Source organism: Streptomyces sp. NPDC098789, assembly GCF_044759975.1.
In the GTDB taxonomy this organism is placed as follows: Bacteria; Actinomycetota; Actinomycetes; order Streptomycetales; family Streptomycetaceae; genus Streptomyces.
Genome location: NZ_JBIWAJ010000003.1, coordinates 1 through 115,343, shown reverse-complemented (window position 1 = coordinate 115,343; position 115,343 = coordinate 1). Strand labels below are relative to the sequence as shown.

The window sequence follows — 115,343 nt, the reverse complement described above, 5'->3', positions numbered from 1 at the left end:
CCGGGGTGATCCTCGCCAGCCGCATGTCTTCGTCCCTGTCCATCCGCCCCCGCCTTCCGTCGACCGAGCCGATCCCCCTGCAGGCACGGTAGAGGGGCCGGGGCCACGGCGTGGCGCTTTCGCCAGGGTGCGCGCCCGCCGGGGCCGCCCTCTCCCTTCCACTGGCGCCGACCGGCCGGTAACTTGACCGCGTTCATTCATGTCTGCCAGGCGACCGGACCGGTAGGTGCGAGATGCAGAGCCCCCTGAGCGCGGCCCGCCGCGCCCTCCTGCGGTGCGCGCCGCTGCTGTGCGCGCTGCTGGTCACGGCCCTCGCCGTGCCGGCCGGACCGGCGCGGGCCGCCGGGGCCCAGGAGGCGCGGGCCGCGGCGGCGGGCGTCGGCCGGGCGGCCGCGGCGACCTGGACGCCGCCGCTGTCGACCCGCGGCCGCTACATCGTGGACGCGAAGGGCGAGCGCCTGCGGCTGCGCTCCGGGAACTGGGACGGTGCCCAGGGCTCCTGGAACGGCTCCGGGGACGCGGCCGACCCCGCCACGCACCACGCGGGCCAGGACTCCCACGGGATTCCGCTCGGCCTCGACCGGACCCCGATCACGGCCCTGCTCGCCGACTTCCACGCGCTGGGGCTCAACAGCATCCGGCTGCCCTTCTCCGGCGAGATGCTGCGCACCACCGCCCCCGTCCCGGACGCCGCGGTCGCGGCCAATCCGACGCTGCGCGGGAAGACGCCGTTCCAGGTGTACGACGCGGTCGTCGCCGCGCTGACCGCCGACGGATTCGCGGTCATCCTCAACAACCACACCAACACCACCCGCTGGTGCTGCGGCCTGGACGGCAACGAACGCTGGAACAGCGGGCGTTCCACCGCCCAGTGGGCCGACGACTGGGTGTTCCTCGCCCGTCACTACCGCGACAACCCGCGGGTGGTCGGCGCCGACCTCTACAACGAGGTGCGCCGCGACACCCTCGACGACCCCAACTGGGGGCTGGGGGACGGCCACGACTGGTACGCGGCGGCGGAGGAGGCCGCCGACCGGATCCTCACCGAGGCCAACCCCGACCTGCTCGTCGTCATCGAGGGCATCAACTGGACCGGCATCCCGCTGGACGGCCTGCCGCACGGCCGCCCCACCCTGACGCCCGTGCGCACCCTCTCCCACACGCTCGTGGCCTCGGACAAGCTGGTCTACTCCGCCCACTTCTACGGCTACACCGGGCCCCACCACAGCGGCGCGACCGGGCTCGGCGAGACCCATGACCCGCGCTACCAGGACATGAGCGCCGCCGAACTCGAACAGGCCCTGTACGACCAGGCCTTCTACGTCTCCGCGGAGAGCGGCAACCACTTCACCGCCCCGGTGTGGATCAGCGAGTTCGGCATCGGCGCCGGCGAGGGCGGCGGCGCGCAGCGGACCTGGTTCACCCGCCTCGCCTCGTACCTGGCCGCCTCCGACGCCGACTTCGCGTACTGGCCGCTGGTCGGATGGAGCACCACGGCGCAGGGCGCGCCGGGCGGCGACGACTGGGCCCTGCTCCGCTACGACGCCGCGGGCCGCCGCACCGGGGTGCTGGATCCGGGGGACTGGCGCACGGCCCCCTGGGCCGCCCTCGCCGCCTCCGCCGGGCGCAGCGGGCCGGTCGCCCCCGTCACCCGCTGGTCGATGCTGACCACCGACCACCGCGACCAGGTCGCCTCGCTGCTCACCCGGGCCACCGGCGACTGGGACGGCGGGGCCCGCAAGGCGGTCTGCCCCGACGGCTCCGGGCTGGTCGCTCTGAGCCACACCGGGGGCCGGGGCCTCTGCGTCAGCTCGGGCCTGCGGGCCGCGACGGGCGCCCAGAGCGTGGTGCGCGACGAGCGGTACGTGCCGGCCGGTGGCGACTGGGCGGGCGGCTACACGAAGCTCCAGTGCCCGGCCGGCCAGTTCCTGATCGGGTACAGCGTGCGCGGCGAGCGGCTCTCCGCGGCCCTGTGCGCGCCGGGCCGCGCCGCCCTCGCCGGAGCGGGCCGCACCGTGTGGTTCGACCGGGGCGACAACCGGCCCCCGGGCGCGGCGGGCGGGGAGTTCGCCCACGGCGCCTACAAGGGCCAGTGCCTGCCCACGGAGTACGCGGCGGGCATCGCCTTCACCACCCGGGTCGGGTCCCGCCCGTCCGCCGCCGCGCTCCTGTGCCGCGCCGCGCCGGTCGGCTGAGGGGGCACCGGGCGGGGCGGGAGCGCATTTTTCCGCATCCGATGGGTCAAGTGTGATGAACGCGGCGCGGAATCGCCCTAGTGTGCGCCCTACGCACGGCGCCGGTTCGGCTGTTTCCGGCCATGTGCGCGCACGCACCGCCGTGCACCTTCATCACCTCGCACTGTGAACTGGGGGGTTCATGCGCAGATCCAAAGGCCTGGCGACCGCTCTCGCCCTGGCCCTGTCCGGTGGCGCGACGGCCATCGCTCTGGGCCTCGTACCACAGGCCGCGGCGCTCACGCCGCCCGTGGCCTTCACGGCCGACGCGCTGTCGACCTGGCAGCCCAACGGCGTCGTCTGGGCACTCGCCGAAGCGAACGGCACGATCTTCGCCGGTGGCACCTTTTCGGCCGTCCGGCCGCCCGAGGGCGGCGCCGGCGCCGAGCGGTCCGCGGTCAACTTCGTCGCCCTCGACGCGGCGACCGGCGCCCCGACGGCCTGCACGCTCTCCTTCACCGTCGGCGGCGGCACCGCCACCGTCCGAGCGCTGGCCCTGTCGCCCGACAAGCAGACCCTGTACGCGGGCGGGTACTTCGGCGCCGTCAACGGCACGCCGGTCTCCAGCCTCGCCGCGATCGACGTGGCGACCTGCACCCCGAAGGCGGCGTTCCACCCGTCCTTCGCGGCCACGGTCCGCGCGCTCGCCGTCACCGACGACACCGTCTACGCGGGCGGCGACTTCCTGACCGTCCAGGGCCAGTCCCGCCAGCGCTTCGCCGCCGTCACCACCACCGACGGCGCCCTGCGGCCCTTCACGGCGGACGCCGACGAACCGGGCCGCGCGGTCGAAGTGACCCCCGACGGCAAGAACGTGCTGATCGGCGGCGACTTCTTCACCGTCAACGGTACGAACACCCACGCGCTCGCCGTCGTGGACGCCACCAGTGGCGCGCTCGCCAAGTCCTATCCCGGCTTCATCGAGACCAACTCGGTGGTCAAGGACATCGCCGTCGACGCCACCGGCTTCTACACCGGCAACGAGGGCACCGGCGGCGGGGTCTTCGACGGCCGGATCGCGCTCGACCTCGCGGACTTCGGCCAACGGTGGCGCGACACCTGCCTCGGCGCCACGCAGGCCGTGCTGCCCTACCAGAACGTGCTCTACAGCGCCTCGCACGCGCACGACTGCTCCAGCGTCGGCGAGTACCCCGACGGGCAGCGCCACCACCTGCTCGCCGAGCCCACCACCGGCACGGCCAAACTGGGCTGGGCCCCCGACACCAACGACGGCATCGGCGAGGGCATCGGACCGCGGGTGATGGCGGTCGGCTCCAAGGCCGGGGTCCAGTACCTCTGGGTCGGCGGCGAGTTCACCACTGTCAACGGCTCCGCGCAGCAGAGCCTGACCCGCTTCGCCTCCACCGGGGACACCGGGGCGCCGACCGTACCGGTCGCGAGCGCGGTGAGCTTCAAGCCGGGCCAGGTCCAGGTGCGCTGGCGCACCAGCCTCGACCTCGACGACAGCACGCTGACGTACAAGGTGTACCGCAACGGCTCGGCCACGCCGATCGCCACGGTCGCCGCCGACTCGCTGTTCTTCCGGCGCCCGCAGGCGTCCTGGACCGACACCACCGTCTCGGCGGGCCAGTCGTACAGCTACCGGGTGACCGCGACCGACGGCGCGGGCAACACCAGCGCCCTCTCCGCCACGGCATCGGTGACCGTACCGGCCACCGCGGACGCCTACCCGAACCAGGTGCGCACGGACGGCGCCGCACAGTACTGGCGCTACGACGAGAGCGCGCTGCCCTTCGTCGCCGACTCCTCGGACGGCGGCAACTCCAGCGGCGTCCACCTGAACGCCCCGGCGCTGCGCCAGACGCCCGGCGCGGTCACCGGCGCGAGCACGGCGATCGGCTTCAACGGGACGGACACCCAGGTGTACGGCGACCGCCGCTCGACGGTCGGCGGCAGCTACACGCTGGAGACCTGGTTCAAGACGAACACCACGCGCGGCGGCAAGCTCGTCGGCTTCGGCAACAACCAGACGCGCGGCAGCAGCCAGTACGACAAGCACGTCTACATGACCAACGACGGTCGCCTGACCTTCGGCGTCTACACCGGAGCCACCCGCACGATCACCACGGGCGGCGCCGCCCGCTACAACGACGACCAGTGGCACCACGTCGTCGCGACCCAGGGCGCGGGCGGCATGGTCCTCTACGTGGACGGGGCGCAGAAGGGCACCCTGAACGTCACCACGAACGAGAACTTCGCCGGCTACTGGCACGCGGGCGGTGACAACCTGAACGGCTGGCCGGAGCGTCCCACGAGCGACTACTGGGCGGGCCGGCTCGACGAGACCGCCGTCTACCCGACGGCCTTGACCGCCGCACAGGTGCAGAACCACTACGCCCTCGCCACGGCTCCGGCCGACTCGGTCGTCCAGGTCCAGGCCGCCGAGGACACCTACGCCAACGCGGGCGCACCGGGCACCAACTTCGGCACCTCCGGTTCCCTGGCGGTGGGCGGCAGCGCGCTCTACCAGAGCTACCTGCGCTTCACCCTGCCCGCGGCGCCCGCCGGCACGGCCTTGAAGTCGGCCACGCTGAGCGTGAAGACGAACACGATGAGCGGGGCGGGGACCACCGACACCGTGTCCGTGGTTCCGGTCACCGGCGCGTGGACGGAGACCGGAACGACCTACTCCAACCGTCCGGCCCTCGGCGCCACCGCGCTCGGCAGCTTCGCCGGCATCGCGGACGGCTCGGCGCTCGCCACGACCACTCTGGACCGGGCCACCGTCGCCGCGGCCCTGAACGGCTCCTACAGCCTGGCGCTGACCAACGGCGGCGCCGACCCGGCGTGGCTGTGGTCCTCGGAGGCGGCCGCGAACGAGGGGACGCCCCAGCTGACCCTGACCTTCGGTCCGCAGTAACGCCAGCACCTCGCGGAATCGTCGAAGGGGGCACGGGCCGACACGGCCCGTGCCCCCTTCGCGCGTCTCCGTCAGGGGGCGGGAGCGGAGGCAGGGGCGGCGCCCGGCTCGCCGTGCCCGATGTGGGCCAGGACCTGCTGGAGCAGTGCGCTCACGTGGGCGTCGTGCAGCTCGTAGACGACGCTGCGGCCCGTGCGGCGACCCGTGACGAGGTCGAGGTGGCGCAGCAGCCGCAGGTGGTTGGAGACGGTGGGCTGGCCGAGGCCCAGGTCGTCGGCGAGTTCGCCGACCGAGCACGGCGCGTGCAGCAGGCGGGCGAGGATCCGGATCCGGGCGGGCGAGGCGAGGCCCTGCATGACCTCGGCGACCGCCTCGGCGTCCGGCTCGGTGAGGGTGGGGGCGGCCGAGGGTTCCATGGCGTCACTCTAAGTCAAGGGATTGAGATGTGCACAGGTTCATATATTTGGATGTGCTGATATATTGATGTCATGAATACGAACCGCACGCCGAACCCGCCCCGCGGCGACGGCCACGCGCACGGTTTCCTCGGCGAGCGCGCCGAACTGGTCAGCGCCCTGCTCGCGCTCACCGTCTACCTGACCGGCCTGATCCTGGAGCTGACGGGCAACGGCGGCCCCGCGACCAGGCCCCTCTTCGTCGCCGCCTACGTCTTCGGCGGATTCTTCACCCTCCGCGAAGCCCTGCTCACCGTCCGGCGCGGCCGCTTCCAGGTCGACTTCCTCATGCTGATCGCCGCGGCCGGCGCCGCCGCCATCGGCGAGTGGGAGGAGGGGGCCGTCCTGCTCGTCCTCTTCAGCCTCGGCCACGCCCTGGAGGGCTACGCGATGGGGCGCGCCCGCAGGTCCATCGAGGCGCTGGGCGAGCTGGCACCCCGCAGCGCCCTCGTCCTGCGCGCCGCGACCCCGGTCGAGGTCCCCGTGGAGGAGCTGGTCGTGGGCGACACCGTCCTGGTCCGCCCGCACACCCGGGTCCCCGCCGACGGATTCGTCGCCTCCGGCACCGGCAGCCTCGACCAGTCGGCCATCACCGGCGAGAGCATCCCCGTCGACAAGCAGCCGGTCGCCGACCGCGCCGCGGCCCTCGCGAACCCGGCCGCCGTCGACGCCGCTAGCCGGGTCTTCGCCGGTACGGTCAACGGCGCCGGCGCCCTCGACGTCGTCGTCACCCGCCTCGCCCGGGACAACACCCTCGCCCGGGTGGTGCGCATGGTGCAGGAGGCCGAGGAACGGACCTCACCCACCCAGCGCTTCACCGACCGCTTCCAGAAGGTGTTCGTCCCCGGCGTGCTCGCCCTGGTCGCGGTGCTGCTCGGCGTCGGCGCCCTCACCGGCGAACCCTTCGCCGACACCTTCTACCGGGCGATGGCCGTCCTCGTCGCCGCCAGCCCCTGCGCCCTCGCCATCGCGACCCCGGCCGCCGTCCTCAGCGCCGTCGGCCGCGCGGCCCGTGGCGGCGTACTGGTCAAGGGCGGCGCCCCGCTGGAGGAGTTCGGGCGGCTGCGCACCATCGCCTTCGACAAGACCGGCACCCTCACCGAGGGCCGCCCGCGGCTGACCGAGGCCGAGGCCGCCGACGGCGCCGGCCCGCAGGAGCTGCTGCGCACCGCCCTCGCCGTGCAGCGCCTGAGCGACCACCCCCTCGCGCAGGCCGTCGTCCGCGACGCCCCCGCGCTGCTGGACGGGGCGCCGGAAGCGTCGGCCGCCGTGAACCTGCGCGCCGTCATCGGCCGCGGCGTCAGCGCCGAACTCGACGGCGAGGACGTCCACATCGGCAGCCTGGCCTACGTCGACACCCTCGCGGGTCCGCCCGTACCGGCCGCGCTGCGCGAGCGGACGAGGCAGCTCGCCGAGACCGGCCGCACCACCATGCTGGTGCGCCGGGGCGAGCGCTACCTCGGCACGCTCGGCCTGATGGACGCCCCGCGTCCGGACGCCGCCGACACGGTGGCCGAGCTGCGCGGACTCGGCGTGACCCGGATGGTCATGCTCTCCGGCGACGACCAGCGGGTCGCCGACGAGGTGGGCCGCGCGGTCGGCATGGACGAGGTCCGCGGCGGCCTGATGCCGCAGGACAAGGTCACCGAAGTAGCCAGGCTGCGCGCCGCCGACCGGACCGCCATGATCGGTGACGGGGTCAACGACGCGCCCGCGATGGCCGGCGCGACGGTGGGCGTGGCGATGGGCGCGGCCGGTTCCGCCGTCGCCCTGGAAACGGCGGACATCGCGCTGATGTCCGACGACCTGCGCCGACTGCCCTTCATCACCGGCCTCAGCCGCCGGGCCAGCCGGATCATCCGGCAGAACCTCTGGCTGAGCCTCGGCATCGTCGCGGTCCTGGTCCCGGCCACCGTCCTGGGCATGGGCATCGGCCCGGCGGTCCTGGTCCACGAGGGCTCCACGCTGATCGTCGTGGCCAACGCCCTGCGCCTGCTGCGCTACCCCGACGGCGCGGCGGTACCGGCCCGGGGATAGGCGCCCCGCAGGAGGCGCCGCGCCGGTGCGGGGACCGGCCCGGCCGCCCCCGCGGGCGGCGGACGCGCTCCCGTCAGGCCAGCGCGCGGACCACCGACCACAGGAGGCGCTCGCTCTCCGGGGCGGCGCCGCCGGGGAAGGCGTACCGGCGCCGCGCGTAGCCGTACGCGAAGCCCTGGCGGGGGTCGGCGAGCGCGAGGGAACCCGCGGCGCCGCTGTGGCCGAAGGCGCCCGCGCCCAGGGCCGGGAAGTTCGGGCCGTAGCTCTGGAAGCCGAGGCCGAACGCCTTGGCCGTGCCGCTCACGAGGTCCTTGCCCTCGGAGTGGATCCGGGCGAACTCGGCTGCCGTGTCCGGCTTCAGCAGGGGCGCCCGCCCGTCCAGGCCGAAGGCGGCGGCCGCGTACAGGCCCGCCAGACCGCGCGCCGAGCCGAGCCCGCCCGCCGACGCCTGGCCCCCGGCGCGCACGGCACGCGAGTTGGGGAAGTCGTACAACTCGCCGTTGCCCGGCGCGTGCGCGTTGAAGGCGATCCCGCCGAGGCCGTACGGGCTCGCGGCGGCAGCCTCGATCTCGGCCGCCTGCTCCGGCGTCGGCAGCATCGCCAGCGTGCTCAGGAAGCGCGGCTCCTCGGACTCCGGCAGGCCCAGCCACATGTCGAGCCCGTACGGAGCGCGGATCCGCTCCTCGTACCAGTCCTGGAGCGTGCGCCCGGTGGCCCGGAACACCACCTCGCCGACCAGGGCGCCGATCACGATGGCGTGGTAGCCGAAGAACCTGCCCGGCTGCCAGAAGGGGCGCTGTCCCGCCAACCGGGCGGCCAACGCCCGGTCGTCCGCCAGTTCCGCCGCGGTGAACCCGGCGTCCGAGCCGATCACCCCGGACCGGTGGGCCAGCAACTCGCGCAGCGTGATCCCGTCCTTGCCCTCGGCCGCGAAGTCCGGCCAGTACGAGGCGACGGTGCGGTCGAGGTCCAGCAGGCCGTCCTGCACCAGCAGGGCCGTCACCAGGTACGCCGCGCCCTTGGTGGACGAGAAGACGCCGAGCAGGGAGTCGGCGTCCACCCCCTCCGACCACAGGTCCACGACCCGCTCACCACCCCGGTACACCACCAACTGCGCGCCGGGCGCGTGCTCCTCGGCCTCGAGGAAGGCGGCGAACTCCTCGCGCACCCCCTCGAATCCGTCGACCACCGTGCCGCTCACTGCCATGAACCCTCCCGAACCATCCCGTTGATCTCGCCGTCCCGGCAACCCGGCACCTCCGTAACCGTATTCCCCGACCTGCCGGAGCGCGGTTCATGCGCCTCACCGGACACCCGTCAGTCCTGGGGCCCGAGTCGCCAGCGGACCTCGCCGTCCTGTACTTCGGCGGTGGGCGCGAGTCCGCAGGCGGCGGCCACGGCCGCCGAGGCGTGGTGGTCCGGGTGGACGTGTGCGACCACGGTGTGCGCGACGGCCGGGCCGACGGCGGGCGCCGTCAGCGCGGCGACCAGCGCGCGCGCCGCCTCCCGGGCGTAGCCGTGCCCCTGCCAGGCGGTCCCGATGACCCAGGCCACCTCCGCCGTGCCGTCCTCGACGGTGGCCTGTACGGTCCCCACGAGTCGCCCTCCGGCGCGCGAGCGCAGCACCCAGTTGCCCCACAGGACGGCCGGGTCGGGGGAGCCCGCGGCCTGTCGCGCGTAGCGGGCGCGCAGCGCGTCGAGCTCCGCCGGCGCGCCGCCGATGAACGCGTGCAGCGCGGGATCGGCCAATACGCCGACCATCTCCCGCGCGTGCTCGACCGCCAGCGGCACCAGGTCCAGCCGCGGCGCCGGGACCGACCCGGGCAGCACGGCGGGAGCGGCGGGGGCGGCCCGCGGGCGGACCCGGTCCACCGGCGCCACGACCACCGGATCCCGGTCGTGGACGAGCGGGACCGTCGAGGAACCCCCGGGGCGCAGCTCCACCGTCTCGCCGTCGTCGACCCGCGCCGCGAAGGCGTCCATCATGCTCATCCGGTCAGCGTGCACCACCGCCACCACGGACGACACCGGATTTCCGGCGCCGGGCGCCGGGGCGCGCCGTGCTCAGCGCCGCGGTTCCACCTCCAGGAAGCGCCGGCGCCGCGGCCCCCGGTAGAGCAGGCACTCCCAGCCGTGCCGTCCGAGCACCTCGGCGCACGCCGACAGCCGCTCCTCCTCGGCCCCGGCGGCCCCACCGCCCGGCGGTCCCACCCAACTCACCTCGACCCGCTCCGGTCCCTCCCCGGCCAGGACCCGGTAGCCGGTGGCGGCGCGCCCGCCCGCCGCGTCCAGCGCCGACGGCGCGAAGCCGGCGGCTTCCAGTACGAGCGCCACCGCGCGCGGCATCCGCTGTCGCTCCCAGGGCGCGGGCACGGGGAGGGGCTCCGGCCCCTCGGCGGCCGCGGCGCCGCCGCCCAGGATCCGCCGCATCGTGAGCAGCCCCTCGTAGGCCGTGCGCACCTCCGCGGCCCGTGCCTTCGCCGCCGCCGCGCCGTGCGCCGGCGGCGGTCCGTCGCCCGTCGCGGGCTCGAAGCCGCCGGATGCCGCATCCGCCATGGTGTTCCGCCCTCCCGGCCCGCGCCGACTGAGTACCTCACACCCAACGACCTGAGTACGCCGCCCGATTCCCCGCGCGGCCGGTCCTGCTCGAATGAGGACATGACATCCGACGCCACCACCCGAAGCCGCCACCCGCGCCTGCGGAACGTCACCACCGCCGGGTCCGCCCTCGCCGTGGCCCTGCTCCCGCTGGTCGTGGGCGTGCTGGTGGCCAAGGGGATGGCCGCCGATCCGCACGCCCCGGTGAACGCGCTGATCACCGGCGGCGGTCCGCGCGCGGGGATCCCGCGCGCCGAGTGGCGCCGCCGCGGCCACCACGCCCGCACCACCCTGCGCCGGCTGCGCCCCGCGGCCCGTGACACCCGCGGCACCGGCAACCGGACGACGCGGGCCGCCGGCCCGGCGACCGGGCCCCTGCGCCGCGTCCGCCCGATCCGCACCGCGGCGCGGGAATCGCTCTAAGCGGCTCCGGCGCCGTGCGGCTCGTCGTTCCGCGGGTCGTCATCGGGCCGTTCGACGCCGCGCAGCCACGCCGTGGCCTCGGCCTGGCTGCGCAGTCGGACCACGTGCAGCGGGGCGAAGCGGGGATCGGCCGCGCGACGGGCGATCTCCGCGCGCCGGGCGGCGTACCGCGACCACGCCCACCACACCGGATGGTCGGCCTGCAGCCAGCCGAGCCACCCCTCGACGTTGCCCCCGAAGACCCGCTCGCGGCGCACGGTCCTGCGCAGGGACCGGCGCAGCACCCGCCACATGACCACCCGGCGCGGGTGGTCCAGCCAGACGATCGTGTCGGCCCGCTCCCACAGCAGGTCGCGGACGGCGCGATAGCCGAGCGAGTCGAAGATCCACGCGTCCCGCTCGGCGAGGCGGGCCGTGTCCCGCACGAAGGTCTCGTTCACGCCCCACCGCGGCCCCGTGAAGTACAGCGCGTCCATCTCGTGGTGCGGCGCCCCGAGCCGTCGGCTCAGCGCCGCCGCCAGGGTCGACTTGCCCGCCCCACTGATCCCGACCACCAGAACGCGTCTCATCCGGGCAGCCTACGCACCGCCCGCCCGCCCGCGGGCGATCGGCTCCTGGAGCTCGGTGACCCACTGGCTCCGGTCGGGCGGGCACGCGAGCGTCACCTCGCGGGCGTAGCCGACCGACCGCAGGCCCCGGGCGTCGAGCCAGCGCGCCAGCGCCTGCGAGGCGGGCAGTACGTCGTCCATCGCGCCCCGGTGCACCACGGTGGCCGCGCGTTCCACGGCCGGGAGGACGACGATCCGCACCTGCCCGCCCAGGTCCTCGGCGCGGACCGCGGACGCCACGGGCAGCGCCGCGTGCACCAGGATCGCCCCGCCGTCCTGGTCCGGCGCGTCCTCGTAGTAGGCGACCCCGGGACCGGTGGGCGTCACCCGGGCCGCGTCCGCCCGGGCGCAGAGGTCGGCGAACAGCGGCCCGATGACCGGCCCGATGTCGTGCGGGGCGTAACTCGCCGCGATCGCCGTCAGCTCGGCCAGTCGCACGGCCGGCAGGCTCTTGATCACGATGTCGTCGGTGGACATGGTGCCCTCGCTCTCGATGGTCCGGAGCCTCGTCTCGACCTGGGCCAGCCGGTCCGCCGCGGCGGCCATGGCGCTCTCCAGTTCCGTCCGGCGCAGCCGCAGCATGCCGCGCAGCTCCTGGGGATCCAGCCGCTCGTCGAGGATCGAGCCCACCTGCTGGAGGCTGAAGCCGAGGTCCTTGAGCGCGATGATCCGGTTGAGCCGCGAGAGCTGGGCCGCCTCGTAGTGGCGGTACCCGCTGTGGGGGTCGACACGTGCGGGGCGCAGCAGACCGATGGCGTCGTAGTGACGCAGCATGCGGACCGACACCCGGCCGTGCTTGGCGAAGTCTCCGATGGTGAACATGACGTCTTCCAGTGCAAGGGCTGACACAGGGGGAGGGTCAAGTCATTGTCGCGAGCTGCCGCGGCGCGCCGCCGTCCGGGGCCGCACGCGCGGCTCGCCGCATGCGGTTCAGCGCACACGGTTCAGCGCACGGGTTCAGCGCACACGGTTCAGCGCACGCGGTTCATTCGCCGAAGCGGCCCACGCACAGGTCCACGACGGAGGGAGGAAGCGTGCCGTCGGTGGCCGCGCACAGGTCGTCCATCTCCTGCTGCCCGCTCACCCGGGCGGGCGGCGGGGCCGCGTACCGGCGCGGATGGGACGGCGCGGGCTTGCGGGGGGACGTGCGTCGGGGCGCCGACGGCTGCATCGCCCGCTCGCCGGCCCGGCGTTCCTCCCCGGACCCGGACCCGGACCCGGACCCGGATTCGAACCCTGACCCTGACCCTGACCCGAGGTCGGCTCCGGGTGGGGGTGTGGCGGGCGACAGGGCGGGCCCGTCGGTGCCGGTGCCCGTGTGGCTGCGGGTACCGGTGTGCGCGCCGGGTGAGCGGCGGACGTTCGGCGCCGGGTCCGGCACCACGAAGAGCGGGCCGGGGGGCGCCCCGGAAGGCGAGGATCCGGTCCGGACGCCGTGCGGTGGCGCGGAGGCGTCGGCGGACGGTGCGGCGGGGCGGGAGGAGGACGGAGCCTGGGCGCCGTCACCGTCACCGACGGAGGAGCATCCGGTGCCCGCGAGGAGCACGACGAGGGACAGGGGGACGGCCCGGCGCAACTGCATCCCTCCACCATGCCGCACGCACGTCCTGGACGCGGGGGTCCCGTACCGCTTACGGGTGACGACCCGTCGACGCGCTTCACGAGGGGACACGTCGGGCGGATCGCTGATTTACGGACATCAGGCTTGACCCGGGTGCCTTCCGGAGGAAAGAGTGCGCCCGACCAAGAACCACCGCACGGGGCGCACTTCGGGTATCGGCACGGCGCCGCCACCGGGGTCCGAGAGCCGGGCGGGGGCCGGTTCCGCACCGCCGCACCGGTCCCCGCCCCTTCTCCCGCGGGCCCGGCGACCGTTTCCGGCCGGGTGGAGCGGCAGGTTCCGGCCCCGCCGCGGGGGCGGCGCCTGGTTCGCGCTACTTTGACCCCAGGGGCCACCCCCTGACCGTTGGCCCTGCCTGGAGACGACCGTGCCCCACCACCCCGACGAGAACGGCCCCGTCTTCGACGACCGGCTCCTCGTGCGCCCCTACGTCGCCCGCGGCGGGCGCTCCTCCCGCCGTGCGGGCCCGCGCCGCACGGGCACCCCGCTCTGGCCGCAGCACGGTCCGGTCACCACCCCCTCGCCCAGCGGGGCCGACCAGGGGACCCGCGCCGAGGCGGCCGCCGTACCCGCTCCCGGCGCGACCCCCTTCCCGGCGGACGCCGCGGGCCCGGCCCCGGTCGATCCGGCCCCGGCCCCGGCCCCGGTCGCGGTTCCGGTACCGCCCACGCCCGGGCGGCGCGAACGCGGCACCCGCTACTCGTTGGTGGCCCTCGGTCTCCTCGCGCTGCTCACCGCCGCCACCTTGCTCACCCTGCTCGACTCCCCGCCGGACGATCCGCCGCGCCCGGTCAGACCGCCCGAGGTGCCCGGCCCCGGGCTGCTGGCCCGCAGTCCGGGCGCCGGTGAACCCGACGCGTCCTCGACCGGGTCCGCACGCCCCTCCGCGCCCGGACCGTCGAGCTCCGCCCCGGCCGGTTCCGGCGGCCCGACGCCGAGCCGCTCCACGCGGCCGGAGCAGCCCGTCGCGCCACCGCGCACCGCGACCCCGCCCGCCGGCGGCACCCTGCGGCCCGGGGACACCGGCGCCGAGGTGCGCGCCCTCCAGGAACGGCTCTTCGCGCAGGGGTTCACGTACGTCTCCCCGACCGGTGTCTACGACGAACAGACCCGGCGCGGGGTCGCCCAGTTCCAGAGCGACCGAGGCCTGACCGGCGACCCGACGGGCATCTACGGCCCCCGGACCCGCGCCGCGATGACCCCCTAGGGGGCCTTCGGATCCTGTCCTGTCAGCACGGCGCCGGTCGGGGTCAGCGGCCGCCGGCGACGCGCAGGATCGTGCCCGTCGTGTACGACGCCTCGTCCGACAGCAGCCAGGCGACGGCCGCCGCGACCTCGGCGGGCTGCCCGGGGCGTCCGAGGGGGATCCCGGGGCCCGAGCGGGCGGCGCGGTCCGGGTCGCCCATGGCCGCGTGCATGTCGGTGTCGATGATTCCGGGCGCCACGGCGTTCACCCGGATCCCGTCCGCGCCGAGTTCCTTGGACAGGCCCACGGTCAGGGCGTCGGTGCCCGCCTTGCTGGCCGCGTAGTGGACGTAGTCCCCGGGCGCCCCGAGGGTCGCGGCGGCCGAGGACACGTTGACGATCGCCCCGCCGCCCGAGGCGGCCATGTCGCGGGCGGCCCGGCGGCAGCACAACAGGTACCCGAGCAGGTTCACGTCCAGCACCCGGCGCAGGTCCTCGGGCCGGGCGTCGGCCAGCCGGCCCAGCGGACCCGTCACCCCGGCGTTGTTGACCAGCCCGGTCACCGCGCCGAGTTCGGCCCGCGCGCGGTCGAACAGCCGGTCCACGTCGGCCTCCTCGGAGGTGTCCACGCGCACGGTCACGCACGCCGCGCCCCTCGCCCGCACCTCGGCCGCGACGCCCTCCGCGGCCGCGGAGTCGCTGACGTATCCGAGTGCCAGGCGGTGCCCGGCGGCGGCCAGGCGCAGGCAGGTCGCCGCCCCGATCCCCCTGCTGCCGCCGGTGACCACGGTGACCGGAACGGTCGGTCCTGCGCGCATGTGCTGCCTCCCACGTGTCGTCCCTGTTGCTGCCCCGTGCCGCTTCCCGGTGCCGCCTCCCGGGGACGGCCGGTGAGCCGCCGGTCCGCGGCCCGGAGCACCCATGATCACCCGTCCGATCACCCGCCGCCGACCGCGTGCGGTCCTCGGCCACCCGTCAACGGGGGCCAGGTTTCGTCACATCGGGGTTCACTCCATAGGGTGAAGCCATGTCCGACGAGTCCCCCCTGATCCGGAGCCTGCGCACGGCGGTCGCCGCCGCGCCCGACGACGTCCCCCTGCGCCTGCACCTCGCCGAGATGCTGCTCGCGGCGGGCCGGGCCGACGACGCCGTGGCCGAGGCGGCCGTCGCCCTCCAGTACGCACCCGCGGACGCCGACGCCCGCGCCCTGATGGTCCGTGCGATGGGCCTGCCCCCGGCCGGCTCCGCACCCGCGCCGGCCCCCGACGCGCCGGCCTCCGACGCACCGGCCCCCGCCGCCCCCGCGGCCGGACCCCCCGCCCCCGGCTTCGACTGGGCCGCCGCGGAGCAGGAACTCGGCGGTGTCGTCGGCCCCCGCTTCGTGGCGGATCCCGATGCCGCCGAGTACGCCCGCGAACGCCCCCTCACCAGCGAGGGCACGGGAGCGGACGGCGACGCGGCCGACTCGTCCTGGGAGGTCGACGCGCCCGGGACCGTACGCCTCGCCGACGTCGGCGGCATGCAGGAGGTCAAGGACCGCCTCGAAGCGGCCTTCCTCGCCCCCATGCGCAACCCCGAGCTGCGCAAGCTCTACGGCAAGAGCCTGCGCGGCGGCCTGCTCCTCTACGGCCCGCCCGGTTGCGGCAAGACCTTCATCGCGCGCGCCGTCGCGGGCGAACTGGGCGCGAGCTTCATGTCCATCTCGCTCTCCGACATCCTCGACATGTGGATCGGCCGGTCCGAGAAGAACGTCCACGACATCTTCGAGACCGCCCGCCGCCAGGCGCCCTGCGTGGTCTTCCTCGACGAACTGGACGCGCTGGGCGCCAAGCGCAGCCGAACCGCCCACAGCGGTCTGCGCAACGTCGTGAACCAGCTGCTCACCGAGCTGGACGGGGTCGGCAGCGGCGCCCACGAAGGCGTCTTCGTCCTCGCGGCCACCAACGTCCCCTGGGACGTGGACATCGCCCTGCGCCGCCCCGGGCGGCTCGACCGGACCCTGCTCGTGCTGCCGCCGGACGCCGCCGCCCGCGAGACGATCCTCCGCTACCACCTGCGCGAACGCCCCATCGAAGCCGTGGACCTGGGCAAACTCGCCAAGGCCACCGAGGACTTCTCGGGCGCGGACCTCGCCCACGTCTGCGAGAGCGCCGCCGAGACGGCCCTGCTCGACTCCGCCCGCACCGGCACCGTCCGCATGATCGGCATGAAGGACCTGCTCTCCGCCGCGAAGCAGATCCGCCCCTCCAGCGAGCCCTGGTTCGCCTCCGCCCGCAACGTGGCCATGTTCGCCAACGACGGCGGCATGTACGACGACCTGCTCGCCTACCTGAAGAAGAAGCGGAAGCTGTGACCGGGCAGCACACCGGCCCCCCGCTCCAGGCGCGCGACCCGCTCGCCGAACAGGGCGTGGCCCTCGTCGACGCGGGCCGCGCCGACCGGGCGCTGGAGGTGCTCGGGCGACGCCTGGCCGAAGACCCGGAGGACCTCTTCGCCCGGGTCTGGTTCGCCCGTGCGCACTTCCAACTCCGGGACTACCAGGCCGCCTACGAGGCCGCCGCCGAGGTGCTCGTCCGCGATCCCGAGCACTACGACGCGCACTTCGTCCGCTCCTTCTGCCTGCGCCGCGTCGGCCGCTACGCGGACGCCCTCGACGTGATGGAGCGGGCCGTCCGGATCGACCCGGACAACTGGCTCGCCCGCACCGGACGCGCCGAACTGCTCATGCTCGTCGACCCCCGGCGCCCCGACGAGGCCTGGGAGGAGGCGCGGGCCGCCGCCCGGCTGGGCCCCGAGGAGCGGTACGTCTGCGAGGTGCTGCTCTACGTCGCCACCGAGACGGGTCGCGAGGAGGCCGCCGAGCGGGCTCGCCGGACCCTGCTCGGGATGGACCCGGCCAACACCTTCGCCGTGCCCTACCTCGCGCGCCGCGAGGCCGACAGGCCCGGGACCAGCGCGGCGCGGGCCGCCGACACCTTCGCCGCCGCGCTGGCCGCCGTACCGGGCTCGGCCGACCTGCGCGCGGGACTCGACGCCGCCGTCTACCGCATGCTGCGCGGGACCCGGTGGCTGGCCCTCGCCTGCCTCGCCGTCTCCGCCGTGGCCCTGGACGTCTTCCCGACCGAGGGCGAGGACCCCAAGGCCCTGCCCCTGCCGATCGGCATGCGGCTGTGGGCGCTCGTCCTCATGAGCGCCGTCTGGGGCTTCGGGGCCTGGCGCCGCTACCGGCGGATGCGGGTCGGAGCGCGACTGAGCGTGCGTCCGCTGATCGCCCGCGAACCGTGGGCCCGGGTGGTGTCGGCCCAAGCGGCCTGGGCCACGCTCGCGGCCGTGCTCCTCGCGGTCGTCCCGTGGACCGAACGCGGCGTCCCCCAGCTGGTGTTCTGGACCGGTCTCGTCCCGGCCCTGGTGACCGTGGTCCACGACCGGAAGAAAGTCGGATGAACACCGAACCGTCCCGCCCGGAGCGGGCCGATGCCGGGGGCCTCGACCGGGCCGACGCCCTGCACGACCTCGGCCGCTTCGAGCAGGCCGCGGCGCTCGCCAGTACCCACCTGTCCGAACACCCGGACGACGCGGGGGCATTGATCCTCCTCGCGCGCTGCCGCCGCTCGCTCGGCGACGTGGCCGGCGCGTTGCGGAGCGTTGACGACGCCCTGCGCGTCGCGCCCGACGACATCTACGCCTGGCTGGTCCGGGTCGACGTCCTCAGCAAGCTGGGCCGTTTCGCCGAGGCCGAAGGGGCCGCGCGGCGGTGCATCGAGATCGGCCCGCTCTTCTGGGGCAGCCACCACTGCCTCGCGGTCGTCCTGGAGCAGAGCGGCCAGCGGAGCCGGCGCACCGAGGCGTACGTCGCGGCCCGGCGGGCCACCGAGCTGGAACCCGAAGCGGCCGCGGCCCACTTCATGGTCGGCCTGCTGGCCCACCGCCTCGGCGACCGGGCCACCGCCCGGCTGGCGTACGAGACCACCCTGCGCCTCGATCCGGAGAACAGCGAGGCCCACAACAACCTGGCCACGCTGCACATGCGGCGCAGCTGGTTCAGCCGCGCCGCCTGGACCCGCGCCGCCGAGGGCTTCGTCGACTCGGCCGCCCTCGACCTGGAGGACCGGCACGCCCGGTTCAACCTGGAGGCCATGGCCTGGGGGGTCGCGGCCGGCGCGCGCTGGCCCGCCCTGGTCGGATTCGTGCTCTCCCTCGGCTGCCGGCCCCCCGGGGGCACGGACGGCGCCACCCGGGCCGCCGTCACCGCCGTCGGGGCGGTGCTGATCGTCGCGCTGTGGGCGGGCTGGGTGCTGTGGCAGCGCGGCAAGATCTCGCCGCGGCTGCGCCGCCCGATGCTGCACACCGCGCGCAGCTGCCCCCCGGTCGTGGCGATGGCGGTGGCCGTGGCGGTGATGGCGCTCGGTTCGGTGGCCGTCCTGGCGCTGCCGGTGCTCGGCGCCGGGCTCGTCGGCTGGCTGGCCGTGCCGATCTTCTGGGGGCTGATCCTCACGTACTGGATCAGCCGCGCCGCGCTGAACCGGCGCGCGCCCTCCCGGCGCGGGCGGTAGGGAGACCAAGATCGAGTCGACACGCCTCGACGGAGGTCCGTAGCATCGAACCCGCGTCAATCGCCCCATAGTGGGTGTTTTTGCTCCACATGGGAGAGTCCGTCACCACGGGAGTCCAATGTGAACGCAGCAACGAGCTACCTGCGCGGCCCGCGCGGCCCGTGGGGCCGTAGCGGTCGCCGGGTCCGGATGGCCGCCGTCGGCGCCCTCTCCGCGGCCCTGCTCGCGGCCGGCGCCGCCGGTACCTTCGCCTCCGCCGCCGCGACCCCGAAGCCGAAGCCGAGCCCCTCCGCATCCGCCTCCGCATCCGCCTCCGTGACGCTCACGGCCACCCCGACCACGGTGAAGGCGGGCGACAAGGTGACCTTCACCGGCCGGACCAAGGGCGTGCCGATCGGTACGAAGGTGGTGCTCCAGCACAAGTACGGCGCCAAGTGGACGACGCTGCGGGCGAATACGACCGTCAAGCAAGGAAGCAGCTACTCGCTGGACAACGCGTTCCGGGACAAGGGCAAGGAGCAACTGCGCGTGATGGTCGGCGATGCCGTGTCGCCCACCGTGGACGTGACCGTCAACTGACCGTCGAGCAGGGCGGGTCCACCACCGTTGACAGGCTCCGGCACGGCCCGGGATCATCTGGGAGAGCGCTCTCCCGCTCTCTCGGATGATCCGGACGAAGGGGCCCGCATGCGCGGCGGCGGTGGTGGCGGCATTGATGACGAGGAACGGCTCGCGGACCGGCCGGCCCGGTCGGACCCGCCGGAATTGCTGGACCCGCCGGACCCGCCGGACCCGGTGGACCTGCCCGACCCGGTGGACCTGCTGGACCTGCTGGACGTCGACGGCCAGGTACGGCTGCTGACCGGCGCGGACACCTGGCGCACGGTCGCCGAACCGGCCGTCGGGCTGCGGCAGATCGTCTTCTCCGACGGGCCGGCCGGGGTGCGCGGACCCGGCTGGGACGAGCGCGACACCTCGGCCCTGCTCCCGTCGGCGAGCGCGCTCGCCGCGCTCTGGGACGAGGACCGGGTGCACCGCCTCGGCGTGCTCCTGGGCGACGAGGCCCGCCGCAAGGGCGTCCACGTCCTGCTCGCCCCCACCCTCAACCTGCACCGCAGCCCCCTCGCCGGACGCCACTTCGAGTGCTTCTCCGAGGACCCGCTGCTCGCGGGGCGCACCGGAGCCGCGCTGATCCGCGGCATCCAGTCCCGCGGGGTCGCCGCCACCGCGAAGCACTACGTCGCCAACGACTCCGAGACCGACCGGCTGACCCTGGACGCCCGGATCGACGAGCGGGTGCTGCGCGAGCTGTACCTCGCCCCCTTCGAGGCGGCCGTGCGGGCCGGGGTGTGGCTGGTGATGTCGGCCTACAACGCGGTCAACGGCGCCACCATGAGCGAGAGTCCGCTCCTCGCCGAACCGTTGAAGGGGGAGTGGGGCTTCGACGGCGCCGTCGTCTCCGACTGGGGCGCCGTCCGCTCGACCGCCGCCGCCGGGTCCGCGGCGCAGGACCTCGCCATGCCGGGCCCGTCCGCCCCCTGGGGGCAGGCGTTGGCCGGCGCGGTCCGCTCGGGCCAGGTGCCGCCGGGGGCCGTGGCGGACAAGACCCGCCGCCTGCTCCGGCTCGCGGCCCGGGTGGGCGCCCTGACCGCGCCCGAGGGCCGGGGCGGCCCACCCGCCCCGGCGGTGGACCTCCCCGCCGCTCCCGGCGACACGGCCGCGGTGTTGCGCGACGCGGTGGCCGCCGGCGCCGTGCTGCTGGAGAACCGGGGGGTGCTGCCGCTCGCCGCGGGCCGGCTGCGCAGCCTCGCGGTCATCGGCGCGCACGCCGGCCGCCCGCGGGCCCAAGGGGGCGGCAGCGCCGAGGTGTTCCCGCACTGCGTGGTCAGTCCGCTGGAGGGCATCCGGGCCGCGCTGCCCGCCCGGGTACGGGTCCTGCACGCCCCCGGCCCGGCCCTGCACGACGAGGAACCGCTGCCCGTCGGCGAGGGGCTCTGCCGCGATCCGCGGTCGGGTGCGCCGGGGGTGCGGTTGCGCGTCCTGGACGTCCGGGGGGCCTGCCTGTACTCCCTCGGTCTTCCCTCGGGCCGGGTGCTGGAGCCCGAACTGCCCCCCGGATCCGACACCGTCGAGCTGGCCGGCGTACTCCGTCCTTCCGTGAGCGGCACCTGGACGCTGGGCCTGGGCGGCTTCGGGCGGATGCGGCTGACCGTGGACGGCGAGGTGGTGCTCGACGGGGAGTTCCCGGCGGAGACGGACGATCCGGCCGTCGTGCACGTACGGCCCCCGCTGCGCACCGTCCGGGTGCACCTCGTCGAGGGCCGGGAGGTACGGGTGTGCGCCCGGCGCCAGCTGGCGCCGGGGACCGGGCGGGCCACCGTCCTGGCCGCCGCACCGCCCGCCCCGGACCCGGCCGAGGCGCTCGCCGAAGCGGTGGCGGCGGCCCGCGCTGCCGACGCCGCGGTCGTCGTCGTCGGCACCACCGACGGCAGCGAGTGCGAGGGGCGCGACCGCACCGACCTGCGGCTGCCCGCACCCCAGGACGAGTTGGTGCGCGCGGTGCTGCGCGCCAACCCGCGCACGGCGGTCGTCGTCCAGGCGGGCGGCCCGGTCGAGCTGCCCTGGCGGACGGACGCCGGGGCCGTCCTGCTGTCCTGGTTCCCCGGGCAGGAGGCCGGCAGCGGACTCGCCGACGTCCTCTTCGGCCACCGCGAACCGGGCGGACGCCTCCCGACCACCTGGCCGGCCGTCCTCGCGGACGCCCCCGTCCGCACCACCCGCCCGGCCCCGGACGGCCGACTGGCCCACCCCGAGGGCCTGCACATCGGCCACCGCGGCTGGCTGCGCACCGGCCGCGCGCCCGCGTACTGGTTCGGGCACGGGCTCGGCTACACCACATGGGACTTCGAGACCCTGACCCGGCTCCCCGGCGACCGAGGGGCCCCCGTCACCGAGTTCGCGGTGGTCCTGCGCAACACCGGTGCGCGGGCCGGTCGTCAGCTGGTGCAGGTGTACCTCGGCCGACCCGACTCGGCGGTGGAGCGCCCGGTGCGCTGGCTCGCGGGCTGGGCCGCGGTCGAGGTCGGGCCGGGGGAGCGGGCGACGGCGGTCGTACGGGTCCCCGCGCGCGCCCTGCGGCACTGGTCCCCGGAGGCGGCGACGTGGGTGACGGAACCGGGCCCGTACGAGGTCATGGCCGGGCCGACGGCGGGTGACCTGCCGCTGCGGACGGTGCTGGAGGCGTGACGCGCGGCGCGTGACGCGCGCCGGGCCGTACGCCGGGTCGTTCGGCGATGCGTGCGGCGGGTCGCGCGGCGGGGCGCGGGGTCGGTCGTGCGCGGACCGCACGCCGGGGCGCGGGGTCGGCCGCCCGGGGGCCGCGGATAGGGTGCCGCCATGGACACGGAGCGGGACGCGGGCGGGACCGGCGGCGCGGGGGTCGGGGCGGGCGCGGCGCCCACGCTGGAGGACGTCGCCCGGGCCGCCGGGGTGTCCCGCGCCACGGTGTCGCGCGTGGTCAACGGCGTCCGCAACGTGGATCCCGCGATCCGGCGGGCCGTCCAGAGCGCGGTGGACGCCACCGGGTACGTGCCCAACCGGGCCGCCCGCTCCCTGGTGACCCGGCGGGCCGGGGCGGTCGCGCTGGTGGTCTCGGGGGCGGGCGCGGACGCCGCGGGCGGCTTCGCGGCCCGGGTCTTCCAGGACCCCTTCTTCGGTCGGGTGGTCAGCGGCGTGGTGCGCGCGCTGCGCCCGCGCGGGGTGCATCCGGTGCTGATGTGCGCGGAGACGGACGCCGAGCGGACCGAGTTGCTCGCCTACCTCTCCCAAGGCGGCGCGGACGGGGCGTTGCTGGTCTCCACCCATCCGCACGACCCGCTGCCGGGATTGCTGGCGCGGGCCGGGCTCGCGGCGGTGCTGTTCGCCCGGCCCGAGCCGGACGTGCCGTTGCCGTCGGTGGACCTGCGGCACCGGGACGGGGGCGCGCTCGCGGCGCGGCACCTGCTCGCCGGTGGCCGCCGCCGCATCGCGGTCATCGCGGGGCCCGGCGACGTACCGGCGAGCCGGGAGCGGGTGGCGGGGTGCGCGCAGGCCCTGGGGGAGGCCGGGCGGCAGCCGCTCGCCGTCGCCGAGGCCGACTTCACGGTCGAGGGGGGCGAGCGGGCCGTCCTGCGGCTGCTCGCCGAACACCCGGATCTGGACGGGGTGTTCGCGGCCAACGACCTGATGGCCCAGGGGGCGTGCCTGGTGCTGCGCGAGCACGGGCGCCGGATCCCGGACGACGTGGCGGTGGTCGGCTTCGACGACTCCAGCGCGGCCACCGCCTGCCGTCCGCGGCTGACGACCGTGCGGCAGCCGGTGGAGGACATGGCGGCGGAGATGGTGCGGCTGCTGCTCGACGGCCCCGGGGAGGCCCGCGGGGCCGCAGCCGCCGGGGGCGCCGGCGCCCCCGGCGCGCCGGTGCTGTTCGCGCCGGAGCTGGTCGTCCGGGACTCGGCCTGAATCCCGAGGACGTGGCGGACCGCACCGCGTGAGGCCGTCCACGGCCCCGCCGTCCCCGCGCGCGCCGCGGACCGGTCCGGCGCGCGGCGGGGTGGTTGACCCCGGCGCGCACCGTCGATCGGTACGATTCCCCGCGAGGTCGGAAGCTGCCGTTCCGTCAGGTTCCGTCCCTCGCGGGAGCCGCGGCGGCGGCCCGGCCGCAGACCCCGAGGGAGCGCCGCATGGAGTCCGATCCGCCGCCGGGTGGGGGCCCCGCAGCGCGGCGCGGGGTGCTGCACGCGCTGGGCGACCTGTTGTTCCCGGCCGGCCCGGCGCCCGGCCTGACACCCGGCCCGGGCGGCGCGGGCAACCCGCACGGTGTGCTGCCCCCGCTGCTGATCGCCCTGACCTTCGTCAGTGGACTGGTCGACGCGGTCAGCTTCCTCGGGCTCGACCACGTCTTCGTCGCGAACATGACCGGCAACGTCGCCTTCCTCGGCTTCGCGCTCGCCGGGTACGGCGAGCTGTCGGCCAGTGCCTCGGCGCTCGCCCTGACGGCCTTCCTCGCCGGGGCGCTGATCGCCGGGCGGCTGCGGCGCGGGGAGCGGCCCGACGGCCTGGGCCGTCTGGCGGGCCCGCTGGTGGCCGTGCAGGCGGTCCTGGTGGGCGCGGCGCTGGCCACCCGGGAGGGCGGCGGCGGGCAGCTCGCGGTCATCGCCCTGCTGGCCCTCGGCATGGGCCTGCAGAACGGCGTCGTGCACCGGCTCGCCGTGCCCGATCTGACCACCACCGTCGTCACCCGGGCGCTGGCCGGGCTCGCGGTGGACCGCTGGGGGCCGGCCTCGGTGCGCCGGCTGGTCACCGTCCTGACCCTGCTCGCCGGCGCGCTGGCGGGCGGCGCGCTCACCCTCGGCCACGGACCGCGCCCGGCGCTCGTGCTGGCTGTCGTCCTGCTCCTCGCCGTCGCGCTGGCAGCGGCCCGCGCCGCCCGACCCCGCCCGGGCCCGGCGACGTAGGGGGTGTCTGACGGATGTCCGTGGCGTCGCGGCGCCCGGCACGCACTCTCGCCGCACCGACCGAAGGCCCGAGTACGTCCAGTGCGCGGGCTCCCGGTCGCCGCGCCGAGAGCACGCACCGGACACCGCTCCTTCCCCACGGACATCCGTCAGACGCCCCCTGGCGCCGGGCCGCCCCGCCCGCGGCGGCGGGCCCGCGCGTCAGCGCCCGGGCCTCCCCGCCGTGGCCGCGACGGGCCGCTTCAGCGGCGCGCCGTTCCGCCGCGGGTGGCCAGGGATGCGTGCCAGCCGGGGGGTTCCGTCGCGGGGGCCGGGACGGGGCGGCGGCCGCCCGTGGTGAAGAACGCCGACAGCGGGAGGGTGGCGGCGCCCACCGTGACCGCGTCCGGGCCGAGCGAGCCCAGGTCGATGCTGACCCGGTCGGCGGGGTGGCGCAGCGAGTAGCGCCGGGCGTGCGCGCGGACCGAGGGCAGGATGTGCGGGCCCAGCATCAGCCCGGCCCAGCCGCCGATCAGGATCCGCTCGGGCTGGAAGAGGTTGATGAGGTCGGAGAGCCCGGCGCCCAGGTACTCGGCCGTCTCCTCCAGCACCTCCACCGCCACCGGGTCCCCGGCGACGCCGTGCGCCAGCAGCACCGCGAGGGCCTCCTCCTCGTCCTGGACCTCGCCGGCGCTCCCGCCCCGCTCGGCCCACCTGGCCAGCAGCGACTCGGCCCCGGTGTACGCCTCCAGGCAGCCCAGGGCGCCGCACCGGCAGCGCCTGCCGCGCACCGACGCCGTCAGGTGGCCCCACTCCAGCGGGGTGCCGTCGGTGGACCCGCCTTCGGGGGAGCCGTCGGTGACCAGGCTGGCGCCCACGCCGGAGCCGAACAGGACGACGACCGCCTCGCGGGCGCCGCGTCCCGCCCCGAACCACATCTCCGCCTGCCCGAGGGTGCGGGCGCCGTTGTCGATGAGGTACGGGACCTCCTCGGGCAGGGCTCCTGTGGCGCGCAGCAGGGCCTCCAGCGGGACCGCGTCCCAGCCGATGGTCTGGCCGTGCACCACGGTCCCGCCGGGGGCGTCGCGCTCGACGATGCCGGGGACGCCGATGCCGACGCCCAGGAGCCGGTCCGTGCCGACGCCCGCCTCGGCGAGGACGGCGGCGATGCCGGTGCGGACGTGGTCGACGATCGGCCCGACGTCGTAGCAGCCGCGCGGCTGCAAGGGGAGTTCCGTGCGGGCGAGTTCGGTGAGGGTCAGGTCGAACAGCTCGACCCGGACCCGGGTCTCGCCGACGTCGACCCCGATCATGTGGGCGCTGCCGGGGGCCACCCGCAGCAGCGTGCGCGGCCGGCCGCCGTCGGAGTCGACGACCCCCGCCTCCTCCAGCAGGCCGTCGGCGACCAGTTCGCCGACCACGTTGCTGACGGATCCGGAGCTGAGCCCGGTGACGGGTCCCAACTCCTGGCGGCTCATGGGTCCGCCGAAGTACAACCGCTGCAGCACGGCGCTGCGGTTGCCGCGCCGCAGGTCCCGCACCGTACGTCCGTGACTGCCCGTCATGTGGCTCCTTCCGCCCTGACAACGATTCGCAACATACCCTTGCGCGACCCCTTGACGCGACCCTTTCCCGAGGCTTAACTCACGTCCTAAATTAAGGCCTGGAAGTAACGGGGCGGCCGAAAGGCGGCACCCGGCCTCCCTCCCGGCCGTCGCCCGACCCTGTTGAAAGGGGCCGATCCGCCATGCGCAGAACCCGAGCCGCGGCCGCCGTCGTGGTCACCGCCTCCCTGCTCGCCGCCGCCACCGCCTGCGGCGGTGGTTCCACCGGCGACGAGGGCGGTTCCAACGCCGCCCCCAAGGAACTCACCTACTGGGCCTCCAACCAGGGCCCCGACATCGCGGCGGACCAGGCGACCCTCGGGCCGGAGCTGAAGAAGTTCGAGGAGCAGACCGGCATCAAGGTCAAGCTGGAGGTCGTCCCCTGGGCCGACCTGCTCAACCGGATCCTGGCGGCCACCGCCTCGGGCCAGGGCCCCGACGTCCTCAACATCGGCAACACCTGGTCCTCCTCGCTCCAGGCCACCGGCGCGCTCCTGCCCTGGAACGCCAAGAACTTCGACGCGATCGGCGGCCGCGACCGCTTCGTCGACTCCGCCATCGGCTCCGCGGGAGCCGCGGGCCAGGACCCGGCCGCCGTCCCGCTGTACTCCATGTCCTACGCGCTCTACTACAACAAGAAGATGTTCAAGGACGCCGGCGTCGAGAAGCCACCGGCCACCTGGGACGAGATGGTCACCACCGGCCAGAAGCTGTCCAAGGACGGCAAGTGGGCGCTGGGCGCCGAGGGTTCCAACCTCTCCAACAACATCCACCAGGCCTACGTCCTCTCCCGCCAGCACGGCGCCGAGTTCTTCGACGCGGCGGGCAAGCCCACCTTCGACACCCCGGCCAACGTCGAGGCCGTCAAGCAGTACGTCGACCTGATGGCCAAGGACAAGATCATCGCGCCCGGCAACGCCGAGTACGACAAGAACCAGTCCCTCCAGGACTTCGCCAACGGCAAGACCGCCATGGTCCTGTGGCAGAGCGCGGCCAGCAGCTTCAAGGCCCACGGGATGAAGGAGGGCGACTGGGGCGTGGCCCCCGTCCCGGTCCCCGCGGGCGGCGCCCCCGGCCAGGGCAAGAACATCAACTCGATGGTCGCGGGCATCAACATGGCCGTCTTCAAGAACACCGACAACATCGACGGCGCGCTGAAGTTCGTGAAGTTCATGACCAGCGACGAGGAGCAGAAGCTGCTCAACAAGACCTACGGCTCGATCCCGCCCGTCAAGGCCGCGCAGCAGGACCAGGCTTTCGCCACCGAGGACCTCACCGTGCTGCGCAACACCTTGGGCACCAGCGCCGCCCCCCTCCCGCAGGTCCCCGAGGAGTCGCAGTTCGAGACGGCCGTCGGCACCGCGGTCAAGGAACTCTTCGCCGACGCCGCCGCCGGCCGCGCCGTGACCACCGAATCCGTGAAGGCCAAGCTGTCCAAGGCCCAGCAGCAGATGGCGAAGTGAGCCCCTCCCCATGACTTCCGCCACCGCGGGGCGGGTACGCCGCACCGCCGCCCGGGTGCGCCGCACCGGACGGCTGCGTCGTACCGCCCTGCCCTACCTGCTGCTCCTGCCCGCCCTGCTGATGGAACTGCTCATCCACCTGGTCCCGATGGTGATGGGCATCTTGATGAGCTTCCGCCAGCTCACCCAGTTCTTCATCCGGGAGTGGTCGCGCGCCCCCTGGACGGGCTTCGACAACTACTCCCTCGCGGTCGACGTCGACGCACCCGTCGGCGAGGCCCTGCTCCGCTCGTTCCTCACCACCTGCGAGTTCACCCTGCTCTCGGTGGGCCTGTGCTGGTCCATCGGCACCGCCGCCGCCGTCTTCATGCAGGACGCCTTCCGCGGCCGCGGTTTCCTGCGCGCCCTGTTCCTCGTCCCGTACGCGCTCCCGGTCTACGCCGCCGTCATCACCTGGGGGTTCATGTTCCAGCGGGACAACGGCCTGGTGAACCACGTCCTGCACGACCAGTTGGGCATGAGCGGCGACCACACCTTCTGGCTGCTCGGCGACAACAGCTTCTGGGCGCTGCTCATCGTGTCCGTCTGGAAGGGCTGGCCCTTCGCCTTCCTCATCGTGATGGCCGCCCTGCAGAACATCCCCAAGGAGCTGTACGAGGCCGCCGCCCTCGACGGCGCCGGCACCTGGTCACAGGTCCGGCGGATCACCCTGCCCTCCATCGGGCCCGTCAACCAGGTACTGGTGCTGGTGCTGTTCCTGTGGACCTTCAACGACTTCAACACGCCGTTCGTCCTCTTCGGCAAGTCGGCCCCGCAGGCCGCCGACCTGATCTCCATCCACATCTACCAGGCCAGCTTCGTCACCTGGAACTTCGGCACCGGCTCGGCGATGTCCGTCCTGCTGCTGCTCTTCCTGCTGCTGGTCACCGCCGTCTACCTGCTCGTCACCAGCCGCGGAAGGAACAAGGCCGATGCCTGAGGCCCGGCGCAGGTCCCCGCTCGCCCCGGCCCGCTCCTTCCAAGCGGTCCGGGCGGTCTTCCTCACGCTGCTCACCGGCTTCGTCGTGCTGCCCGTCTACGTCATGGTGACCAGCTCGCTCAAGCCGCTCAAAGACGTCGCCGGAGCCTTCCACTGGATCCCCAGCGGGCTCACCGTCCGCCCGTACATCGACATCTGGCACACCGTCCCGCTCGCCAAGTACTTCGTGAACTCCCTGATCGTGGCCGGCTCGGCGACCGCCGCCTCCGTGGTCATCGCCGTCTTCGCGGCCTACGCCGTCAGCCGCTACCAGTTCCGCGGCAAGCGCGTCTTCACGGTCACCGTGCTCTCCACCCAGATGTTCCCCGGCATCCTCTTCCTGCTGCCGCTCTTCCTCATCTTCGTGAACGTCGGCAACGCCACCGGGATCGCCCTCTACGGCTCCCGCGCCGGGCTGATCCTCGCCTACCTCACCTTCTCCCTGCCCTTCTCCATCTGGATGCTCATCGGATACTTCGACTCGGTGCCGCGCGACCTCGACGAGGCCGCCACCGTCGACGGCTGCGGCCCGATCGGCGCGCTGCTGCGGGTCGTCGTCCCGGCCGCGGTCCCCGGCATCGTCGCCGTCGCCGTGTACTCCTTCATGACCGCCTGGGGCGAGGTCCTCTTCGCCTCGGTCATGACCAACCAGGAGACCCGGACCCTGGCCGTCGGCCTCCAGGGCTACTCCACCCAGAACGACGTGTACTGGAACCAGATCATGGCCGCCTCACTGGTCGTCAGCATCCCCGTCGTCGCGGGATTCCTGCTGCTCCAGCGCTATTTGGTGGCGGGACTCACCGCGGGAGCCGTCAAGTGACCACCGAAATCATCCGCCCCGGAAGGACCGACGTGAGCGAGCACCAGCCCATCGACCTCGGCGCGCTGCCCCGCGACTTCGCCTGGGGCACCGCGACCTCCGCCTACCAGATCGAGGGCGCCGTCGACGAGGACGGCCGCTCGCCGTCCATCTGGGACACCTTCGCGCACGCCCCCGGCAACACCGCCGGGGGCGACCACGGCGACACCGCCTGCGACCACTACCACCGCTGGCGCGAGGACGTCGCCCTGATGCGCGGCCTCGGGACCAACGCCTACCGCTTCTCCGTCGCCTGGCCGCGCGTGGTCCCCGGCGGCGACGGTCCGGCCAACCCCAAGGGCCTCGACTTCTACGACCAGCTCACCGACGCCCTGCTGGCCGCGGGCATCGAGCCCTCCGTCACCCTCTACCACTGGGACCTGCCGCAGGCCCTCCAGGACCGCGGCGGCTGGCCCGAGCGGGCCACCGCCGAGCACTTCGCCGCGTACGCCGCCCAGGTGGCCGAACGGCTCGGCGACCGGGTCACCCAGTGGACCACCCTCAACGAACCCCTGTGCTCGGCGTGGATCGGCCACCTCGAAGGCAAGATGGCCCCCGGCCTGACCGACCTGACCGCGGCCGTGCGCGCCTCCTACCACCTGCTCCTCGGCCACGGCCTGGCCGCACAGGCCATCCGCGCCGCCGCCCCCGGCGCCCGGATCGGCATCGTCAACAACCTATCCACCGTCGAGCCCGCGAGCGGGAGCGAGGCCGACCTCGCCGCCGCCCGCCGGATGGACGGCCACGTCAACCGCTGGTGGCTCGACCCGGTCCACGGCCGCGGCTTCCCCGCCGACATGCGCGAGGTGTACGGCGTGGACCTGCCGGAGCGCCCCGGAGACCTCACCACCATCGCCGCGCCGCTCGACTGGCTCGGGCTGAACTACTACTTCCCCCAGTACGTCACCGACGACCCCGACGGCCCGGCCCCCCGGGCCCGCCAGATCGACCGACCCGCCGTCGCCCGCACCGGCATGGACTGGGAGGTCGACGCGAACGGGATCGAGACCCTGCTCATGCGCCTCACCGAGGAGTACGGCGCCCGCCGCCTCCACGTCACCGAGAACGGCTCGTCCTACCCCGACGCCGTCGCCCCCGACGGGAGCGTCACGGACCCCGAACGGACCGCCTACCTGCACGCCCACCTCGCCGCCTGCGCCCGCGCCGCCCGCCGGGGCGCCCCGCTGGCCGGCTACTACGCCTGGTCGCTGCTCGACAACTTCGAATGGGCCTACGGCTACGACAAGCGCTTCGGTCTCGTCCACGTCGACTTCGCCAGCCAGCTGCGCACCGTCAAGGCCAGCGGCCGCCACTACGCCTCCGTCATCGAAGCCCACCGCGCCGCCCACGACGAAGGCCGCTGACCGGCCCCGCACCGGCCCACCAGAGCGCGCCGTGCCCGTCCCGCTTCGGGGGACGGGCACGGCGTTTCGTGGTGGGATGGGTCCGGGGGCCGTTCCACCAGCTCACGGAGAGGCGAGGCGCATGTCCGAGGACAGCGAGGGCACCATGCGGGCGATGGCGTACGAGACGTACGGCGGGACGGAGGTGCTCACCGAGACCCGGTTGCCGGTGCCCAAGGTGGGACCCGGCGAGGTCCTGGTCCGGGTGCGGTGCGCCGCGGTCAACCCGGTCGACTGGAAGATCATGGCGGGCGGCCTCGACGGCCTCATGGACGTGGTGTACCCGGTGGTCCCGGGCTGGGACGTGGCCGGCACGGTCGAGGTCGTCGGCATCGACACCCCCGAGTTCACCACGGGCGACGAGGTCATGGCGTACGCCCGCAAGGACTACGTGCACGGCGGCACCTTCGCCGAGTTCGTCACCGTGCCCGTGCGCGCCCTCGCGCACAAACCCGCCACGCTCGGCTGGGCCGAGGCCGCCGGACTCCCGCTGGCCGGGCTCACCGCCTACCAGCTGCTCACCCGCCTGGGCACCGGCAAGGACGACACCGTCCTGGTGCACGGCGCGGCGGGCGGGGTCGGCTCCTTCGGCGTCCAGATCGCCCGGGCCCTGGGCGCCCGGGTCATCGGCACGGCCTCGCCCCGCAACCACGACCGGCTGCGCGAGCTGGGCGCCGAACCCGTCGCCTACGGGGACGGCCTCGCCGACCGGGTCCGCGCCCTGGCCCCGGACGGGGTGAGCGTGGTCGCCGACTTCGTCGGCGGGGTCCTCGACGTCACCCGGGCGGTCCTGGCCGACGGCGGCCGGCACGCCTCGATCGCCGACCCGGGCGTGCTGGGCGCCGGCGGCGAATGGATGTGGGTCCGCCCGGTCGGAACCGACCTCGCGGAGCTGGCGCGCCTGGTCGAGGCCGGGCAGCTGTCCGTCACCGTCGCGGAGACCTTCCCGCTGTCCGAGCTGGCGGCCGCCTTCGCGCTCAGCCAGGACGGACACACCGCGGGCAAGATCGTCGTCGAGGTCTGAGCACCCCTTCCGGGTCCGGGGTCCCGGGCCCGGGCGCGCCCGGAAACGGACGTGACCGCGCGCCGCCCTGGCGGGAAGGAGGGGCGGCGCGCGGGGTTCACGGGAGCGTGGCGGGGACCGGAAGGATCAGGCGTACACGCCGAAGTGGAACAGCGAGTAGCCGTAGCCGGTGCCGCGCTGGCTCATCTCCAGGCGCACGTACCGCCCCGAGGCCGCGATGTCGAAGTCGTCGATACCGCCGTCCCCGGTGGACGTGGCGTACGCCGTGCGCCAGGTCTGCCCGTCGTCGGAGACCTTGATCGTGTACGCCTTCCCGTACGCCGTCTCCCACACCAACTGGGCGTGCTTCAGCTGCTTCACCGCGCCCAGGTCCACCTGGAGCCACTGCGGATCGGCCCAACTACTGGCCCACCGGGTGTCGTTGCGTCCGTCCGTGGCCAGCGCCGCGGTGCACGGACAGCCGCCCCAGTTGTCGTTCTGGAAGGTGGAGGCGCTGGTCGGTCGGCCCTGCGCCACGTCCGTCCCCGACACCGGCGGCGGGACGACCCGCACCGAGCGCTGCTCCACGCCCACGTTGCCGCGCCCGTCCTTGACCTTGACGTACAGGATCCACACCCCGGTCTTCGCCGGGGTCGTGGCCCTGATGGTCCCGCTTCCCAGCGGGCCCGAGGCCACGGAGAGCAGCCCGCCGCCCCCGTCGACGTACTTGCCGCCCCAGAGGACCTCGTACGACAGCGGGTCGCCCTCCGGGTCGGTCGCCGGGGCCTGGATGGTGATCTCCTTGCCGGCCGGCACGGCCGAGGCGTCGGCCACCGCCGGGACGGACACGGTCGGCGGCAGGTCGTCGCCGGCCGTGTTCCCGCCGTACATCCGCTTCACCGCGTAGTACGCCTTGCGGCGCTCCCCGGCGGGGGTCAGGTTGAACCAGTGCCCGCCGAAGTCGTACTCGGTGCCGTAGTGGAACACGGTCGCGCCCAGCGCCACCCCCCGGTGGCCCGTGACGCAGTTCCACGCGTTGGTGTAGCCGTCGGCCATGGCCTGGTCGCCGACCTGCCGCGGCACCCCGTTCGCGTCGTTCGGCACCTCCCACTCACCGGCCGGGCCGGTTTCGGTGATGATGTACGGCTTGTTGTAACCGCCCTGCTCCCAGGCCTGCTTGACCCCGCAGACCTCCTTGTAGGAGTTGACGGCGTACAGGTCGAGGTCGGGGGAGTTGCGCTTGTAGTACGTCCAGGCGCCCACCCACGCGTCGGTCGAGGTCACCGGGTGGTTGGCGTCGATGCGGTGGATGGCCTTCGCCACGTCGTTCACGAAGGTCGTGTAGGCGTTGCGCTGGTTCTCCAGCTCGGTGCCCGCATAGCAGTTCTGCAGTCCGAGCACGGATTCGTTGCCCACGTTCCACATCAGCACGCCCGGGTGGTCCTTGTAGGTCTGCACCCACTTGGTGAACTCGGCGAGCATGGTGCTCTTGTAGGTCGCGTCCGTGACGTAGTTGGTGCAGCCGCCGCTGCCCGGGCCGCCGCCCGGCTGGAGCCAGAAGCCCGCGACGACCTTGATCCCGTTGGCCGCCGCCGCGTCGAACAGCGGCTTGCTGCTCGCGTCGGTGCCCCAGGTGCGGATGGTGTTGGCGCCCAGCGATCTCACGTCGGGCAGCAGGCGCGCGGCGTCGGCCGGGGACGGGCCCCAGGTGACGCCCTTGACCTGGTACGGCGAACCGTCCACCTGGAGCTGCCAGTTGCCCTGGGAGCCGGTCACCTTGACCACGCTGCCCGCGGCGTGCGCGGGCAGTGCGGGCAGGACGGTGACGGCTCCCGCGAGCAGGGCTGCCGCGGTGAGGGTGCGCATGCGGGAGTGCATGCAGGACCTCCTTGGAGGGGGTGGGGGGAGGGGATGTGGGTGAGCTACGGGAGGCGGTAGTCGGGGCCGAGTACGGCGCCGGCCGCGGGGTGGGTCTCGTCGTAGCCGCGGGCGTTGCACTGGAGGCCGCCCTTGATGCAGTGCTCGACGAGGGCGTTCAGGGTCCGGTCGTCCCACGCGTTGAAGAAGTCGTAGTGGAAGGTGTGACCGGCCCCGCTGGAGAGCCGTACCTGCGACATGTCCCCGCTGACCGGGAAGGCCATCTTGAACTCGACCATCGGCAGCGCCACCGGGTGGTCGGCGGGGCAGACATTGTCGTTGTTGCCCGGCTTCACCACCGGGTAGGCCATGTGCGCCTTGTGGTCCGGCGTGTCGAGGTTCTTGCCGTCCCAGCAACTCGGGGACTGCATGCGGATGTTGAGCTGGGTGCCGGCCGGGCAGTTCGCCGGGAACTCGACGTTCTTGAAGCTGTCACCGCACTCCCAGCCCTCGACCCAGCCCTTGTGGGCCCGGAACTCGGCCGCGGTCTGGGTCGGGCTGCCGACGACGAACCGCAGGCCCTTGGGGAAGGGCCGCACGCTCGAGTAGTCGGTGACGCCCGTCTTGTAGTAGATCACCTGCGGTCCGGTGGGCAGGACCGGCCGGCTGCCGTTGTAGAGCGTCGGCATCCAGTAGCCGGACAGGTCGCCGGGCGCGTTGCACGCGGTGCCGCCGCCGCTGAGCGAGGCGGTGGTGCTGAAGGCGTCCGTCGTGGTGTTGCCCAGGAAGGTGTGGTTGTGCGAGGCCCCGGGGCGGCCCGCGTAGACGATCGGGTCGTCCGGTGCGGTCCTGCTCACCGCGCAGTTGGCCTGGAACTCGTGGAAGTACCGGTCCGGGGGGTTGTTCCAGGACGGGGTCACGCCGGTGACCTGCGGTACGGCGGGGATGTAGCCGTCGCCGTCCGGGTCGTCGCCACCGGCGAGCGGGGCCACGGCCGAGTGGTCCATGCCCAGGTGGGCCGAGGTGCCGGAGTCGGGCGAGGCCTGTGCGGTCAGGGTGGTCAGGCCCAGACCGGCGGCGGCGGTCACGGCGCAGGCGACCGAGACGAGTAAGGCGGACAGGGCCCGCGGTCGGAGTTTCATCGGGTCGGCTCCTTCGGGTGGGGTGGTGGGAGAGCGCTCTCTCACACGGCCCGGAAAACGCGGGGCGGCCGCCGGGCCGCCCCGCGTCCTGCGGGGGTCAGGGGTGGATCAGGGGAACGAGAGGACGGTGGACGGGGTGGTCGAGGTGCCCGATGTCGCGGCGCCCGTGTTGTTGATGACGTGTTCGTACTGGCCGTTGCCGCCGAGCGAGACGACGAGCAGGTCGTGGAACTTCACGCCGGGCTTCACCGGGACCTCGAAGCCGTGGTCCTGACGGATCGACGGGTCGACGTTGTAGTAGCAGTAGCTGCCCAGGCCCCAACCCTCGTGGGTGGTCACCGAGTCCGCGACCTTGTAGGCCGCGTAGCCCTTGATCGAACCGTTCTGCACGGCGGCCTGGTTGGGGGCGTCGTAGGCCTTCTCGTTCTGGAAGAAGATCGTGCGACCGCGGTCGCCGTTCCACTCCACGTCGTACTTGTTGAAGTGCTCGACGAACAGGCCGGTGGCCAGGACGTCGTCGCCGTTGACCCGGAAGCCGTAGTCGGAGCGGTTGGTCTCCCAGCCCACCCCGTCACCGTGGTCGGCGCGCCAGATCCAGGTGTGGTCGACGATGGTGTCGTGGTTGTTGATCACCATGCCGGACGTGGCCTTGCCCGCGCCCGCGCCGCCGACCCGGATGAAGACGTCCTGGACGGTGGTCGGGTTCGCCGCGTGGTCCGTGGTGGTGCCGGCCGGGCCGACCTCCAGCAGGCTCGGCGAGTTGACGGTGCCCGCGTCGACGAGGAAGCCCGCGAGCTTGACCCCGTCCACGTCGGCCACCTTCAGCGCGGTCACGCCGTTGTCCGGGACGATCGTGGCGAGGCCGAGGCCCAGCACCACCGTGTCGGGGCGGTTGACCTGGATGGTCTGGTTCACGTGGTAGACGCCGGGGGTGAAGAGCAGGTGCAGGCCCTGGGCCAGCGCCTGGTTCATCGTCGCCGCGGTGGTGCCGGGCTTGACCACGTAGAAGCGGTTCAGCGGGATCGACGTCCCCTGCGGGGCGCCGTTCCCCCAGGACGTGCCGCGGGCGTTCACGCGCTTGGCGGGCACGAACACCTTGTACTCGGAGCCGTCCAGGTACAGGAACGGCTTCTCGCGGGAGACGGGCGTGGTGTCCAGCGTGGTGTAGCGCGGGTCCGGGAAGGACTGCGCGGGCGCGCCCTGGGTGCCGGAGAAGACCTGGTTCCAGACCGAGTTGCTCCAACCGCCGATCGAGCTGTCGCGGGTGTACCACTGCTGCTGCGAGTAGTTGCCGACCTGGCCGTCGATCCTGGAGTCGGCGATGTACCCGCCGGAGGCCCAACCGTAGCCGTTGGGGGCCAGGTTGAGGCCGCCCTTGACGTGCATCCGGCGGAACGGGGCGGCCTGGGAGACGGCCCAGCGGTCGGTGCCGTTGACCGGGTTCAGCGCGAGGTTCTCGGCCGAGCGCCAGAAGTTCTGGGTGGCGTTGCCGCCGAACCAGCCCGCGTCGACCGTCACGTCACCGTTGATGGTGGTGTCGTCCGGGTTCAGGCCGAGGCCCGAGATCGAGGTGTAGAAGCCGATCTGGGCGTTGAGGCCGTTGTAGGTGCCCGGCTTGAAGAGGAACTGGTAGCGCCCGGAGCCGAACTGGGCGGACTCCTGCTGGGCGAAGACCTGGTCCAGCTTGGCCTGGATGTTCGGCGTGGACGGATCGAAGACGATCACGTTCGGGCCGAGGTCGCCGCCGCCGGGCAGGGTCGGGCCGGTGTCCCCGCTCGTCCCGTACACCTGGAACTCGAAGAGCGAGTAGCCGTAACCGGTGCCGCGCTGGGTCCCGTACACCCGGACGTAGCGGGCGGTGCCGCTGAGGTCGTGCGTCTGGACCCCGCCGGTGCCGGCGGCCGTGGTGTACGCGGTGCTCCAGTTGGCGCCGTCGGTGGACAGCTCGATCCGGTACGCCTTGCCGTACGCGGCCTCCCAGCGCAGGACGACCTGGCTGAGCTGGGCCGGTGCGCCCAGGTCCACCTGTATCCACTGGGGGTCGGCGAACTGGCTGGACCAGCGGGTGTTGTTGTCGCCGTCGACCGCGGCGGAGGCCGGGGTGCCCGCGCCCTCGATGCTGGACGCGGTCGCGGGCTTGCCCTGGGAGAGCAGCGTCGGGGCGGCCTGGGCGGCGGTGGCGGGCAGCAGCATGAGCAGGGCCGCGACCAGCGCGGCGGCGAGCGCCGCCGCGGTGAACCGCGGCGGCCGATCGGAGAGCAATCGCATGGAGGTACTCCTGACGTCGGGGATCCGGGGGGATCGAAGCGTGAGTGAACTGCCCCCGGGTGGGGCCGTCAAGAGGTTCAGCGTTCATGAACTGAAGATCCGTCGATGCGTCACATACGCGTCAGGCCTGTGAACTTGGGGTTTCTTCAATCCTTGTGAAAAGTATTGACGAAAAAAGTCGCGGGCGCTTGGCTAAGGCTCCCAACGGATCCGTCCGGCCGTGCCCGAGGAGACCCGGGAGGCCCGCTGTGCGCAGTGTGTTCGGGAAATGGCGACACTGCCCCCTTTCTTGGGGGCAGTGCCTTCGCTACTTGTCCGGAGAGGTCCGGAACGGCCGCGACCCGTCGGGCGTCGGTACCTCGGGCGTCGGTACCTCGCCGCCCGCGACCAGGGCCACCTCGACGCCGGCCAGCCCGGCGGCCCAACGCCCGCCGATGGCGGCGATCCGCCCGGCGTCCGGCGGGGTCGCCCCCAGGCCGATCGCGTACCGGACGACGCCCGGCTCCGACGGGAACGGGTGCGGCCAGGCGTGCGCGTCCACGGCGCCCGCCTCCTCCAGCGCGGTGACCAGCGCCCGCATCCGGCCCCGGACCTTCCCCGGCAGCGCTCCGGGCTCCCCGGGGCCTCCCGCGCGGACGGTGACCTGGGCCCAGGCCGCGTGTCGCCGGTGCAGCGGCGGCGGGTCGAGCAGCTCGGGCCAGGGCCCCGGACCGCTCTCCGTGATCTCCCAGGCCCGGTACAGCTCCCGCACCAGGAGGTCGCGGAAGCCGGCCCCGACCTGGCCCGTGCAGCTGCGCACCGGCGCGGAGGGCGTCAGCACGGTGACCGGCGCGCCGCCCCCGTCGCCCGCACCGGCGTCCTGCGGACCCGTACCGTCGGCGCCGCGCAGCGCCACGGGAAGCCGCCAGTCCCAGGCGGCCCAACCGCCGAAGAACTCCCGCAGCAGCACCTCCCCGGTCGGCTCCACGGGGTGCTGTGCCACCGTGCGGGCGGCCAGCACGGACCAGGCCAGGCCCGGGAGGCCGCCGAAGGGGGCGCGGTCCAGGCCGCGGGACCGTGCCCATTCCTTGACCCGGCGGGCCAGTTCGGCGAAGGCGGCGTGGTGCGCGGGGCCCACGGCGAGGCGCACCGCCTCGGCGTCGCTCACCGCGCTCAGCGCGAGCGCCGCGCCGCCGCCCAGCTCGGCCCGCCGGGCCACCGCGGCGTCGGGCGCGATCCCCGCGCTCGCCACGACCGCGAGGTCCACGTCCAACGCACCGACCCGCAGCCGCAGTCCCGGGACCCGGGCTCCGTGCACCTCCCGGACGTCGACCGCCTCCGGCAGCGCGGCGAGCACCCGCTCGCGCAGCCGCGCCGGATCGACCCGCCCCGCCAGCGCCGCGACCAGGTCCAGGTCCGCGCCGGGCAGGGCGCAGCCCATCCGACGCGATCCGGTGACCTCCACCACCCCCTCGGGCAGCGCCCGCGCCAGCCGTTCCGTGACGGCCCGCGCGAGACCGTCGGTGACGTCCGGGTCGACAGGGGCGACAGGGCGCGCCGGACGGTCGTGGCCCTGCGGCAGCCACCGGACCTCGCCCGTGCCCAGGGCCACCGTGAAGCGCACCCGCATCGGTTCCCCGCCCCGTCGGGACAGCACGGCGAGCGAACCGACCCGTGCGGCCCCCATCGGGGGCGCGGCCAGCGCGTCCGCGCACCGGGCCGCCGCGCGCCCGGGGTCCGTGCTCCGCCCCAGCGTCAGGTGCGGGGTGAAGCCGTCGGCGCGGCCCGCGCAGCGGGGGAAGCGCCGTACCAGCGCCGCCCGCAACTCCTGCCAGGGCGCCTCCCCGCCCGCCGCCGGGTCCAGCCACAGCGTCGCGTCCTCGCGCTGCCCGAAGGAGTGCACCCCGGCCGGGCGCGCGGTGAAGGCGGGCACCCCGGTGACGGCCTCGGCCAGCACCGCGGCGGCCCGCTCGAACGCGGACTCCGGGACGAACCCGAACAGCAGGTTCACGTGCGGCGGCCAGCGGTCCACCCGCGGGTCCAGTTCCCGGCGCAGTTCCTGGACGGCAGGCCACCATTGCTCGGGCGGGATCCAGGCCACGGCGGTCCGCGCGGTGGGCGCCAGGTCGAGCACGGCCGGTCGGCTCCGGTCCGCCCCTCCGGATACGTCGCCCCCCTCGAGTACGTCGCTCCCCTCGGGTGCGTCGCTCCACGCCGCTGCGGTGCTCCCCGCCGGCGCGGCTGCGCACGCGCCGAAGTCCAGCGCGGCCTCCACGCCGTAGTGGTCGGACACGAACAACCCGTCGGAGGTGGCGGGCCGGTCCCCGCGCAGTGCCGCCGAGGCCGCCGAGGCCCCGCCCCGCAGCAGGATCCGGTCCAGCCTGGCCCCGCGCCCGCTGAGCGAGCCCACGGCGGCCAGCGGGTTGACCGTCGGGTCGAAGGTCGCGGTGGTGTCCGCCTCCCCGTGCACCTCGGCCCACGCGTCGCGCAGCCCGAGCGCCGCGGCGGGTCCCGCGTCGCCCCCGCGCCCGTCGTTGAAGTCGCCCATCAGCACGACGTGGCCGTCGATCCCCGCCAATCCCTCGGCGAGCCGGGCGAGTTCGGCGCCGCGGCGACCCGCGCCGTCCGTGGAGTGGTCGCTGCTGAGGTGGGTCGCGGCCACCACCAGTGGGCCCGCCACCGTCTCCACGGTGACGGCGGTGACCCCCTTGTGCGAGCCCAGCGAGTGAACTCCCGCCTCGCGCACGGGAATCCGGCTCAGCAACAGCAGGCCGGTGTCGGCCACGTCCCGAGCCCGCGGCGAACCGCCCAGGGTGTAGGAGGCGCGCACCCAGGGCTCGGCCAAGACCATCTCCAGCAGCCGGGGCTCGACCTCCTGGAGCGCGATGACATCGGCGTCCGCGGTCGCCAGCTCGGCGAGCAGCAGCGGGCGCCGCCGCGCCGTCTCGATGAGGGGTCCGTCGTAGCGGTCCCACAGGGTGTTCCAGGTGAGCACGCGCACCACCGCCGCCGTGGGCGGGGCGGGCACGGCGTCACCGACCGGCACCCAGCCGCGCGCCGGATCCCAGGCGTGCGCCGTCCGCGCCGTGAAGAAGGGCGCGCGGAGCAGCCGGGGCGCGCGCGCCCGTCCGGCACCCGAGCTCTCGATCCGGTCCACGCCGGTGGCCCGGTCCCACACCAGCTCGCCGTCCGCCTCGACGAACAGCACCCGGTGCCAGGGGACGTCGCCGCCCGGAACGAAGGAGGGCAGCGCGACGCGCTTCGGCTCGGCCCCGCGCTGGAGCAGCCCCAGCACGAACCGGGCGGGATCGAAGCGGGGGTCCCAACGGACCTGGTGGTACAACTCCTCACTGGTCCGCATCACGCCTCCCCGCCGTCGTGGCGGAGGCCGTGCGGGCGGAGCCCGTCGGGCCCGGCACCGCCGTACCCGTCACCGTCGTGCAGGCCGCCCGCGGTGTCCTCGACCGTGCCGCCCGTCCCGACGTACCAGGTCCGGTGCGCCTGACCGGGGTACGGCGGACCGAACCGGCGCAGCTGGGCGTCCAGGACCGCGGCCGGTACCGGATGCGCGCGGCTGCCGTTGCGATGGCGCAGCGTGTCCTCGTCGGCCAGGACGACGACCTGCGTCACCAGCGCGTCACGCCGGCGGGCCACCGACCCGACCAGGGCGCGCTGCGGGGCGACCAGCGAGGTGGCGTCCCACACCACGGTGCCCCCGGCCCCGAGCGCCGCGTCGAGCCGGTCCAGCCCTTCCCGCAGCACCTCCGCGTTGGCCCGCTGATCACCGCGCGCGCCGCGTGCGGAGCGCAGGTCGTCCAGCGAGACGTACGCGTCCACCCCGGCCAGCGCCCGGCCGAAGGTGCTCTTCCCGCTCCCCGAGGGCCCGACCAGCTGGATCAGCCGCGGGAAGTCGCCGTCCCGCCACCGCCAGGTCGCGGCCACCGCCTCCTCGACCCCGCCGACGCGCCCCTCGGCCCACGCCTGCCGGGCCTGCGCCCAACACCGGTCCGCCGCCGTCGCACCGAGCCCGGCCAGCGCCTCCCGCAGCCCCGCACGCAGTGGCCCGTAGGGCCGTTCGCCGAGCAGACCCGCCTCCTGCGCCCACAGCGCCGACCACTCCACGCACTCGCGCGCCCCGGCGCCCTCCGCGTCGGCGCGCGCTCCCGCGACGGCCCCGGCCACCGCGTGCAGCACGCCGAGGTCCGCGGCGGCCGACATCCCCGCCAGCCCGGCCCGCCGATCCTCATCGGGGAACGGCAGGTGCAACCGCCCCTGGAGCCCCACGAGATCGGCCACCCGGCGGGCGAGCGGCAGCCCGAGCGCCGCCGCGAGCCGCGGCGCGAGGAGCCCCCGGTGCGCACCGTGCAGCGCGGTGGCGAGCACCCCGGCCAGCCGGGCGTCCCCCGACCGCCCCAGCACGTCGAGCCGGGCCGCGACGTCGGCCACCGCCCCGATCTCCGCCTCGGGCACGGCATCGGGCACGGCCTCGGCCGACGAGGTGGGTCGCACGCCGGCGGCCGCGAGCACGGCCGGTACGTCGGGCTCCGCCCCCGAGCGGACCGCCCACAGCGGGGCGGCCGGGCCGAGACCGTTCTCCACCACGGACGCGAACATCCAGTGGGTGCCGGTCTGCACGTGCCCCCCGCGCACCCACTTCGCCACGTGCCCGGCGAAGGCCGTACGGTCGAAGCCCGCCACGGAGCGCACGACGTACCCCTCGTGGCGGCCGGTGTCGAGCTTCAGCTTGCGCAGCGCGCGCTCCGCCGGCGCGTCCAGGACGCCCCGCCACAGCACCCGCGGCACCGGCACGCCGAGCCCGGTCAGGAACCGCACGGTGCGGTCCCAGTCGAGGCAACGGTCGCCGTCCCAGACCGAGAAGCCGTAGAACCAGCTGTCGAGCGCGTCGTAGGGGAGGGAGTGGCGGGCGTAGAGGTTCTCGCCGCAGATCCGCCAACCCGCCGGAATGCCCGGGCCGATGCGCCCCTGGAGGGCCTTCACCCAGGCGCGCGAAGGATGGTGGGCGGAGTCGAGGGAGCGGGCGTGCAGGCCGTCGGCGTAGAGGGTCGTGTTCTCGCCGTCGAGCTTCTCGGTCACCACCACCTCGCGCCCGCAGAGCCCCGCCAGCCCCGACAGGTCACCGGCCCGGACGTCGTCGGGCGTGGCCCCCGGGGACCAGGGGAGGTGCGGGGTGCGGGGGTAGTGGGTGCGCATGGTCCGCTCCGGTCGGTGACGTGTCCCCGCCACTGTATGAAGGGGCACCGAAGGGATCCACCCAATATCCACCGACCGGTTCGAGCCACTCGCGGCCGTAGCTCAGCGGCCGTACTGCTCCGCGCACAACTGCGCGATCGACGGTGAAACCGTGCCGTTGGCCGCCGCGCACAGCGCCGACATGTCGTACGCCCGCCCCGGCGCGGGTCGGGCCTGGGGGCGCGGCCGGGCCCGTGGCGTGCGGGCCTTCGCCGGGGCGGGCGCCCGTACCGTCCCGGACCGGCGCGGTGCCGACCGCCTGGTCCCGTCCGCGTCCGGAGCTTCCTCCCGGTCCGCTGCCGCGGCCTCGGCCGTTCCGGGCGGCCCGGGGGTGGGCGGGGCGGCCGCCCGCGCCGGGTCCTCCGGCAGCCGACCGAGGGGGAGCACCGCGCGCGGGGAGGGCGTACGGACGTTCACGGGAACCGGTGTCCGGGCGGCCGGTGCGGCCGGTGCGACGGTCGTACATCCGGTGGTACCCGCGCCCAGGAGGAGCGCGGCGAGGGACAGGGGCAGGACCCGACGCAGCTGCATCCGCCCACCCTGCCGCATGGGGGGACCGGGAGCGGCGCACCGTCACGCGTACGGGTGAGCGCGAGCCGCTGCCGTACCGGCGTGCGCGGCGCGCGAGCCGGCGCGCGGTGTGCACGGGAGAGCGAGCTGTGCGCGAGGGGCGCGCCCCTCGCGGTCAGGCACCGGTGCGGGCGCGGGCGCGCGGCGCGGTGGCCAGTCGTAGGGCGTGTTCCAGTGGTCCGCGGCGCAACGGTGAGTGCGCCCAGGCGCGCTGCCACCCCCAGGCCGCGACCAGGGCCACGGCGCAGAACGCGGCCAACGCGCCCCAGGACGCCGCCCCGTTCGCCGGACCGGCCAGCACCAGCGCGTGCACCACGTAGGCGCTGAGCGCCATCGCGCCCAGCGCGGTGAGGGGCCGCAGCAGCCGGGCGGCCAGCCGGCCGCGGGCCAGCAGTACGAAGCCGCCGATGAGTGCGGCGCCGACGCCCGCGTTGCCGAGCGTCTCCAACGGGGTCTGGCTGTAGGGGGAGGCCAGGAGCAGCCAGTCCCACGAGGTGCTGGGTATCGCGCCGTACTGCTGGGCGAGCACGGCCCGGACCGGATCGGTGGCCGCCATGGCCTCGGGGTGGTGCGCGGCGATCGCGGCCAGCAGCCGCTGCCGCCCGCCGAGCACCTCGGTGGCCAGCCACGCGGAGCCGTACGCCACCGCCGCGACGGCCGCGCCCCACAGGGCGAGGCGCCGGGCGACGGCCGTCTCGCGGACGTCGCACAGCCGCCCCAGCGCCATGCCGGCGAGCACGTACGGCAGGTAGGTGACGACCGGGTACGCCCCGGTGAGCAGCAGCCCGCGCAGGACGTCGCCGAGCCCCGTCCAGCCGCGGGCCAGGTCGGTGAGGTCGGGCACCGCACCGCGGCCCGAGGCTCCGACCCCGAAGAGCGGGCCGAGGACGTACGAGAGCAGCGGCCCGACCACCACGCCCGCGGCCGCGACCACCGCGAGCGCCTTGGTGGAGAGACGGGTGAAGGGCTCGGCGGCGAGGAAGTAGAGGGCGAAGAAGGTCAGGATGACCAGGATCCCGGGCCAGAGCGCGGCCAGGGACAGGCCGAGCACGGCGAGCACCGCACAGCGGATCAGCAACGGCCGCAGCCGCCCGGGCGCCCCGCCCCGGCCGGCCCCGACGCCCGCGGGGACGGAAACCGGGCCCGGGCCCGAGTCCGGGCGCTGCCGCTGGGCCAGGGCCAGTGAGAAGCCGGCGAGGAGGGTGAAGACGGCGGGCGCACGTCCGTCGGCGGCCAGGACCAGGTAGTTCGCGCCGGAGGGGCGCGCACCGGGTCCGACGTGCACGGCGAACATCCCCAGCACGGCGAGGCCGCGCGCGGCGTCGACCCCGGACAGTCTGCTGCTGGCGCTCATCGGTTCCTCGGGGCAGGAGAGGAGTACAACATCATGCTCAGGTAGAGGTCGATAGTGGAACAAAGGTTCCGTTTCGCCCCGACGAACCGCAGGGGTCGCGGCGGGCCGCGCGGACCGTCGCGGGTCGTGTGGCCCGGCCGCCGGTGCTGATCAGCCGCCGGTGCGGATCAGCCGCAGGTGACGGTGTCGCGCGGGGTGTACCGCGTCCTGAACTTCTCGCGCCCGACCTCCTTGCCGCCCTGCTCGAAGATCCGGTCGACGGTGACGTCGAACCCTTCGAGCGGGGTCTGCGCCTCGCACCGCGCCCCGCTCCCGGTCCGGGTGCCCGGCTGCTCGACATTGGTGCGCGGCCCCTTGACCGCCTTGACCGCGTCGTACTTCTTGGTGCCGAGGAAGGTGATGGTGACCGAGGTGTCGGTGGCCGACGCCTGGATGTAGAGGGCCTTGCCCGAGTCGTTGCGGAAGCTCTGGTCGAGGCTGCCCCAGGCCACCGTGGCCTCGCGGCCCTCCGGGTAGCGCTCGATGTAGAAGGAGTGCGCGCCGTACTCCACCGGCTTGACCCCGGCGAAGAACACCGCGTTGAAGACGGTCGTGGCCACCGCCGAGACCCCGCCGCCCGCGGCCTTCTCGTACTGGCCGCCATTGATCATGATGCCGTCGACGAAACCGTTCTCCTTGGTGCGTTCGCCCACGGTCCGGTTGAAGCTCCAGATCTCGTCGGGCAGCACCACCGAGCCGTTGATCAGCTCGGCGGCCCGGCCTATGTTCGTCGTGCGGTAGTCGGCGACCGGGAAGTCGACGGTGAAGGAGGACACCTCCTCCTTGATGCCGAGCTCCGCCACGTTCTGGCGGGTGAGCTTCGGCTGCACCGCCTCCGTGGCCACCGCGCCGGTACGGGCCCCCGCGCCCGACTTCACCAGCAGCGGGAGCACGGCCTCGCCCAGGGTCCGCTCGGTGACGCGGCGACCCGCGCGGCCGTCCTCGGCCACGGAGACCCGCCCCGGCCCGTCGAGCCGCAGGCGCGCTTCCACCGGACCCGGCGCGGCCTCGCGCAGCGGGCCCGCGAGCGCCGGATCGGCGAGCAGCGCCTTGGCGTCGAGGTCGGGGACCAGGCGGCCGCCGTCGCCGGCCTTCATGGCGAGGTGCCGGGCGAGGGCGGCGGGGTCGACGACCACGCGCCGCCCTTCGAGGGTGAGGGTGACGGGGGCCGACACCGCGGGTCCGGCGAACTCCTTCAGGGCCCGCTCCGTCTCCCGCGCCCCGATCCGGGGCTCGGTGGTCCGCACCGGCAGCTCGACGGGGTCCGACCCGCTGCGCGGGTAGGCGGCGCGCAGGGCGTCGAGCGCGCCGTCGGTGCGCAGGGCGACACCGCTGACCGGAACGACCGCCTTGGCCTTGCCCTTCTCGAAGCTGATCGCCCCCTCGACGACCGCGCGCCCCGTCTTCTCGCCGAGGCCGTCCAGAGCGGCCCGCGCCATCCCCTCGTCCATCCGGACCACCGGCTCCACCTCCCGGCGGTCCGGACCGAAGAGCCGGCCGAGCACGGTGACCGGATCGGAGCCGGCCCGTGCGGCGCGCGCGGCGGTCGCGGCGGAGTCGAGGGACAGGCCGAGGGCGCTCGGCCGCACCCGCTCGACCCGGTCGCCGACGCGCACGGCGAACGCGGCTCCGGCCTCGGCCTCGGCCGCGGGGCCGAAGGCGCGGTCCAACGCCCGGCCCGCCCGGTCCCGGTCCATGCCGCCGAGGTCCACGCCGCGGACGGTGGTGCCCCGGCCGATCTCGTCGCCGGCCAGCGACAGGCCCGCGACGTACAGACCGGCGCATCCGATGGTCAGGGCCCCGCCGGTGACGGCGAGCGGGCGCAGCAACCGCCGTCGTCGGTTCCCGGTGGCCGTCGCGGTCCCCGTGTCACCGGCGTGCGGCATCGCTGTCCCCCTGGTCGATCGCGTCTGGACGGGCCGGGGGCTTTCACACCGACCGGCCCGCGCCCCGAAAGCTACCAAGAGGTACATAACCAGGTAATAAACGGTCATTGGTCAGGTAAAACCGGCAGGTCGCGGGCATGTTCGGCCGCCTTGTGTGCGCCGTGTGCGCGCCGTGCGCGCGGCGCCGTAACCCGGGGGCCGCGCGCGCTGTTGCACAGGCGTCGGGAACACCCCCTGGCCCCGACCCGGCCCTCTCCCACCCACGGTGAACGGAGTACCGATGCCGCAGCTGACCGACACGGACCACACGGACCGGGCGGACCACGCGATCCCGGAGCCCGCGACCCCGGACCATGCGATCCCCGACCTCGCCCCCGATCCCGCGTTCCCGGACGCCGCACCCCGGGCGGACGGGCCCCGGGCGGACGGGCCCGCGGCGGCCGGCGACACGTGGATGAGCCCCGCCGAGTACGGAGCCTCGCGCGCCGCGCTCTGGAGCGGAGCCTGCGTCCTGGTCACCGACCCCGACGGACGGGTGCTCGTACAGACCGTGGACTACCGGCCCGACCGGCTGCTGCCCGGCGGCGCCGTGGACGCGGGGGAGGCGCCGTCCGCGGCGGCCGCGCGCGAGGTGTACGAGGAACTCGGCATCCGCGACCACTACCCGCGCGGGCTCGTCGTGGACTGGATCCCCGCCGACACCCCGGGATTCGAACCGGAGATGCGCTTCCCCGGCGAGATCCTGCACGTCTTCGACGGCGGCACCTGGGACGCGGAGCGCATCGCCGCCATCCGGCTGCCCGCCCAGGAGATCACGGGGGTCCACTTCGCCGAGCCCGCCGATCTGCCGGGCCTGATGCACCCCGGCGACGCCCGGCGCGCGCTGTCCGCACTGCGGGCCCGCATCGACGGCGGTGGTCCGGCCCTGCTGGAGGACGGGCGGCCCACCGTGCCGGGCGCGCTCGACCGGCTCGGCGCGCTGCGCACCCGGCGCGTCGCGGAGCGGGGCGGCTGGTGGGAGGGACCGGCCCCGGAGGCGTGCGTGGTGCACGACCGGGCGTCCTGGTTGTTCGCCCCCGACGGGCGGGTGCTGGTGCTGATCGCCCGCGCCACCGGGGCCGCACGGCTCCCGGACCTCACCCCCGACCTGGTCACCTCCGCTCCCGAACTGCTGGGCCACCTGCGCGAGGCGGACGGCGTGCGCATCCGTTCCGCGGCCCGGCTGCACGCCCTCGGTCCCGCCGGCGACCCGGCCCACGTCCGCCTGCTGGCCACGCCCGAGCAGGTCCGCGACCTGTGCGACTGGGGGCCGGCCGCGGCGGACCAGCTGGACGCCGTCCACGCGGCCCGCGTCCGCCTCGCACTGCCCCGCTCCCCGCGCCGGCCGTCCACGGAGCTCCCGGCGGAGGGCCTGGCCTGGTGAACCCGGGTCGCCGGCCGACGAAGGGCCGATGGCGGGCCGATCCCGAGTGATCGAAAGAGAAAATGATCAAGTGTTCACCTCGCCGTGTGGCGGTCCGGCGGTCGCCCGGCGGTCGCGTGGTGGGAGCCCGACGGCCCGACGCCCGGGTGGGTGGCCGGCCGTTTGGAGGGGCGGGCCGCCGGGGCTGAGCCAATGGACCGGGCAAGCCCCATGCGCCTAGACCATTGGCTCAGCACTCTCACCGTTCGGTCTTTCCGTTCGTGAAGCCCGCTCCGCGGGTCCGATCGGTGCGGAGAGGGCGGTCGGGCCCCTGTCCTGAGAGTCTGGGACGGCCCCGCGGCGAGCAGGGGCCCGGCGGTCGGATGCGACTCGTTCGCTTTCGCAAGAGAAGGTGGCCGGCGATCGTGTACCACCCGCCCGCGCGGGACCCCGGCGGGCCCGTGCCGGTGGGCCCCACGCGTGGTGTCCCCGCTGGTCAGGAGCGGGGGCAGGGGGCGTCGCGCGGCCGCCGTCCGACCCCGTACCGGCGACGGCCCGAGCGGCGCGATCCGTTCCTCCGGCGCTCCGCTTCGGCATTCTCGGCATCTCCACAGCCTCGTCATGTACCCGTCCTGTGGTCTAAGGTCTGGCTACCCGGCCAGGTGTCAGTGCTGATCCCATGCCATATCCCCGGAGGACGACTCTCCATGTCGCAAGCTGCGCGTCTCCCTCTCACCGACCCCGAAGTGCTGTCCACGGCACCGGTTCCCGCGGGGTTCAACGACGTGGAGGGATGGTTCTGGAACGTCGACCAGGTGTTGTTCGACTGGTTCCTCGGGCACCAGAACGCCGATGCCGAGCACCGCGGTGACCTGCTCGAACTCGGCTCGTACATGGGCAAGAGCGCGATATTCATGGGCAAGTACCTGCGCGACGGCGAGGAGTTCACGGTCTGTGACCTCTTCGACTCGCCCGCCGAGGACGAGTCCAACCTCGCGGAGACGCAGTCCTCCTACGCCTCGCTGACCCGCCAGGCCTTCGAGACGAACTACCTCGCCTTCCACGAGGCGCTGCCCACCGTCATCCAGGCCCCGACCTCCGTGGTCGGCGACCGGGTGCGCGCGGCCAGCTGCCGCTTCATCCACGTGGACGCCTCCCACCTCTACGAGCACGTGCACGGGGACATCGAGGCCTCCCGCGTCCTCGCGGCGCCGGGCGCGGTCGTGGTGTTCGACGACTACCGCTCCGAGCACTGCCCCGGCGTCGCCGCCGCCGTGTGGGGCGCGGTCACCACGTCCGACCTGCACGTCATCTGCGTGTCCGGTACGAAGCTCTACGCGACCTGGGACGACCCGGCCCCGCTGCAGAAGGCCCTGCGCACGTGGCTGGAGGGCCGCGAGGACCTCTGGCACGGCATCGACACGGTCGTGGAGGCACCGCTGGTGCGCATCGGCGGCCAGAAGGCGATCGCGCCGTCCGCGCCGAAGCCGCTCCGGGCCCCCGAGGTGCCCGTCCTCGCGGCGGTTCCGGCCCAGCCGAAGCCCGCGCCGCGCTCGCGCCGGGCGCGCAAGCTGGCGAAGGACCTGCTGCCGCCCATCGTGACGCGGGCGATCGTCGCGAGCCGTCGCCGCTGACACGGACTGCCGGTCCTCAGGACCGACGGAAGGGGCCGGGTGCGCGCATCGCGCACCCGGCCCCTTCCGCTTCCGCTTTCACGCGGTGGACGCTCAGACCCCGCGGCGCACCCGTGCGGCAGCGCGCGCTTCGGCGGCCTGGCGCGCCTCGGTGGTCTTGCGGGACTCCTTGGGCTTGCCGCCCGGCCGTCCCGGCCGGGTGCCCATGCCGCGGAAGGCGAGGGTGCTGTTGGCCTTGCCGCCCTTCCCGTCCTTGCCGCCGTCGGCGGGAGCGGCTCCGGCCAGCGGGACGCCGGACGGCCTCTTCGCCCCGGTGATCTTGCTGAGCAGCGAGTCGCCCGAGCGCACCTGGGTGATGGTGGGGCGGATCTTCGCGTCGGCCAGCAGCCGCGTCATGTCACGGCGCTGGTTCGGGGTGACCAGGGTGACGACCCGGCCGGACTCGCCCGCGCGGGCCGTACGGCCGCCGCGGTGCAGGTAGTCCTTGTGGTCGGCGGGCGGGTCGACGTTCACGACGAGGTCGAGGTCGTCCACGTGCAGTCCGCGCGCGGCGACGTTGGTGGCGACCAGGACGGTCACCGCGCCGGTCTTGAACTGGGCGAGCGTGCGGGTGCGCTGCGGCTGCGACTTGCCGCTGTGCAGGCCCTCGGCCCGTACGCCGTTGGCCCTCAGGTGGCGGGTGAACTGGTCCACGGCGTGCTTGGTGTCGAGGAACATCAGCACCCGCCCGTCGCGCGCCGCGATCTCGGTGGCGGTCTCGTACTTGTCGGCGGCGTGGATGTGGAGCACGTGGTGCTCCATCGTCGTCACCGTGCCGACGGAGGCGTCGACGGAGTGGACGACCGGGTCCTTGAGGTACGTGCGCACCAACTGGTCGACGTTGCGGTCGAGGGTGGCGGAGAAGAGCATCTTCTGACCGTCGTGGTGCACCTGGTCGAGGATCTCGGTGACCTGCGGCATGAAGCCCATGTCGGTCATCTGGTCGGCCTCGTCGAGCACGGTGATCTTGACGCGCTCCAGGTGGCAGTCGCGCCGCCCGACCAGGTCGCTGAGCCGCCCGGGCGTGGCCACGACGATCTCGGCGCCGTTCTTGAGGGCGCTGACCTGACGGCCGATGGACAGGCCGCCGACCACGGTGGCCATGCGCAGCTTCATGGCGTCGGCGTAGGGGGTCAGCGCCTCGGTGACCTGCTGGGCGAGTTCGCGCGTCGGTACGAGGACCAGCGCGAGCGGGCGCTTGGGCTCGGCGCGGCGCCCGGCCGTGCGCACGATCATCGCGAGACCGAAGGCCAGCGTCTTGCCGGAGCCGGTGCGGCCGCGGCCGAGGATGTCGCGCCCCGCGAGGGCGTTGGGCAGGGTGGCGGCCTGGATCGGGAACGGCTCGCGCACCTCCTGCTCCGCCATCGTCGCCATCAGCTGCTCCGGCAGCCCCAGCTCGGAGAACGCCTCCACCGCGGGCAGGGCCGGGGCGATCGTCTGCGGCATCGCGAACTCGCCCTGCGGCGCGAGGGGCCGCGCGGACTTCTTGGGGGACTTCGCGGTCTTGGGGGGCCTGCCGGGCTGGACGCCGAAGCGGCCACGGGCTGACGGATTCAAACGGAGAGCCTTCCTCGATACGGAGCACGTCGTCGAGGAGTCCGGGACCGGGCCGAGGGGGCGACGGGCGGGCATGCGCGAGAACGAGCCGGAACGAGCCGGGGCCCGTACCCAGCGGTACGGGCCCCGGCTTCGTCGTGCGTCGGCGACCGGTCAGAATGCCGTGCGCCGCAAGTAACCAACCCATTTTACCATCGGCGCCCGAAGGGCCCCGCGGCCGGTGCGCACACCCCGTTCCGGCGGCGGTCGGTTCCGGTTTCCGCGCTAGGGCGCGGTGATCCGGTCGCTGGTGGAGCGTACGTGTTCCAGGTGGGCGCGGGCCTCGTCGGCGGCCCGGGCGAACCAGTCGGCGATCACGGCGACCTCGTCGGGGGAGTAGTCGGCGAAGAGCGCGCCGAGCCGGGCGTAGAAGGGCTCGTACACCGCGACCACCCGCGCGGCGGCGGTCGGATCGGCGACCACCCGCACCCGGCGCCGGTCCGAGGGGTCGGGCTGCCTGCGGGCGTACCCGGCGCGCTCCAGCCGGTTGAGCACGCCGGTGACGGCCCCGGTGGTCAGGTTGGCCCGCTCGGCCAGGTCGCCGGCGCCGAGCGGGTTCTCCCCGGCGCCCAGGACGTGTCCGAGGCAGGTCAGGTCGGTGACGTTCAGCCCCAGCAGCTGGGCCACCTCCTGCTGGCCGATCAAGCCGAGGCTGACGTAGGCGTCCATGCGCTGGATCGCCTCCCCGGCCGTGGCCGGGGGGCGGGGCTTGCCGTCCACGCGAATACTCCTTAGCATCTAAGTAACTTAGCTCGTGAGATGAAAGATCCTGCTCCGAGCCTACTGTCGCCTACCCCGGGAGAATCATGAGCGCGCACGGAGACGTCGACCTGGGCCACACCGTGGCCGGCTGGACCGGAACCGTCGTGGGCGTGCTCGGCTCGACGGTCACCGGACTCGCCGTCTGCCTCGGCTCGACCCCCGGCGTGTGGGCCGGCCTCGCGCTGGTCCTCCTGTCGGTCCTCGCCACCTGGCTCCTGCACCTCGCGGGCTGGGGCAAGGCGAGCGGGCCCCGCCCGCACGCCCTGCGCGACTGGCGGGTGCGCGACACCACCGCCCTGGCCGGTCACACGGACTGCGTCGGCTGCCGCGTCGCCGCCCGCGGTGCGCACGGTCGGGGCGCACGCGCGCACCTCCCCGTGGACGAGCCCGCGGCGGTGTGACGGCGCACGCCCGCGACCGACCCGAGCGGAGCCGCCCCCGCGGCACCCCGGGCCCGTGAGCCGCGGCGACCCTCGGTGACACTTGTCCGCATGGCTCAAGATCTCCGGGACCCCGCGGACCTGCTCCTCGACGCGCTCGAACCCCTCGCGTACCGCGCACGCACGCGGTCCTTCGTCGCCCGCGCGCGGGAGATGGGACCCGAGCGGGCCGCCGCGCTGGCCGCGACCCTGGACCGGCGCGGCACCTACGAGCGTTCGCTCGGGGTCCTCGCCGCCGCCGTCGCCGGGGACACCGCCTGGATCGCGGCGCGGCTCGCCGACCCGGACGCCGTCGTGCGCGGGCAGGCGCTGGCCGTCGCCGCCCGCGTCGACGACGAGGACTTCGCCGCCGCCCTCGACGACGCCCCCGCGGCCGTCCGCGGCCAGCTGCTGCGGGCCGTCGTCGCCGGACACCGCACCGCGCTCGCCGACCGGCTCGTCGACGCGGTCCGCGCGGACTGGGGCGACGCCGAAGCCGCCGTGCTGCTCCCGGGATGCGGGGCGGCGACCGTCGAGCGGCTGCTGCCCGCAGTGTCGTACGCCGTCAAGAGCTGGGGCCACCTCGCCCGCCGGCACCCCGACCTCCTCGCCGACGCCCTCGACGGGGAACTGCGCGCCCTGCCCGAGGCGTTGCGGGTCGACTGGTGGTACCGCAGGGCGTCCGCCGTCGAGGCCCTGGCCGTCGCCCGGCCGCTGCGGGTGCTGGACCTGTTGGAGCGCGGCGCCGCGAACGGACTGCCCCGCCCGCTCCACCGACTGGCCGCGCGCCTCTCGCACGCCGACCCGGACCGCACCCTGCGGATCCTGATCACCCCGAGCGGCGACCTCCTGCCCGAAAGCGTCGCCGGACGCCCCGCGGTCCTGGCCAGGCTGGCCCGCGGTGCCTCGCCGCGGACCCTGCTCGCGCTGGGCAAGGTGCTCCACCGCCATCGTGCGCACCCGGGCCAGTTCGCCCGGCTGACCGCGGCCCTGCCGCCCGGGCGCAGGGCGGCCTTCGTCGACGCGGTTCGTGGGGGCCGCGCCGACGAAGCCGCGGGCGGTGCGGACGCCCGCATCGACACCGAGCTGCTCGCCGCACTGCCCCGCGCCGCGGCGGCGGCCGAAGCGCGCCGGACGATCGGGGCGGCGCGGGAGCGGGGCGAGGGCGCGAGCGCCCTGCGGCTCGCCGTCGCCCACCTGCCGCCCACCGAGGCCCGCCCCGAACTGCTCGCCGCCACGACCGGCCCCGTGGCCCACGACCGGGCCGTGGGCTGGCGACTGCTCATCGCCAACGCGGGGCGCTCGGGCGACCCCGGGGCCGTGCTGCTCGTCCTCGCCGAGATGGCCCGGCTGCGCAGCGAGCAGGACCCGGTGCGCACTGCGGCCCTGGGCGCGCTGGCCGACGTACGGCCCGCGCTCCTCGGGGACGAGGCCGCACCGCACCTCGAACGGATCGCCCGGGACGCCGTCGAGGCCCGCGACTGCTCCCACTCCACGCGCGACGCCCTGACCCGCACCGCCCTCGGAGTGCTGCGCGAACACGCGTCGGCAGCCGACTCCGCGCTGCGCGCCTGGGCGCTGCGCACCGTCGTCGACGACTTCGGACGCACCCATCACCTCGCTCTCGGGCGGCTCGACCAGGCCCTGGGCCACGGTCAGGAACGTCCGCTCTACGAGGCGCTGCGGCCGTGGTTCGAAACCTGCGCCGGGCAGGGGGAGTTCCGGCCGGTAGTGGCCTTCGCGCACGCCCTCGGCCGGCGCGCCGCCGAACTGCCCGCGCTCCAGCAGCTGCTCGCGGCGGCCGTGCACCGAGGTCGACCGAGCACCGCGCGGGCGGCCGTCGCCCTGTGGCTGGCGCCCCGGGCGCACCGCGGCGCGCGCGTCGAGGAACTGCTGGCCGCCGACCCCTCGGCCGTCTCGCTGTCCCAGGTCGCCCACGTGGTGACCCACCAGCGCACCGACCTGCTCGGCGCGCTGATCGGCGAGCGGCCGGCCGGCCGCTTCCACGACGCGAGCCAGCGCCCCCGGCCCTTCCTCTCGGGGGTGCACCGTTGGACCGGCCGCCAACAGGGCCGTGTCGCCGAGGTCCTGGCCGCCGAGTGCGCGGACACGACGCTGTCCTTGAGCAGCCGCGCCTTCGCCGTCGACGCCGTGGCCCGCGTCCCCGGCCGGGGGCTGGCCGTCGTGCGCGCGGCCACCGCCGACCCCGAGGTGCTCATCGCCGAAGCCGCGCTCGCCGCCCTCGTCTGGACCGACCGCCCCGGGGAGACGCTGCCCGAACTGCTCGCCCACGCGGGCGGGGACCGGGCGCGCGTCGCCGTGTACGCGGCGACCCGGGCCTCCCGGTACGTGTCGCCCACCGGGCTGGAGGGCGTCCTGGGCGCGCTGACCGCGCCCGGAGCGGCCAAGGTGACGAGCCGCAAGGAGGCCGTGCGGCTCGCCGCCGTCCGACTGCGCCGCCCCCGGGTCGCCGCCGTGCTCGCCGAGGCGTTCGCGGCGCCGGGCCAGCACCCCGACGTACGGGCCGCCTGCGTGCCCTTCGCGGCGCCGCTGATCGGTGACGAGCGCGCCGCGCGGCTGCTGGCCGCAGCCGCACAGGGGGGTCCCGCCGAACGGGCCGCGGTCCTGCGGGTGGCCCCCACGGAGCTGCCGGAGGCGGCGCGGGCCCCTTACGCCCGGATCGTCCTCGCCGGGAGCGCGGGCGCGGAGCCCGAGGAGGTCGCCGCCGCCTGCCGGTCCCTCGCCTCCTGGCTGCCCTGGGCCCCGGACGAGGTGGTGGAGGCGCTGCTCGCGGTCGCCGTGGACCTCGGTGCCCGGCGGGGCTGGTCCGCAGCGGCGGACGTCCTCGCGGACGCCGCCACGAGCAGCCCGCAGGCGGGCCGGGGCGTCCGGAGGGCGATCGACGCACTGATCGCGGCCGACCGGCGGTCCGTCGACGGCCCCGACGACGCGGGTGCGCTGCGGGACCGGCCCGCGCTGCGTCGGATCACCCACCTCGCGACCCGACTCGCCGCCCCGCTCGACCGGGTACGCCACGGTGACGGCGCCCCGCGCGCGGTCGTGGCGGAGGTGGTCGCGGCGCTCACGGCCTACGACGCCACCACCGCGGCCGGTATCCGCCTGAGCGCCCGCGCTTTCGAACCGGCGCTACCGCGCGAGGAGTTGTACGACTTCCTGCTCCTCCTGGCGGGCGCTCACGCGGGCCGCCCGGGGCTGGTCCGCTCCACCACGGACGCGCTGCGCGCCGCCGCCCTCACCGAGGACGGGGGGACCCCCGAGGCGCTGCACGCGGTCGCGGGGCGCCTGGCCGCCACGGGGGACCGTACGGAGGGCCTCTTCGCGGTGGCCCTGCTCACGGCGGCCGGACTGCGCGCACACTGGCCCGCCGCCCACCGGGACCTGCTGCGCACCCTGCGCCGCCACCCGGAGCCCGACGTCCGCGACGCGGCCCTGGACCGCACCACGGGGTAGCGCCGCCGCGCCGGCGGTCTCTCGCCGACGGGGCGAACGCGGGCACCCACCCGGCCGTGCGGACCGGGGGGGTGCGGGCGTGCGGAAGGGCGTGGGTCAGGGGAACGGTACGTGGTGCGGCTCGGGTGCGGGCTGCGGGTTCTGGGCGGCCCGGGTGGCCTGGGGGGACCGCGTACGGTGCTTGGTGCGCCCCGGTCGGACGGGCCACCAGGTGCCGCGGCCGAGGAGCGCGGCCAGCGCGGGCACCAGGACCAGCGACAGGACGGAGGCGGAGAGCAGGATGCCGACCGCGGTGGCGAAGCCCACCTGCCGCGAGCCGGGGTCGGGCGCGACCGCCAGGCTGCCGAAGGATCCGGCCAGGACCAGGCCCGCCGTGGTGATGGCGGGCGCGGTGCTGCGAACGGCGCGGGCCACCGCCGCCCGGGCCGGACCGGGACGTTTCATCTCCTCCCGGATCCGGTCGCTGATCAGGATGTTGTAGTCGGTGCCGAGGGCGACGACGAACAGGAACAGCACCAGCGGGAGGGTGAAGGCGACGCCGGGCTTGTCCAGGAGGTGCTGGAAGACCAGGGCGGAGGCGCCGAGCGTCGCCGCGAAACCGAGCCCGACGGAGATCATCAGGATCAGCGGTGCGAGCAGGCTGCGCAGCAGGACGACCAGGATCAGGGCGATCAGGGCCGCCGCGACCGGGAACACGATCCGCAGGTCCTGGTCGACGGCGTCGGCTATGTCCACGAACACCGCGGCGGTGCCGCCCACGTGGGCCTGGGTGCCCTCCGGGGAGTGGGCCCGCACCGTGGCGCGGATCGGACCGGCGACCAGGTCGCGGGCCGGCTGCGTCTGCGGATCGACGGTCAGGAACAGGTCGATGCGGGCGGCCCGGTGGTCCCCGTTCAGGGTCGTCGGCCCGACCCGGCCGACGCCCTTGACGGCGGCGAGGTCCCGGGAGAGCCCGTCGAGGCGCCCGGTGGTGAGGGCGGCGCCGCCGTCGCGGGCGGTGACGTACACGGTCGTCGGTTCCCAGGCGTCCGCCGGGAGGGCGCGGCCGATCTCGGCGGCGGTCTCGGTGGCCGCCGTCTTCTCGCCGCTGCCGCCCTGGCCGTAGTCCATCGCGATCCCGGCCAGCCCGGTGGCCAGCACGCCCAGCAGGGCCACGGAGGCGAGGGCCATGACCACCGGCCGCCGCGCCACCAGTTCGCCGAGCCGCCCCGCCGTACCCGGGCGCGGGGCCCGCTTCAGGGCCCGCGAGGGCCAGAACATCTTGCGCCCCGCCATCGCCAGCATGGCCGGCATCAGCGTCAGGCTGCCGAGCAGCATCACCAGCACCGACACCGCGATGGCCGGACCGAGCACCCGGAACTGCCCGAAGGAGGCGATCCCGAGGGTGGCGAAGGCGGCCACGATGGTGAGCGCCGCCGAGGTGATCGCCGTACCCACCCGGCCGGAGACCTCGGCGGCCACGGCGCGGGCGTTGCGCTCGGGCTGGGCGCGCAGCTGTTCGCGGTAGCGGAAGAGGAGGAAGAGGAAGTAGTCGATGCCGATGCCCAGCAGCACCACCCCGATCAGGCTGGGGGTGGACCCGTCGAGCTTGATGCCGGTGAGCATCGCGGTGCCCGAGACGGCGCCGCCGGCGGCGCCGCCGATGAAGGTGATCGCGAGCAGGGGCAGGAAGGCGGCCAGCACGCTGCGGAAGACGAGTACGTTGAGCAGCACGATCAGCGCCATGGTGAGGCCGCCCACCACCTTGGACCTGGTCTCCCCGGCATCGGTGGTGTCGGTGACCGACGCGATGCCGCCGGTGAACCCGCTGCGCAGGCCCGCCTCGGCGAACTCGGCCCGGGCGTCCGCCCGGAACGCGCGGAAGACGTTCAGTAGACCGGGGTCCATGGAGTTGCCCGTCAGCTGGACCGAGAGCAGCTGGAAGCTCCGGTCCGGTGCGGTCATGGCGGGGGCCACCCGCGGGGTCTGCGAATGGTCGATCAGGAGGAATTTCGGGCCGGCGTCCTTCTGCGGGGGCATGGCCACCCGCTTGCGCCCGAGCTTCTCCGCCGCGGCCTTGACGTGCTGCTCGTCGGCGCCGGTCAGCGGGGCCCCGTCGGACCGGCCGACCAGGACGGTCACCGTGTTCGCGTCGGGCTTCACCCCGAAGCGTTCCTCGGCGACCTTCAGCGCGGCGGCCGAGTCGTAGCCGGCGGGCAGGAAGTCGCCCGGCTGGGCTCCGGTGACGCGGAAGACGAGGGCACCGTTGAGGAAGGTCATGGCGATGCCCAGCACGGCCCAGAGGGCGATCACCTTCCATGGGTTCCTGGTGGAGAAGCCGGTCAGGGCGCGGATCACGAATGTCCTCCGGTGGTGCGGGGCGGTGCGGGGCGGGCGTTCCGGGTGGTTCCCGGCCTGTATCCAGACCATCAGGAGGAGGGGCCGCGATCATCGGGGCGCGGGATGAGAAGCGGACGGGGAGCCTGGTCCGGCGCCGGCCGCGGCCCAGGACCCTGGTCCTGGTCAGGGACTCCCCCCGCGGTCCGTGGTCGCTGCACGGACCCGGTGCGAGAATGGGTCCAGGCGTGGTCGCGGCGCCACCGGCACGGGGTCGGAGGGGTGGTCGGCGGCCCGGGGGAGGACCAGATGAGCGGCCGAGACGCCGCAGCACCGCTGTGGACGCGTGAGGACGCGCTCGTCACCATCGGCGCGGTGGCGGCGGACCTGATCGCCTACGGCATGGCGCGGCAGGCCGGGCACTGGCCTGGCGCGCCGGGCGAGGTCTTCCTCCTCGTGGCCTCCGCGCTCCCGCTGCTCGTGCGCCGCCGCTTCCCGGTGGCCGTCTTCGCGGCGGTCATGGTCTTCGAGGTGGCCCTGCGCATCGGCCTGCCGGTCGCCCCGGGCATCAACACCAGCCTGGTGATCGCCCTGTACGCGGTCGCCCGGACCGGGCGACCGGCAGCCACGGCCGGGGTGAGCCTCGGAATCGTCGCCCTGGCCCTGCTCGGATCGGTGCGCGGGGTGTCGTTCGGGATGGCCGCGCTGGGGTACGCGACCTCGGCGGTGATCGTGGTCGGGGCCGCGTTGCTGGTCAACCGCTGGCAGCGGGACGCGGAGGTCAACCGCCGGCTGCTGGCCGACCGGGCCGTCGCCGAGGAACGCCGCCGCATCGCCCGGGAGCTGCACGACATCGTGGCCCACCACATCACCGTCATGCAGCTGATGGCGGGCGGCGCACGGGCCAATCTGGAGAAGGCCCCCGAGGCGGCGCGCGAGGCCCTGGTGACGCTGGAGGGCTCCGGCCGGCTCGCGCTGAGCGAGATGCGCCAGCTCCTCGACGTCCTGCGGGCCGACGACCCGCCCACGGACGCGGCGGCGCCGCGCCCGCACGGCTTGATGGCGCCCGAGGCGCCCCAGCCCGGCGCCGACGACCTGGACCGGCTCGTCACCGAGTCCCGCGGAGCCGGCTTGCCGACCGAACTGAGCGTCCTGGGGGAGCCGTACCCGCTGCCCCCGACCGTCGGCCTCACCGTCTTCCGGGTCGTCCAGGAGGGGCTGACCAACGCCCGCAAGCACGCGGGGGACGCGCGGGCGTCCGTACGGATCGCCTACCACCCGGACCGGATCACCGTCGAGGTGTGCGACGACGGGGTGGGCGGGACCGGCCCCGAGGGCGGGGCGCCACCGGCCCGGTCGGGGCGGCGCGGCTCCGGGTACGGTCTGATCGGCATGCGCGAACGCGTGGCGCTGCAGGGCGGCACGCTGGACGTCGGTCCGCTCGACGAGGGCGGGTTCCGGGTGGCGGCCGACCTCCCGGTCGACCCGAGCGCGGGGACGTCCGTGCGGGAGTCCGTACGCGAATCCGTGCGGGAGCCCGTGCGGGAGCCCGTGCCGAGATCGGTATCACAGGACGTACGAGAAGGGGCGCGGCGATGAGCGCGGCGGCGGGCGGGGCGACGAGCGGGACGACGAGCGGAACCGCGGACGGGACGGCGGGCATCGCCGAGGGTGGGGCGCCGGGACCGATCCGGGTGCTGATCGCCGATGACCAGCCGCTGGTGCGGCGCGGCCTGGCCCTGATCCTGGGGCCCGACCCGGACATCGTCGTGGTCGCCGAGGCGGGTGACGGCGAGGAGGCCGTGGCCCTCGCCCACCGCCACCACCCCGACGTCGTCGTGATGGACATCCGGATGCCGGTCCTCGACGGGGTCGGGGCCACCGGACGGATCGCCGCGGAACTGCCCGGGTGCCGGGTCCTCGCGCTGAGCACCTTCGACCTGGACGAGTACGTGGTGGCCGCGCTGCGCGCGGGTGCCTCCGGTTTCCTGCCCAAGGACGTCTCCCCCGAGGAACTGCTGGCGGCGGTCCGCACCGTCCACACGGGCGAGGCGGCGGTCGCCCCGCGCCTGCTCACGCGGTTGCTCTCCGCCTACGTCACCACCGCGGCCCCGCCCCGCTCCGCGACGCCGGTCGCGGTCGTCGGCGACCTCACGCCCCGGGAGGCCGAGGTGTGGCGGTTGATGGCGACCGGGCTCGACAACGGCGAGATCGCGGGGGAGATGGACATCAGCGGCTCCACCGTCAAGAACCACATCACGAACGTCTTCAACAAACTCGGGGTGCGCGACCGCGCACAGGCGGTCATCGCCGCCTACGAATCCGGGATCGTCGAGGCCGCCCGCGCGCGGGACTTGGCTTAGATGTCCCGCTGATCCGGTGGGTTCGCGCCGTGTTGACCCTCTTCGATGGCTGGAAAACGTTGGCCCGCTTCAGGGAAACCGAGCGGAGGATACGTTTCCGTCCCTGACGAGGAGGGGGATCGGCGATGACCGAAACAGCGGTGGACCCGGCGGGTCGGGCGGGCCCGGCAGACCTGGTGGGCCCGGCGGACCTGGCGGAGCCGGCGGACGGAAGCGTCCACGCGCGGCCGGTGGCGGAGCTGTTCTTCGAGCGCGCCCGGCTGCACGCGGAGCGCCTCGCCGTGGACGAGCCGGGCGGTACGCGCTACACCTATGCCGAACTGGCCACCCGTGTGCGGGAGTTCGCGTCCGGGCTGCGCGCCCTGGGCGTCACCTCCGGCGCGGTGGTCGCGGTCGCCGGCCCGCGCGGCCCCCAGGCCTGCGTCGCACTGCTGGGCGTGGTGTGCGCCGGGGCCAGCTACCTGCCGCTGGATCCGACCCTGCCCGCGGCCCGGGTGACCGGCATGCTGGAGGACGCCTCGGCCCTCGCCGTCGTCCGGCTGCCCGGCGCGGTCTCGGTCGACCCCGACATCGCCCCCACCTGGGACCACGAACAGATCCTGGCCGCTGGACGGGCCCGCCTCGGGGAGGGCGAGGGCGGGATCGAGGCATCCGACGGCGGGGCCGGGCCCGCGGTGACGGCCGACGTGCCCGCCTACGTCATGTTCACGTCCGGCACCACCGGGCGCCCCAAGGCCGTGGCCGTGCCACAGCGCGGGCTGGTCCGGCTCTCCGTGGACAACGGCTTCTACGAGGTCCTCCCCACCGACCGCGTGCTGCACGCGGCCACGCTCTCCTTCGACGCCTCCGTACTGGAGATGTGGCCCGCCCTGCTGAACGGGGCCTGCCTGGTCCCCGCCGACTCCACCCTGCTGCTCGCCCCGTACGCGCTCGCCACCTTCCTCCGCGAGCAGGCCGTCACCGTCCTCTTCGCCACCACCAGCGTCTTCCACCACATCGCGCACGAGCGCCCCGAGACCTTCGCGGGCCTGCGCTACGTCCTGACCGGCGGCGAGGCCCTGCGCCCGGACGCGGCCCGCCGCGTGCTGGAGCACGGGCGGCCGGAGCGGCTGGTCAACGCCTACGGCCCCACCGAGACCGCGTGCGTGGCGCTCGCCCACCAGGTGGAGGCCGTCCCCGAGGGGGCCACCGGCATCCCCATCGGCCGTCCGATCGCCGACACCGTCTGCCGGGTGCTCCGGGAGGACGGCGCCCCGGCCGGGCCCGGGGAGGAGGGCGAGCTGTGGATCGGCGGCCCGGCCGTCGCCGCGGGCTACCTGAACAACCCGTCCGAGAGCGCCCGCCGCTTCGTGGCCCGGGACGCGGCGGCGGGGGCCGCCGACTTCTACCGCACGGGGGACTTCGTACGCCGGGCGCAGGACGGCACGCTGGAGTTCCGCGGCCGCCGCGACGACCAGGTCAAGGTGCGCGGGTTCCGGATCGAACCCGACGAGATCCGTGACGCGGTCGCGACCCACCCCGGGATCACCGACTCCGTGGTGCTGGCACGCGAGGACGGCCCCACCCGCCACCTCGCCCTCTTCGCGGCCGCCGCCCGCCCCGGCCCGCACCCCGGCGTACGGGAGCTGCGCGCCCACCTCGCCGAGCGGCTGCCCGCTTTCATGGTCCCGGCGACGATCACGGTGCTCGACCGGCTGCCGCTGGCCGCGAACGGCAAGGTGGACCGGGCGGCGCTGCTCGCCCTGGCCCCGACCGCCGGTCCGGTCGGCCCGGGGTCCGCCGCCGCGGACGTCCTGCCCTCGGCGTCCTCGCCCGGCCCGCTCCCCGAGGGGGCGGACGGAGCGGCGACCGCGGGGGCCGACCGCGAGTCCATCGCCGCCCTGGTCTCCCGGATCTGGGAACAGACGCTCCCGCAGGGCGTCCCGCACGCCCCCGACGACGACTTCTTCGTCCGCGGCGGGAACTCCTTGATCGCCGCCCAGCTCGTCAACACCGTCCAGGCCGTCCTGTCCATCGGCGGCGCGCACAGCTACCGGCTGGTCGGCGATCTTCTCAACCAGCCCACCCTCAAGGCCTTCATCGCGGCGGTCGAAGCCACCGTCCACGACCGGCCGACCCCGCGCGGCGCGCCCGTCGCGGGACGCTGGCTCGCGGACCTGGAGCGGCGGGTGCCGCGCGTGACGCCCGTACCCATCACCGCGCACGACCGGCCCGACTGGCGGGTGCCCCGCCACGTGCTGCTCACCGGGGCCAGCGGCTTCCTCGGCGCCCACCTGCTGCGCGAGCTCCTCGACCGCACCGACGCCGAGCTGCACCTGCTGGTCCGCGCCCGGGACCTCGCGCACGCCCACCGCAGGATCGCCCGGGCGCAGCGCCGCCACGGCATCACCCGGCCCCTGCCCCTCGACCGGATCCACCCGCTGCTCGGCGATCTGGGCCGGCCCCGCCTCGGGCTGACGGACGCCGAGTTCGACCACCAGGCCGCCCACGCGGACGTGATCCACCACTGCGGCGCCGACGTCAACTTCCTCTACCCCTACGAGCAGTTGCGCCCGGCCAACGTCGACGGCACCGGGGAGTTGATCGCGCTCGCGGCGCGCCGGGGCGTACCGCTGCACTACGTCTCCACCATCGGGGTGGTGCACGGGTTCGGCGCGGCCGGGGTGCGCGAGGTCGGCGAGGACACCCCGCTGGACCACGTCGAACTCCTCTCGATGGGGTACACCGAGAGCAAGTGGATCGCGGAGGAGCTGCTGCGCAAGGCCGGCCGGGCCGGGCTGCCGGTGGCCGTGCACCGGCCGCACGAGATCACCGGCGACACCGTCAGCCGCACCTGGGACAGCGGAGCCGCCCTCTGTGAACTGTTCAAGATCATTACGGAGTTGGGCCTCGCCCCCGACCTGCCGGTGGCCCTGAACTTCGTCCCCGTGGACCACGTGGCCGCCTCCATCGTCCACCTCGCCGTGCACCGGGAGGCACAGGGGCAGACGTACCACCACGTGAACCCGCACCAGGCGCTGCTCGACGACCTCGTGCGGCGGTTGCGGGTGCACGGGCACCGGATCGAGACCGTCGGGTACCACCGCTGGACCGAGGCGATGCAGGCGCATCTGGCCGAGCGGCCCGGCCACTCCTTCGCGCCCTTCGCCCCCCGGTTCACCACGCTGGCGGCCGGGAGCGACCTGACGCTGGAGGAACTCTGCACGACCGATCACTTCCCGGCGCTGGGCCGGGAGCGGATCGAGGCCGATCTCCAGGGCAGCGGGCTGGTCTGCCCGCCGGTCGACGCCGCGTTCCTCGACGCGTGCATCGGTTACTTCCACGACTCCGGATTCATCCCCTCACCTGCGGGTTGACCCCGGCGGGCCGGAGGCGGGCGGCGGTTGCCGGCCCCGGCCCGGGTGGGGCGGGCGGGGCCGGCCCGCCGGGCGGCCGCGGGGCGCGGGCGGGCGTACGGGTGGGGCGCCCTCGCGTCACGAGATGGCGACGGAGTGTGCGGCGACCTCCCGTACCCCGTAAGGTCGGACGACCCCGCAGGTCAGGACCTTGGTCCCGGCCCGAGTTCACGCGCCGTTCACCTGACCGGTTCCGTGTCGTTCGCCAGGACTGATGGCGTGTGGTGCGTGATGGGTTGATGTGCGACGGATGCTCGGGGATGTCGGTGTTGGTGTCGGGGGAGGGTGAGGGGCCAGTGGTGGGGGCAGCCACGTGGAGTGCGGCCGTGTCGGCCACGGTCGGCGGCGGAGCGCACGGCGCTGCCGCGGCGCCCGGCGCGCCCGGGCGGGCCGGTGTCGGACGCGGCGCCGCCGGCACCGCGGAGGCACCGACCGCCGCGCCGCGCCCGGGCCGGGTGCCGGAGGGCGAGGTGTCCCCGACCGGGGCGTCGGCCGGGGAGGTGGCGGGCGGGCAGGGCGGTGCGGCCAATGCCGCGCCCACCTATCAGGTCAAGCTGCTGGTCGACCCGCACCGGATCCTGCGCGCCGACGGGACCCCGCTCGACCGGGCCGCCGCGGCGCTCGGGCTCGGGCAGTCGAGCGGCTTCGAGGTCACCCAGTACATGGACGACGCGGAGCTGAGCTTCGCCGGCGAGGGCTGGATCATCCGGTTCCGGCACGACGACGCCGAGGACCGGCTGCGGCTGACCTACAAGACCCGGTTCGACATCGTCGGGGACGGGACCGATCCCGCCGCGGTCGAAGAGGCCCTCGACCGGGCCAACGCGCACCGCTTCGACTGCCGTGCCACCAACTACGACCCACAGGTCAACCTCAGCTACTCGCGCGCCACGCTCGACTTCTCCAACAAGAAGCGCGAGCCCGCGCCGGACCTCCTTCCGGGAGCGCTTCCGGACCCGGCCGAGTGCCGGGCCATCGCGCTGGACCGGCTGCCCGGCAAGATGAGGAACTGGCCCGCCAAGCCGGCCGGCTGGGCGGAGGCCGTCGCGGCCAGCCCCCTGATCCACGGGCCCGTCCGGCAGACCAACTACCCCGGTGAGGTCCTCGGCCACGCCGTGGAGTTGCAGATCACCCCGCTGTGCGACGCGGACGGCCGGGAGTCCTGGTTCGCCGAGATCACCGCCAAGGCCGACACCTTCGCCGAGGCCGTGCGGCTGCGCGCCGACCTGATGGGGAAACTGCGCGCCGAAGGCTGGCTGTTGAAGCGCAACGCCTTCAAGACGGACCTCGTCCTGGGCCGCCACCGTGCCCGGTGATTTCGTGCCGATCGCCGGCCGCACGCCCGCGGCCCCGGGCGGCGGGCGCGTCCCGGTCCCCGCCTCGTGCACCGCACCGCCCCGCCCGTGGCCGCACGGCCCGTCGCGCCCGTCCCGACCGCGTTCCCGAGGCCCCGGATCCGGCCACGGGGTTCCCGTCGGGGCGCCCGCCTCGGCATGCTGGACACCATGACACCGCCGTCCGTGCCGTTCCCCGCCCGGCCGTCACGCTCCGCCCCGGACGCCGCACGCGCGCAGCGGTACGACAGCCGCTCCGACCCCGCCGACCCCGAGCGAATACGGCTGGCGCACCTCGCCGACCTGCACGTCGGTTCGCCCCTGCGCGGGCTCGACCACTACCCCGGCGCCCCCGGGATCGACGCCGAGCAGGCCCCGTACGACGCCCTGGAGGCGCTCGTGCGCCGGGTCGTCGACGGGCGCTACGACGGCGTCCTCGTCGCCGGGGACGTCTTCGACCGGCACCACGCCGATGCCACCGCGCTGACGGCCTTCCAGGACGCACTGGGCCGCTTCCACGACGAGGGCCTCGTGACCGTCGTCGTCGCCGGCAACCACGACGCCGAGTCGCCCCTGCCGCAGAAGCTCCACCTGCCGCCCTCCGTCCACTGGTTGGACGCCCACGCACCGCAGACCGTCCACTGGGACCACCTCGGGACGGCCGTCCACGGACAGTCGATCGTGCGGGCCGACGACCTCCGTGACCTCGCGGCCGGCTTTCCGCCCCGGATCCGCGGACTGGTCAACATAGGGCTGCTGCACACCAGCCTGCACGGCGCGTGGAGCGGCAGGACCTGCGCCCCGACCGGCGTGCGGACGCTGGCGGCCGCGGGCTACGACTACTGGGCCCTGGGGCACGTCCACCACCGCCTGGCGCCCGCGCGCGGCCTGCGCGCCGGCTACTCGGGCAACGCGCACGGGCGCGGCCCCGGCGAGAGCGGCGGGCGCGGCTACACCGAGCTGCTGATCGGCGGGGGGAGCGTGACCGCGAGCGCGGTGGACACGGCCCCGGTGCGCTACGAACCCCTGCACCTGCCCCGTGCGACGACCGCCGAGGCGGACCTCCGGGAACGGTTCGCCGCCGTCCCGGCACCGGCCGCGGGGACGGCGGGGGCCGTTGTCTGGACGCTGTCCGGACCGGGCGGCGAGGATCTGGTCCGGCTGGCCCGTGAGGTGGCGGCCGAACTGGACCGGCCGGACTTCATGGTGTGTCGCGCCCGGGTCCCGGCGACCGGCGGACCGGGCTCGCCCGCGGCCGCTCCCAGCGGGTGCGCTGGGTAGGCTCGGGCGCGAAGACGATCACACGACCCGAGGCGGGGCCATGCCGGACGACGGCCAGGACACGAACGACGCGGTGGCGGCGGCGACCGCGACCGAGGGGGCCCCGGCGACACGGGCGGACGGTCCCGCCGCGCTCGCCGCACTGCGCGCGCTGGCCGCGGAGCGGCCCGGCGAGGTCGAACTCCTCGCAGGCTTCCGGGATCGCGACTTCGATGCCTGGCCCGTGCGGGTGCCCGAGGCCGTGCGCGTGGTGCTGCGGGAGGTCGGTGGGCTCGAAGTGGACTACATGCGCCTGGAGTTCGGCCCGCACGGCACGCCCCGCTTCCCCGACGGGTGCTGGACCCTCGGTGAGATCCACAGCGGCGAGGGGGCGTTGATCGTCGGCGTGCCGACGGTTGGGGCCGGGACGGAGACCGGGGCGGGGGTCGACGGTGGCGCGGAGGGTGACGCTCGCGCCGACTGGGGTCCGGTCGTCGCCGTACACACCTGGGGCGAGCAGGAGATCACCGTCGAGGCACCCGGCTTCACCGGCTGGCTGACCGGCTTCGCCGCCGAGCTGGCGGCGGGCGCGGACCCCGAAGACCGGCCCGTGCCCCGGCACTTCGTGCCCGCCCGGCCCACCACCCTGGTCGCCGAGGGCTCCGACGCCGAACTCGCTGCTCTCGTCGGCCGGGGCGATCCGCTCACCGACGTGGCCGACCTGCGCGACCTGCCGGCCCACCCCTGCGGGATCGGCTGGGAACCGTACTTCTCCACCTCCTTCAACACCGGCGACACCGGGAGCAGCGAGGTCCAGTTCCGGTTGGTCGGCGACGGCCGGGCCCTGCTGCTCCGCAGCGTGGTGAGCGGAGACTTCCTGGGTCGGCCGGTCCGGCGCCACCGGGTGCCCGCCGACGCGCCGAGTCGTGCGGTCGTCGAACTCCGCGCGCTGGCAGCCGAGTTCCCGCGACTGGTCCAGCTCGACGCGGGCTGCCCGGACACGGTGATGGACGCCTGGGAGGTACCGGTGCCGGAGGAGGTCCGTACGGTGCTGCGCGCCGTCGGCGGCGTACGGATGTCAGGCCTGGCACCGCTGCGGCTGCTGCCCGGCGCCGAGGCCGACGGGGTGCATGCCGTCGACCCCGAGACGCACCGGATGATGGGCGGCGACGGCTCGTACCGCCCGCTCGCGCGCGTGGACCACGCCCGCAGCTCGGCCCTCGTGCAGGTCCGGATCGACCCGGAGAGCGGCGAGTGGGGCGCCGTCGTCTCCGTCCCCACCGATCCCGGGAAGCTGCGCACCTACCCCGAACTCACCCTGCTCGCCGAGTCGTTGCCGGTGTTCCTGCTCACCTTGGTCCGGTTGGCGCGCCGGGCCGCCGCGACCACGGACTTCGCCCGGGCGCTGTCCGGGGCCACGCACTGGATGTTCCCGAACACGGGGGAAGCCTGGACCCGGCCGGTCCCGGTCGCCGAGTGGGCCGGCTCCGCCGACCCGCTGCGCGCGGCGGCGACCGCTCTCCCGACCGGTGCGCACGTCGCCGACCTGCGGGACTCCCCGACCCCCAGCGACCTGTGCTTCCACCGGGCCGCCCAGTGGCCGCGGGGCGCGGCCTTGGACCGACTGCACTTCCCGGGCGCGGGGCTCCTCGCGGCGGCCGTCCCGGTGATCGGGGCGCCGCCGGTGGAGCGGGGGTGACTGCGCCGCGTGGTCCACGAGGGCGTCGGCGACGAGGAGTACGTGGCCGCGCTCACGGTGTCGCGCAGGATGGTCGCCGATGTCGGGACCGCCGAAGCCGGTACGCCTGAGCACTCCTGACGGAGCGGCGCGGGCGGCACGGTGTGACGGGGAACCGGATCACGGCGGCAGCCGTCTGAGACCCCGTGTGGAGGAACAGAAGGATTCTCGCCGTGCTGCTCGCCCTGCTCGCGACCCAGCTCGGCTCGCTGATCAGCCCGGCCTACGCCTGCGGCTGCGGTGCGATGATCCCCGACGGGCGGTCCCGGATCGGGGTCGGCCGGGAGAGTTCGGTGGTGCGCTGGGACGGCGCCACGGAACAGATCGTGATGCGGTTCAGCGTCAGCGGGGACGCCCACCGGGCCGCCTGGATCATGCCGGTGCCCGGGCGGGCGACCGTGGAGCTCGGCAACCCCGACCTGTTCGCCGACCTGGCCGAGCTGACCCGGCCCGAACACCGGACGCGGAGCTACTTCTGGCCCCGGAACCGGGATTGGCCCTTCGGCTCGGGGGGCCGGGACGAGGTGGGCGCCGCCCGCCCCGGCGGGGCGCCGCCGGTCGGCGTCGTCGGGCGCGAGCAGCTCGGCGACTTCGACGTCGCACGCCTGACGGCGACCGACCCGCAGGCGCTGCGCGCGTGGCTACAGGCCAACGGCTTCGAGCTGCCCGAGGGTCTCGCCACCGAACTGGGGCCGTACGTCGCGCAGAAGTGGGAGTACGTGGCGGTGCGACTCGTACCGAAGGAGGCGGGCCGGACCCTCGGCGGCGATCTGGACCCGCTGCGGATCCGCTTCGCCAGTGACCGGCTGGTCTACCCGATGAGGCTGTCCCGGCTGGCGAAGACCCCGCAATCGCTCGGGCTGTACGTCCTGGCGGACCACCGGATGGAGCCCCGCTCCGCGATCGGCGGCGCCGCCCCCGAGGTGACCTTCGCCGACCGCATCGACCCGAAGGGCGGCGCCGCGGGCGCCAGGGGCGCCGCGCTGGCCGAACTGACCGGCGGTGAGCCGGTGTTCCTCACCGCCATCGAGCAGCGCTTCCCGGAGCCCGCGCGGATCGACGGCGATCACGAACTGCGGGCCACGGCCTCCGACACCCCCTACCGCCGGGCCGTCTACGAGGACCGCCTGCTGACGATCGGAGACGGCGTCCCGGTCTGGCTGCTGACGCTCGTGGGAGCGGCGGCGGCGGTCGTGGCGGCGGGGGCGCTGGCCCTGCGGGCGCGCCGCAGGGCGCCGGGGGGCGTACGCGCGCGGGTCTGAAGGGGAGGTCAGGCGGCGAGGGTCAGGTTCCCGACATGTTTTCTTAATCTGTTCGGCACATGACAATGTGAACCTCGCTCTGCCACCTGATGTCCCGCCAATTCCCCGGGCGGGAGCGGTGCGTGTGGAGAGGTACCCCCCACGTGATAAGAATTTCGCGCTTGGCGCCGCTGGCCGCGGGCCTCGCGGCAACCGCCCTGCTGTTCGCTCCGGCGCACGCCTCCGCGGGCCAGGCGCCCGCTCAGGCGGCGCCCGCCGCCGCGCCCCTCGCGGGCTCCGTATCGGTCGACGCGTACTACGCCTCCGCCACGGGCAAGACCGGGCCCGCCCTCAAGAGCGCGCTCCACGAGATCATCAAGGTGCAGTCCAAGGTCACCTACGAACAGGTGTGGGACGCCCTGAAGACGACGGACGAGGACCCGGCCAACCACAACAACGTGATCCTGGTCTACTCGGGCCGCTCCCAGGCCAAGTCCACCAACGGCGGCGGGGTCAACGACTGGAACCGCGAGCACGTCTGGGCCAAGAGCCACGGCGACTTCGGCACCGCCACCGGCCCGGGCACCGACCTGCACCACCTGCGTCCCGAGGACGTCACGGTCAACAGCACCCGTGGCAACAAGGACTTCGACAAGGGCGGCAGCCCGGTCGCCGAGGCCCCGGGCAGCTTCACGGACTCGGACTCCTTCGAGCCGCGCGACGCCGTCAAGGGTGACGTCGCGCGCATGCTGCTCTACATGGCGGTCCGCTACGACGGCGGCGACGGCTTCGCGAACCTCGAAGTCAACGACAAGGTCAACAACGGCTCGGCCCCGGCGATCGGCCGGATCAGCGTGCTGAAGCAGTGGAGCCAGCAGGACCCGCCGGACGCCTTCGAGCAGCGCCGCAACCAGGTCATCTACGACACCTACCAGCACAACCGGAACCCCTTCATCGACCACCCCGAATGGGTGGCCCAGATCTGGTAGCAGGATCCACCGGACACCCCCTACGTCGGCAGCCCCACCGCGCGTTCGCGGGCGCGGCGCTTCTGGATGACCACGGCGGCGACCAGGAGGGCGCCCTGGGCGACGTTCTGCCAGAAGGGGTTCACGCCCTCGACGGTCAGGCCGTTGTCCAGGGCGCCCAGCAGGGTGATCGCCAGCAGGGTGCCGCCGACTCCGCCGCGGCCGCCGGTCAGCAGGCAGCCGCCCAGGGCGGCCGCCGTGATCGCCTTGAGCTCCAGGCCCTCGCTGCCCGAGACCGGGTGGCCGAAGCCGGTGCGGGCGGTCAGCAGCACGCCGGCGACCGCGGCCACCACGCCTGCCAGGCCGTAGACCGCGATCAGGTACTTGTTGATGTGGATCCCGGCCAGCCGGGCCGCGGTGTCGTTGCCGCCGATCGCGTAGACGTTGCGGCCGATGTCCGTGTATCCGAGCAGCAGGTGGATGCACACGGTCACCAGGGCCAGCACCCACAACAGCACGGGTACGCCGAGGACCGACCCGTTCGCGAGGAAGACGAAGACGTCGTCGTTGCTGACGTAGCCCTGCGCCGCCCCCTTCGACAGCAGTTGGGCGACCCCCTTGTACACGGCCAGGGTGGCCAGGGTGGCGATCACCGGGTTGATCCGCCCATAGACGATCACGGCGCCGTTGACCAGGCCGGCGAGCAGGCCGACACCGAGCGCCGCGGCGATGCCGAGCAGGGCGTTGGAGCCGGTCGAGGTGAACACCATGGCGGAGACGACGGAGGCGACGCCGACCTGGGAGCCGACGGAGATGTCGAGGGCTCCGCAGATGATGACCACCGTCTGCACCAGGGCCAGCAGCCCCGAGATGGTGACCGCGTCACCGATCACCTTGATGTTGGCCCAGGTGAGGTAGGCGGGATTGAGGGATCCGAAGAGGGCCGTGACCAGCACCAGGCCGCCGATGAGGCCGACGTTCTGGCCGCCGACCGCGCGGAGCCAGGCCGCCGCGCGGGTCGGCGGCCGCGTGGCGGTCAGGTCCCGGTCCTCCTCGGTCCCGGAGCCGCTGGGTTCCTTCGGGGGCGCCGTCCTCGTCGTCATGTCCGTCCCTCGCTGTCGTCCGTACGGTCGTGCGCGGCGCCGTGCGTGCCGTGCCCCGCGGCTGTGGTCACGGCCGGGCCCGCGGCCGGGGTCAGGTCGTCGGCCATGGCGAGCGCGAGGACCCGCTCCTCGGTGGCCTCGGCCCGGCTCAACTCACCCGTGATCCGGCCGTCCTGCATGACCACCACCCGGTCCGCCAGGCCCAGCACCTCCGGCAGCTCCGAGGAGATGACCAGGAGGGCGACACCCGCCTGCGCGAGATCCGCTATGATCCGGTAGATCTCGGCCTTGGCACCGACGTCGATCCCGCGCGTCGGTTCGTCGAGGAGCAGCACCTTCGGCCGGCGCGCCAGCCAGCGGGCGAGCACCACCTTCTGCTGGTTGCCGCCCGAGAGCTCGCGCACCGGGTGCTCGATGGAGGGCGTGCGCACCCGTAGCCGATCGGTGAACTCGCGGGCGAGCCGCCGCTCCGCACGCCGGCGGACGAACCGCAGGCGGCTGAGCGGGCCCAACACCGCCAGCGTGGTGTTGTCCCGCACCGAACGGTCCATGAAGAGCGCCTGCGCCTTGCGTTCCTCGGGCGCGAGCCCGATCCCGGCGCGCACCGCGTCGGAGGGACGTCGTAGTCGCAGGGCGCGGCCGTCGACGCTGACCGAGCCGGCGCGCAGGGGGAGGTCGCCGACGAGGGCCCGGGCCAGTTCGGAGCGTCCGGCGCCGACGAGCCCCGCGAGCGCCACCACTTCCCCGGCCCGGACCTGTAGGTCGATGTCGTGCACGTCGTCGGTGCGCACGCCCCGGACGTCGAGGACGACCCGGTCGGTGGCCGCGTGCGTGCGGGCGAAGAGGGCGGACAGCTTCCGGCCGACCATCATCCGTACGATCTCGCCCTCGTCGGTGTCCGCCGCAACCCTTACGCCGACCAGCGCACCGTCGCGCAACACGGCGACCCGATCGGCGAGTTGGAAGATCTCCCGCATCCGGTGGGATACGTACACCACCGCCAGGCCGGCCGCGCGCAGTCGTCGGATGAGCGCGAACAGGGCGGCCACCTCGTGCTCCGACAGGGAGGAGGTCGGTTCGTCGAAGGCGATGACCTTCGCCTCGCCGGTCAGGGCCCGCAGGATCTCCACCAACTGGCGTTGGGCCGCCGTGAGATCGGTGCCCAGGGCGTCGGCGTCGAGCACCTCGGCGAAGCCGATCCGCAGCAGGTCGGCTTCGAGCCGCCGGCGCAGGCCGGGCCGGTCGAAGCGGCGCCCGGCGCGGGTCGGCAGGGCGCCGAGGTAGACGTTCTCCGCGACGCTGAGGTGCGGGACGATCTCCGGCTCCTGCGGGATGAAGCGGATCCCGGCCGCCCGGGCGTCGGCGGGGGAGTGCAGGCGCAAGGGGACGCCGTCGAGCCGCACCGCGCCCGAGTCGGCGCCCTGGTCACCGCAGATGATCTTGAGCAGGGTCGACTTGCCCGCTCCGTTCTCGCCCATGAGCGCGGTCACGGTGCCCGCCGGGAAGTCCAGGCTCACCCCGACCAGGGCCCGGACCCCGCCGTAGCTCTTGACGATGTCGCGCACGCCCAGCCCGCCCGCCGGGTCGGGCCCGTTCGCGTCCTCGTCCATCTCCTTCATCCGCACCCACCACCGCTCTCCCCGTGCCCGTGCCCGCGCACGTGCCCCGTGTCCCGCGCCGCGTGCTCCGTGCGCCGCGTCCCGCGTCCTGCGACCGATCCGCTCACTTGCACCCGAAGCCGGCGTCCTTCCAGTTGGTCGCGTCCACCATCCGGGTCGGGGCGAAGGACTCCGGGGCGAACTCCTTGCCGTTCTTGAGCTTGTCGTACATCGCCTGGACGGCCAGCTTCCCGACCTCGTCGCCGGGGATGTAGAGCGCGGCCTTCATGCCGTTGTCGGCGCCCGCCTGCCAGTCCTTGCAGGCCAGGTAGGCGCCGAGGCCGATGCCGATGACGTCCGCGCCCTTGACCCCGGCGTTGGCCAGGCCCTTGACCCCGCCCGCGACGTTCTCGTCGTTGCACCCCATGACCACCCAGTGCCGGACGCTCTGGTTGGCGGTCACGGTGGCCTCCACCTTCGCCTGCGCACCGGCCGGAGTGTTGTCCGTACCGACCTCGACGGCCTGGACCTCGGGGCCGCCGGCCTCCTTCCACGCGGCCTTGGCGCCCTTCACCCGGTCGGTGCAGACGGTGGTGTCCTGCTTCCAGGCGTAGACGATCCGGGAGTTGGCGGGGCTCCAGCCCGCTTTGAGGAACTCGGCGGCGGCGCGCTTGCCGACCTCGTTGCCCATCTGTAGGCCGGAGAAGCCCACCCGGGGCACCAGGTCCGCCGCGGCGCAGTCGGCGGGCTTCGGACCGTTCGCGCAGACCTGGTCGTCCGAAGTGAGCAGTGCGATACCGGCGTTCTTCGCCTCCGCGACGACCTGCGGTCCGACGGCCGACTCCGGGACCACGATGATGATGCCCCGGTTCTTCTGCGCGGCGGCCGACTTCACCTCCGTGATGGTCTTGGACGCGTCGTTGCCGAGATTGACCACCCTGAGTGCGATGCCCAGTTCGTCGGCCTTGCGCCGCGCGCCCGCGGCCTCGGAGACGAAGTACTCCTGGTCGCCCTGCTTCTGCAGGTAGGCGATGGATATCGGGCCGTCGGCCGGGGCCCTGCCGCCCGCCCCGCCGGAGGGTTTCCCGGAGGAACAGGCCCCCAGGGCGAGGGAGAGCGCGAGGACGCCGGCGAGGGCCGCGGCGCGGTGGACCGTACGGAGCGGGCGGGACGGCTGCATGGTCGGTGACTCCCGTGTCGAGTGGGTCAGTTGCAGGTGAGCCGGGGCGCGGCCCAGTCCGCGTGGTCCGAGTTGATGCCGTTGCCGCCGTCGGTCACGACGAGCTTCAACGTCCGGCCGCCGGTGAGATCGGCGGTCAGCCCGCGGGCGCTGTCCGCGGTGGTGAGCAGACCGCTGTCGGCCACCACGACGGCGTCCCGGTAGACCTGGAAGACCACCGAGCCGTTGCTGCCCTTCTCGTCGTCGACGCCCACGTCCACCGTGAGCGCGCTGCACCGGCCGCCCAGGTGGTAGGTCACGGTGCTGGCCGCGTGGACGCCCAGGCCCTTGGGGTACGTCACTCCGCCCACGGTGAGCGTGCGACCGTCACCGGCGGCCTGCTCCCCGTTGCTGCGGTCCGGTTCCACCGGGCCCCAACCGTTGGAAGCGCCGGTCCAGTGCAGGTCGGAGAGCTGTGAGGTGCCCGCGGGCGGGAGCGGGAGCGCGCCGGGGGAGATCCGGTGGACGATGGTCGCGTGCGCGCCGACCGAGGCGCTCAGGCCGGGACCGTCGGTGGTCGAAGTGGTCTTGGTCCACAGGTCCTTGAGGGAGTACGGCGCACGGCCCCCGATGCCCAGGGCGTCCATGGTGGTGGACACCGTGGCGGTGGACCCGGTCTCGTTGGTCAAGGACACGGCCCGGTCGCCGTTCTGCAGTTCCTTGACCATGACCACCAGACCCCCGGTGGCCGAGACCACGGTGCCCTGGCGGCCGAGCGGGTCCTGGTCCAGAGCGATGACGTCGGCGTTGGACAGCGTCGCGAAGGTCTCGGCGCTCGCCTTGCGCAGGTCGCTGCCGATCAGGAGCGGCGCGGCCATCATCGACCAGAGGCTGAAGTGGGTCCGGTACTCGATGGCGGTCATCCCGCCGTTGCCGACCTCCAGCATGTCGGGGTCGTTCCAGTGGCCGGGCCCGGCGTACTGCGCGAGCCCCTGGTCGGCGTGCGCGATGTTGATCATCGAGGACCAGCTGTCGCCGATGTCACCCGTGGTGCGCCACAGGTGGCCGACGTCGGCTGCCCAGTTCCACGGTTGGTTCTCGCCCCATTCGCAGAGCGAGAACACGATGGGCCGCCCGGTGTTGCGGAGCGCGTCGCGCATGGCGGTGTACCGCTTCTTGGCGTCCACGCCCTGGTTGTTGCAGTTGTCGTACTTGAGGTAGTCGACCCCGAAGGAGGCGAAGAGGTTCGCGTCCTGCTGCTCGTGCCCCAGACCGCCCGGGAAGCCCGCCGTGTTGCAGGTCTTGGTCCCGGCGCTGGTGTAGACGCCGAACTTGAGCCCCTTGCCGTGGACGTAGTCGGCGACGGCCTTGATGCCGTTCGGGAAGCGGACCGGATCGGCGACCAGGTCGCCCTCGGCGTTGCGGTTCGCCAGCGCCCAGCAGTCGTCGAGGTTGACGTACTGGTAGCCGACGGCCTTCAACCCCTTGGCGACGAACAGGTCGGCGATGCCCTTGACCATGCTCTCGTTGAACTCGGCCCGGCAGTGGGTGGAGTTCCAGTTGTTGAACCCCATGGGCGGCGTGAGCGCCTGGCCGTCGGGGAGGGCGGCGGCCGGCGGGGCGGCGGTGACCACCACGGCCCCGGCCAGGGCGACGGTGCCCGCCGCGGACACCAGGAGCGGCAGCGCCGACAGGGCGGCGGCGGCGCGGCGCAATCGGACGAGCGGGCGGCGTGATCGGACGAGCGGGCGGTGTAATCGGGGTGGCGGGGGCGACGAGTGCACGGACGGCTCCTGGGGGCGAGAGGTCGTGTGCGCGGAGGCGTCCCGGCGGCCTACGGGCGATCGAGGTGGTCCCTGTGCCTTCGGTGGGGAGAAATCACCAGGATCGAACGGAACCCAACGGGACGGCCCACATCACACTGCCGTTTAGTGAGCATGTCAATACGGCGTGCGCCGAAGACCAACGCCCGCCCCGCGTGGTTCTGTTGGAATGTGTTGACGTCCGGGCGGGGCGTCAGGATGCTCTCCGTGACCGGGGCGCACGCCCCGAGGAGAGGAGTCGCGGCATGGCCGATCCCGGCAGTCTGCTGGCCCATCAGCGTCGCGCGCACATCCTGGAGGAGGTGCGCCGCCGGGGCGGGGTCCGGGTGAACGAGCTGACCCGCTCCCTGAACGTCTCCGACATGACCGTACGTCGCGACCTGGACGCCCTCGCCCGCGACGGCCTGCTCCAGAAGGTGCACGGCGGGGCCGTCCTCGGCGGTGAACCCAGCAGTCACGAACCCGGCTTCGACGCGAAGTCCGGGTGGGAACGGGCCGCGAAGGGCTCGATCGCACGGGCCGCGGCCGCCCTGGTGGCACCGGGGTCGGCCGTCGCGCTGTCCGCGGGGACCACCACCCACGCGCTGGCCCGGGAGCTCACCGAGATCCCGGGCCTGACCGTGGTCACCAATTCGATCCGGACCGCGGAGGTCTTCGAGGCGGCGCGGCTCGGCGGCGGTGCGAGCGGCGCCACGGTGCTGCTGACCGGTGGCATCCGCACGCCCTCCGACGCGCTCGTCGGGCCGGTGGCCGACCGGGCCATCCGTTCCTTGCACGTGGACGTGCTCTTCCTCGGCTGCCACGGGCTGGGCACCTCGACCGGTCTGACCACCCCCAACCTCGCCGAGGCCGAGACCAACCGGACCTTCCTGCGCGCGGCCCGCCGGACCGTGGTGCTCGCCGACCGGACCAAGTGGACGACGGTCGGGCTCACCACCTTCGCCACCCTCGACCAGATCGACGTGCTGGTCACCGACGTCCTGCCGCCCGAGGAGGCGGCGGCCGTCGCCGAGCGGGTCGGCGAGGTCCTCGTGGTCGGGGGGCCGGCCGGAGCCGCCCCGCGGTGACCTCCCGTCCCGCCCCGCTCGGCGCGGCGCCCGGTCAGGACCGCCGGACCCGGCGCGGACCGTGGCGACGCGCCGGCCGCTCGGCGGTCCGTTCCTCTTCCTGTTCCCGCGCTTCGACCTCCGCCACCGCGTTCGCCTTCGCCTCTGCCTCTGCCCTCGCCCCGGACCCGGTCCCGGCCGGCGCGTCCGTCGCCCGCTCCGGTCGCGGGTACCACCGGTGCCACCAGTGCCGCCGCCGCGGATGGACCGCCCGGCCGAGCCGCCGCCCGAGCAGCAGGTAGCCGAGCAGCGCGCCGGACGTGTTGAGGATCACGTCGTCGATGTCGAAGGTCCGCCCGGTGACGAGGGCGCCCTGGACCAGCTCCACCAGGGTCATCACGGCCGCGGTGGCCACCACCACGCGCACGGCCCCCCTGGCCCGGGGCAGCAGCACCGGCAGCAGCACGCCGAAGGGGACGCCGAGGAGGAGGTTCCCGCCGAGTTGGCGGGCCGCCTCCCGCGCGGTGCCCCGGTCGACGTACGCGCGGATCGAGCTGCCGGGCCGCAGATTGCTGTGGATGAGGCCCTCCGACGCGGCCGAGGGCTCCAGGGTGAGGCGGGCCAGCAGCACACTGAAGGCGACCAGCGCGGCAAAGGCCGGGAGCATCAGGGCTGTCCGCATGATGAGATGCGGGAACGATCGTACTTTCGGCCCCCCGAGGGGGCCGTCCGAGGGCTGCGCGCCCCAACTCCACTTCCTGGTCCGTGTCATGGCGCGCGTGTACCCGGCGCCCGGCTCCTGACGCGCGACGGGCCTTGTGTGCCGCAAACGTGAACTGGATCACCTTTGCGTTTGTTCATTCATCGATGGGGCATTTGCGCCTCTTGAGCGAACCCCGGTCCGGTGCCGTCTGCCGACCGGGACGACGCGGGCGGATCCCGCATCGCTCCACGGCCGCCGGCCTTCGGACCGGCACGCCGTGCTCACTACGACCCGCGAGGTACATGTGTCCAGGCTCCAGACCGAGCACGTCTACAAAGTGTTCGGAAGACGACCCGAGGAAGCGGTGCGCTCCCTGGAGGGCGGCGCCGACCGCGACGACCTGCGCGCCGACGGTACGACGGCAGCGGTGATCGACGCCTCCTTCAGTGTCGAGCCGGGCCAGATCTTCGTCGTCATGGGCCTTTCCGGTTCCGGAAAGTCCACACTGCTGCGCATGCTGAACGGGCTGCTCGAACCGACCGCCGGGCGCGTCCTCTACGACGGCCAGGACCTCACGGCGCTCAGCCCGGGTGAGCTGCGTCACGTACGCTCCACGAAGATCAGCATGGTCTTCCAGCACTTCGCGCTGTTCCCGCACCGCGACGTGCTGGAGAACGCCGCTTACGGCCTCGAAGTCCAGGGCGTGCCCCGGGCCGAGCGCGAGCGCCGGGCCACCGAGGCCCTGGAGCTGTGCGGTCTGGCCGGCTGGGAGCGCTCCTGGCCCGACGAACTCTCCGGCGGCATGCAGCAGCGCGTCGGCCTCGCCCGCGCCCTGGCCACCGACGCGGACCTGTTGCTGATGGACGAGTCCTTCAGCGCGCTCGACCCGCTGATCCGGCGCGACATGCAGGACCAGCTCCTGGAGATCCAGCACCGGCTGAAGAAGACCATCGTCTTCATCACCCACGACCTGAACGAAGCGATGCGCCTCGGCGACTCCATAGCCGTGATGCGCAACGGGCGGATCGTCCAGCTCGGCACCGCGGAGGACATCCTGATGCGGCCCGCCGACGACTACGTCGCCTCCTTCATCCAGGACGTGGACCGCTCCCGCGTGCTCACGGCCGACGCCGTGATGACCGACCCCGGCCGCCCGGACGGCGCCGAAGGCGGCGCGGAGGACCGCGCCTGCGACTGCCCCACCGTCAGCGCCGACACCCCGCTCGCCGAGCTGTGCGCGGTCAGTGCCCGGGTGCCGCACCCCGTCGCCGTCACGGACGCCGACGGCGTCGTGCTGGGCCGCGTACCGCAGTCCCGGCTGGTCGCCTTCATCGGCGACGAGCAGCGCGCGCCGCTGCGCTGCGACCGCGCCACCGTGCCGCGCCAGCACCCCGAGCGCAAGAAGGAGGTGACCGTCTGATGCCCCGCCTCCACCTCGGCGTGTGGGTCGACCACGCGGTCGACTTCCTCCAGAGCCACCTGTCCTGGCTGTTCGACGCGATCAGCGCCGTCGTCACGGGCCTGTACGACGGCTTCGACGCCGTGCTGTCCTTCCCGCACCCGCTGCTCTTCGCGGGCATCCTCGCCGTCGCCGCCTGGTGGCTGCGCGGCCTGCTCGCCGGACTGCTCGCCTTCGCGGGCCTCGCCCTCATCGACTCCGTTCAGCTGTGGGACGAAGCGATGTCCACGCTGTCCCTGGTGCTCGTCGCGACCCTGGTGACCCTCGTCATCGCGATCCCGCTGGGCATCTGGGCCTCCCGCTCCACGCGCGTGAGCGGCGTCCTGCGCCCGGTGCTGGACTTCATGCAGACCATGCCCGCCATGGTCTACCTGATCCCCGGCATCATCTTCTTCGGCGTGGGCGTGGTCCCCGGCATCATCGCCACCATCGTCTTCTCGTTGCCGCCCGGCGTACGGATGACCGAACTCGGCATCCGCCAGGTCGACGGGGAGCTCGTGGAGGCCGCCGACGCCTTCGGCACCACCCCCCGCAACACGCTGGTCAAGGTCCAGCTCCCGCTCGCCCTGCCCACGATCATGGCGGGCATCAACCAGGTGATCATGCTGAGCCTGTCGATGGTCGTGATCGCGGGCATGGTCGGCGGCGGCGGCCTGGGCGGCGCGGTCTACCGCGCCATCGGCAACATCGACATCGGCCTCGGCTTCGAGGCGGGCATCTCCATCGTCATCCTCGCCATGTACCTGGACCGGATGACCGGCGCGCTCGGCCGGCAGGTCTCGCCGCTCGGCCGCCGCACCCTCGCGAAGGCCCTCGCCCTGGCGAGCGGCCCGAAGAAGGTGTGGAACCACCGTCCGCAGCCCGTCCACGCCCTGACCGGCGCGGTGGTCCTGGCCCTGGTCGCGGGAGGCCTGAACGCCTTCGGCGGCACGGGGCACACGACCGTCGACGCGGCCGACGACATCGGCAAGGGCCGCAAGATCAGCATCGGGTACATCCCGTGGGACGAGGGCATCGCCTCCACCTTCCTGTGGAAGGAGCTCCTGGAGCGCCGCGGCTTCCAGGTGGAGGCCCGCCAGCTCGAACTGGGCGCGCTCTTCACCGGCCTCGCGGGCGGCCAGGTCGACTTCCAGACCGACGGCTGGCTGCCGGTCACCCAGGCCGAGTACTGGGCGAAGTACGGGAACAAGCTCGACGACCTGGGCTCCTGGTACGGGCCGACCTCCCTGGAGCTGTCGGTCCCCTCCTACGTGAAGGACGTCAAGTCCCTCGCCGACCTCAAGGGCAAGTCGGCCGAGTTCAAGGGCCGCATCATCGGCATCGAACCGAGCGCGGGCGCGATGGGACTGCTCAAGAGCAAGGTGCTCAAGGAGTACGGCATCGACGGCGAGTACCAGGTCGTCGACGGTTCCACCCCGGGCATGCTCGCGGAGCTCAAGCGGGCCTACGCCAAGAAGGAGCCCGTCGCGGTGATGCTCTGGTCGCCGCACTGGGCCTACGCCTCCTACGACCTGACCAAGCTCGCCGACCCCAAGGGCATCTGGGGCAAGGGCGACGGCATCCACAGCCTCGCCCGCAAGGGCTTCGCCACGGACGAGCCCGAGGTGACCTCCTGGCTGCGCGACTTCAAGCTGACGGAGAAGCAGCTCACCGGCCTGGAGGCGAAGATTCAGGAGACGGGCAAGGGCAAGGAGCAGGAAGCCGTGCGCGCCTGGCTGGCGGAGAACCCGCAGGTCGGCGGCAAGGCGGCGGTCGCCGCCCACTAGCGGCGGCTCCGCCCGAACTACTCCGCACGGCCCGAACGGCCCCGTTCGACCGGCACGCGTCACACGACGTGGCGCGCCGGTCGGCCGGGGCCGTTCGGGCGTTCCCGGGGGAACCCAGGGGAGGGCCGCGTCAGTCGTCGATGCGGTGGAGCACCGCTTCCCGGGCGGTGCGGGCCAGGTCGCTCACCCGGTCCCGGTCCAGGGCGGGACCACGGAGGAGCACGTAGCCGAAGCTGCCCTTGTCGGCCCAGGCGCAATTGTGCAGGATCTCGCCCCCGCTCTCGGAGGAGAGGCACTGCACCCAGCCGCCGAGGGTGCCGGGGTCGGGGCGCCAGACCTCGCTCACGTGGACGTCCGGCGAGCCGGCCACGGCGACCCGCGGTAGGTCGACCATCTCGGCCCGCGCGTCGTGCAGATCGCCGGTGCTACCGACGACGGCGATCCCCTCGACACCGTCGCCCACCGGGTCGTACGCGAAGTGAAACGATTCCTCGGGCATCGTGGACGCGCCGGTGCGGGCAAGTTCGGCGAGCGGTCCGTCGGAGGTCAACGGCATACCGGCCAGTGTGGCCGGCGCCGACACCTCGTATCGCGGATACTGCCGGGCGAGGGACCACGACCACGCCGCCGTCGCCACCACGGCGACCGTGACCAACGCGAGTGGGGCCAGCGAGGCCGCGATGTCGCGGCCCGTGAGCGCGGGAACGGGCGGCAACCCGCTCTCGGAGACCCCGTCCGTCGCCATGCCGGGGGCGAAGTCGCCCCCGGGCCACGGGCCCGCCGCGCATCGCGCCTTGCGCAGCACCCGCTGCACCGCGAACCGGGGGAGGCTGACGACGAGGATGCCCACCAGCACCAGGCCCAGGGCCCCTGCGGAGTTGCCCCACCAGACCCGGCCGACGAGCAGCGCGATCAGGCAGGCCGCGTGCACGAGGCCGTACGCGCGGGGGCGCAGCACGATCGGCAGGAGCCGTGCCACCACGGGACGCTCGAAGGCGGCGAGCGTGTGCGCCAGCACCTGTCGGCGCACGTCGGCCGGGTGCGCCGCGGCGGCGACCCGGGACTCCTCGATCGCCACGGCCCGGTCGGTGGCGCGCTCCAGTGCCCACTTCAGGTCGAGGGTCTGCACGCGGTACGACGACGGGCCCCTCGGCGGCCGGTTGCGTCCGGGACCGCGCTGCACCGAGGCCAGTGACAGGACGTGGGCCGAATCCGGCGCCAGTTCCCGCACCCGCGCGGCGAGCGCCGGTCCCCGGTCGAACCGTCGGGGCCGCTCGTTGAAGTCGGTGGTCAGGCACAGCCGCGCGTAGGCCGTGAGCAGCTCGATGTCATCCGGGAAGGCCTCCAGGCCCCGTTGGTACGCCCGCTCCGCGAGGTCGTCGTGCTCGTCGTCGTCCTCGGCGGCGTGCGCCTCGCCCAGGGCCAGGAACACCCCCGCGTCCAATCTCTCCGCCTCGATGAACGCATTCGCAACCCCGCGGGCTTCCTCCAGCCGTCCGAGCTGTATGAACTCCCGGGCACGGCCGCGCACGTCCTCGGCCGATTCTTCATTGACCTGCATGTCCCCACCCCTGATGTGCTCTGCCGATCATGTCGGCCGAGTCATTATTTCCTCCTTATGTGGATCGTCAAGAGTTGCGCGGGCAAAAGGTTCAGACCACGGTCACGGGGTGCCGGACGACCGCATCGAAGAGGTACCCCTGCGTGTTGTGCGCGGTGGTCTCCGGCTGCGTGCGACCGGTCGCGTCGGTGGCCCGGGCGAGGAGCGCGGTCGTACCCGTGGCGCGCGGGGTCCACGGCAGCGACCACCGGACCCAGTTGCCCCGGCGCGGCGCATCGTGCAGCCGGGCCCGCTGCCAGTGCCGACCGCCGTCGGTGCTGACCTCCACCCGTCGCACGGGCGCCGCGCCCGACCACGAACGGCCGGTCAGCAACCGCGTCCGGTGCACCGGCACCGTGGCGCCCAGCTCCAGCTCGAAGGCGCTCTTGAGGGTCTGCCGGGTGAGCGGGGCGCTGCCCTGCGGCGGCTGGTCGGGCCCGAAGAGGCGGTACAGGTCGGTGTTCCAGGGTGTGTAGAGCGGAGTGGAACTGACCTCGATGTCCCCGACCCACTTGATCGAGGAGATGCCGATCCAGTCCGGGACCACGACCCGCACGGGGTGGCCGTGATCGGGCGGGAGCGGGCGCCCGTTCATCTCGTAGGCGAGGATGACGTCGTCCAGCGCCTTCGCGACGGGCAGCGGCCGCCGCACCCGTCCCAGGTTCACCCCGTTCGTCACGACCTCGTCGTCCAGCCCGCGCGGCAGGACGTCGACGGCGTCCGCGCGCACGCCCGCGTGGCGCAGTACGTCCGACAGGCGCGCCCCGCGCCAGTGCGCCACGCCGACCGCGCCGAGCGTCCACGCGGTGCCGGTGACCTGCTGGCCCTGCTGGGTGGTGTAGAAGCTGCGGCCGTTGCCCGCGCACTCGATGAACAGGGTCCGTTCGACGGCGGGCAGGGCGCGCAGCCGGTCGTAGGAGAACTCCACGGCCGCGCCGCGCAGCCCGCTGCCCCAGACCTTCAACGTCCACGTGTCGGCGTCGACGTGCGGGGTCGCGGTGTGGTTGCGGACGAAGAAGCGGTCGACCGGGGTCAGCTGCCCGGTGCCGCGCAGGGCGGCGAACTTCGTCTCGGCATTGGTGCCGCGCAGCGTGAACAGCTCGGGCGGCAGCGGCTTGACCACGCCCGGGAGCCCCGCGGCCGGCACGGGCGCGGTGGGTCCGGCGGGCGCGCCGGTGGCGCCCGTGGTCGCGGCGGCGGGGCCGGCCGACAGGGCCAGCGGGCCGGCGGCGGCGACCCCGGCGGCGAAGAGCCTCAGCAGGTCGCGGCGGTCCACTCCGGCGGACCGGGCCCGCCCGCGGGCCCACTGGCGCAGCCGGGTGCGGTCGTAGCGGCCCTCGGCCGAGAGGTCGTGGGGCATGCGCGGAACTCTCCTTCGTCAGTGCGTTCCGACGGACGGTAGGGCCACGGACCCGGGCACGGGAACGTCCCGGCCGGCTTGGCCACGAACCTGCAATACGGCCGCAACGAGGGGAGACGGGCGGGCGCCGATTACCCCTGGCCGGCGAGGTTCGGCAGGATGAGGGGCATGACCGAGATCCGCACCCCCCGACTCCTCCTCCGCCGCTGGAACGACGACGACCTCGTTCCGTTGTCGGAGATCAACGCCGACCCGGAGGTGATGCGCTGGATCGGCGAGGGATCCGTCCGCGACCTGGACGAGACCGCCGGGGACATCGAGCGCTGGGAGGAGGAGTGGGACGACGAGGGCTTCGGCCTCTTCGCCGTCGAGCTGCTCGCCTCGGGAGAGCTGATCGGGGCCGTGGGGCTGACCGTGCCGGACGCCCTGCCGGAGTTCGCGCACGAGGTGGCGATCACCTGGCGGCTCGGCCGCCCCTTCTGGGGCCAGGGCTACGCCTCCGAGGCCGCGCACGCGACGTTGGAGTTCGCGCTCCAGGACCGGGGCCTCGACCGGGTCATCGCCATCAACCGGGTGGGCAACGACGAGTCGGAGAACGTGATCCGCAAGCTGGGCATGGAGACGGCCCGCGACGTGACCCAGCCCGAGCACGGCCACCTGCTGCGTGTGCACACCATCGACCTGACCGAGTACGAGGCCTGACGGGCCGACGCGCGCGGCCGTGCGCCCGGTACCGGCCCGACGACACGGCCTCAGCGACCGGTGCGGCCATGACCTGCAACTAAGGTGGGCCCATGAGTGTCGACGGCGTCAGCCCCGCAACCCAGTGGCCGCCGACCCCGGCCTGGATGTCCGACTGCGCGGAATGCGTCCGGCTGTACGCGCTGGTGCAGAACGTCCGCGCGGGGGCCGACGGGCCGAAGGACGCGGCCGGGGCCGCGCGCACCCGGCTGGCCCGGCACCTGGCGAACATGCACCTGGAGCACATCCCGCACTGGACCCCCGGCTGCGAACCGTGCTCGGAACACCGTCAGGCCCTCGCGCGTGCCACGGCGTCGGGCCTGTTGGGGGCGGGTGCGTCCTGGTTGGCGGCGGAGCACAGGGCCGCGCACCTCTTCGTACCGCGGCTCGGTACGGGCCTGTTGTAGGGCCTGCGCACGCCGCTGGACACAATGCGGATATTTATGGCCGTTTTCCCGGAACCAATGGGTGCCTCCGGGGTCTCTACATGATCGAGTGACACCCCCACGGGGGTGTCACCGACACCACGAGACAGAGGGCGGGCTGGTGTCCCGGCCGGTAGAAGCTAGGTGGCACGAGGGATGAAGGCGGTACCAGTGGCGGGCGAATCGTCCGACACGTCGAAGAGCGCGCAGGGTTCGACCGCGGAAGCGGTGGAGACGTCCACTCCCGAACCGGCGCCCCCTGAAGCCACCCCGGCCCCCGCCGATCAGGCCGCGGTCCCCGCCCCCGCGAGCGAGCGGGAGCAGGAATCCGCTCCCCGCGCCGAGGCGGAGCCGGCGCCGGAGCCGGATTCCGACTTCCGCGCCGAGGCGGAGCCCGCCCCACCCGTACGAGAGTCCGCGGACGAGCCGGCACGAACCGGAGCCGGGGCGGCAGCCGATGCCGCGACGCCGACCGGAGCCGGAGCCGGGACCGGGACCGAGAGCGAGAGCGCTGCCGGGACGCCGACCCCGCTCACGGCTGACGCCCCCGCCAAGGCACAGCCCGAGGCCCCCGCCGAGGCATCGGCCGACGCGTCGAGCGAGGCACCTGCCAAGGCGTCGGCCGAGGGGTCGACCAAGGCGTCGACCAAGTCGTCGAGCGAGGAGCCGACCAAGGCACCCGCCAAGGCGCCGATCGATCCGGCGGCCGAGGCACCGATCGAGGCATCCGCCAAGGCGGCGGCTCCGGGGTCGACCAAGGCGTCGAGCGAAGCCCCCGCCAAGGCGGCGGCCGAAGCGGACAACAAGGCGTCGGCCGGAGCCCGGGGCGCGGCTTCGTCGAAGGCCGGGACCGAGGACTCGTCCCGGACCGGTGACGGGAAGCCGACCGGAGCCGGAGCCGGAGCCGGTCGTGCGGCGGTGCCGGAGTCCGACAATGAGCGGACCAGCACCTTCGTCGCCCTCAAGCCGCTGGAGTCGACGGGCGCCCCGGCCAAGGCGCCGGCCGCCCCCGCCCCGACCACCCCCTCCTGGGCCAAGGGCGCGGCCCCGGCCCCGGCCAAGGCCCCCGCCCCGGACGAGCGCACCGCACCCCCGGCCCGCACCCGGGCCCCCGGCCCCGCCGCAGCGGCATTCGCACCCCCGGCCCGCACCCAGGCTCCGGCCCCCGCCGCAACGGCACCGGCCCCCGCCTCCACCGCCAGGCCCACCGCTCCGGAACCCCCGCGGCCCGTACCGCCCCTCGACCTGCTTGCACAGCTCACCAACACGCCCCCGCCGCCGGAGACCACGGCCCGTACCCTCGGCCGCCGGGCCAAGATCTGGACGCCCGTCCTGCTCGGGCTGGTCGGCGCGGCCGTGGTGGCCCAGATGGTACGACCGCTGCCCGCGCCGACCGTGACCACCGGGGACGCCGCGGCGTCCTTCACCTTCGACGGGACGTACACCGCGCCGTGGCCGAGCGCGGGCCAGGGCGCGATGCGCGTCATCGGCAGCGGAGACGCCAGCAGCTTCGGCGAGCAGAAGCCCGTACCGATCGCGAGCGTGGCCAAGGTGATGACGGCGTACGTCATCCTCACGGACCACCCGCTGAAGAAGGGCGAGGCGGGCCCCCAGATCGAGATCGACGCGAAGATGGTCGCGGACGGAGCGTCCGCGGACGAGTCGCGCGTCGAAGGGCTGACCGCCGGCACCAAGTACAGCCAGCAGGACGTGCTGAAGATGCTGATGATCCCCTCGGGCAACAACGCCGCCCGGCTGCTGGCCCGGTGGGACGGCGGCAGTGACTCGGAGGCCGCGTTCGTCGAGAAGATGAACGCCGCCGCCAAGGAGCTCGGCATGACGAACACCACCTACACCGACCCCAGCGGACTCGACGCGGGGACGAAGAGCACGGCCGAGGACCAGGTCAAACTGGCGGAGGCGGTCATGCGGTTCGACGCCTTCCGGGCGATCGTGTCCATGGCGAGCGCCCCGATCCCGGGCCTCGCGAAGCCGCTGATCAACAACAACGGCAGCCTGCTCCTGGACAAGAGCCTCAGCGTCGCGGGCATCAAGACCGGCTCCAGCTCGGCGGCGGGCGGGGCCCTGATGTGGGCGGCGTACAAGTCGGTCGGCGGCAAGGACCAGCTGATCGTCGGGGCCACTTTGGAGCAGCGCGCTCCCGCGCCCGACAAGGACGCGCTGGAAAGCCTGGAGCTCGTCAAGACGAACAGCAGGAAGGTCATCGAGTCGGTGCGGGGCGCCCTGACGGCCGCCGGAGCCGTGAAGAAGGGCCAGGTCGTCGGGTACGTGGACGACAAGCTCGGCAAGCGCACCCCGCTCATGGCCACGCGCGACGGCCAGGTGGCCGGCGTACCGGGCCAGAAGGTGCGGCTGCGGCTCGCCGACGGCGGCAAGGCGCTGCCGCACGCGGCGAAGGCGGGCACCCAGGTCGGTGAGCTGGTGCTGGGCGACGGGCCCGGGGCGGCCACGATCCCGCTGGCGCTGAAGGAGGACCTGGTCGAGCCGTCGTTCGGGGCGAAGGTGCTGCGCCTCGGGTAGGTGATCCGGGCGCGGGGGTGCGTACACCCGCCGTTCGCCGTACGACAACCCGCCCGTCATGGAGCACCGCGAGTGCTACCTCGTCTACGCACCCCGGCGGACGACCGCGCCGCCCATCGGACAACGCCTGACGGACCCCCGGTCCGTCGGGCCCGTTCGGTGGGCGGCGCGGCCGTACCCGGCGCCGCCGCCGCGCTCCGCCGGGCCCGCGCCGCGGTGGTGACCTTCGCCACGGACCCGGTCGACGGGAGCGGGCGGTGAGGGCGTCCCGAGCCCGCGGTGACGGCGGGGCGGGAGGGGCGCGCGGGGGCCCTCGGGAGCAAGAGGAACGACTAAATCCGGACAATGTCGGGGCAGGCGGTTCCCGGCACCGTCCGGTGGCCGGTAACGGGTGACGGTGTGCCAGGTCCGCCGTGGTGTCGCTACGCGTGGGTGATCCGCGTCCGTTTGCAACCGTTCCGGTCCGGAGTGGGCTCGGTGCGCACCGCTCGTCACTCCCTTCACCGCCCCCGCAGGTCGGCGGGAGAGGGGGGATCCGGGCCGCGGAAGAGCGCCGTCGATGTGCGGTATCTGACATTCCGATCACCGTCATCCGGACAGTTCCGTATACCGTCCCGACTGTCCGAAGTGGACCAACCGCAGGCTGCGGGGCTGGTGATGGCCGTTTCGGTTGCAGGGGTCGGCGGTGACCCATCTCACCTTTCGAAACATTGCCAGGTCTGCCGCGCTGCTCGAATATCAAGCCGGGATGCAGTCCGGCGCGATCGTGATCCGATCGCCAGGCACATCAAAGCCACAGATTCTCGGGGGAGTTCGTCATGACCACAGCCCTTGATCTTCACGCATGGGAACTTGCGGAACAGGGTTGTACTCTGCTCACAGACATCGAAACGGACGAGCAGGCCGCCGAGGTACTCAGCGCCTTCGGCGAACTCGTCCCGCAGTACGACGGATCGCTGCGCTACCAGGTCAAGGCGGCTCCGGGCTTCGAGGAGCGCCGCTACTCGAAGAGCGTCAACACCATCCTGGTCCACACCGAGGCGCCGGGCTGGAACCCGACGCCCAGCTACCTCGCGCTGCACTGCAAGGTCCAGGCGACCTGCGGCAGCGGCCACACCGAACTGGCCGACATGCGCCGGTTCGTGGAGTCCCTCCCGGCCCAGGACCGCGCGGCCCTCTACGAGCGCGACATCGACTGGCTCGGCCACAACACCGGCGGCGTCGGGACCGAAGGCGTACGCCGTCCCGTGGTCGAACGCACCGCGGGCGGCCGGGAGATCGTCCGCTTCAGCTACAACCTGCTCACCACCGGCCAGTACGACCCGCCGGTCGACGCTTCCGTCGATCCCGCGGATCTGCCCCTCGGCAGCTTCGGCATCCACCTCGCCGAGCAGGCCGAGGCGTTCTTCCGGGAGCAGAAGCGGTCCGTTCTGATCCCGGAGGGCGCGGTCCTCGTCTGGGACAACCAGCGCATGGTGCACGCCCGTTCCGCCTACCGCGACGCCAAGCGGCACCTGACCCGCTACTGGATCGCCGCCCAGCACTGACCCGCCCGCACCGGCCGCCCGGCTCCGACCCGTCGGCGCCGGTCACGCCGCGCCCGCGCCGATGCGCGGCGCCGGTGCAGGACCGCTCACGCGGTACCGCACAGGCCGCACCGTGCCGCCGCACCGCGTAGGCCGACGCGGTCGGCCCGCCGCCGCTCCACCGGGACCGCTCGCCCCGGTGGCGCGGCCGGGCCGCGCCGGCCGCGCACCCGGGCGCCGTACTCCGGCGCGCCGCAACGGGCCGTCCCCGCCCTGGCTGGTCGCCGCACTGGCCGGTCACCGCACCGGACGGCCGTCGCGCCGCGCGGCGCCCCGCACCGCGCACCCAGGAACACCGATCCCCAAAGGCTGGACCATGACCACCATCGCCCAGAACGTCGTGCACTCGGAGAAGGAAGAGGAGTTCCCCACCGGCCTGCCGGAGGAGCTGCGGGGGCTGCCCGAAGGCGTGCCCCGTTACGACCCGAACGACCAGGTCGAGACCGCGGTGATCCGGCGCCTCGTCGGCAACTGGCACCGCAGGGCCACCGTCAAGCGCGACGAGCCCGACCTCGACGAGCTGTTCGAGGTGGACCGGCCCGACTACCCCGAGGGCATCCTGCCCTTCCACGACCACCCCACCTACCAGGCGCTGGACCCGGCGAAGAAGTCGGAGCTGATGAGCTGGGCGTGGATCGCGTACAACCGGCACACGATCATGGCCGAACAGAAGGTGGCCAACCCGGCGTTCGCCCTCGTCATGGAGGGGGAGTACCCCATGCTCCAGGACGAGGCGCTCAACATCTCGCTGGCGCAGGCCATGGTCGACGAGCAGTACCACACGCTCATGCACCTCAACGCGAGCGCGCTCACCCGCCGTCGGCGCGGTCGCGCCATGCCCGACAACGACCTGCCCATCTCGCACACGGCCCGGGAACACCTGCGGCTGCGCGAGGGCGCCTCGCACCGCTGGCAGAAATCGCTGACCACGCTCGCCTTCGCGACCGTGTCCGAGATCTCCATCAACGCCTACCTCGACCTGCTCGCCGACGACCCGCACATCCAGCCGGTCAACAGCAGCACCGCCAAGCTGCACAACCGCGACGAGTACTGCCACGCCTCGATCTCCGCCGTCCTGGCCGAGATGGTGCACGACAAGCTCGACGCCGAACAGGGGCAGTTCTTCCGCGACATGCTCTTCGAGGGGCTGGAGGCGTTCGTCGCCACCGACTACACCACCTGGCACCGGATCATGGACCTCGCCGAGATCGAGGGCGGCCACGCGATGCTGGCCGACTGCCAGGCCGAGACGAGCCGTAAGCGCCTCGTCCGCGACTACACGGGACTGCACACCCTCATCGAGCGGATGGGCGCGCAGGAACTCGTCGAGTTCGACTGGTCGAAGTCCCACGTCGCGCGCTGACGCCCCGCCGATGTCGTCGCAGCAGAAGAGGAATTGAGACTTCCGGTGAAACACTACGCCAACGAGCGGCTCGCTCAGCTCGCACTGGACCGCGGCATGCCCGCGCAGTACGTGCGTGACCTGCGCGTGGTCGGCAGCGTCCTCCCGTTCAAGGTCAACGAGTACGTGGCCGACGAGCTGATCGACTGGTCGGCCGCGCCGGACGACCCGATCTTCCGACTGACCTTCCCGCACCGCGACATGCTCCCCGCGCACGTCTTCGACCGGATGGCCGCGCTGCTCGACAACGGCGCCCCGCGCGGGGAGCTGCGCCTGGCCGCCGCGGCCGCGCAGCTCGAACTCAACCCGCACCCCGGCGGCCAGTTGGAGGCCAACGTCCCGGAGCTGGACGGCCGTCGGCTGGACGGGCTGCAACACAAGTACGCCGAAACGGTGTTGGTCTTCCCCTCCCAGGGACAGACCTGCCACTCGTACTGCGGGTACTGCTTCCGCTGGGCCCAGTTCGTCAGCCAGGCGGAGCTGCGCCAGGCGCTGCGCGACCCCGCCGACCTGACCGGCTACCTCGCCGGGCACCCCGAGGTCACCGACGTGCTCTTCACCGGCGGCGACCCGATGATCATGCGCACCGACGTGATCCGCCGCTGGGTGGAGCCGCTGCTGGAACCGGCCGCAGACTCCATCCGTACCCTGCGGTTCGGCACCAAGGCCCTGTCGTACTGGCCGGCCCGCTTCACCACCGGCGAGGACGCCGACGACCTGCTGCGCCTCTTCGAGCAGGCCGTCGCCGCGGGCCGCCACGTGGCCGTCATGGCGCACTTCTCCCACCCCCGGGAGCTGGAGACCCAGGCGGTACGGGACGCCATCGCCCGGATCCGGTCCACGGGCGCGGTGATCCGCGCCCAGGCGCCCCTGGTGGCGCACGTCAACGACGACGCGGCCGCCTGGGCCCGCATGTGGCAGATGCAGGTCGACCTCGGCATCGTCCCCTACTACATGTTCGTGGAGCGGGACACCGGGGCGCGCAACTACTTCGGGATTCCCCTGGTGCGGGCCCTGGACATCTACACCGAGGCGCTGCGCGGGGTCTCCGGCCTCGCGCGCACCGCGCGCGGCCCGGTCATGTCGGCCGGACCGGGCAAGGTGATGATCCACGGCACCGCCGAGGTCGGCGGCGAACGCGCCTTCGTCCTCAGCTTCCTGCAGGCCCGCCGCCCCGAGTGGGTCGGCCGCCCCTTCTTCGCCGCCTACGACGAGCACGCCCAGTGGTACGACGACCTCAAGCCGCTGTCCGCCTCCGGGGCCGCCTTCCCGCCCTTCCCGGAGCTGACCGCATGAGGCTCGCCGTCCACGAGATCCGGCTCACCGACCACGACGTCTGGCGCAGTGCCCGCGAGGCCATCCCGGTGCAACCGGGCCTCCTCGTCGAGCTCTCCGCCGGCGGCCGCTCCGGCTTCGGCGAGGCCTCGGCCTTCATGACCGACCGCTACAACTCCTCCCTCGCGGCCATGCACGACGACCTGCGCCGGGTCGCGGCCACCGTGCGCGCACTGCCCGCCGGCGACCCCGAGGGCAGCTGGGCCGTGCTGGCCCCGCTGCTCGCGGGCTCGCCCTTCCTGCTGGCCGCGCTCGACGTCGCCGCGCACGACCTCGCCGCCCGGCTGGCGGACGTACCGCTCTGGCGCCACCTGGGCGGGGAGGAGCCCGGCGCCCTGCACTCCAGCTACAGCATCGGGCTCGACGAGCCCGACGTGATGGTGCGCAAGCTCCGCGAACAGCCGGGCTGGCCCGCCTACAAGGTCAAGCTCGCGGCCCCCGGCGACCTGCACGTCCTGCGGGCACTGCGCGAGCACACCGACGCCCCCTTCTTCGTGGACGGCAACTGCGGCTGGGAGCCGGCCGCGACGTTCGACGCGCTGGAGGACATGCGCGCCCTCGGCGTGGAACTCCTGGAGCAGCCGTACCCGCGCGAGCGCTGGGAGGACGCCGCAGCGCTCAAGGCGGCCTCGCCGATCCCGGTGTACGCCGACGAGAGCATCACCGGGCCCGACGACCTCGACGCCTGCGTCCGGGCGTTCCACGGGGTCAACCTCAAGCTGATGAAGGCCGGGGGCATCACCCCCGCGCTGCGGATGCTGCGCCGCGCACGCGCCGCGGGCCTGGGCACGATGCTCGGCTGCATGCCGGAGTCCAGCGCGGGCGTCTCCGCCACCGCCCACCTCGGACCGTACGTCGACCACCTCGACGCGGACTCCATCGCCCTGCTCGCCGTGGACACCGGCGTCGGGGTGCTGCTCGACGACCGGGGCCGGATCACCCTGCCGCAGGCTCCCGGCACCGGCTTCGTCCCCGACTTCGCTGGACCCGCCTTCACCGTGCGGCCCACCCTGGGCGGGCACGCCGGCTGGGACGGCGGCGCTCTGGCCGCCTACCGCGAGGCGGTGCCCGTCGCCGCACTCGTCGAACGCCGTCGGCCGCTGCCCGGGAACGGGCCGAGCGACACGGTGCGCCGGCTGATGGACTTCTCCTTCGAGGACGGGACGGGCCCGCAGGAGATCGCCGCCCTCCTCCGCACGGCCGTCACCCGCGCCGTCGCCGACGGCGCCGACACGGTGTGGATGCGCCCCGAGCGCGCCGCCGGCTTCGCCGAAGCGGCCCGCACCACCGGCTTCGCCGCGGCGACGCCGGCCGCCGAATCCCTCTTGGTCTGGAAGGCACCCGCATGACCAGCGCCCCCGCATCCCCGATCACCACCGCGCCCGCCGCCGGGGCGGGCCTGGTGACGGCGGCCGTCGCCACCGCCACCGCGGTCGCCGCGCTGCGCGCCGCGGGCGTCCCGCAGGACGACGCCCGTGACGTGGCCGCCGCCCTCACCGAGACCTCGCTGCGCGGCATCGACACGCACGGCCTGCGCCTGCTCCCGCAGTACCTCGGCGAACTCGAACAGGGCATCGCCACCGCGCGCCCCGACATCAGCGTCGTGCGGGACTCCGGCGCCGCCGTGATGCTCGACGCCGACGGCGCCCTCGGCGTGGTCGCGGGCCTGGCGGCCGCCCGGATCGCCGCCGAGCGCGCCCGTACCCACGGCGTCGCCGCGGTGGGCGTCCGCAACTCCAACCACTTCGGCGCCGCCTCCGTCTACAGCCGCCACCTCGCGGCCCAGGGCCTCGTCGGCATCGTCACCACCTCCGCGGCGTCCCGCGTCGCACCCTTCTCCGGCACCACCCCGCTGTACGGGACCAACCCGCTCAGCTTCGCCGCCGCCGACGACGGCGACGAGTTCGCCCTCGACATGGCCACCAGCCAGGTCTGCTTCGGCGAGATCAAGGAGCGGCGCAAGCACGGCCGCGCCCTCGACGCGGGCTGGGCCACCGACGCCGACGGCCGCCCCGCCACCGACCCCGAGGAGGCGTACGCGCTCTCCCCGCTCGGCGGCTACAAGGGCCAGGGCCTCGCCATGGCCGCGACCCTCCTCGGCGCCGTCCTCACCGGCTCGCCGGCGGACTGGCACCTGGAGCACATCGGCGAATCCGCCCCCGGCCGCAGCCGCCAGGTCGGCCACTTCCTGATCTGCCTGGACCCGGCCGCGTTCGGCGGCGCCGAGAGCTTCGCCGCCGGATTCGCCGACCTGGTGGGCACCACCCGCGGCACCCGGCCCGGAGTGGAGGCCACCCAGCCCGTGCAGGTCCCCGGCGACCCGCAGCGGCGCTCCGCCGAGCGGCGCGCCGCCGACGGCATCCCGCTCGACCCGCACACCGCGCGCGCCTTCGCGGAGCTCGCCGCACACCACGGAACGGGAGCGGGCGCATGATCCTGGTCCTGCTCAGCCCGCGCAACGCGGGACTGCCCTTCGCCGAATGGCTCGGCGAGGAGGCGGGCCGCTTGCTCGCCGTGACCGCGCGGGGCGTCGAGCCCGGTCCCGGCTTCCAGGCCGTCGAGACCGTCGCCGACTACTTCGACGACACGGCGGTACGGGAGGCCGCGCGCCGCCTGTGCGAGCGGTACGGGGTCACCCGCGTCCTGGCCCTCGCCGAGGTCGACGTGGAGCGCGCCGCCGCCCTGCGCGAGGAGTTCGCGCTGCCCGGCCAGCGCCCCGAGAGCGCCCGTGCCTACCGGGACAAGGTCCGGATGAAGGAGCTCGCCGCCGCGGGCGGGATCCGCGTCCCCGCCTTCGCCCCGGCCGACTCCCCGGCCGATGTCCTCGCCTTCATGGCCGCCCACCCCGGCCCGGTCGTCGTCAAACCGCGCGGCGGCTCCGGCTCCACCGGAGTGGCCGTCCTGGACGGCCCCGACGACCTGCCCGCCGTCGCCGACCGGATCCGCGCCGGCGACCACGAGGTCGAGGAGTTCGTCGCCGGCCGGTTCTTCCACGTAGACGCCCTGCACGCGGGCGGCGGACCGGTCGTCTCCGTCCCCTCCCTCTACACGGACGGCGGCTGCCTCTCCCACTGGACCGACTCCGGCAACGGCAGTTGGACCCTGGAGCGCGAAGACCCGCTGCACCGACGGCTGGTGGACGAGACCTGGCGGCTCGTGGCCGCCCTGCCCGCCGCGCCCGCGCTCTTCGTGCACGCCGAGTTCTTCGTGACCGACGCCGACGAGATCGTGCTGTGCGAGATCGCCGGCCGGGTCGGCGGCACCCCGATCCCCGCCATGCTGGAGGCCGTACTCGGCCTCGACCCGCGGCACCTGTGGGCCAGGATCGAATGCGGGCTGCCCGTGGACCTCGACGCCGTGCGCGCCCACGCCCACGCCGCCCCGCTCGTCGCCAACTTCGGCCTCCCGCCGCGCAACGGCCGCATCACCCGGGTGCCCACCGAAGCCCCGCACGGCACCCGCGACTTCGCGGTCCTCGCCGAGCCGGGCGAGGACTGGGGCGGCGCCCGCTACGCGGGCCGCAAGTCCGGCGACTTCATCGCCACCTGGCTGGTCACCGCCGCCCACGAAGGGGAGCTGCTCGCCCTCCTGGCCAAGACCGAGGCCGACACCGAAGCCGCCTTCGGCTGGGACCTGGTCACCGCAGCGGTCGAGGAGGAGCGGTGAAGTACTCCGCCAAGGTGCTCGACGCCGCGAGCCGCCCCACCGCCCGGGAGTTCCCGGCGCTGGAACGGCCCCCGGTCATCTGGGACGACGACCGCTGGTGGCGGTTCACCGAACGCACCGACCTGCACGAGACCCACTACCTCGCCGTCCACGCCGCGGACGGCGCCCTGGTGGCCCTCGCCCCGCTGCTGCTCACCCGGGACGGCGGCGGCCTGCTCTTCTACGACGTGCCCAAGATGACCGGGAACCTCGGCGCCTTCGGCGACCCCGCACACCTCACCGAGGTCGAGCGCACCCGCTGGGAGGAGCTGACCGCCGCCCTGGCGCGGGCCCGCCCCGCCCAGTACCCCTCCGTCGCGCTGTCCGTCTTCGGCTCCCACCACGGCATCGTGCACGCCACCGGACGCACCGATGACGAGCGCCGCGAGGTCCTCGCCGAGCTGCCGCGGCTGCTGGAGGACGCGGCCCGGTTCCTGGGCTGCGCCAGCCACGCCCTGCTGTACGCCACCGACGAACAGGCCGAGACCCTGGGCCCGGCGGCCGCGGACCTCGGCCACGTCCCGGCCGTCCTCGGCGCCGAATCCGTCCTCCACCTTCAGGCCCCGGACTGGGACACCTACCTGGCCACCCTCGTCAGCCGCAAGCGCAAGCGCGCCAACCGCGAACTGCGCGAGTACGCCGAGGCCGGGTTCACCACGGTGGTCCGCGAGGGCGCAGACGCCCTCACCGGCCCCGTCGTCGACCTCCAGGTCGCCCTGCGCGCCAAGTACGGCCTGCCCGGCGGGCGTCCGCGCGTCGAGCGGGACTTCGCTGCGATCCGCGAGACCGTCGGCGACAGCGCCCTCGTCCTCAGCGCCGAGCGCGACGGCGAGACCCTCGGCTTCGTCCTCTACCTCCGCTCCGGCGACGCCCTCTTCGGGCGCACCGCCGGCTTCGACGACGACCGGGCCAAGGGCGTCTACTTCGCCCTCACCTACCACGAGACCATCCGCTGGTCCCTGGCCAACGGAGTCCGGGACATCTGGTACGGCCTCGCCGCCTACGACGCCAAGAAGCTGCGCGGCTGCGACCTCGAACCGCGCCACGGCTGGTTCCACTTCACCGGCGAGGGCCACCAGGTCCTCACCGAGACCGTCCGCCTCCAAGGAGACGGCGAGAACGGCCGACTGCGCAGCCTCGGCCCGAACAGCACCACCCCACAAGGAGACTGAGCCGACATGCCACTGACCCCGACCCCCTTCATCTGGATGGACGGCGAACTGGTCCCCTGGGACGAGGCCCAGGTGCACGTGCTCACACCGAGCCTGCACTACGGCTGGGGCGTCTACGAAGGCATCCGCGCCTACGAGACCGAGACCGGCCCGGCCGTCTTCCGGCTGCGCGAGCACATCGCCCGGCTGCGCGACTCCGCCCGCGTCTACCTGATGGAACTGCCCTGGACCGACGAGGAGTTGGTGCAGGCCACCCTCGACCTGGTCCGCGTCAACGGCCAGCCCTCCTGCTACATCCGACCCATCGCCTACCTCGGCTACGGAGAGATGGGCGTGGCGCCCAACCTCGACGCCGTCCGCATGTCCATCGCGGTCTGGCCCTGGGGCTCGTACCTCGGCGACAAGGCGGAGACCGAGGGCTGCCGCCTCATCGTCAGCAACTGGCAGCGCAACTCCAACCAGACCGTCCCGCCGCTGGCCAAGGCCACCGGCGCGTACGTCAACAGCGCCCTCGCCAAGGTCGGCGCGCAGCGCGCCGGTTACGACGACGCGCTGATGCTGACCGCGAACGGGCACATCGCCGAGGCCTCGGCCGCCAACCTGTTCATGCTGCGGGGCGGCGAGCTGGTCACCCCGCCCGTCAGCGACGGCATCCTGCCCGGCATCACCCGCCACACCGCCATCACCTTCGCCCGCGACCTCGGACTGACCGTCGTCGAGCGCAGCATCCCGCGCAGCGAGGTGTACATCGCGGACGAGGCGTTCCTGACCGGGACCGCCGCCGAGATCGTCCCGGTGGCCTCCGTCGACGAGCGCCCGGTCGGCGACGGCCGCGTCGGCGCCGTCACCAAGGAGCTCCGCGGCCTCTTCCAGGACGTCGTGCGCGGCCGCAACCAGGCGTACGAGCACTGGCTGGAGCGCGTGTGAGCGGCGAGCGCCACCAGGACCGCCAGGGATACGGCCGCGCCCGCGCCGGGGTCGGCGAGGCGGTGGCCCGCCTGGAGGCGGCCGCAGCCGCCCTGCCCGACACGGCGCCGGACGCCGCCCCGCGCACCGGGCACACCTCGTGGGGCGAGGAGGTGTGCGACCGGATGATCGACCTGGGAGCCGCCCGCGCGTGGCTGCGCACCGCCGCGTCCGCCCCGGTGCTCGACGACGTCGACGAGATGATGCACGCCTGCGTGCGCTGGGTGGTGGGCGAGGACGTCGTGCGCACCCGCTCGCGCGTCGACACCTACGTCGCCGACACGGTGCCCGTGCGCGAGGGGCAGAGCGCCGACGCCGCGCACGGCCTGGTCACCTCGGTGGTCACCTTCGCCGCCCGGCCGGAGTACTACGACGGCGCGGTCGAGCGGCTGCGCGCGGCCCTCGGCCCGCGCCCCGCCGGCCGGGCCGCCGCCGCGTGGGACATCGCCGAGGAGGCACTGATCGGCCTCGGCGTCACCCGCGACGAATGGGTGGGCGCGGATCCCGCGTTCACCGCCGCGGGCGGCTGGGTCCTGGTCGAGCGGATCGGCCGGATCCAACTGGCCGCCGCCCTCCTGGCCGAAGCGGACGCACACCCGGAGACGGCGCGGGGTTCGGGGCCGCAGTACGTCAACGCGGCCCGTCGCTACACCTGGAACTGGCTGCGCCAGCCCCCGCCCGAGGCGGCCACCGAGGTCCACGTCCGGCGCACCGGTGAACTCACCGCGTGGCTGCGGGGCGCGGGCGCCACCGGCGACACCGCGGCGGGGCGTGGCGCATGACGGACCGGCAGACCCCGCCGACGGTGCGGACCCCGTCGAGCGGGCGCCTGGCCCGCTTCCTGGTCGCGATCCTGCCCAGGACCCCCGCCGGGCGCAAGCTCGCCGCGGGCGCCGCCGTGGACTCGGTCGGCTCCGGCATGTTCCTCGCCGCGTCGACCCTGTACTTCGTCACGGTGGTCGGCTTCCCGGCCGAGCGGGTCGGCCTGGTGCTCGCCGTCGCGAGCGTCGTCGGCCTGCTCAGCCCGGTCCCGCTGGGCCGGCTCGCCGACCGGATCGGCCCCGCCACGGTGTACGTCGGCTTGCTCGCGGCCCGCGGTCTCGGCTACGCGGGCTTCGCGCTGGTCCACGATTTTTGGCCGTACGCGCTGCTGACCTGCGTGTTGACCGCCCTCGACCGGGGCTGCTCGCCGCTCCAGCAGGTCGTGGTCGGGCTGATCGAGGGCGGCGAGAACCAGACCCGCACCATGGCCTCGATCCGCTCGGTGCGCAACATCGGGCTGACGGCCGGCTTCCTGCTGGCCGGCGCGGTCCTCGCGGTCGAGAGCCGGGCCGCGTTCGTCGCGCTCTTCCTCGGCAACGCGCTGACCTTCTTCGTGATCGCCACGGTCGTGGAGCGACTGCGGCGCCGGGCCGCCGGCACGGCCCCGGCCACGGCGTCCAGCACGGCGTCCACCATCGAGCCCGTCGCGGCGGCCGTCGCGAAGGACGTCCCGCAGCAGGCCGCCGCGGCCGAGGAGCCCGTCCGCAGTCCCTTCCGGGACCTGCGGTTCATGCTCTTCACCCTCTCCAACGGCGTGCTGTCCCTGCACGACTCGGTGCTCTTCGTGCTGCTGCCGCTGTGGCTCACCACCGCCACCAGCGCACCCACCTCGGCCGTCTCGGTGCTCCTGGCCGTGAACACCGTCCTCACCGTGCTCCTCCAGGTCTACGTGTCCAAGTTCGCGGAGACCACGGCCCGCGCCCTGAAGCTCGTCTGGGTCGCGCTGCTGCCGCTGCTGCTGTCCTGCGCCTTCTTCGCGGGCGCCGAGCACGTGTCCGTCTGGCCCGCCGCGGCCTGCGCCGTCCTCGCCGTCGTGCTCCTCACCGTCGGCGAGAACCTGCACTCCGTGGCCGTCTGGAACCTGTCGTACGAGATGTCCCCGGCCCCGGCCCGCTCCCGCTACCTGGCCACCTTCAGCCTCGGCGTGACCGGCCAGCAGATCATCGGGCCGGTTCTGATGACCTCGGTCATGCTGCCGCTCGGCAGCATAGGCTGGGCGCTGCTCGCCGGGATCTTCGCGGTGGCCGCGCTCGTCGTACGGGCCACCGGCGGCCCCCGGGCGACGCCGGCCGCCGCCCCGTCCACCCCCGTAACCACCGAGGTGACCACATGACCGAGCACGTACTCATCGTCGGCGGCGGCCGCGAGGTCCCCGGACTGATCCGTGACGTCGGCGGCCCGGAGGTGGCCACCACCATCCTGTGCCGGATGGACTTCGTCCCCAAGATCCGCGAGGCCCGCCAGCACGACCGGGTGCTCGCCCTGCGCAGCGAGGCCCCCGACGAGGAGTGGATCGCCCTGGCCGCCGCCGTCCACGCCCGGCACCCCTTCACCCGGGTCGGCACCTTCGGCGAACGCGACCAGGACCGCGCCGCCGCCGTGGCCGAGGCCCTGGGCCTGCCCTGCCACAGCCCGCGGACCATCGCCTACGTGCACGACAAGCACGCGATGCGCCGCAGGCTCGCCGAGACCGGGGTCGACGAGACCCCGGTCGCCCGGGTGGCCGACGCGGCCGAGCTGCGCGCCTTCCTCGCCGAACACGGCACCCCCTGCGTGGTCAAACCCACGCAGGGAGCGGGCAGTTTCGGGGTGTCCGTCGTTCGTGACGTCGACGAGGCCGAGCAGGCCTTCGCCCGCGCCGCACGCGACTTCGAGGTGATCCCCGACGCGGGCGTCCTGGTCGAACGCTTCCACGTGGGACCGCAGTTCAGCGTCGAGGCCTTCTCGGAGGACGGCGAGCACGAGATCCTCGCGATCACCCGCAAGTACTCCGACCCGGTCGGCTTCGTCGAGGTCGGTCACGTCGTCCCCGCCGAACTCGACCCCGAACAGCGCGAGTCGGTGCACACCTACGTACGCCGCCTGCTCGACGCCCTCGACATCCGCTACGGGGTCACCCACACCGAGGTCGTGCTCACCGACGCCGGTCCGCGGGTCATCGAGACCCACGTACGGCTCGCCGGGGACGAGATCCCCTACCTCGTCCAGGACGTCACCGGGGTCGACCTCGTCGACTGCGTGGTCCGCCAGACCCTCGGCCAGTCGGTGCTCCCGGACATCCGCAAGACCCTCGCGGACCCGTCCGTGGACCGGCGGCCCGAGGCCATCTGGTTCGCGGTGCCCCGGGCGCGCGGCACCCTCACCGCGATCAACGGCCTGGCCGAGGCCGCCCGACTGCCCGACGTCGTCGTCGCCGAGGCGCTCCTCGACGCGGGGGACACGGTCGGCGACCTGGACAGCTCCGAGTCCCGCGCCGCCTTCGTGCGGGTCCGTGGCGCGGACGCCGCCGAGGCCATCGCCCGCGCCCAACAGGCCGTGGCAGGGCTGGAGTTCGCCGTTCGGGTGGTCGGCGGCGACCCGGCCGGCGCCGGCGAGTGGGTCTGAGGGGGCAGCGGTGAAGGACGACATCACGGCCGGTCCCGAACTGGCCGAGCGCGCCCGGGCCCTGCTCCCCGCCGCGGCCTACGACTTCTACGCCGCCGGCTCCGACGAGCAGATCAGCACCGGCGAGGCCGCGGCGGCCTGGCGGGCCCGGCGGTTCGCCCCGCGCGTCCTGCGGGACGTCTCCGCGGTGGACACCTCCCTGGAACTGCTCGGCAGCACGCTCGCCTCGCCCGTCCTGGCCGCACCGACCGCCTTCCACCGGATGGCGCACGACGAGGGCGAGGTGGCCACCGCCGCGGGCGTGCGCGCCGCGGGCTCCCTGATGGTGCTCTCCTCCCGGGCCACCCGGTACCCGGAGGACGTCGCGGCGGCCGCCGGGCCCTGGTGGTTCCAGGTCTACTGCCTGCGGGACCGCGACATCACCCGCCGCCAGGTCGAACGGGCCACCGCGGCCGGAGCCCGGGCGCTGGTCCTCACGGTCGACGCGCCCTACGTCCCGCCGAAGGCCACCGCGGGCCTGCCGCTCCCGCTGCCCCAGGACGACGAGCTGTGCCGCTCGGTCGGCCTGGCCACCCGCACGCCCGGCTGGGAACAGGACCCCTCCATCGGCCCCGAGGTGATCGGCGAGCTGAAGCGGATCTCCGGGCTGCCCGTACTGGTCAAGGGCGTGCTGCGGGCCGATGACGCGAAGGCGTGCGTGTCCGCCGGAGCGGCCGGCGTGATCGTCTCCAACCACGGCGGCCGCCAGCTCGACCGCGCCGCGGCGACCGCCGAGGCGCTGCCCCCGGTGGTCCGGGCCGTGGGGGACACCGTGCCGGTGCTGGTCGACGGGGGCGTCCTGACGGGCACCGACGTCCTGGTCGCCCTCGCCCTGGGCGCCCGCGCGGTCCTCGTGGGGCGCCCGGTCCTGTGGGCCCTGGCCCTGGGCGGCGCCGACGGCGTGGCCGCCCTGCTCGATTCGTACCGGGAGCAGCTCTCGCTGCGGATGGCGCTGGCGGGCGCCGCGACCCTCGGCGAGATCGGACCGGACCTGCTGCACGGATGACGCACGGCGGCCCGGACACCGGTTCCGCTTTCGGGCGCGCAACGCGCAGAGGCCCCCTCGACACGAATGTCGAGGGGGCCTCTGCGTATGAGTAGCGGGGACAGGATTTGAACCTGCGACCTCTGGATTATGAGCCCAGCGAGCTACCGAACTGCTCCACCCCGCGTCGTTGAACACAACTGTACGCGAGATTCTGGGCACCGTTCACCAGGTTTTCCTCCAGCCGCCCTCGACCGGATCCGGATGCGCTCCGGACGGCTTCCGGACGTGGTCCGTAGCGGCGTCCTCCCGGTCCTCCCAGGTGGGCGCCGTCCGGTCGGTGCGGCGCCACTGCCGCCGAGGGAATCCGGAGCGGTCCTGGAAGCGGTTTCGAGGGGAATCTGAGCCATCGTCAAGTGATCGCCGTCATGGTCTGACCACCGAACGTGACGCACGGCCCGGTCCCTCCGCGACGAGCGCGGGGTCCGGGCCCGGCGGATGGAGGACGACCTCGTGACCATGAACGCCGCCCGATCGCCCGCGCACGCCCCGCCCCTGCCCGGACCCGAGGAGTTCGCCGCGCTCGGCCCGGAGCGGCGGGAGGAAGCGGTGCGCACCACCCCCGGCACCGCGGGCTGGGGCGAGACCGTCCGGATCACCCTGATGCTCGGGCGGCCGCGGACCTGCGTCCCCGGCATGTTGACCTTCGCGCTCGGCTGGACGGTGGCGGGCGGCGGGGTCAGCGGGCTCCTCTTCGCCGGACTGGCGATCTCCCTGGTCTACGGGCTGTTGGCCAACACCTACAACGCCTACACCGACCTCGCGGAGGACAGCCGCAACCTTCCCGGCCGGGTCTGGCAGGTCCTGCGCATCGGACACCGTCGACTGCTGTGGATCAGCCACGCGATGTCCGCCGTGCTCATCGGCGCCTCGCTGTTCTACAGCGTCGCGTACGTGGTCCCGATGACCCTGGCGCTCGTCGGCGCCCACCAGTACTCCTTCCTCCCCGGACGGCTCAAGGCCCGGCCCGTGACCGGGCTGTTCGCCTTCAGCCTGGCTGTTTTCGGTCCGTACCTCCTCGGCTACTTCGCGGCGCCCACCGGGGTGCGGCGACCGACCTCCGACGCCTGGGCGATCCTCGCCTTCCTGATCATCTGGTTCGTGGCCAAGGGCATGGTCAAGAACCTCCCGGACTACGACGGCGACCGCGATGCCGGGCTGCGGACCTCCGCGACGGTCTTCTCCGACCGGCTCTCCGCCGCCCGGGCCGCCACCGTGGTCACCTTGATCGGATACCTGTCCCTGACCGGCTTCGTCCTGGCCGGCAGCCTGCCGTTGCGCACCCTGGTGGCGCTGCCCTGGGCCGTCGCGGCCTTCCAGCAGTGCCGGGCGATGGCCCGGGCCGTCGACAACGGGGCCGCCAACGCCGTCCTGAAGGCCGACATGCTGCTGTCGACCGCGTTCCTCGCCTCCGTGCTCGTGCTGCGCACCCCGGGCTGGGCGACCGGCCTGTCCGTGCTGATCGGCGCCGCGATCCTCTTCGGCAGCGACTTCCTGGCCCTGGACTCCCGGCGCAAGAACGACGGCGCCACCGCGCGGCAGGCCGCCTGAGCCGCCGCTGCGCTTTCCCCCGCCCCTTCCCCCCCACCCGCCCCGAAGGAGTTCCCGCATGGCCGCTGTCCCCGGACCGCGCACACCGGCTCAAGTGGTGCGCACCGTCAGAGCGTTCCAGCGCTCGCTGCCGGAAGGGCTGGAACACCTCAAGGACGAGTACGGTGAGGTCAGCGCCTTCGGCCTGGGCCCCACCCGCACCTACTTCCTCTTCGGGCCGCAGGCCAACGCCCTGGTGATGCGCAACCCCGAGAACTTCCGCTTCGCCGGCGCCTACGACATGCTCCGCCCCATCGCCGGAGAGACCGCCCTGGTCGTCACCGACGGAGAGCCGCACGCCCGCCGCAAGCGCAAGGCGCTGCCCTCCTTCCAGCGGCCCGGTGTCGAACAGGCCACCCGAGTGATCGTCGAGGCCGTCGACCGGACCATCGACGACTGGCGCCCCGGGCAGCGCCTGGACATCCACGCCGCACTGCGCGAGGCGATCCGGGGTGCGATGCTCCGGCTCTTCTGCGGCGATCGGATCGCCGCTCAAGCGCCGTACATGATCGGTCAGTTGGATCAGATCCACGAGCTCATGGACAATCCGCTGCCCCAACAGATGGTCGCCTGGAGCCTGCCGACCCGGGCCCGTCGGCGCGCCCTCGACGGCATCGCCGCCGTCGAGGAACGCATCTACGAGGAGATAGCCCGCAGGCGGCACACCGGCGAGGCCGGAGCGCGCGGCGGCGAGGACCTCATCTCGGTCATGCTGGCCGACGGCGGAGCCGTGATGGCGGACCAGGAGATCCGCGACATGGTCGTCAGCGCACTGATCGCGGGCTACGACCCGGTCGGCTCCGGCATCGGCTGGGCCGTCTACAACTCCCTCGCCCACCCCGGCGTCTGGCAGCGGCTACGGGCCGAGGCCGACGAGGTCCTCGGCGACGCGCGCGCCACGCCGTCCGCCGTCCGCAAACTCCGCTACACCGGCCGCGTGGTCCAGGAGAGCCTGCGACTGCACCCGCCCGTCGTCATGAGCCCGCGCCGCGTCGTCAAGGCGTTCCGGCACCGCGGTCACCTGATCCCCGCGGGCGCCACCGTGGCGGTCAGCGAGTACATCACCCACCGGTTGCCGGCCGTCTGGGACGCCCCGGGCGCCTTCCGCCCCGAGCGCTGGGACACCGACCAGGAGGGCTACCAGTCCCCGTCGCCCTTCGAGTACCTGCCCTACGGCTACGGCGCCCGCCGCTGCATCGGCGCCGGGATCGCCGGGGCCGTCCTGCCCGCCGTCCTCTCCCGGCTGGCCCAGCGCACCGAACTCGACCTGCTCACGCTCCGGCCCCAGTACGGCGGCATCCCGGCCCTCATCCCGCGCGGCGGACTCCACGTCCAGGTCGCCGAGATGCCGCCGCGGGAACGCCCCCGCGACCGGGCCATCGACACCGACCACGACGTACTGGTGGAGGAATCCCGATGACGAGCCCGACCGTCCGCCCGACCGGGAGGGTGGCCGTCCCCGACGCCGGCCGGGCCCGACACGCCTGGCGGATGCGCGAAATGATCTACGGCCAGCTCCGTGCCCGTGCGATCGGTGCCATGGCCGAACTCGGCCTCGCCGACGTGCTGGGCGGCGGAGCCCTGACCGCGGCCGAACTCGCCGAGAAGGTCGGCGCCGACCGCGCCCTGCTGGCCCGACTGCTGCGCGCCCTCGCCTCCTTCGAGATCCTGCTCCTCGAACGCTGCGATGGGCGGGAGGAGTTCTCGCTGACCCCGCTCGGCGAGACACTGCGATCGGACGCCCCCGGTTCGGCGCTGCCGACGGCGCTGCTGGTCGCCGCCACCGTGGCGCCCGCCTGGGAACGGCTCACCCAGGTGGTCCGCACCGGACGCGCCGCCTTCCCCGAGGTCTTCGGCCAGGACTTCTTCTCCCACCTCGGCGACGACACCCGGCTGCGCCGCATCTTCGACCGCTCCCAGGAGACCGGCCTGGCCCTGGAACTGGAGGGTCTGCTGGGAGCGGTGGACTTCACCGGCCCGCTCAGGGTGGTCGACATCGGAGGCGGGGACGGAGCGCTGATCACCGGCCTGCTCGCCGACCGCCCCGAGCTGCGCGGCACGCTCGTCGACCTCGCCGCCGCCCTGCCGCCGGCCGCCCTGCGGCTGACCGGCGCGGGGCTCGCGGACCGCTGCGAGCTGCGCGAGGGCAACTTCTTCGAAGCCCTGCCGGCCGGCGCGGACCGCTACGTCCTGCGTCACATCCTGCACGACTGGGACGACGACTCCTGCGTCGCGATCCTGCGCAACTGCCGCGCCGCCATGGGGCCCGACGCCCGACTGGTGCTCATCGACCACCTGACCGCCGCCGATCCGACCGGCGACGCGGGGGAGGGTTCGAGCGGCCAGTGGGGCGGCCTGATGGACCTCTACATGATGTCCCTCTTCGACGGCGGGAGGGAACGCACCCGGGAGGAGACCGAGGCCCTGCTGCGCGAGGCGGGCCTGACGGCGCTGCGGGTCACCCGCTTGCCGGGCGGCACCGGGGTGATCGAGGCGCGCGGCACGCTGGGAGGCGGACCCCGATGACGCTCCCGCTCCAGGTACAGGCGGCGCCCGTCGCGGTGCTGCCCCCCGCTTCCCCGACGTCCGTCACGGAGGCGGCCGAGGCCGTCGTCCAGGAGTGGCTGCGCGACTACGTGAGCCGCCCCCACGAGGAGCTCGGCCGCGACGGTGACGTCTGCCCCTTCGTGGAACCCGCCGCACGGGCCGGCACCCTGATGATGCACACCCGCACCGGACTCACGGGCGCCGATGGCAGTGAACTGTGCGCCCTGGTGCGGGAGATGGCGCGGACCTTCCGCACCACCCACTGGCCGCGCACCAACCCCACGATGTACGCCTACGTCCTGATCCTGCCCGACCTGCCGCAGTCGCGGTGGGCCGAACTCGACCGGACGCAGGCGCTCGTGAAGGCGGAGCTCGCCGAGGGCGGCCTGATGCTCGGCCAGTTCCACCCCGAATGCCCCGAGCCCGCCGCCCGCAATCCGCGGTTCCCCGTCTCGCGGAGCCCCGTACCGCTCCTCGCCATGCGGAACATGGCGCTGCACGACGTCCTGTTCCTGCACAACGACAACCGGCTGTTCGCGGAGTACCAGCACCGCTTCGGCAGCCGCTACGAGCGGGGAGCGGTCGCCGACCCGCTGCTGCGCTCGTCGTACGAGGCGGGCTCCGCCGTCAACTGACGGCACGGGCGCGCACGCGAGGCCATACACCCACCACTAGCGAGGAGTTCCGTGATGAGGGAGTTCGACCAGCGCTTCGAGGAGTACATGCGCGGGCACACGAGCGAGGCGAGCCGCTGGATGCACGTCGTGGGCATGTCCGCCGCCGCGGCGGCCGCGGTGGTCACCGTGCGCCGCCGCAGGCCCGGACGGCTGTGGACGGTACCGGCCGCGTTCTTCGCCTTCGCGTGGAGCGGCCACTTCGTCTTCGAGCGCAACCTGCCGGTCGGGTTCACCGACCCCGGCGCGGCCTTCTCCGGAGACCTGAAGATGATCTACATGATGGCCACGGGCCGCAACGGCCGGTTGAAGGAGCTGCTGGCGCGCCTGGCGCGGGAGGACGCCGCCGCGGAGTTCGTCGAGGACACCTCCGGCGCCGTCGCCGAAGGCGTCACCGAGTGCCCCCGCTCCCTGGACCGCGCGGCCTGACCCGGCCCGAGGGGTCCTGTGGGGTCCGCGGACCCCACAGGACCGCCGCCCGGGTGACGGCGCGGTCCACCGCCCGCGCATAATGCGCACTGCGGGTCACGATCCCGCAGGTCCAGGGCGAGCGTGCGAGGAAAGGGAACCCCATGGAAGCGGCCGACGGCCCGGAGTTCGTGCAGGACGGCCCCACCTCGGTGGAGCGCGAGGCGTGCGACGAGGTGCGGCGGTTGGCCGCGGGGATGTCCCACCACGAGAGCGCCGAGGCGCTCGAAGCGGCGGAGGAGGCCGCCGGGGACCTGGCGGAGGCCGACGTACGGACCCGCGCCACGGTGGCCGAGTGGGAGCGGATCACCGACGTGCTCTCCGCCCACGGCGGCCCGTACGCCCCGGAGGTGGACCCTTACGTGCAGGGCCAGCTCGCCGGACGCAAGAACCGGCGGGACGCCACCTCCTGAGCGGTGGAGGTGGCGCAGGCCGTCTCTCGGCGGCCGCCCGCTCGCCGTCAGGCGATCGGCTGACCGGTCATCCGGCCCAGCAGCTCGTCCATCTCGGCGCGCCACAGACGGTGGACGTTCATCCGCGTCGGCTTCGGCTGGCCGGGCAGCTGGAGGCGGAACGAGCTCCAGATGGTGTTGCGGTCGACGCCGGAGATGATGCCGACGGCCTCGTGGGCGGGGATCGCGAAGGCGATCTCCTGGGGGCGGTTGCTCATCCGGCCGGCCTTGTGTATCACCACGGCCTGCTCGGTGACGGTGACGAAGTAGTAGGTGAGGAACGCCTGCCCGATCAGTCCGAGCATGCTCATGAGCCACACGCTGGGGCCCGCGACGGCCTGGATCGTGACGAGGGGTCTGTCGGCCGGGTTGACCTGGGCGATGGCCTGCGCCACCTGCTGCTGAATGGTGGCCTTCTTGACGGCCATGGTTCCTCCTGGACGGGGACGGTACGCCCCCGGTCTTCGAGGGCACCGCAGAGTACCCACCTTTTCCGGCCACCCCGAGCCCACCCCCGCCCGGTGTCCTTCCCGGTCGCGCCGCACCGGACGCGCAGGCGGCCCGGGTCCAGCCCGTCCGGCGTCCTAGGAGCCGCCGGAGGCACCCGTCACCGACGGGATCCGGAACCGGCACGCCCGAGCGGAGGTCACACGCGCACGGCGGACCCCTCGGCCACGGGCGCCCGACGCAGCGCCCACAGGCTCGGGGCGGCGAAGAGGGCCACGGTGGCCAGGGTCATCGCCACCGCGGCGACCCGCAGTACGGGTGTCGCTCCCCAAGAGGCCGCGGCGGCCCCGACGAGGAGGTAGCCCAGCGGCACGGCCAGCTGCTCGCCGATCGAGCTGAACGAGCCCAGCCGCCCCAGTAGCTCGCCCGGCAACTGCTGCTGCATCACGGTGTTCCAGCACACGATCGAGATGTCCACTCCCACCCCCGCCAGGGCCGCCGACACCGCGAGGACGGGCAGGGGAGCGCCCGCGGCCAGGGCCAGCAGGGGGAGCGCCAGCGGTAGGTTGCCGGCCACACACGCGATCATGATGCGGGAGGGCCGCCAGCGCAGCGAGAGCACCCCGCCGAGCACCAGCCCCACCGCGAACGACCCCTGTACGGTGCCCCACCCGGCCGCGCCGAGATCGCTGTCGTGGGCGACGACCGGACCGAGCAGCCCGTACCCGCCCAGCCAGAAGGCCACGACGAAGGTGCCGGACAGCGTGTAGGACCACAGCCAGAACCGGCCGCGGAACTCCTTCCAGCCGGTGCGGAAGTCGCGGAGCACGGACCCCCGCGCCGCGACGGGCCCGGCGATCGAGAGCCTGCTGTAGAGCAGCGCGGCGACCGCGAAACTGGCCGCGTCCCACGCGAGGGTCAGCTGCGGACCGACGAGCGCGACGAGGACGCCGCCGATCGCGGGCGCGAGGATGCGGACGAGGTTGGTCGGCAGGCGCAGCAGCGCGTTCGCCTCCTGGAGCCGCGGGGCCTCGACGAACTGGGGCAACAGGCTGTTCATGGCGGGCGAGGCCAGCGCGGAGGCGCCGCTCGCGACGGCCGCGAACACGGCGACGCGGGCGGTGCTCGCGGCTCCCCACAGGACGAGCAGGGCGACCGTCGCCTGGGTCAGCGCCGGCACCACGTTGCCGATCACGATCAGCCGCCGCCGGGAGAAGCGGTCCGCGGCGACCCCACCGACGAGCAACAGGATCAGCTGGGGCGCCGTACTTCCGGCCAGGACTATGGCCAGCGAGCTCGGACGGCTGTCGAACCCGAGCACCGTGAAGGCCAGCGCGACCGGCGCCATCGCCGAGCCGCTCGCCGAAACGAGGCTCGCGAGCAGCAATGTGCGGAAGCGCTTGTTCCGCAACAGGGTGGGTGGCGTGGGGATATCCATCCGCCGGACCCTACCGGGAGCGGCGAACGGCGCCCCGGAGGGGGATCAGCGGTCGCCCGCCACCAGGGCGTGCAGGTGCATGTCGTGCCATCCGTCCGCGTGCAGGACCGCGCTGCGCAGCGTTCCCTCGGGGGTGAACCCGGCCCTGTCGGCCACCCGACAGGACGCCGGGTTCGCCACCGAGTGCAACAACTGGAGTCGGTGCAGACCGAGTTCCTCCAGGGCCCAGCGGCACACGCGCCGTGCGGCCGTCACGGCCAGGCCGCCCCCGCGCGCCTCGGGCAGGACCCAGTACAGGATCTCGGCGGTGCCGGCGGCGAGGTCGATGTCGTTCCACCCGGCCAGGCCGACGACCGCGCCGTCGGGAGCGGCGATCGCCCACAGGGCGCCCGACTCGGCCCGCCAGCGCCGCCCCATGCCCTCGATCCGCCTGCGCGCCTCGTCCGGCGTCCAGGTCCGGAGCATGTTCCACAACCGGATCGAGGGATCGAGGCCGGCGGCCACCAGCGCGGGCGCGTCGTCAGAGCGCCAGGGCCTCAGCTCCATGCCGTCCGCCAGGTCGAGCACGGGCTGATCGGCGGCGGCCATCCGGCCTTCGGGAACGACCGGCGGCACCGGCTCGGGGGAGATCATGGCGGCATCCTGCCAAACCGATCATGTACGTGCCACCATTTCCGCCTCCGCCTCCGCCTCTGCCTTCGGCTCCTTCCCCACCGGCATCCCCGCCCCGGCACGGGTGCGGTGCGGCCGCAGCCGCTCCGCGGCGACGATCGTGAGCGCCGACAGCAGGACCAAGGCGCCCGCCCACACGAAACAGCCCGCCACGGGCAGCCGCCCGAGCAGCAGGCCGACGGCAGCGGCGCCGCCCGCCGTCCCCGCGTTGAGCGCCGTGTTGATCCAGGCACCCGCCCGGATGCGGTGGGCCGGATCGACCGACTCGTCCGCGATCAGATAGGCCGTGGTGATGGCGGGTGCGATGAACACGCCCGCGAGGGCCGCCAGTACGGCCAGCACGTACGCGTTGGCAGCCAACCCCGCCGCGGCCAGGGACACCGCCAGCCCGGCCGCGATCAGCACCAGCCGCTGCCGCCCGGGCAGCCGCCAGCCCACCGCGCCGTACGCCAGACCCCCGAGCGCGCTGCCCGTGGACAGGGCGGCCAGCACCCAGGGCGCCGCGCCCGGCTGGTGGCGCTGGTCCGCGAAGGCCACCACGAGCAGGTCCAGGCCCCCCAACCCGGCTCCCACCCCCATCGCGACCACGACCACGCCGCCCAGCCCGGAGGACCACGACCGGCGCCGCTCGGGAGCCGGCGGTCCGGCCGACGCGTCGGGCCGCTCGCCGGGGGCCCGGGCTCCGGTGGACCCGGGCAGCGACCGGGCGACGGGTGAGGAGACGAGCGCGAGCGTGCCCACCAGGACCAGCGCCGCGCTGGCCGCCACGCCCGCGGCCGGTACGGCGCCGCGCACCAGCAGGCCGACGAGCAACGGGCCGCTGACGTAGAGCAGTTCCTCGGCCACACCGTCCAGGCTGTAGGCACGTTGCAGCATCAGGCGGTCGGGCACCAGGGTGCTCCACAGCGCCCGCATCACGGGCCCGAGGGGCGGGGTGCAGCACCCGGCGACGGCGGCCAGCGCCACCAGGGCGCTCCCGGCGGCGCCCGGGCGCCAGGTCAGCAAGGCCAGCGCCGTCAGCAGGAGCGCGTACGCACCCGCCATCGGAACCAGGGCCCGCCGCGGACCGAACCGGTCGACCAGGCGGGCCCGGACGGGGGAGAGGGAGACGCTCGCCAGACCGAAGACGGCCATAACGGTCCCCGCCGTCCGGTAGGAGCCGGTGGCGTCCTTGACGGCGAGGAGCAGGGAGAGGGACACCATGCCGTACGAGAGCCGCCCGAGCAGGGCGGCGCCGAAGGTACGGCAGGCGTGAGGAGCGCGCAGGACAGCGCGATAGGAAGAGAACAACACGACGGGTTTCCTCTGGAGGGCGGCGCGCACAGCGGCGCCGCGAATGTGCGGGGACGCCTGAGGACCGCCCGGACAACGGGCGGTCGGTGCGGGGTCCTACGCACAGAGGAGGGTCATGCCGGTCAGGTTAGCAGCGTGGTGGGAGCCCGAGCAGTCCCCGGAGCGGGTGAAGTCGGTGCGGTCGGTGAAGCCGACCGAGGGTCCTTGACCTGGAGTGCGCTCCAACTCCTACAGTGCACCGGCATGACCATGAACTACCGCAGCCTCGGCCGTACCGGCATCGAGGTGAGCGTGCACTGCCTCGGCACCATGATGTTCGGCGCCGTCGGGAACAAGGACCACGACGACTGCGTGCGGATCGTGCACGCCGCACTCGACGCGGGCATCAACTTCGTCGACACCGCCGACATGTACTCCGCGGGGGAGTCCGAGGAGATCGTCGGCAAGGCCCTGGCGGGCGGGCGCCGCGACGAGGTGGTCCTCGCCACCAAGGTGCACTTCCCGATGGGCGAAGGACGCAACCGGAGCGGAAACTCCCGACGTTGGATCGTCCGGGCCGTGGAGGACAGCCTGCGCCGGTTGGGCACCGACTGGATCGACCTCTACCAGGTGCACCGCCCCGACCACACCACCGACATCGAGGAGACCCTGGGCGCCCTGGGCGACCTCGTCCGGGAGGGGAAGATCCGGGCCTTCGGCTGCTCCACCTTCCCCGCGGAGGAGATAGCGGAGGCCCACCACGTCTCCGAGCGGCGCGCACTGCCGCGCATGCGGACCGAGCAGCCCCCCTACTCGATCCTCGCGCGCGGCATCGAGCGCGACGTACTGCCGGTCGCCCGGCGCCACGGCATGGGCGTGCTGACCTGGAGCCCGCTGGCCTCCGGCTTCCTGAGCGGCAAGTACCGCCCCGGCGCACCCGTCGACCTGACCTCGGGCCGGGCCGCGCTGACCCCCGCCCGCTTCGACCAGGCCGTCCCCGGGAACGCGGCGAAACTGGAGGCGGCGGGGCAGCTGATCGAGCTCGCGGACTCCATCGGGTGCACCCTGCCCGAACTGGCCGTGGCCTTCCCCACCGTCCACCCGGCGGTCACCTCGGTGATCATCGGCCCGCGCACGATGGACCAGCTCCGGTCCCTGCTGGGGGGCGCCGCGCTCACGCTCGACGACGCCACCCTCGACCGCATCGACGAGATCGTGCCGCCCGGCACCAACCTGTACCGCCCGGACGGCGTCTGGAACCCGCCCGCGGTCACCGAACTCGCCCAGCGCCGCCGTCCGGTCACGGAACGGGCCGCCGGCTGACCCGGTGGGTGGACGCTCGCGCGGGCGCCGGGGATCATGGGGGCACGTCGGCCCGCCGGGGCCCGCGCCCGCCGTCGCGCCCTGGAGGAACGTGTGTCCGTCACGTCGAGCTATGCGTCCGGAGCCAGCGCACTACCCCTGCTCGGCGACACCATCGGGGAGAACCTCGACCGCACCGTGCGCCGCTTCCCCGACCGGGACGCCCTCGTCGACATGGCCGCCGGGCGCCGGTGGACGTACGCGGAGCTGGGCGCCGATGTCGACGCCCTCGCCCTCGGACTGCTCGACCTCGGCATCGCCAAGGGCGACCGCGTCGGCATCTGGGCCCCCAACCGCGCCGAGTGGACCCTGGTGCAGTACGCCACCGCGAAGATCGGCGCGGTCCTGGTCACCGTGAACCCCGCCTACCGCGCCCACGAGTTGGAGTACGTCCTCCAGCAGTCCGGGATCCGCCTGCTGGTCGCGGCCGAGCGGTTCAAGACCTCCGACTACGCGGGCATGATCGAGGAGGTCCGGCCGCGCTGTCCCGAGCTGGAGTTCGTGGTCCTGCTGGAAGGGCCGCTGTGGTCCTCCCTGTCGGAGCGCGGCCGCTCGGGCGACCGGGGTGAACTGGCCCGCGCCCAGGCGGCGCTGAGCCCGGACGACCCCATCAACATCCAGTACACGTCCGGCACCACCGGCTTCCCCAAGGGAGCCACCCTCTCGCACCACAACATCCTCAACAACGGCTTCTTCGTAGGGGAGTTGTGCCACTACACGGAGGAGGACCGGGTGTGCGTCCCGGTCCCCTTCTACCACTGTTTCGGCATGGTCATGGGCAACCTCGCCTGCACCAGCCACGGCGCCACCATGGTGATCCCCGCGCCCTCCTTCGACCCGGGTGCCACGCTGGCAGCCGTCCAGGCCGAGGCGTGCACCTCGCTCTACGGCGTCCCCACGATGTTCATCGCCGAGCTGGCCCATCCCGCCTTCGACGACTACGACCTGTCGAGCCTGCGCACCGGCATCATGGCGGGCTCGCCGTGCCCGGTCGAGGTCATGCGCGAGGTCATCGAACGCATGGGGATGACCGAGGTGTCCATCTGCTACGGGATGACGGAGACCTCGCCGGTGTCCACCCAGACCCGCGCCGACGACTCGGTGGAGCGCAGGGTCGCCACCGTCGGCCGGGTGGGCCCGCACCTGGAGGTGAAGGTGGTGGACCCGCACTCCGGCCGGACCCTGCCCCGGGGCGAACCGGGGGAGCTGTGCACCCGCGGCTATTCCGTGATGCTCGGCTACTGGGCCGAGCCGGAGCGGACGGCGGAGGCCGTGGACGCGGCCCGTTGGATGCACACGGGCGACCTCGCCGTGATGGACGACGCGGGCTACCTGAGCATCACCGGCCGGATCAAGGACATGGTGATCCGGGGCGGGGAGAACGTCTACCCGCGGGAGATCGAGGAGTTCCTGCACGCCCACCCGGACGTCCTGGACGTGCAGGTCATCGGCGTACCCGACGCGAAGTACGGGGAGGAGCTGATGGCGTGGGTCCGGATGCGCGAGGGGGCCGAGCCGCTGACCCCGGAGGCCGTGCGCGCGTACTGCGCGGGCCGGCTGGCCCACTTCAAGATCCCGCGCTACGTCCATGTGGTGGAGGAGTTCCCGATGACCGTCACCGGGAAGATCCGCAAGATCGAGATGCGCGAGCAGGCGGTCCGACTGCTGACCGCGACCGCCTGAGCGACCGCGGCCGGGATCCCCGCCCGGCGCGGCGGGTGGGGATCCCGGAAGCTGCGGCGAGGGCCGTCAGAACGCCGAGTGGGCGGACCAGAGGGCGAGCAGTTCCCGGTCGCCCCGCTGCTGGAACCTCTCGTCCGTGCGGTCGAGACGGCCGTAGAGGAGCAGGAGCAGGTCGCCGGAGGTCCCCAGGACCGTCGCGTCGGGCTCCGGCGCGTCGCTGCCGTCGGTGACCAGCCCGAAGCCGTCGGGGCGCAGCCGGACCAGCCGGCTGTCGCCCCCGTCCGTGCAGTGGAAGCCGATGGTGCGGTCCGGGCCGCGCAGTGCCGCCGTGCCGGGCGCGAAGAACGCGGCGAACGGCAGGTTCGTGAGGAACTCGTCGATGCCGTCCACCGCCAGCGCCCGGTCGATCCGCGGTGCGATCCCCAGGGCGAGTTCGGCGTCGGCGCGGTGCACGACGGTCTCGAAGAGCATCCGGCGGACCCAGAACCGGGCGTGCTGGTCGAGTCCCCAGGCCCACATGGGAGCGTCCAGGTCGGTGGTGGCGAACACCTCCGCGGATTCCGCGGCGCTCTCGGCCAGCCACTCGGGGTAGTCGACGTCCTGCTCCGGCAGCCGCAGGTCCACGTCGCGGCTGGTCGGGGGCTGCTGGACGCGCTGGCGCAGCAGAACACAGAACCAGCGCTGCACGCTCCCGGCGTGCCGCGTCAGATCGGCGAGCGTCCAGCCGGGGCAGGACGGCACCGGGGTGGCGGGGTCGGCACCCTTGACCGCGGCGACGAAGCGCGCGCTCTGCGCCGCGACGGCCGCGACGTGCTGGGCGGGATTCATGTCTGGTCCTTCCTGGTCGTGTCGTCCTCGACGTTAAGGGCCTGCGGATTATTAACTCGCCGTCTTGATCTCCGGCGGGAGGGTGATGCCGACCGCGCTCGCGTGGTCGTAGAGATGTTGCAGTGTGGTGAGTTGGCAGCCGGCGGCCGTGATGGTGTGGTCCATCGTCTTCAGGAGCTGGCGGATGTCGCGGATGCGCCTGTTGATC

At 74.0% G+C, this 115,343-nt stretch carries 87 protein-coding genes, 1 tRNA gene and 1 pseudogene (1 of these 89 running past the window's edge); 55 read left to right on the top strand and 34 right to left on the bottom strand.

Annotated elements, in window-relative coordinates; genetic code table 11:
* Positions 1-43: the start of a hypothetical protein gene (locus ACIQWR_RS08065; RefSeq protein ID WP_399267206.1), read on the bottom strand. The gene continues 260 nt to the left of window position 1, outside the view; the window shows 43 of its 303 coding nt (coding positions 1-43); it begins with the start codon at positions 41-43; its stop codon lies off the left edge, out of view.
* Between the two features lie 190 nt (positions 44-233).
* Between ACIQWR_RS08065 and ACIQWR_RS08060 the strand changes: the two genes are divergently transcribed.
* On the top strand, positions 234-2,195 hold the full coding sequence (locus tag ACIQWR_RS08060) for a glycoside hydrolase family 5 protein (RefSeq protein ID WP_404005902.1): 1,962 nt from the start codon (positions 234-236) through the stop codon (positions 2,193-2,195).
* Between the two features lie 181 nt (positions 2,196-2,376).
* Positions 2,377-5,115 (top strand): DNRLRE domain-containing protein, encoded by a 2,739-nt coding sequence (locus ACIQWR_RS08055; protein ID WP_404005901.1) that lies wholly within the window; start codon positions 2,377-2,379, stop codon positions 5,113-5,115.
* 71 nt (positions 5,116-5,186) lie between these two features.
* Here the strand turns inward: ACIQWR_RS08055 and ACIQWR_RS08050 are convergent, their stop codons facing one another.
* Positions 5,187-5,531, bottom strand: coding sequence for an ArsR/SmtB family transcription factor (locus ACIQWR_RS08050; protein WP_404005900.1), 345 nt, complete (start codon positions 5,529-5,531; stop codon positions 5,187-5,189).
* Between the two features lie 72 nt (positions 5,532-5,603).
* Here ACIQWR_RS08050 and ACIQWR_RS08045 point away from each other — a divergent pair, with 72 nt between their 5' ends.
* Complete coding sequence (locus ACIQWR_RS08045; protein WP_404005899.1) at positions 5,604-7,607, top strand: heavy metal translocating P-type ATPase; 2,004 nt, start codon at positions 5,604-5,606, stop codon at positions 7,605-7,607.
* A gap of 73 nt (positions 7,608-7,680) precedes the next feature.
* Here the strand turns inward: ACIQWR_RS08045 and ACIQWR_RS08040 are convergent, their stop codons facing one another.
* The 3 genes from ACIQWR_RS08040 to ACIQWR_RS08030 all read right to left on the bottom strand — a co-directional run bounded on the left by ACIQWR_RS08040 (position 7,681) and on the right by ACIQWR_RS08030 (position 10,163).
* Entirely contained in the window at positions 7,681-8,814 is a 1,134-nt protein-coding gene (locus ACIQWR_RS08040; protein ID WP_404005898.1) for a serine hydrolase domain-containing protein, read from the bottom strand.
* A 110-nt stretch (positions 8,815-8,924) separates the two neighbouring features.
* Entirely contained in the window at positions 8,925-9,437 is a 513-nt protein-coding gene (locus ACIQWR_RS08035) for a GNAT family N-acetyltransferase (RefSeq protein ID WP_404006394.1), read from the bottom strand.
* 234 nt (positions 9,438-9,671) lie between these two features.
* Positions 9,672-10,163, bottom strand: coding sequence for a hypothetical protein (locus tag ACIQWR_RS08030; RefSeq protein ID WP_404005897.1), 492 nt, complete (start codon positions 10,161-10,163; stop codon positions 9,672-9,674).
* Positions 10,164-10,265: 102 nt separating this feature from the next.
* Here ACIQWR_RS08030 and ACIQWR_RS08025 point away from each other — a divergent pair, with 102 nt between their 5' ends.
* Positions 10,266-10,628, top strand: coding sequence for a hypothetical protein (locus ACIQWR_RS08025; protein WP_404005896.1), 363 nt, complete (start codon positions 10,266-10,268; stop codon positions 10,626-10,628).
* On the opposite strand, the gene ACIQWR_RS08020 is transcribed toward ACIQWR_RS08025, so the two are convergent.
* The 3 genes from ACIQWR_RS08020 to ACIQWR_RS08010 all read right to left on the bottom strand — a co-directional run bounded on the left by ACIQWR_RS08020 (position 10,625) and on the right by ACIQWR_RS08010 (position 12,818).
* A complete protein-coding gene (locus ACIQWR_RS08020) occupies positions 10,625-11,197 on the bottom strand; it encodes an AAA family ATPase (protein ID WP_404005895.1) in 573 nt (190 codons plus the stop codon). The genes ACIQWR_RS08025 and ACIQWR_RS08020 overlap by 4 nt on opposite strands.
* A gap of 9 nt (positions 11,198-11,206) precedes the next feature.
* On the bottom strand, positions 11,207-12,058 hold the full coding sequence (locus tag ACIQWR_RS08015) for a MerR family transcriptional regulator (RefSeq protein ID WP_404006393.1): 852 nt from the start codon (positions 12,056-12,058) through the stop codon (positions 11,207-11,209).
* A gap of 163 nt (positions 12,059-12,221) precedes the next feature.
* Positions 12,222-12,818, bottom strand: a complete 597-nt coding sequence (locus ACIQWR_RS08010) for a hypothetical protein (RefSeq protein ID WP_404005894.1) — start codon at positions 12,816-12,818, stop codon at positions 12,222-12,224.
* 406 nt (positions 12,819-13,224) lie between these two features.
* On the opposite strand from ACIQWR_RS08010, the gene ACIQWR_RS08005 reads away from it, so the two are divergent.
* Positions 13,225-14,064, top strand: a complete 840-nt coding sequence (locus ACIQWR_RS08005) for a peptidoglycan-binding protein (protein WP_404005893.1) — start codon at positions 13,225-13,227, stop codon at positions 14,062-14,064.
* A gap of 43 nt (positions 14,065-14,107) precedes the next feature.
* On the opposite strand, the gene ACIQWR_RS08000 is transcribed toward ACIQWR_RS08005, so the two are convergent.
* A complete protein-coding gene (locus ACIQWR_RS08000) occupies positions 14,108-14,860 on the bottom strand; it encodes an SDR family NAD(P)-dependent oxidoreductase (RefSeq protein ID WP_404005892.1) in 753 nt (250 codons plus the stop codon).
* Positions 14,861-15,069: 209 nt separating this feature from the next.
* Here ACIQWR_RS08000 and ACIQWR_RS07995 point away from each other — a divergent pair, with 209 nt between their 5' ends.
* The 7 genes from ACIQWR_RS07995 to ACIQWR_RS07965 all read left to right on the top strand — a co-directional run bounded on the left by ACIQWR_RS07995 (position 15,070) and on the right by ACIQWR_RS07965 (position 24,090).
* Entirely contained in the window at positions 15,070-16,395 is a 1,326-nt protein-coding gene (locus tag ACIQWR_RS07995; protein WP_404005891.1) for an AAA family ATPase, read from the top strand.
* On the top strand, positions 16,392-17,486 hold the full coding sequence (locus ACIQWR_RS07990; protein WP_404005890.1) for a tetratricopeptide repeat protein: 1,095 nt from the start codon (positions 16,392-16,394) through the stop codon (positions 17,484-17,486). Before ACIQWR_RS07995 ends, ACIQWR_RS07990 begins: the two co-directional genes overlap by 4 nt.
* Positions 17,483-18,595 carry a tetratricopeptide repeat protein gene (locus ACIQWR_RS07985; protein WP_404005889.1) on the top strand — a complete coding sequence of 371 codons (1,113 nt, stop codon included), beginning with the start codon at positions 17,483-17,485 and terminating at the stop codon, positions 18,593-18,595. Before ACIQWR_RS07990 ends, ACIQWR_RS07985 begins: the two co-directional genes overlap by 4 nt.
* 120 nt (positions 18,596-18,715) lie before the next feature.
* Positions 18,716-19,174: a hypothetical protein gene (locus ACIQWR_RS07980; RefSeq protein WP_404005888.1), complete on the top strand. Its 459-nt coding sequence runs from the start codon at positions 18,716-18,718 to the stop codon at positions 19,172-19,174.
* 108 nt (positions 19,175-19,282) lie between these two features.
* Complete coding sequence (locus ACIQWR_RS07975; RefSeq protein WP_404005887.1) at positions 19,283-21,841, top strand: glycoside hydrolase family 3 C-terminal domain-containing protein; 2,559 nt, start codon at positions 19,283-19,285, stop codon at positions 21,839-21,841.
* A gap of 150 nt (positions 21,842-21,991) precedes the next feature.
* Positions 21,992-23,095, top strand: coding sequence for a LacI family DNA-binding transcriptional regulator (locus tag ACIQWR_RS07970; protein WP_404005886.1), 1,104 nt, complete (start codon positions 21,992-21,994; stop codon positions 23,093-23,095).
* 221 nt (positions 23,096-23,316) lie between these two features.
* Entirely contained in the window at positions 23,317-24,090 is a 774-nt protein-coding gene (locus ACIQWR_RS07965; protein WP_404005885.1) for a YoaK family protein, read from the top strand.
* 242 nt (positions 24,091-24,332) lie between these two features.
* Here the strand turns inward: ACIQWR_RS07965 and ACIQWR_RS07960 are convergent, their stop codons facing one another.
* Positions 24,333-25,634 (bottom strand): ROK family protein, encoded by a 1,302-nt coding sequence (locus ACIQWR_RS07960; RefSeq protein WP_404005884.1) that lies wholly within the window; start codon positions 25,632-25,634, stop codon positions 24,333-24,335.
* A 182-nt stretch (positions 25,635-25,816) separates the two neighbouring features.
* Between ACIQWR_RS07960 and ACIQWR_RS07955 the strand changes: the two genes are divergently transcribed.
* From ACIQWR_RS07955 to ACIQWR_RS07935, 5 genes are all read left to right on the top strand, one after another.
* The gene (locus tag ACIQWR_RS07955; RefSeq protein ID WP_404005883.1) at positions 25,817-27,136 is read left to right on the top strand and encodes an ABC transporter substrate-binding protein; all 1,320 of its coding nucleotides are present in this window, start codon (positions 25,817-25,819) and stop codon (positions 27,134-27,136) included.
* 10 nt (positions 27,137-27,146) lie between these two features.
* Positions 27,147-28,115 (top strand): carbohydrate ABC transporter permease, encoded by a 969-nt coding sequence (locus ACIQWR_RS07950; RefSeq protein WP_404005882.1) that lies wholly within the window; start codon positions 27,147-27,149, stop codon positions 28,113-28,115.
* Complete coding sequence (locus ACIQWR_RS07945; protein ID WP_404005881.1) at positions 28,108-28,974, top strand: carbohydrate ABC transporter permease; 867 nt, start codon at positions 28,108-28,110, stop codon at positions 28,972-28,974. Before ACIQWR_RS07950 ends, ACIQWR_RS07945 begins: the two co-directional genes overlap by 8 nt.
* The gene (locus ACIQWR_RS07940) at positions 28,971-30,377 is read left to right on the top strand and encodes a GH1 family beta-glucosidase (RefSeq protein WP_404005880.1); all 1,407 of its coding nucleotides are present in this window, start codon (positions 28,971-28,973) and stop codon (positions 30,375-30,377) included. Before ACIQWR_RS07945 ends, ACIQWR_RS07940 begins: the two co-directional genes overlap by 4 nt.
* A gap of 145 nt (positions 30,378-30,522) precedes the next feature.
* On the top strand, positions 30,523-31,440 hold the full coding sequence (locus ACIQWR_RS07935) for an NADP-dependent oxidoreductase (protein ID WP_404006391.1): 918 nt from the start codon (positions 30,523-30,525) through the stop codon (positions 31,438-31,440).
* Between the two features lie 126 nt (positions 31,441-31,566).
* Here ACIQWR_RS07935 and ACIQWR_RS07930 read toward each other — a convergent pair whose 3' ends face one another.
* The 8 genes from ACIQWR_RS07930 to ACIQWR_RS07895 form a co-directional block, all read right to left on the bottom strand.
* Positions 31,567-33,297: a discoidin domain-containing protein gene (locus ACIQWR_RS07930; protein WP_404005879.1), complete on the bottom strand. Its 1,731-nt coding sequence runs from the start codon at positions 33,295-33,297 to the stop codon at positions 31,567-31,569.
* 44 nt (positions 33,298-33,341) lie between these two features.
* Entirely contained in the window at positions 33,342-34,418 is a 1,077-nt protein-coding gene (locus ACIQWR_RS07925) for a DUF1996 domain-containing protein (RefSeq protein WP_404005878.1), read from the bottom strand.
* Positions 34,419-34,526: 108 nt separating this feature from the next.
* Positions 34,527-36,686 carry a discoidin domain-containing protein gene (locus ACIQWR_RS07920; protein ID WP_404005877.1) on the bottom strand — a complete coding sequence of 720 codons (2,160 nt, stop codon included), beginning with the start codon at positions 36,684-36,686 and terminating at the stop codon, positions 34,527-34,529.
* A gap of 307 nt (positions 36,687-36,993) precedes the next feature.
* On the bottom strand, positions 36,994-40,026 hold the full coding sequence (locus tag ACIQWR_RS07915; RefSeq protein ID WP_404005876.1) for a poly(A) polymerase: 3,033 nt from the start codon (positions 40,024-40,026) through the stop codon (positions 36,994-36,996).
* A complete protein-coding gene (locus ACIQWR_RS07910) occupies positions 40,026-41,876 on the bottom strand; it encodes an RNA ligase family protein (RefSeq protein ID WP_404005875.1) in 1,851 nt (616 codons plus the stop codon). Before ACIQWR_RS07910 ends, ACIQWR_RS07915 begins: the two co-directional genes overlap by 1 nt.
* 102 nt (positions 41,877-41,978) lie before the next feature.
* On the bottom strand, positions 41,979-42,446 hold the full coding sequence (locus tag ACIQWR_RS07905) for a hypothetical protein (RefSeq protein ID WP_404005874.1): 468 nt from the start codon (positions 42,444-42,446) through the stop codon (positions 41,979-41,981).
* Between the two features lie 154 nt (positions 42,447-42,600).
* Positions 42,601-43,839, bottom strand: coding sequence for a DUF418 domain-containing protein (locus ACIQWR_RS07900; protein WP_404005873.1), 1,239 nt, complete (start codon positions 43,837-43,839; stop codon positions 42,601-42,603).
* Between the two features lie 167 nt (positions 43,840-44,006).
* Positions 44,007-45,764 (bottom strand): VanW family protein, encoded by a 1,758-nt coding sequence (locus ACIQWR_RS07895; RefSeq protein WP_404005872.1) that lies wholly within the window; start codon positions 45,762-45,764, stop codon positions 44,007-44,009.
* A 280-nt stretch (positions 45,765-46,044) separates the two neighbouring features.
* Here ACIQWR_RS07895 and ACIQWR_RS07890 point away from each other — a divergent pair, with 280 nt between their 5' ends.
* Both ACIQWR_RS07890 and ACIQWR_RS07885 read left to right on the top strand, forming a co-directional pair.
* Positions 46,045-47,187, top strand: coding sequence for an NUDIX domain-containing protein (locus tag ACIQWR_RS07890; protein WP_404005871.1), 1,143 nt, complete (start codon positions 46,045-46,047; stop codon positions 47,185-47,187).
* Positions 47,188-47,873: 686 nt separating this feature from the next.
* The gene (locus tag ACIQWR_RS07885; protein ID WP_404005870.1) at positions 47,874-48,800 is read left to right on the top strand and encodes a class I SAM-dependent methyltransferase; all 927 of its coding nucleotides are present in this window, start codon (positions 47,874-47,876) and stop codon (positions 48,798-48,800) included.
* Between the two features lie 93 nt (positions 48,801-48,893).
* Here ACIQWR_RS07885 and ACIQWR_RS07880 read toward each other — a convergent pair whose 3' ends face one another.
* Both ACIQWR_RS07880 and ACIQWR_RS07875 read right to left on the bottom strand, forming a co-directional pair.
* Entirely contained in the window at positions 48,894-50,285 is a 1,392-nt protein-coding gene (locus tag ACIQWR_RS07880; protein ID WP_404006389.1) for a DEAD/DEAH box helicase, read from the bottom strand.
* Between the two features lie 375 nt (positions 50,286-50,660).
* On the bottom strand, positions 50,661-51,155 hold the full coding sequence (locus ACIQWR_RS07875; protein WP_404005869.1) for a MarR family winged helix-turn-helix transcriptional regulator: 495 nt from the start codon (positions 51,153-51,155) through the stop codon (positions 50,661-50,663).
* Between the two features lie 86 nt (positions 51,156-51,241).
* On the opposite strand from ACIQWR_RS07875, the gene ACIQWR_RS07870 reads away from it, so the two are divergent.
* Complete coding sequence (locus ACIQWR_RS07870; RefSeq protein ID WP_404005868.1) at positions 51,242-51,598, top strand: HGxxPAAW family protein; 357 nt, start codon at positions 51,242-51,244, stop codon at positions 51,596-51,598.
* A gap of 90 nt (positions 51,599-51,688) precedes the next feature.
* A complete protein-coding gene (locus ACIQWR_RS07865) occupies positions 51,689-55,087 on the top strand; it encodes a hypothetical protein (RefSeq protein WP_404005867.1) in 3,399 nt (1,132 codons plus the stop codon).
* Positions 55,088-55,183: 96 nt separating this feature from the next.
* Here ACIQWR_RS07865 and ACIQWR_RS07860 read toward each other — a convergent pair whose 3' ends face one another.
* Entirely contained in the window at positions 55,184-57,424 is a 2,241-nt protein-coding gene (locus ACIQWR_RS07860) for an MMPL family transporter (protein ID WP_404005866.1), read from the bottom strand.
* Positions 57,425-57,712: 288 nt separating this feature from the next.
* Here ACIQWR_RS07860 and ACIQWR_RS07855 point away from each other — a divergent pair, with 288 nt between their 5' ends.
* From ACIQWR_RS07855 to ACIQWR_RS07820, 8 genes are all read left to right on the top strand, one after another.
* The gene (locus tag ACIQWR_RS07855; RefSeq protein WP_404005865.1) at positions 57,713-59,002 is read left to right on the top strand and encodes a sensor histidine kinase; all 1,290 of its coding nucleotides are present in this window, start codon (positions 57,713-57,715) and stop codon (positions 59,000-59,002) included.
* Entirely contained in the window at positions 58,999-59,766 is a 768-nt protein-coding gene (locus tag ACIQWR_RS07850) for a response regulator (RefSeq protein ID WP_404005864.1), read from the top strand. Before ACIQWR_RS07855 ends, ACIQWR_RS07850 begins: the two co-directional genes overlap by 4 nt.
* Positions 59,767-59,891: 125 nt before the next feature.
* Positions 59,892-63,122 carry an amino acid adenylation domain-containing protein gene (locus ACIQWR_RS07845; RefSeq protein ID WP_404005862.1) on the top strand — a complete coding sequence of 1,077 codons (3,231 nt, stop codon included), beginning with the start codon at positions 59,892-59,894 and terminating at the stop codon, positions 63,120-63,122.
* 365 nt (positions 63,123-63,487) lie between these two features.
* Positions 63,488-64,477: a hypothetical protein gene (locus tag ACIQWR_RS07840; RefSeq protein ID WP_404005860.1), complete on the top strand. Its 990-nt coding sequence runs from the start codon at positions 63,488-63,490 to the stop codon at positions 64,475-64,477.
* A 189-nt stretch (positions 64,478-64,666) separates the two neighbouring features.
* Entirely contained in the window at positions 64,667-65,776 is a 1,110-nt protein-coding gene (locus ACIQWR_RS07835; protein ID WP_404005859.1) for an exonuclease SbcCD subunit D, read from the top strand.
* Between the two features lie 40 nt (positions 65,777-65,816).
* On the top strand, positions 65,817-67,454 hold the full coding sequence (locus ACIQWR_RS07830; protein WP_404005857.1) for a hypothetical protein: 1,638 nt from the start codon (positions 65,817-65,819) through the stop codon (positions 67,452-67,454).
* Positions 67,455-67,669: 215 nt separating this feature from the next.
* Positions 67,670-68,755 (top strand): DUF2330 domain-containing protein, encoded by a 1,086-nt coding sequence (locus ACIQWR_RS07825; protein WP_404006387.1) that lies wholly within the window; start codon positions 67,670-67,672, stop codon positions 68,753-68,755.
* A gap of 161 nt (positions 68,756-68,916) precedes the next feature.
* Positions 68,917-69,723 (top strand): endonuclease I family protein, encoded by an 807-nt coding sequence (locus ACIQWR_RS07820; protein ID WP_404005856.1) that lies wholly within the window; start codon positions 68,917-68,919, stop codon positions 69,721-69,723.
* 20 nt (positions 69,724-69,743) lie between these two features.
* Here the strand turns inward: ACIQWR_RS07820 and ACIQWR_RS07815 are convergent, their stop codons facing one another.
* The 4 genes from ACIQWR_RS07815 to ACIQWR_RS07800 all read right to left on the bottom strand — a co-directional run bounded on the left by ACIQWR_RS07815 (position 69,744) and on the right by ACIQWR_RS07800 (position 75,136).
* Complete coding sequence (locus ACIQWR_RS07815) at positions 69,744-70,805, bottom strand: ABC transporter permease (RefSeq protein WP_404005854.1); 1,062 nt, start codon at positions 70,803-70,805, stop codon at positions 69,744-69,746.
* A complete protein-coding gene (locus tag ACIQWR_RS07810) occupies positions 70,802-72,424 on the bottom strand; it encodes a sugar ABC transporter ATP-binding protein (protein WP_404005853.1) in 1,623 nt (540 codons plus the stop codon). Before ACIQWR_RS07810 ends, ACIQWR_RS07815 begins: the two co-directional genes overlap by 4 nt.
* Positions 72,425-72,527: 103 nt before the next feature.
* On the bottom strand, positions 72,528-73,583 hold the full coding sequence (locus ACIQWR_RS07805) for a substrate-binding domain-containing protein (RefSeq protein ID WP_404005851.1): 1,056 nt from the start codon (positions 73,581-73,583) through the stop codon (positions 72,528-72,530).
* 26 nt (positions 73,584-73,609) lie between these two features.
* Positions 73,610-75,136: an NPCBM/NEW2 domain-containing protein gene (locus ACIQWR_RS07800; protein WP_404006385.1), complete on the bottom strand. Its 1,527-nt coding sequence runs from the start codon at positions 75,134-75,136 to the stop codon at positions 73,610-73,612.
* A 494-nt stretch (positions 75,137-75,630) separates the two neighbouring features.
* Between ACIQWR_RS07800 and ACIQWR_RS07795 the strand changes: the two genes are divergently transcribed.
* On the top strand, positions 75,631-76,452 hold the full coding sequence (locus tag ACIQWR_RS07795) for a DeoR/GlpR family DNA-binding transcription regulator (protein WP_404005850.1): 822 nt from the start codon (positions 75,631-75,633) through the stop codon (positions 76,450-76,452).
* 214 nt (positions 76,453-76,666) lie between these two features.
* Here the strand turns inward: ACIQWR_RS07795 and ACIQWR_RS07790 are convergent.
* Positions 76,667-77,203, bottom strand: a pseudogene (locus tag ACIQWR_RS07790) (VanZ family protein); the annotation flags it as partial.
* Between the two features lie 235 nt (positions 77,204-77,438).
* Here ACIQWR_RS07790 and ACIQWR_RS07785 point away from each other — a divergent pair.
* Entirely contained in the window at positions 77,439-78,554 is a 1,116-nt protein-coding gene (locus ACIQWR_RS07785; protein ID WP_404005848.1) for a glycine betaine/L-proline ABC transporter ATP-binding protein, read from the top strand.
* A complete protein-coding gene (locus tag ACIQWR_RS07780) occupies positions 78,554-80,359 on the top strand; it encodes an ABC transporter permease/substrate binding protein (RefSeq protein ID WP_404005846.1) in 1,806 nt (601 codons plus the stop codon). The genes ACIQWR_RS07785 and ACIQWR_RS07780 overlap by 1 nt, the downstream gene beginning before the upstream one ends.
* Positions 80,360-80,489: 130 nt before the next feature.
* On the opposite strand, the gene ACIQWR_RS07775 is transcribed toward ACIQWR_RS07780, so the two are convergent.
* A complete protein-coding gene (locus ACIQWR_RS07775; protein ID WP_404005844.1) occupies positions 80,490-81,920 on the bottom strand; it encodes a hypothetical protein in 1,431 nt (476 codons plus the stop codon).
* A 91-nt stretch (positions 81,921-82,011) separates the two neighbouring features.
* A complete protein-coding gene (locus ACIQWR_RS07770) occupies positions 82,012-83,319 on the bottom strand; it encodes a sulfite oxidase (RefSeq protein WP_404005843.1) in 1,308 nt (435 codons plus the stop codon).
* A gap of 168 nt (positions 83,320-83,487) precedes the next feature.
* Here ACIQWR_RS07770 and ACIQWR_RS07765 point away from each other — a divergent pair, with 168 nt between their 5' ends.
* The 15 genes from ACIQWR_RS07765 (at position 83,488) to ACIQWR_RS07695 (ending at position 101,663) form a co-directional block, all read left to right on the top strand.
* Positions 83,488-84,021 (top strand): GNAT family N-acetyltransferase, encoded by a 534-nt coding sequence (locus tag ACIQWR_RS07765; protein WP_404005841.1) that lies wholly within the window; start codon positions 83,488-83,490, stop codon positions 84,019-84,021.
* A 92-nt stretch (positions 84,022-84,113) separates the two neighbouring features.
* Positions 84,114-84,467, top strand: a complete 354-nt coding sequence (locus tag ACIQWR_RS07760) for a hypothetical protein (RefSeq protein ID WP_404005840.1) — start codon at positions 84,114-84,116, stop codon at positions 84,465-84,467.
* Between the two features lie 174 nt (positions 84,468-84,641).
* Positions 84,642-87,026 (top strand): serine hydrolase, encoded by a 2,385-nt coding sequence (locus ACIQWR_RS07755; protein WP_404005838.1) that lies wholly within the window; start codon positions 84,642-84,644, stop codon positions 87,024-87,026.
* Between the two features lie 818 nt (positions 87,027-87,844).
* Entirely contained in the window at positions 87,845-88,573 is a 729-nt protein-coding gene (locus ACIQWR_RS07750) for a TauD/TfdA family dioxygenase (protein ID WP_404005836.1), read from the top strand.
* A 355-nt stretch (positions 88,574-88,928) separates the two neighbouring features.
* Positions 88,929-89,975 carry a diiron oxygenase gene (locus ACIQWR_RS07745; protein ID WP_404005834.1) on the top strand — a complete coding sequence of 349 codons (1,047 nt, stop codon included), beginning with the start codon at positions 88,929-88,931 and terminating at the stop codon, positions 89,973-89,975.
* A 45-nt stretch (positions 89,976-90,020) separates the two neighbouring features.
* Positions 90,021-91,310 (top strand): KamA family radical SAM protein, encoded by a 1,290-nt coding sequence (locus tag ACIQWR_RS07740; protein WP_404005833.1) that lies wholly within the window; start codon positions 90,021-90,023, stop codon positions 91,308-91,310.
* The gene (locus tag ACIQWR_RS07735) at positions 91,307-92,698 is read left to right on the top strand and encodes a dipeptide epimerase (RefSeq protein ID WP_404005831.1); all 1,392 of its coding nucleotides are present in this window, start codon (positions 91,307-91,309) and stop codon (positions 92,696-92,698) included. The genes ACIQWR_RS07740 and ACIQWR_RS07735 overlap by 4 nt, the downstream gene beginning before the upstream one ends.
* Positions 92,695-93,783 carry an Ldh family oxidoreductase gene (locus ACIQWR_RS07730; RefSeq protein ID WP_404005830.1) on the top strand — a complete coding sequence of 363 codons (1,089 nt, stop codon included), beginning with the start codon at positions 92,695-92,697 and terminating at the stop codon, positions 93,781-93,783. Before ACIQWR_RS07735 ends, ACIQWR_RS07730 begins: the two co-directional genes overlap by 4 nt.
* On the top strand, positions 93,780-95,015 hold the full coding sequence (locus ACIQWR_RS07725; protein ID WP_404005828.1) for an acetyl-CoA carboxylase biotin carboxylase subunit family protein: 1,236 nt from the start codon (positions 93,780-93,782) through the stop codon (positions 95,013-95,015). The genes ACIQWR_RS07730 and ACIQWR_RS07725 overlap by 4 nt, the downstream gene beginning before the upstream one ends.
* Positions 95,012-96,226 carry a GNAT family N-acetyltransferase gene (locus tag ACIQWR_RS07720; protein WP_404005826.1) on the top strand — a complete coding sequence of 405 codons (1,215 nt, stop codon included), beginning with the start codon at positions 95,012-95,014 and terminating at the stop codon, positions 96,224-96,226. The genes ACIQWR_RS07725 and ACIQWR_RS07720 overlap by 4 nt, the downstream gene beginning before the upstream one ends.
* 6 nt (positions 96,227-96,232) lie before the next feature.
* Positions 96,233-97,153: a branched-chain amino acid transaminase gene (locus tag ACIQWR_RS07715; protein WP_404005825.1), complete on the top strand. Its 921-nt coding sequence runs from the start codon at positions 96,233-96,235 to the stop codon at positions 97,151-97,153.
* A complete protein-coding gene (locus ACIQWR_RS07710; protein ID WP_404005824.1) occupies positions 97,150-97,974 on the top strand; it encodes a hypothetical protein in 825 nt (274 codons plus the stop codon). Before ACIQWR_RS07715 ends, ACIQWR_RS07710 begins: the two co-directional genes overlap by 4 nt.
* Positions 97,971-99,347 (top strand): MFS transporter, encoded by a 1,377-nt coding sequence (locus ACIQWR_RS07705; protein WP_404005823.1) that lies wholly within the window; start codon positions 97,971-97,973, stop codon positions 99,345-99,347. The genes ACIQWR_RS07710 and ACIQWR_RS07705 overlap by 4 nt, the downstream gene beginning before the upstream one ends.
* On the top strand, positions 99,344-100,618 hold the full coding sequence (locus ACIQWR_RS07700) for an ATP-grasp domain-containing protein (RefSeq protein ID WP_404005821.1): 1,275 nt from the start codon (positions 99,344-99,346) through the stop codon (positions 100,616-100,618). The genes ACIQWR_RS07705 and ACIQWR_RS07700 overlap by 4 nt, the downstream gene beginning before the upstream one ends.
* A gap of 10 nt (positions 100,619-100,628) precedes the next feature.
* Positions 100,629-101,663, top strand: a complete 1,035-nt coding sequence (locus ACIQWR_RS07695; protein ID WP_404005820.1) for an alpha-hydroxy acid oxidase — start codon at positions 100,629-100,631, stop codon at positions 101,661-101,663.
* A gap of 92 nt (positions 101,664-101,755) precedes the next feature.
* On the opposite strand, the gene ACIQWR_RS07690 is transcribed toward ACIQWR_RS07695, so the two are convergent.
* Positions 101,756-101,829: transfer RNA gene (locus ACIQWR_RS07690), tRNA-Met, on the bottom strand.
* Between the two features lie 332 nt (positions 101,830-102,161).
* Here ACIQWR_RS07690 and ACIQWR_RS07685 point away from each other — a divergent pair.
* The 6 genes from ACIQWR_RS07685 (at position 102,162) to ACIQWR_RS07660 (ending at position 107,394) form a co-directional block, all read left to right on the top strand.
* On the top strand, positions 102,162-103,253 hold the full coding sequence (locus tag ACIQWR_RS07685) for a UbiA family prenyltransferase (protein WP_404006383.1): 1,092 nt from the start codon (positions 102,162-102,164) through the stop codon (positions 103,251-103,253).
* 58 nt (positions 103,254-103,311) lie between these two features.
* A complete protein-coding gene (locus tag ACIQWR_RS07680) occupies positions 103,312-104,712 on the top strand; it encodes a cytochrome P450 (RefSeq protein ID WP_404005819.1) in 1,401 nt (466 codons plus the stop codon).
* Positions 104,709-105,818 carry a methyltransferase gene (locus ACIQWR_RS07675; protein ID WP_404005817.1) on the top strand — a complete coding sequence of 370 codons (1,110 nt, stop codon included), beginning with the start codon at positions 104,709-104,711 and terminating at the stop codon, positions 105,816-105,818. The genes ACIQWR_RS07680 and ACIQWR_RS07675 overlap by 4 nt, the downstream gene beginning before the upstream one ends.
* Positions 105,815-106,474 carry a DUF6875 domain-containing protein gene (locus ACIQWR_RS07670; RefSeq protein WP_404005815.1) on the top strand — a complete coding sequence of 220 codons (660 nt, stop codon included), beginning with the start codon at positions 105,815-105,817 and terminating at the stop codon, positions 106,472-106,474. The genes ACIQWR_RS07675 and ACIQWR_RS07670 overlap by 4 nt, the downstream gene beginning before the upstream one ends.
* A 54-nt stretch (positions 106,475-106,528) precedes the next feature.
* Complete coding sequence (locus tag ACIQWR_RS07665; protein WP_404005814.1) at positions 106,529-106,942, top strand: Mpo1-like protein; 414 nt, start codon at positions 106,529-106,531, stop codon at positions 106,940-106,942.
* Positions 106,943-107,085: 143 nt separating this feature from the next.
* Complete coding sequence (locus tag ACIQWR_RS07660) at positions 107,086-107,394, top strand: hypothetical protein (RefSeq protein ID WP_404005813.1); 309 nt, start codon at positions 107,086-107,088, stop codon at positions 107,392-107,394.
* 47 nt (positions 107,395-107,441) lie between these two features.
* Here the strand turns inward: ACIQWR_RS07660 and ACIQWR_RS07655 are convergent, their stop codons facing one another.
* The 4 genes from ACIQWR_RS07655 to ACIQWR_RS07640 form a co-directional block, all read right to left on the bottom strand.
* The gene (locus ACIQWR_RS07655) at positions 107,442-107,861 is read right to left on the bottom strand and encodes a hypothetical protein (protein WP_404005811.1); all 420 of its coding nucleotides are present in this window, start codon (positions 107,859-107,861) and stop codon (positions 107,442-107,444) included.
* 218 nt (positions 107,862-108,079) lie between these two features.
* Positions 108,080-109,318, bottom strand: a complete 1,239-nt coding sequence (locus ACIQWR_RS07650; RefSeq protein ID WP_404005810.1) for an MFS transporter — start codon at positions 109,316-109,318, stop codon at positions 108,080-108,082.
* 45 nt (positions 109,319-109,363) lie between these two features.
* Positions 109,364-109,951 carry a GNAT family N-acetyltransferase gene (locus ACIQWR_RS07645; protein WP_404005808.1) on the bottom strand — a complete coding sequence of 196 codons (588 nt, stop codon included), beginning with the start codon at positions 109,949-109,951 and terminating at the stop codon, positions 109,364-109,366.
* A 21-nt stretch (positions 109,952-109,972) separates the two neighbouring features.
* On the bottom strand, positions 109,973-111,313 hold the full coding sequence (locus ACIQWR_RS07640; protein ID WP_404005806.1) for an MFS transporter: 1,341 nt from the start codon (positions 111,311-111,313) through the stop codon (positions 109,973-109,975).
* 219 nt (positions 111,314-111,532) lie between these two features.
* Here ACIQWR_RS07640 and ACIQWR_RS07635 point away from each other — a divergent pair, with 219 nt between their 5' ends.
* A complete protein-coding gene (locus ACIQWR_RS07635; RefSeq protein ID WP_404006381.1) occupies positions 111,533-112,585 on the top strand; it encodes an aldo/keto reductase in 1,053 nt (350 codons plus the stop codon).
* Between the two features lie 36 nt (positions 112,586-112,621).
* Complete coding sequence (locus ACIQWR_RS07630) at positions 112,622-114,307, top strand: AMP-binding protein (protein ID WP_404005804.1); 1,686 nt, start codon at positions 112,622-112,624, stop codon at positions 114,305-114,307.
* A 66-nt stretch (positions 114,308-114,373) separates the two neighbouring features.
* Here ACIQWR_RS07630 and ACIQWR_RS07625 read toward each other — a convergent pair whose 3' ends face one another.
* Positions 114,374-115,135, bottom strand: coding sequence for a maleylpyruvate isomerase family mycothiol-dependent enzyme (locus ACIQWR_RS07625; protein ID WP_404005803.1), 762 nt, complete (start codon positions 115,133-115,135; stop codon positions 114,374-114,376).
* Positions 115,136-115,343: the final 208 nt, after the last annotated feature.

Bases quoted from the DNA above. Each gene is read 5' to 3' on its own strand.
- ACIQWR_RS07705 (WP_404005823.1), top strand. From the start codon at position 97,971: ATGACGGACCGGCAGACCCCGCCGACGGTGCGGACCCCGTCGAGCGGG.
- ACIQWR_RS07855 (WP_404005865.1), top strand. From the start codon at position 57,713: ATGAGCGGCCGAGACGCCGCAGCACCGCTGTGGACGCGTGAGGACGCG.
- ACIQWR_RS07810 (WP_404005853.1), bottom strand. From the start codon at position 72,424: ATGAAGGAGATGGACGAGGACGCGAACGGGCCCGACCCGGCGGGCGGG.
- ACIQWR_RS07955 (WP_404005883.1), top strand. From the start codon at position 25,817: ATGCGCAGAACCCGAGCCGCGGCCGCCGTCGTGGTCACCGCCTCCCTG.
- ACIQWR_RS07770 (WP_404005843.1), bottom strand. From the start codon at position 83,319: ATGCCCCACGACCTCTCGGCCGAGGGCCGCTACGACCGCACCCGGCTG.
- ACIQWR_RS07670 (WP_404005815.1), top strand. From the start codon at position 105,815: ATGACGCTCCCGCTCCAGGTACAGGCGGCGCCCGTCGCGGTGCTGCCC.
- ACIQWR_RS07630 (WP_404005804.1), top strand. From the start codon at position 112,622: ATGGGGGCACGTCGGCCCGCCGGGGCCCGCGCCCGCCGTCGCGCCCTG.
- ACIQWR_RS08060 (WP_404005902.1), top strand. From the start codon at position 234: ATGCAGAGCCCCCTGAGCGCGGCCCGCCGCGCCCTCCTGCGGTGCGCG.
- ACIQWR_RS07765 (WP_404005841.1), top strand. From the start codon at position 83,488: ATGACCGAGATCCGCACCCCCCGACTCCTCCTCCGCCGCTGGAACGAC.
- ACIQWR_RS07880 (WP_404006389.1), bottom strand. From the start codon at position 50,285: ATGCCGCAGACGATCGCCCCGGCCCTGCCCGCGGTGGAGGCGTTCTCC.
- ACIQWR_RS07890 (WP_404005871.1), top strand. From the start codon at position 46,045: ATGCCGCAGCTGACCGACACGGACCACACGGACCGGGCGGACCACGCG.
- ACIQWR_RS07760 (WP_404005840.1), top strand. From the start codon at position 84,114: ATGAGTGTCGACGGCGTCAGCCCCGCAACCCAGTGGCCGCCGACCCCG.
- ACIQWR_RS07960 (WP_404005884.1), bottom strand. From the start codon at position 25,634: ATGACGGGCAGTCACGGACGTACGGTGCGGGACCTGCGGCGCGGCAAC.
- ACIQWR_RS07920 (WP_404005877.1), bottom strand. From the start codon at position 36,686: ATGCGATTGCTCTCCGATCGGCCGCCGCGGTTCACCGCGGCGGCGCTC.
- ACIQWR_RS07965 (WP_404005885.1), top strand. From the start codon at position 23,317: ATGGAGTCCGATCCGCCGCCGGGTGGGGGCCCCGCAGCGCGGCGCGGG.
- ACIQWR_RS07675 (WP_404005817.1), top strand. From the start codon at position 104,709: ATGACGAGCCCGACCGTCCGCCCGACCGGGAGGGTGGCCGTCCCCGAC.
- ACIQWR_RS08055 (WP_404005901.1), top strand. From the start codon at position 2,377: ATGCGCAGATCCAAAGGCCTGGCGACCGCTCTCGCCCTGGCCCTGTCC.
- ACIQWR_RS08050 (WP_404005900.1), bottom strand. From the start codon at position 5,531: ATGGAACCCTCGGCCGCCCCCACCCTCACCGAGCCGGACGCCGAGGCG.
- ACIQWR_RS07635 (WP_404006381.1), top strand. From the start codon at position 111,533: ATGAACTACCGCAGCCTCGGCCGTACCGGCATCGAGGTGAGCGTGCAC.
- ACIQWR_RS07775 (WP_404005844.1), bottom strand. From the start codon at position 81,920: ATGCAGGTCAATGAAGAATCGGCCGAGGACGTGCGCGGCCGTGCCCGG.
- ACIQWR_RS08045 (WP_404005899.1), top strand. From the start codon at position 5,604: ATGAATACGAACCGCACGCCGAACCCGCCCCGCGGCGACGGCCACGCG.
- ACIQWR_RS07725 (WP_404005828.1), top strand. From the start codon at position 93,780: ATGATCCTGGTCCTGCTCAGCCCGCGCAACGCGGGACTGCCCTTCGCC.
- ACIQWR_RS07750 (WP_404005836.1), top strand. From the start codon at position 87,845: ATGACCACAGCCCTTGATCTTCACGCATGGGAACTTGCGGAACAGGGT.
- ACIQWR_RS07905 (WP_404005874.1), bottom strand. From the start codon at position 42,446: ATGCAGCTGCGTCGGGTCCTGCCCCTGTCCCTCGCCGCGCTCCTCCTG.
- ACIQWR_RS07970 (WP_404005886.1), top strand. From the start codon at position 21,992: ATGGACACGGAGCGGGACGCGGGCGGGACCGGCGGCGCGGGGGTCGGG.
- ACIQWR_RS07780 (WP_404005846.1), top strand. From the start codon at position 78,554: ATGCCCCGCCTCCACCTCGGCGTGTGGGTCGACCACGCGGTCGACTTC.
- ACIQWR_RS07870 (WP_404005868.1), top strand. From the start codon at position 51,242: ATGAGCGCGCACGGAGACGTCGACCTGGGCCACACCGTGGCCGGCTGG.
- ACIQWR_RS07910 (WP_404005875.1), bottom strand. From the start codon at position 41,876: ATGCGCACCCACTACCCCCGCACCCCGCACCTCCCCTGGTCCCCGGGG.
- ACIQWR_RS07865 (WP_404005867.1), top strand. From the start codon at position 51,689: ATGGCTCAAGATCTCCGGGACCCCGCGGACCTGCTCCTCGACGCGCTC.
- ACIQWR_RS07935 (WP_404006391.1), top strand. From the start codon at position 30,523: ATGCGGGCGATGGCGTACGAGACGTACGGCGGGACGGAGGTGCTCACC.
- ACIQWR_RS07900 (WP_404005873.1), bottom strand. From the start codon at position 43,839: ATGAGCGCCAGCAGCAGACTGTCCGGGGTCGACGCCGCGCGCGGCCTC.
- ACIQWR_RS08040 (WP_404005898.1), bottom strand. From the start codon at position 8,814: ATGGCAGTGAGCGGCACGGTGGTCGACGGATTCGAGGGGGTGCGCGAG.
- ACIQWR_RS07735 (WP_404005831.1), top strand. From the start codon at position 91,307: ATGAGGCTCGCCGTCCACGAGATCCGGCTCACCGACCACGACGTCTGG.
- ACIQWR_RS07985 (WP_404005889.1), top strand. From the start codon at position 17,483: ATGAACACCGAACCGTCCCGCCCGGAGCGGGCCGATGCCGGGGGCCTC.
- ACIQWR_RS07995 (WP_404005891.1), top strand. From the start codon at position 15,070: ATGTCCGACGAGTCCCCCCTGATCCGGAGCCTGCGCACGGCGGTCGCC.
- ACIQWR_RS07950 (WP_404005882.1), top strand. From the start codon at position 27,147: ATGACTTCCGCCACCGCGGGGCGGGTACGCCGCACCGCCGCCCGGGTG.
- ACIQWR_RS07745 (WP_404005834.1), top strand. From the start codon at position 88,929: ATGACCACCATCGCCCAGAACGTCGTGCACTCGGAGAAGGAAGAGGAG.
- ACIQWR_RS07645 (WP_404005808.1), bottom strand. From the start codon at position 109,951: ATGATCTCCCCCGAGCCGGTGCCGCCGGTCGTTCCCGAAGGCCGGATG.
- ACIQWR_RS07835 (WP_404005859.1), top strand. From the start codon at position 64,667: ATGACACCGCCGTCCGTGCCGTTCCCCGCCCGGCCGTCACGCTCCGCC.
- ACIQWR_RS07700 (WP_404005821.1), top strand. From the start codon at position 99,344: ATGACCGAGCACGTACTCATCGTCGGCGGCGGCCGCGAGGTCCCCGGA.
- ACIQWR_RS08025 (WP_404005896.1), top strand. From the start codon at position 10,266: ATGACATCCGACGCCACCACCCGAAGCCGCCACCCGCGCCTGCGGAAC.
- ACIQWR_RS08010 (WP_404005894.1), bottom strand. From the start codon at position 12,818: ATGCAGTTGCGCCGGGCCGTCCCCCTGTCCCTCGTCGTGCTCCTCGCG.
- ACIQWR_RS07845 (WP_404005862.1), top strand. From the start codon at position 59,892: ATGACCGAAACAGCGGTGGACCCGGCGGGTCGGGCGGGCCCGGCAGAC.
- ACIQWR_RS07715 (WP_404005825.1), top strand. From the start codon at position 96,233: ATGCCACTGACCCCGACCCCCTTCATCTGGATGGACGGCGAACTGGTC.
- ACIQWR_RS07800 (WP_404006385.1), bottom strand. From the start codon at position 75,136: ATGGGGTTCAACAACTGGAACTCCACCCACTGCCGGGCCGAGTTCAAC.
- ACIQWR_RS07805 (WP_404005851.1), bottom strand. From the start codon at position 73,583: ATGCAGCCGTCCCGCCCGCTCCGTACGGTCCACCGCGCCGCGGCCCTC.
- ACIQWR_RS07885 (WP_404005870.1), top strand. From the start codon at position 47,874: ATGTCGCAAGCTGCGCGTCTCCCTCTCACCGACCCCGAAGTGCTGTCC.
- ACIQWR_RS07650 (WP_404005810.1), bottom strand. From the start codon at position 109,318: ATGGATATCCCCACGCCACCCACCCTGTTGCGGAACAAGCGCTTCCGC.
- ACIQWR_RS07685 (WP_404006383.1), top strand. From the start codon at position 102,162: ATGAACGCCGCCCGATCGCCCGCGCACGCCCCGCCCCTGCCCGGACCC.
- ACIQWR_RS07655 (WP_404005811.1), bottom strand. From the start codon at position 107,861: ATGGCCGTCAAGAAGGCCACCATTCAGCAGCAGGTGGCGCAGGCCATC.
- ACIQWR_RS07660 (WP_404005813.1), top strand. From the start codon at position 107,086: ATGGAAGCGGCCGACGGCCCGGAGTTCGTGCAGGACGGCCCCACCTCG.
- ACIQWR_RS07665 (WP_404005814.1), top strand. From the start codon at position 106,529: ATGAGGGAGTTCGACCAGCGCTTCGAGGAGTACATGCGCGGGCACACG.
- ACIQWR_RS07975 (WP_404005887.1), top strand. From the start codon at position 19,283: ATGCGCGGCGGCGGTGGTGGCGGCATTGATGACGAGGAACGGCTCGCG.
- ACIQWR_RS07895 (WP_404005872.1), bottom strand. From the start codon at position 45,764: ATGCCGCACGCCGGTGACACGGGGACCGCGACGGCCACCGGGAACCGA.
- ACIQWR_RS07625 (WP_404005803.1), bottom strand. From the start codon at position 115,135: ATGAATCCCGCCCAGCACGTCGCGGCCGTCGCGGCGCAGAGCGCGCGC.
- ACIQWR_RS07730 (WP_404005830.1), top strand. From the start codon at position 92,695: ATGACCAGCGCCCCCGCATCCCCGATCACCACCGCGCCCGCCGCCGGG.
- ACIQWR_RS07830 (WP_404005857.1), top strand. From the start codon at position 65,817: ATGCCGGACGACGGCCAGGACACGAACGACGCGGTGGCGGCGGCGACC.
- ACIQWR_RS07795 (WP_404005850.1), top strand. From the start codon at position 75,631: ATGGCCGATCCCGGCAGTCTGCTGGCCCATCAGCGTCGCGCGCACATC.
- ACIQWR_RS08020 (WP_404005895.1), bottom strand. From the start codon at position 11,197: ATGAGACGCGTTCTGGTGGTCGGGATCAGTGGGGCGGGCAAGTCGACC.
- ACIQWR_RS08000 (WP_404005892.1), bottom strand. From the start codon at position 14,860: ATGCGCGCAGGACCGACCGTTCCGGTCACCGTGGTCACCGGCGGCAGC.
- ACIQWR_RS07925 (WP_404005878.1), bottom strand. From the start codon at position 34,418: ATGAAACTCCGACCGCGGGCCCTGTCCGCCTTACTCGTCTCGGTCGCC.
- ACIQWR_RS07850 (WP_404005864.1), top strand. From the start codon at position 58,999: ATGAGCGCGGCGGCGGGCGGGGCGACGAGCGGGACGACGAGCGGAACC.
- ACIQWR_RS07755 (WP_404005838.1), top strand. From the start codon at position 84,642: ATGAAGGCGGTACCAGTGGCGGGCGAATCGTCCGACACGTCGAAGAGC.
- ACIQWR_RS07915 (WP_404005876.1), bottom strand. From the start codon at position 40,026: ATGCGGACCAGTGAGGAGTTGTACCACCAGGTCCGTTGGGACCCCCGC.
- ACIQWR_RS08015 (WP_404006393.1), bottom strand. From the start codon at position 12,058: ATGTTCACCATCGGAGACTTCGCCAAGCACGGCCGGGTGTCGGTCCGC.
- ACIQWR_RS07815 (WP_404005854.1), bottom strand. From the start codon at position 70,805: ATGACGACGAGGACGGCGCCCCCGAAGGAACCCAGCGGCTCCGGGACC.
- ACIQWR_RS07930 (WP_404005879.1), bottom strand. From the start codon at position 33,297: ATGCACTCCCGCATGCGCACCCTCACCGCGGCAGCCCTGCTCGCGGGA.
- ACIQWR_RS07945 (WP_404005881.1), top strand. From the start codon at position 28,108: ATGCCTGAGGCCCGGCGCAGGTCCCCGCTCGCCCCGGCCCGCTCCTTC.
- ACIQWR_RS08030 (WP_404005897.1), bottom strand. From the start codon at position 10,163: ATGGCGGATGCGGCATCCGGCGGCTTCGAGCCCGCGACGGGCGACGGA.
- ACIQWR_RS07680 (WP_404005819.1), top strand. From the start codon at position 103,312: ATGGCCGCTGTCCCCGGACCGCGCACACCGGCTCAAGTGGTGCGCACC.